Origin of the sequence: Candidatus Soleaferrea massiliensis AP7 (assembly GCF_000820765.1) — a bacterium.
GTDB classification, from domain to species: Bacteria; Bacillota; Clostridia; order Oscillospirales; family Ruminococcaceae; genus Soleaferrea; species Soleaferrea massiliensis.
Window position 1 is genome coordinate 1 of the sequence record NZ_CCYH01000025.1, and the last position, 101,712, is coordinate 101,712.

Here is a 101,712-nt window from a genome sequence, read left to right on the forward strand (position 1 = left end):
TCGTATTAGAAAGTAAGTTCATTTGCATATATGTGCTGCATTTTAGAGCCATTCTATCCTGAAAAGAACAATGCCCGCTATGGCGTGGTGGGGACAATGAGGCTAGACGAGATTTGCGCGTTGTTGGAAGATAAAGCTGACAGCGACAGAATGGAGAAACGGGAGAGCGCTGCGCAGAATGGTGCCTCTGAGCCGAGCCATTGCGGGCGCCTTGCCGTCATCTGGAAGCAGGAACTGCCCAATTCGGAAGAAGCTGCGTGATTGGGGGATTTTTAAGGGGGCGATAGACCCCTTGAATGGCCTTTTCTGGTTACTCTTTTGGCCACGCAAAAGAGGTACTGCCACCTTGCCAAGGCGATTTGGCAGAAAAACCCTCAGTGAACTGAGCAAAAGAATCAAAGTCCACATGATAAAAACAAAAAATAAGGGATCAATCAACCTGGGAGGGACAATCATAACATGAGAGCCATTTTACAGCGTGTCAAGCAAGCATCGGTCGAGATAGACGGAACGACCACCGCCCGGATTGAAGACGGTCTGATGATCCTTCTGGGCGTCTCCACGGAGGATACCGAGCAGCAGGCGCAGACCGTCGCGAATAAAGCGGCGTACCTGCGCATCTTCGATGATGAAAACGGCAACATGAACCGTTCGGTCATGGATGTGGGCGGCAAGGTGCTTCTGGTCAGCAATTTCACCCTTTATGCGAACAGCAGAAAGGGAAGACGGCCGTCCTTCACCGATGCGGCCCGTCCCGAAACAGCGGAAAAGCTGTATGAATATTTTGGAGAGTGCCTGAAGGAAGCGGGCGTACAGGAGGTTCAAACCGGCGTGTTCGGCGCAGATATGAAGGTGTCTATTCTGAACGACGGACCGGTCACCATCATTCTGGACAGCGACGAGCTTTAATGAAGGAGGAAATCATATGGAATTTATCGTGGAGGAAAACCGCATCTATTGCGAACAGGACGGCAAGCTGCTTGCAGAGGTGACCTTTCCGCAGCGGACAGATGGTACCGTAGAGATCAACCACACCTTTGTGGATGATGCCCTGCGCGGCCAGGGAATAGCGGGCCAGCTGATGCAGGGAGCGGCCGACAGCATCCGCAGAAGCGGCAGAAAGGCTGTGCCGACCTGCTCCTATGCAGTGAAATGGTTTGAAAAGCATCCGGATGATGCTGATATCCTCGCCTAGAACATCCACATGACAGGCTTTGTGAAGTTAACATGAAAAACAGTCTTTTGGACCTTTCTCCCCGCCGCAGGTGGGACGGAAAGCCCAAAAGGCTGAAATATTATGAAACAAGCGCCCCTTCAGGACTTTTTCATATGTTAGCTCAACAGTGCCGCATAACAGCAAAGGAGGTAAAAACATGGAAGTGATCCCGTCCAGGGTGCTCAATGAGCTGTATATCTTTCTGGACATTGGATTTTTGGTGTTTCTGGCGCTGGTGCTTCTGTATACCAAGCGCTACGCCGCCGCCATCTTTGGATTTTTAGGCGGCATCCTGTATTTTATCGTCGATTACGGCATCTTTTATCTGGCGCTGGGGACCCGACAGGTGAACGGCGCGGACCCGTTCTGGTTCTTATTGTGGCTGAGCATGAGCTACGGGTTTACCAACTTCGTCTGGATCTGGCTTTGGCTGGACCGCGACGGCCATGCGCTCGAATGGTCGCTGCTGATCACATCAGGGTGGTTTATGACCGCGCTGCTCAGCCAGAACTTCGGCGGCTCATTCCCCGAAGTCTCGATCATGCGCGGAACCGGCAGCTATCACGGTGTGATGGCGCTGATCCTGTTTGTCGGATACGCCCTGCTCTGCGTCTACAATATCCGCGTGAAGGATCAAAAAAAGAAGATCAACATCCCGTGGATTCTGGCAATCGGCATCCTTGTGCAGTTTGCCTGGGAGCTGATCCTGCTGATCACCGGCATCCGCGCACAGGGTATCATGCCGCTGATTGTAAATTCCCTGTTGGAAACCAATCTCGGCCTGCCGTATATCTATCTGATTCACCGCGCGGTGACCAGGCGCCGAAACGAAGATCTGTCGAGCGTCATTTCCAAAGCGCAATAAGCATAATCAAATGATACGGAGACAAAAAACGGGCGCTTCCCAGAAGGGAAGCGCCCGTTTTTACCGTCTACTCTTCATCGAATAAATCTTCAAGCTGTGTGGAAACCAGCTCGCCGACCGCCTTGGTATCGCCGGTCATCGCCGCGATCACGCCCTTATACGCAAGGATCGGGTCGTTCAGGAACCGGCGGCGGATGCGCTGCGCGGATTCCTCATCCGGGACATAGAGCGTCACCCGCATCAGGTCGGCGCCGTTGTCCGGGATGGCGCAGGTGATGGTGTAGCCGTTCTCCACCTGTTCAATTTCAACGGTGTTTTCCTCCTCGCGCCGCTTGAGGGTTAAAAGCTTGTGCATCGATTTGACCGCCTTTTCACGTACGGTCAGCGGCAGGGAATCACCGAAGGTTTTTGCCGTTTCGATACCGAGATCACAGACCGCATAGTATTCGTCGAAGCCTATGATCTTTTCCACCCGGATATGGCCGGACTTTAACAGGGATTCCAACGCGCCGGCATATTCGAAGTAGTTGACAAGCCCTTCCTTCATAAAAACCTCGGACATCTGTTTCTTGGACAGAGGCTGTCCGATTTTAAGGATCAAATAACAAATCAAAAAACGGATTTCATATTCCGTCGTGAGTCCGCCGGGGATGACCCCGCCGGTAAATGCATGCTGTTCCATGTTGATCACCTGTATATCCTGTAAATTGCCGTTTTTAAAACAGCGTTTTTTGTGTCGTGAATAGGCGTTAGAACCACAACATTTATATTTTACAACATCCGGCCTGAAAAGAAAAGTCATTTCGGGCTGTTAACTTTTAAAATTTTCTGCCGAATGAAAGGCGGCTCTGTAGAAAGCTGAAAAACGCGACGCGGACAAACCGCATCGCGTTCGATTTTATGCGTGGATAAACAGCACGCCCAGCGTGTTGATGCCGCAGTGGGTGGAAACCGTGCATCCGGCGCGGGTGATATGGACTTCTTTAAACAGTCCGGTGTCCAATACCTGCCGGCGGATGGTTTCGGCGTGCGTCATATCCTCCAGTCCGGAATGGGTGACGAATGCGCGGGTTGGTTCGACCTGTACATCCCGAAGGCGGTCGTCACAATACTGCTGGAATACACTTAACAGCTTGCCGCGGTACTTCTTTCCAACGATCATGCCGCCGTCCTTGACCTCGATGCAGGGCTTGATGCGCAGCAGGTTGGCGCCGAGCTTGGTAGCCGACGAGCATCGGCCGCCCTTGCACATGTATTCGAGCGTGTCCAGAATAAAGCTGGCATCCACCTTCGGCGTGATGTCCGCGAGCTTCTCTACAATTTCCTGAGCGCTGGCGCCGTTTCTGGCCATATCGGATGCATACAGCACCTGCAGGCCGATGCCGGTGGACAGATTCCGCGAATCGATCGGATGGATGTGTCCCAGCTCCTTGGCAGCCATACAGGCATTCTGATGGGTGGTGGAGAATCCAGAGCTGATCGAGAAATGCACGATCTCATTTTCGCCGGGATGCAGCGCGGCGAAGAAATCCAGATAATCCCCAGGCGGAATCGCCGAGGTCTTTGGAATGGTCTTGTTTTTCTTGTAGTTCTCATAGATATCGTCAGGCGTTATATCCACGCCGTCGCGGTAAAAATGGTCGTTCAGGTTGATATAAAGCGGCAGCGTTATGATCTGATGCTGCTCCAGCAGTTCCGGTGAAAGGTCACAGGTGCTGTCCGAAGTGATGATGACGTTTCCCATTTGCAAAACTCCTTTTGGATTGAGTCGGATGCTGGCCATCCGCTGTTTTGGTTGCACGTTCATATGGAATGTGGGCAATTCCATCATGTCTCATGTCATTATAGCATGGAGCTTTTCAAAATTCAATCACAAAAAATCCATTTTTCAGGGGATGATGCCGACATGTCAGAAAAGTTGCGGAAATGCCTTGCAAAAAGGACGATTTTGGTTTACAATAGAGACAGTGCTCCGCGCATGGGATTGATTCCATGCAAGGACAATATTTCGTATATACCTGACCGGAAGGCGTTTCACTCTGACTGGGAGGGGCAATCGTATGAAGATCAAGTTGCTGCGAGTGCGCCCTTTTTGTTGAGGAAACAAAAAGGGCGCTTTTTATGTTAGAAAGGAGAGATACGGCATTGGAAAAACGAATCGGTGTCATCGGCATCTTTCTGACCGATTTCAGTTTAGCGGAAAAGGTCAACGAACTGCTGCATGAGTCCCGGCAGATCATCATCGGCCGTATGGGGATTCCATGTAAGGACAAAGGCGTGATGGTGATCTCGCTGATTGTGGACGGTACAACCGATGAGATCAGCACACTGACCGGCAGGCTTGGCCGGATTGGAGGCGTATCGGTAAAATCGGCGCTGTCCGGCCATACCGGCGGCGTGGCGGTCAAACAGCAGAACTGATTGAATTGGAAAACAGGTATGCAGCAGAGGCAAGGAGCTGCTGCCGTTCTTTTGCCGGCGGATGCGGACATCCGCGGAATATGCGGCCGCGTTTTTTAGAAATGCAGATGTTGACGTGGATATTATGGAGAACCCATTTTCATGTGTCAGGCAAGCGTGCTTATCCTGTGCGCGGAAGCAAGGATTTTATAAAACGATAGGAATGGTGAAGTAGATGGAAGAATGCCTTCTGATTGACCGGATCGCGGCCGGGGACCGGGAAGCCTGTCTGCAGATGGACCGGATACTGGCAAGCGAGGAGGACCAGACGCTCCAATATCTGTTTGAGAAGGCTGATGAGGTCTGTCAAGGAAGCTTTGGCAGCGCCGTGCAGATCCGCGCGATCATCGAATTTTCGAACCACTGCCGATGCGCCTGCGCCTACTGCGGCCTGCAGAGACAGAACCGGTCGGTGCGCCGTTACCGGATGTCCGAGGAGGAGATCCTGGAAACGGTGGGCGACGTGGCGAAGGCGGGCTACCGGACGGTCATCCTGCAGAGCGGAGAGGACCTCTTCTATACCAAAGAGCGGATGGGGGAGATCATCCGGGAAATCAAAGCGCGATATCACATCGCGCTGACCCTGAGCTGCGGCGAACGCGATTATGAGGATTACCGGTATTGGCGGGAATGCGGCGCGGACCGCTACCTGATCAAGCACGAAACCTCCGATGAGACGCTTTACAACCGCATGCATCCGCACAGCACACTGAAACAGCGCCTGCAGTGTCAGGACTGGCTGCGACAGCTCGGCTATGAGATGGGCAGCGGATTCATGATCGGCCTGCCCGGGCAGACGCTGCGGACGCTCAGGGACGACATCCTGCTCTTGAAGAGGATGGGCGTTACAATGGCGGGCATCGGGCCGTTCATCGCGCATGATGAGACCGCGCTGCGCGGCAGCGAGGGCGGGTCGGCACAGCTCACCCTAAAGGTGCTGGCCCTCGCGCGCCTGGTGCTTCCAAAGGTGCATCTGCCGTCCACGACGGCGCTGAATGTCAAGGGCGGCATGCGCGACGCGCTCAGCTGCGGCGCGAACGTCATCATGCAGAAGGCGACGCCGCCGAAATACCGCGCGCTTTACGACATCTATCCCGGACGGGACTGCAAAGACCAGCCGCTGAAACAACAGCGGGATGAATTGATTGAGAATCTGAGGAAACTGCACAAGACCGGCGTGTAAGCCGTAACCACGATCATACCGGCTTATATACTGCAGGTTGGCGGGGGAGCCGATAGAGATAGAATTGACTGGAAAGGATATGTTTTGTATGTATGATGTAAAATCCAAGCTGGCGGCGGAGTTTATCGATCACGATGAGGTGGAGAAAACCCTTGCCGAGGCAAAAGAAAAGGTGCGGGATAAGGCCTATGTACAGAGCCTGATCGACAAGGCGGCGCAGTATCAGGGGCTTACCCACAAGGAAGCGGCGGTGCTGACCTTTGTCGAGGACAAAGAGTTGCTGGAGGAGATGTTCCGGGTCGCCAAACAGATCAAAAACCACATTTACGGCAAGCGCATCGTGATGTTCGCGCCGCTGTATGTTTCGGATTACTGCGTCAACGAATGCGTCTACTGCGGCTACCATCACAGCGCCTGTATGGGCCGCAAACGCCTGAGCAAAGAGGAACTGATCGAAGAGGTCAAGATTCTTGAGAGCATGGGACACAAGCGTCTGGCGGTCGAAGCCGGCGAGGACCCGGAAAACTGCCCGCTCGACTACATCATCGAGTGCCTGGAGACGATCTACAGCATCAAGAAGGATAAGGGTTCGATCCGCCGCGCGAATGTCAACATCGCGGCGACCACCGTGGAGGAGTACAAGCGCTTGAAGGAAGCCGGCATCGGCACCTACATCCTGTTCCAGGAGACCTATCACAAGCCGACCTATGAAAAGATGCACCCGAAGGGCCCGAAGCACAACTACGAATGGCACACCACAGCGCATGACCGCGCGATGGAAGGCGGCATCGACGACGTCGGCTTCGGTGTGCTGTACGGACTCTATGACTGGCATTATGAGATCGTCTCGACCTTCCTGCATGTCGAGCATATGGAAGCTGTCTTCGGCGTCGGACCGCACACGATTTCAGTGCCGCGCATCAACCCGGCTCCCGGAGTCGACCGCGAGATGTTCCCGCATCTGGTCTGCAACGACGACTTTAAAAAGATCGTTTCGATCATCCGCCTGGCCGTGCCGTATACCGGCATGATCATCAGCACCCGCGAGGAGCCGAAATTCCGCGAGGAGGTCGTTGAGCTCGGCATTTCGCAGGTCAGCTCCGGCTCCTGCACCGGCGTCGGCGGCTATGCGGATTCGCTGAAGAAGGGCTGCGGCTGCGGGCAGAAGCCGCAGTTCCAGGTGTCGGATGAGCGCACCCCGATTGAGATCACGAAGGATTTGATCCGCCACGGCTACATTCCAAGCTTCTGTACGGCCTGCTACCGAGAGGGACGCACCGGCGACCGGTTCATGAGCTTTGCCAAGACCGGCCAGATTTCGAACTTCTGCCAGGCCAACGCGCTGCTGACCCTCAAGGAGTATTCGACCGACTACGGGGATGAGGAGTTCAAGCAGCTGACGGAGAACCTTCTCAGGACCGAGACCGAGACCATCCCGAACGAAAAGGTCCGGGAAAAGACCAAGGAATATTATAAGCGCATTGAAGCCGGCGAACGGGATTTCAGATGGTAACATACCCGATCGAAGGCTGATATATCAGAAGATATAGAACGCGGTCCGGCAGCATTCTAAACTGCCGGACCGCGCCGGCGGAACATCGGCATTGTCTGCGGTGCATATGGAAAGACCGGCTAGTCAAACTCCGCGCCGCCGGTGTCGATATGCAGGGCATCATCCGCGCTGCATACGGGAAGGCCGATTTATGAAACTCCGTTCCGTCGATGTTGATATGCAGGGCGTTATCCGCGCCGCATACGGTAAGACCGGCGGCACAGAGGAGCCGAGTTCCACAAAAAGATGAGATTTCATGGAGTAGGTGAAACGCATGGTATCCAGTTTAAACGATACGCCGCGCGGCGAAAGGCTGCATATCGCGGTGTTCGGCCGGACCAATTCCGGTAAATCCACACTGATCAACACCCTGACCGGACAGAACCTGTCGGTGGTCTCCGATGTTGCGGGCACCACGACCGACCCGGTCTACAAATCGATGGAGCTGCTGCCGCTCGGCCCGATTGTGCTCATCGACACGGCGGGGCTCGACGATGAGAGCGATATCGGACATCTGCGCACGAAGAAGACGCTCGATGTGATGGACCGCACCGATCTGGCGGTTCTTGTGGTGCGTTCGGACAGCCGGACCCTCCAGCGGGAACGGGAATACCTCGAGAAACTGCGGGAGAAGGACATCCCGGTTGTCTGCGTGATCAATGAGATCAAGGGGCAAGAGGAGACTTCGCTCGATTTCGGCGGCCTGCCGGTCATCCGGATGGATGCGCAGGACCCGTCGAAGGTCGATGAGCTCAAAGCGCTGATGGTGAAAAACGCCCGTCTGGATTTGGAAGAACACTCGCTGACCGGCAATCTGGTCAAAAAGGGGGATGTGGTGGTGCTCGTCGCGCCGCAGGACATCCAGGCCCCGAAGGGCAGGCTGATCCTGCCGCAGGTGCAGACCATCCGCGACCTGCTGGACAACGGCTGTAAGGTCATGACCATCAAGACCGATGATCTCACAGAGACGCTTGGGCTTTTGAACAGGAAGCCCGCGCTGGTCATCACCGATTCCCAGATGTTTAAGAAGGTGTACCAAACGCTGCCGGACGGCATCCCGCTGACCTCGTTTTCCATCCTGATGTCCAAGGCCAAAGGCGACGTGCGCGCGTTCGTCGACGGGGCGAAGCATATCAGCGAACTGAAGCCCGGCGATACGGTGCTGATTGCGGAATCCTGCACCCATCACGCCATGAAGGGGGATATCGCCCGGGAAAAGCTGCCGGGCTGGCTGGAACAGTATGCCGGCGGGAAGCTGCGTTTCACATACTCGTCCGGGCATGGGTTCCCGGACGACCTGGAGGACTGCAAGCTGATCATCCATTGCGGCGGATGCATGATCAACCAGCGCAATATGCTCAGCAAAATCTCTTATGCGAAGAAGCGGGACATCCCGATCACCAATTTCGGCGTGGCCATCGCGTTCCTGAACGATATCCTGGACAAGGTCGTCTATTGACCGGTCCTATGAAACCTCCTGATTTTATGGCTGGGGACTTTTCAAATCGTTATCATTGTGCTATGATAAAGACGACAGAAGATGACCGCCCTCAGGCGGGAGGTTTTGATGTGTGCGGAAGGCTTTACGGCCTTGAAGGATCGGACCGAAACGCATCTTTCTTCACAGGATGCGTGGATCCGCCGGGATACATACGTTGGGAACGTCGTCTGCACATGGAATGAGAAAGAAAAGGAGAAGGACCCATGATTCGCCCTTTTTGTATGGAAGACACCGATGCCGTCATGGATATCTGGCTGTCGGTTAACAAGGCTGCCCACAGCTTCATCGAGGAGTCTTACTGGACAGAGAATTTTCAGGCTGTCGAGCAGACATTCCTGCCGCGTTCGGAAACCTATGTTTTTGAGGAGGACGGACAGGTGCGGGGATTTGTCAGCATCCTTCCCAAATGGTTTGTCGGCGCGCTGTTCGTGTCGCTGGAAAGCCAGGGGAAGGGCATCGGCACCGCGCTGCTGGAATTCTGCAAGCAGCGGTATGAACGCCTTTCTCTGGGCGTCTTTAAAGAGAACGCCGCTTCAGTCGGATTCTATCACAAATGCGGCTTTGATATCGTCCTCGAACGGGAAAGCGACTGTCCGCCCCACATGGAATACCTCATGGAGTGGGTCAGGGACGGAGAACACAGGATATATCCGGTCCATCCCGCCCAGCAGTAGCCGGGCAGGACGGGTCTGAGGAGAACATGCTTTCATGGGAAAGCGTGTTCTCCTTTTTTGATGGCAGAACTTTTGACGGTAAAATACACCCGCCGAAATGGGAAGCCGTCTGGCAGAAATATATTTTAAATGTCATGATCTATCCAACAACGGGTGGGTAATAGAATTTCTCTCCACGATTGAGAGAATTCATCTTTTAGAAGATCGGATAAAAAAGCTTGTAAAAAATTAAAAATATGTACATGTTGTCAACTTTCCTGCTCCTGCATTTTATGATAAGTTTAACGTAACACCGCATGAAAAAACAATACAGGAGGAGACGTTATGAATCAATGCAAACGACTGCTCACAGAGGTCGGGAAGTCCTTTGTGGGTAAGGATGAGGTTGCGCTCAAGGTGCTTTTGACCATCCTTGCGGGCGGCCACATTCTGCTGGAGGATATTCCGGGCGTCGGCAAAACAACGCTGGCCCTTGCGTTTTCGAACGCGATGGCGCTTCAATACAAACGCATTCAGTTCACGCCGGATGTCCTGCCCTCGGACATCACCGGCTTTTCCATATATCGCAAGGAAACCGGAAAGATGGAATACCAGCCGGGCGCGGCTGTCTGCAACCTGCTGCTGGCAGATGAGATCAACCGCGCGTCCAGCCGCACGCAGTCCGCGCTGCTGGAAACGATGGAGGAGGGCAGCGTTACGGTGGACGGCATCACGCATATGCTCCCGCAGCCCTTCACGGTCATCGCGACCCAGAATCCGGCGGGTTCCGCCGGCACGCAGCTGCTTCCGAACTCCCAGCTAGACCGCTTTATGATGTGTTTTTCCATCGGGTATCCCCAGCCCGCGCAGGAGATTGAGATGCTGCGCCGCAAGCATGGAAACAGCGAGATGGAGCCTGTGCGGCGCGTAATAGATGCCGAGACGCTACTTGCCATGCGCGAGGAGGTGTCTCAGGTGTTCATTCACGATGAAATCTATGACTATATCATCCGCATTGCCTGCGCGACCCGCGAGCATCCGCTGATTGAGCAGGGCATCAGCCCCCGCTGCTCGGTCGCGCTGGCCGCGCTGTCGCAGGCCGCCGCCTGGGTGCAGGGCCGGGATTACGTGGTTCCTGCGGATTTACAGTATATTCTTCCGGACAGCACGGCGCACCGCATCCTGCTGACATCGCAGGCGCGCCTGCAGGGGGAGGAGGCCCGCCATGTCATGCTCGACGTCCTCAAGCAGGTCCCCGTGCCCAAGCTGAGGGCGGTCCGATGATTCGCTATCGTGTCTTTTACGCCGTTCTGCTGCTGGCGGCCACGGCGTTTTATATCTTTGATACCGGCTACCTGTCCTGGTTCCTTCTGATCGTCGAACTGCTGTATCTGCCGCTGCAGCTGCTGTTGAGCCTGATTATCTGGAAAGGGATCGAGCTTCAGCTAAGTCCCGGCTGTTCCGAGGTGGACAAGGGGGAAGAATTGACGCTGATCGCATCCTACCGCTCCAGACTGCCGGTCAGCCGCGTGACCATGCAGGTCCGGTTTGAGAACCAGATGACAGGGGAGTGTCAGGAACAAAAGCTGCGGTTCCGCAATGGCGCGCAGGAACAGGCGGTCAAAACACAGTTCCTCTGCGGGCACTGCGGAATGGTCCGATGCAGTGTTCCGCGCGCGCGGATGGTGGATCTGGCGGGCATCTTTACCCTGAAGGTTGCCGTGCCCGCGCCAGTCTGCTTCCAGATTCTTACGAAGGAGAAGCCGTTTGCCGAAAACCTCGAAGGGATCGTGCAGGCGGACGCTTCGGAGGGGATGGCCATAAAAGCCGGCAAGGACGGGGAAAAAAGCACCGTGCGCGAATACCAGATCGGCGACAGCGTGCGGGACATCCACTGGAAGCTGACCTCCAAGCTGCAGAAGCCGATGGTGCGCGAGGCGGAGATGAGCTTCGACCCGTCGGTGCTGGTCGCCTTCGATTTCAGCGGCCCGCCCGAACGGATGGATCTGATACTGGGCAGGCTGCGCGGATTGACGTCGGCGCTGCTGGAATGCGCCTATGGCTGCATGCTGGTCTGGTATGATGTGCGGTCCGCTTCCCTGGTCAAGGAGCCTGTGGAGAGCAGGGAGGACTTTGCCGAAGCCCTGCGGCGCATCTGTTCGACCCGCCTGCCCGAACAGGCTGAGGATATCCGTTCCCTGCTCAGACGGTCCGACGAGCCGGAAACCGATTTTCTGTTCGTCGTCGGCCCCGACCGGGTCGACATCCCCGGCGAGATGGGGGGTGGCGCGCTGTGACAGACACCGTTTACCGTCCATGGCTGCGTTTTGCCGGCGGCGCGCTGATCCTGATGACCGGCGTTTACGGCATCCTGATCTGCCTGATCAACAGCTTTTCATTTCTGGAACCCAGCGCGAAGGACCTGCTGCAGTTCGCGCCGTTTATGGTCCTGCTGTTCGCCGGCATCTTTGCGCTGCCGAAGTACCGCGGATACGCCGTACTCGGATCGCTGGTCATCTGGGACGGCTTGGCGTTTTTGTTTCGTGAGCCGCTTTATTATGGGGCGATCCATGCGGCGGAAGGCGTTTCCACGGAATTGTCAAGGGTTTCCCCGTGGTTCAGATCTTATACGTCGGCCCATCCGATGCTGGGGCAGGAGGGATGCCCCATCTTTCTGCTGTTTGCACTGTTCCTGATCGTGGCGCTGCTTGCCTGGGCGGTGCTGAAGGCGAAGAGCATCCTGCTCACGCTGCTGCCCACCCTCCCGGTTCTGGGCGTCTCGATTGCGCTGAACGGCGTGCCCGGCATGCTGGAAACGGTGCTGATCCTCGGATTCTGGATCACCGTGCTGATGCTGGGCCGGGCCGGAAGACGGTCTTCGGAGGGAACGGCAAAAATCGGGATGCTGGCCCTGCCTGCATCCCTGCTGTTTGTTCTCATAATGGCGCTGCTGCTGCCATCGGACAGTTATTCTCCAAACGCGCAGGTCATGAACCTGCGCAATAGGCTGACAGGCGCCGGCACAAATGGCTGGCAGATGAACTCTCCGGGATTTGTGGATCTTGCCGGCCAGAGCGAGTGGAACCCGACCGGGAAACCGGTTCTACGGGTGAAAACCGACGGCCCGAACCGGATTTACCTGCGCGGCGGGTCAGGAGAGGTGTATACCGGAACCTCCTGGGAGCCGCTGCCGGAAACGATCTATGAACAGTTGGACCTGGATTTCCAGCCCCTGCTGTACGCGGAGCTCAGCTTGGATGCGTACAGGGATCAGACGCTCGATAAGAGCAGCATCACCGTCCGCAATGTCGGGGCGGACCAGCTGGTGGCCTACACGCCGTACAACATGTATGCGGCCGATGGCTTTGAGAAGGGATTCTACAAGGACAGCGCGCTGCGCAACAGCATCGGCGCGAGCGAATACACCCTTCGTTTTGTCCCCAGAGCCAGTTATGCGGAAGGAAATCCCATTCCACTGGATGAGGACACGGATCGGTATCTGGAATTTGTAAAGGAACACTATACGCAGCTGCCTGAGAATTTAAAAAAGAGGCTCAAGGAATACATCTGGAGCAAATTTCAGATGGTGGAAAACGACAATCCGTATATGTGGCTGTCGATGGCTCAAGCTATCGTTGCAAAGATTCATTCCGACGGAACCTATACGAGGACGCCGGGACCGACGCCAGAAGGACGCGATTTTGTGGATTATTTCCTGTTTGAAAGCCATCAGGGATATTGTGTCCACTTTGCGAGCGCCGCGACGGCGGTGCTGCGCGCGGCCGGCATTCCGGCGCGGTTTGTGCAGGGCTACACGGTACATCGGGACAATTTCGGCGACGACGGCTGGGCCGAGATCACCGACGAGCAGGCCCATGCCTGGACCGAAATCTGGCTTCCGCAGATCGGCTGGTATCCACTGGACCCAACGCCGGGCGGCATCTACGGAGGGCGGGGAGAGAGCGGGAACGAATCCGCAGCATCCCATGAACAAAGCGCCGTTTCGTCAGAGGACAGCGACGTGTCTTCGCAGCCGTCCTCTTCCATCGACTCGCGCGGGCCAGTGCCCAGGGAGGATGCAAGCTGGCTGCTGTGGCTGGTCTTTATCGTGCTGTTTGCCGCCATTGCGGTGGTGCTCACCCATCTGATATCCCGCATCCTGCGTACACGGCGGTTTGCACAGCCGGATACCGATCGCGCCGCGCTTGCGGTCTATACCTATCTGGAGCATCTGGAACGTTTCGGTTACCGCGTCAGCGAGCAGGCGATGCGGCTTGCCAACAAAGCGAAGTTCAGTCAATACCAGCTGACCGAGGAGGAACGGCAGGCGCTTGTGAAGGAAGCGGAAGCTGCTTCTGAATCGACGGGAGCGCATATCGGCGCATGGTGGAAAAAAGCGTGGTTTTGGCTGTTATATCGATAGTATGAGAGATGGGGACAGGTGTTTTCAGCCTGTCCCCTCAGTCTTGTCTGCGTATGTGGGAATCGGAGCCGCGCAGTTCAATTTCCCGAATGGATATTTTTGCAGTGAGCATATACGCGTTCTAGCCTATGCGGCCTGTGAAAAGTCTTTGTGCCGATCTGACAGCTTGCTCCTTTACAGCCTGTCGGAAAATGTGGTATAATATCCGCATAACAACCGCTTTCGCATCAGCAGTCCGCCGCAGGCGGGTGGAAGCGCAAAGCGCGTCGATGAGGCTGCTTGTACATAGCCGGAACCGATGAAGCCGGTTTTGACGCCGTTTACGGCGTGCAGGGCACATAAGAACCTGCGGCTATGGTATCACGGGCAAAACAATATGCAGGGAAGGAATCAAACACCATGAAACGATATATCTCAATGATGCTGCTGGCGGCTACGCTTTTGAGCATGACGGCCTGCAGTCAGCCGCAGCAACCGGATGAAGAATCCGCTGTTTCCACTGTCAGCACACAAAGCACATCGGAGAGCTCGGAAAAATCCAAGCTGGACTTGGATGGAACCTATCATGGAGAAGGCTATCAGCTGACTGCGCCCCGGAACTGGAAGCTTCAGAACGATCAGGAGGTTGTTCTGCTGGTTTCGCCGGAGTATCCGGACAAATCGGACTGCATCACCGTCGTGGAGACGGCCAAAGACCCCTCCTTCGGCGAGATGACGCAGGATATCTTTAAGCTGGGACTGGAAGCCATGTTTGACGATGTAAAGATTCAGTCCTTTGAAAAGACAACCATCAGCGAATCGGACGCTTTTCGAATTGTCTACACCTCGTCAACGGATGCCGGCAGCCAGCTGGTGCATCAGCTGATTGTGGACGCGGACGATCATACGCTGAATTTTACCATGATCACCGAATCACAGGATGCATCCGATTGGATCGAAGCCTGCGAGAAATCCATTCAGATGCAGTAACACACCGATCAAAAAGCCCGGCAGATGCTTGCCGGGCTTTTTGCATCGTCGCTTGAGAGGTTTCGGCGCATTGCGGCAATGGCTGCCGTCAAAGTGAGAATGTATATGGATGATTTACGTAGATCATACCCCGGTTCATCGTTTGCAAAGCCGCCGGTGGGAGTGTCCGTGCCGGGAGTCTGTAAATCATAAAGAAGTGTTGTAAAGGCGCAGAATTTTAAAACACGAGCAAAATAAAAGGCCCGGCATCAAAGGATTCCTCCTTCTGCTGCCGGGCCTTTCTGCGGTCGTAAGCTTTTGGATTGGGGGATTTGCGTGTGACAGGATTGAGCGTCCCCCAATCTCTGCGCTTCATACTGTCAAATTCGCGTTTCTTCTTCTTTGAGAGTTTTTCGTATGGAATGAATTTTTCCAAAACAGTACCTTCTTTCTGCGTTGATCATCTTGAATGACAAAAAATATCTGCAAAGAGACAGCTTAACATCCCAAAAACCAGTCCGGACAGGCTATGCCTGCGGGACTGACAGGTTTTCCAGCTTGCCGAGCACCTTCCCGCGGCATAAAAGCGTATCGAGGTCTTCAATGATGATGTCATCATAATCGAGATTTAAAGAGATCAGCCGGCAGTCGTTTCCTTTGCGGTACAGCCGCTTGACGTAGCCTTCGCCGTTTAGGACAAAGATGCCGATTTCACCGTGTTCAATGACCGTTTGGGACTGCACCAGCAGGATATCCCCGTCAAAGAAAAACGGCTCCATACTGTTGCCGCTGACCCGTACGGCGAAATCCGCCTTCTGCGTCAAAGCGTTCGATGGAACATCCAGCATCTCTTTCGCGTCGTCATTCAGATAGATGCCGGTGCCGGCGGATGCGGGCAGCATATAAAAATCCAGCTGGATGCAGCTTGGCTGTATCAGCAGATACAAAGGATTGGCCAGCAGATCATCGGTATAGGCATGCACCTTTCGCTGGCCGGACAGATTCAGCTGACGGAATTTATGCAGATACTCCTGCTCGGAAACGGACAGCTGCGACCGGTTCAGCCTGCTGTGGCCATGGCAGAAATAATCGATATCGACATCCAGCGCATCGGAAAGCCTGATCAGGATATCAAAACCGACCTTCATATTGTCCCGTTTGATGATGCTGTACAGCGTCTGCGCGCTGATGCCTGTCGTTCTGGCAAGCTCATTGACATTGGTATGCTGTTTTTCAATCAGCAGCTGGAGAGTTGTCCCGATTCCCATATGATCACCTCGATATTACTATAACACATAAATTTATGTTTGTAAATAAAAAATTATGAATTTGAGTAAAAATAGGTTGACAGATTATTTTGAATCAGATATAATAAAAATACAAATTATGCAAATGCATAAAAATGATTCAGGGGATTGCTGAAATGCCATAAAAAATTTGGTGAAGCATATCGATCGATAAAAGACAATGAGCAGATCACAGTGAAAGGAAGCGCTTAATATGAAAGATGTCACCATCCAGCTACACAAGACCAATCCGGACAGACAGATGTCCCGCGTACATTTAAGAGGAAACGGGCAGCGAAATGATGTGCTGAATTTGCTGATGGAGGGGACATACACCTATCTGTCCAGTGAGTTCCCATCGGTGGACCCGTTGCTGGCAATCCGAATTTACTGCAGCGCATTGGAGCGGCTGGCGGTTTTAAATCGTGAAGCGGTGCCGTACAACGAAGCGGTATGAGAGAACATTTGTTTTTATGCGGATTTCGAACAAAATTACCATGGTATTTTGAAACGCTCCAGAGTGTTTCAAAATAGTGGAAGGAGAGCGTTTTAAGATGTTTCAAAACGACCCGTTAAAGGTCTTGACCGGCAAGGTGCGGTTGTCCTATGTACACCTGATCCGTCCATACTCCCCGGTTCCCGGTGCGGAACCCAAGTATTCCGTGACCCTGCTGATCCCCAAAGAGGATGAAGCGATGAAGTCCCAGATTGATCTGAGCATGGAGGCTGCTGTCCGGCATGGGATATTGCATGCCTGGAACGGCCAGCGGCCGGAAACCATCCGCCTCCCGTTATACGATGGGGATGGCGAACGCCCCTCGGGCGGACCGTTCCGAGAGGAGTGCCGCGGACATTGGGTGCTTACGGCGTCCTGTAAACAGAAGCCGGAGGTGCTTTCTCTTACGGGCAGTCCAATCGAGGATGAAGCAGAGATATACAGCGGGATGTACGCGCGTGTTACCTTTCGCTTTTTTGCGTACAGCAGCGGCATTCACAAAGGAATTGGCGCCGGGCTTGGCAATATCCTGAAGCTTTCGGATGGGGAACCGCTGAGCGCGCGCAGAAGCGCATCGATGGACTTCGCGGGAATCTTAAAGCAGGCTTCGGGACGCTGCGGATGAAATCGGCGTTCTGTCCATCATAGAGCTGAGGAAACGGAACAATACGCGGGAAAGCTGACAGCGGGCACATATGTAAAGCGAACAGGAAAGCCTGATCAAAGTTTACATATGGGAGGAATTATTTTGCCGCAGGACAGGGATCTCAGTCTGGAAGCCTACCAGATCAGCCGGTATGCCTACCGGGAACTCAAGTATTTTTGTAAGCAGTACGATGAAAAAAAGCGCCGTCTTAACGCTGTACAATTGTACAAGGAATCATCTGATTTTTTGTCAAGCCATAGACGGTTTCTTTTCGAGGAAAAGGAGTCTTTAAAGCATGATGTATCTTTGATCGAAGAAGCTGCTGCAGAGACGGCTGGGGAACTTGGCCCTTACATACTGCAGAACGTCACGCAGGGCATAGCCTTTGAATATATGCCGGTTCCATGCGGCAGAAGGCAGTTTTATACGCTGCGAAGACAATTCTTTCTCTGTCTCTATCAAAAAAGAAGGACGGAGAATCTCGGTTCGTGCTTTAAATGCTGATCTTTAAAGACGTTTTCATTTTTTTCTTTCACCATATTTTTGCAGGCTGTATGGAGTATAGCAGCTTTTTCAGCCTGCAGCCAGAAAGCGGAATGATCGGTCATTCCGCTTTCTGGCCGTATTCCAGTGCCATATGCGCATGATATTGCGTTGTATTTTCTTTTTTTGGATATAAGTTGTAATTTTAGCTTGCAATCTGTTCATATTTTTGTTATACTATAAATGTTCGATGTTCAAGATGACTTTTGGGAGGATGATACATTATGAAGAGATGGCTGTCCGCATTGCTATCGGTTGTTATAATCAGTACAGTATTGAGCGGATGCGCTTCTCGCGATGCATCCGATGATCCTTCGGTGGATGGTTCCCATACAAGTGCGGTGGAAGGGGATGCCACGATCACCAAAGAGGAATATGAGCGTCTTGAAAACGGGATGTCCTATCAGGAGGTCGTACAAATCATCGGCGGAGAGGGAACTGTGATTTCTCAAACTGGCAGCCAGGGAGAGGACTTTTATACAACCATGTATCAGTGGCCGGGTGAAGGCGATAAAATGTCGAGCGCAAACATTTTGTTTCAAGCGGACAAGTTGTTGTCAAAATCGGAGTATGGTCTGCAGTAAAGTCATCGAAAAAATGGATAATAAAAATGAAAAAATAACTTGACATTATAAGAAATATGTAGTATAATATCATTCGTTGTGAAAAATAAATATTTTTATGTGGAGAAGTCGCCTAGCTTGGTCGAGGGCGCACGACTGGAAATCGTGTAGGCACTACAAATGTCTCGAGGGTTCGAATCCCTCCTTCTCCGCCAGATTTTTCCAAAAGTGGACAGACCCTGTTGTATTGCGGGTTTGTCCACTTTTTTTGTTTTGGTTAACATAACAATAGAAATCATGAAATATCAGAAGATGCCTACACGATTTTTTATGGTTTTTCTTCGAATCGTGCGTACTAAAATACAGGAAATGTACATATTTTTAATTCCTCTAAATATGGATAGATCGTTTTATGACAGCAGCGACTTTGGTGTTCAAAATCATGTCAGGAATGTTGTTGCTGGTGGGAATGAACTATCTGTGGTAATCGATATCGTTCTTAATTTTAAGAAGTACGCCTTCAGAAATTGCGCTAAACAGACGGCAGATGCCATTGTTTAAAACGACAATTCCACCTCGGGCAAACAGTTGGGACAGGATTTGAGACGGCCAGTGCGGTCGATAATGGAGAGCGGCAAACGGAAATCGGCACAAGAACCCGGCAGGTATTGCTGAGGAAATATTCGAATTTCAGCGGAAACCGGAGCAGGGATCTTGAGCAGGACAGGCACTGTCCTGCTCAAGATCCGGTGCGCTCTATGGCGGGGCCGCAGCAATGTGATTTCAAAAAAAATGTCGATTTTAGCCGTCAATCTGTGGACATTCACCAGAAAAGTGATAGATTGAATCAAAAAAAGCTTGACTTTTTCCAAAATACGCTTATAATATAACTGTAATAAATTATATGATAATTTCTATAAAGTATAGAATATTTGCAATAAAACATAGCTGGATTGCAAAATGGAATATGTGAAAAATGCAATAAAATATATGACGATTGTAATATAAAATATGATGATAAATAAGCTTCGTTCGATCGCCCTGGCTATACCGGCAAGAACGACAATTTTTGTCACCAAGCTGGAAAAATACAATGTTAGGAGAATTTATTCATGAAAAAGTGTATAAGGATCTCATCCCTCATCCTTGCAATCTTTATGCCGGTTATTTTGCTGGCCGGGTGTAACTCGAACACGGATGAATCGGAGAGCGGTCTCTCATCTTTGTACAGTGATGGGATTGATGGAAACGGTTTTTTAAAAGGCATTAAAGCCCTCGATTATGTTGAGGATTTTGATTATCAGGAGATGACCATTCCTGCCGAGGCGCATCAAGTTACGGACGAGTACCTCCAATACCAAATCGATACCCTGATGGCCGGATACATATCGAGAATCCAAATTACGGACCGCGCGGTCGCTAACGGCGACACGGTGAACATCGATTATGAGGGCAAGATAGACGGGGAAGTGTTTGATGGCGGCTCTACCATGGAAGTGGGCGTGGATGTTGTCATTGGAGAAACAGACGATAAAGATGATATGCTGAGCTTTCTCGATGACTTTTTGGAACAGTTGATCGGAAAGATGCCCGGAGAAACAATTGATATTGAGGTAACCTTCCCAGATGACTACTATGATGAAGCGCTGCAGGGTAAGGAAGCTGTGTTTGAGACGACCATCAATTATATTGTCGAAAGGGAGGAACTGACCGACGACTTCGTTAAGGAGAACCTGTCCTCATCCAACGGCTGGACAACCGTTGAAGAAATGAGAGAGGGAATGCGGACAGATATTCAAAAAGATTTCGTGCAGGAATACATAGAGCAATTCCTCAGGACCAAGGTGCCCGTCAAATCCATCCCTGATTCGTTGATAAAGTACCAGGAAAAGATCCTGTTGAATGGTTACCAGGAATTAGCGGATTATAACGGGATGGAGCTGGAGGAATACCTGAAAGAAAATGAGGGCTTCTCCAGTGTGGAGGAATGTATTGAGGATGCACATGACGATCTGGCAGAAAGTGCGACGTATCTCCTCGTAATCCAGGCTGTGGCGGAGGATGCGGGCATTTCGGTCAGTGATGAAGATATGACGAAGTATTCTTCCGAACACCTGTGGTCAAGCGACATTTCTACACAAGTGGACTATTATGGTTTGCCTTACGTAAAGCAGTCGGTCCTTGGCCAGAAGGTTCTTGATTATATTGCTGAAAGTGCCGTATTGTCATAACGCCGGCAATCAATCCGCGGTAAAGAACCCTCGCGGCGTGGGTGCCGGGCACCTTTGATACACGTAATTTTCACGCGATGATGTGATCAAAAAACGGAAAGGGATGATGATCGACAATGAAAAAATATGTCTGCCGTTTGGCTTTGGTTTTGATGGCGGTTCTTTTATCCTGTTTGCTGAGTGCTTGTACGAATGATCCCTCAAAACTGGAGACATACGATTTTGGTGGAGATAAAGTTTCCAGTATTACGTCGGTGGTCGGCGAACGGACGGTTACAGATGTGGCGTCCGAAGGCAAGAATGAGTTTCCCAGCAAGCAATATACATATCAGAGCAGTTCGGTTTCCGACGACCTTCTCCAATATACACAGTTTCTGCAGGAGCAGGGGTGGACCGCGGCGGGGAATGGTTATAATCTGAAGGAATTGCCGGGCAGCGCCCAGTTTGTCAAGGAGTCCGTCGACGAAGGACAGATTTTGACGCTTTATATCGCTTATGAGAACAATCAGTACGCAATTAAGGTTACAAAATTAGAAGCGGTGATCGGTCAGTCATAGGTACGCGTTTCTTGGAAACGAATCCTGCTCTGTAACCACAGCAAAACCGGAAATTGACAGAACTGCTTCAGCTTCAGAGAAACAGTAAAAAATGAGAAGGAAAAGGAATGGTGTATTCATGAAAAAAAGAATCATACTCAGATACGCACTAACGCTTATGTTGCTGCTCGGCATTATTGCAGGGGGAGGTTTCACCGCGCTGGCGGCCGGCGAGGTGACGGTGCAGGTGAGCGATGTCAGCGTCAGCCCTGGACAGACGGTCACGACAGAGCTGGTCATGGACGGAACGTTTGCGGCCTTCCAGGGGCGTCTAGTGTATGACACCGGCGCACTGGTACTGGAGAAGATCGAAGCCACGAGTGCAATTTCGGGAAACATGACCATGTTCAATCAGGACAGTATCACCGGTGAATTCAAAGATGGAATCTTTGCCATGGCATCGTCCAGTGACAAGTCGGTCAGCGGCGCGGTATTGACGTTTACTTTTCGTGCTGGGGACAACGCGAGCGGAGACTATTCGTTCAGCGTGGAACAGTTCAAGGTCTATGACGAAGAAGGCGCTGAGCTTACCGTCAACGCCGTGGATACGATTGTAGATAAAGGAAGCCTGAGTTCAACAACCTCGAAGTCAACGGATTCAGGATCGTCAAATTCAGAATCGGCAGCCTCGGGATCATCGGGCTCAGAGTCAACAGATTCAGGTTCAGCAACCTCGGGATCGTCAACCTCGGAGTCAACGAACTCAGGGTCATCAAAATTAGAGTCAACAACCTCGGGGTCATCAAACTCAGAGTCAACGAACTCGGACCCCGGTCAGTCCGGCGGCAATGGACTGGTCATTCTGCTGATCGTTTCGGCCGTCGTGGTTGTTGGTGCTGTGGTGACCGTATTTGTTGTTCGTGCCAGGAAAAAAAATAATCAAACAGAAGACCATCAAGAAGACAATCAGACAGAAGACACAGAATAAGGACGCATGAACGACGAAAGTTAGGGGGTGGAAGCGCAGTCTGAACTGAAAGATCAAGATGAATAGGAAAATAAATCTTATTGAGTTGTTGTAAAGGAGAAAAAAGAAATGGTTTTCAGTAATAATCAGAAAAAACAGGAGGGCTTCGGAATGAAAAAGAAATCATTATCATATGTGCTGTCGTTGGTACTGCTTTTAGCACTCTTCACAGGGATAGCGATGCCCGCGTCGGCCGATGCGTCGGCAACCCTGTCGGTGTCCAACGTGCAGGCGCATCCGGGAGACACGGTCACCGTGGACGTCAGCCTTAACGCCGTCGCGGCAGGTGCGCAGGTCACAATCGAATATGACCCGGCGGTACTCACGCCGGTGAAAATCGAGAGGGGACCGCAATGCCCTGGTGGATGGACGGATATGCCCTCCGATGATGTTACAAAAGGCAGTTTTGTTGCCGCTTCAGCTCAAAATGTAACCGTGAACGGCGTCATCGTGCAGTACACCTATAAAGTGAATTCAGACGCGGCTCTGGGCAAATCTTCTCTGAATGTGGTCGAGGCCATTGTAGCAGATGGCGGTACCGACGTTAACGTGACTGTGTCGAGTCACGGCTCGGTCACAGTGCTTTCCAGTGAACCGGATGATTCCAGTAAGCCGGATGACTCGAGTAAACCGGATGATTCGAGCAAGCCAGACGACTCCAGTAAACCGGATGATTCGAGCAAACCAGACGACTCGAGCAAGCCGGACGACTCCAGTAAACCGGATGATTCGAGCAAACCGGACGACTCCAGTAAACCGAATGATTCGAGCAAGCCGAATCATTCCACCAATGGTTCAACCTCGAGCAATGAGTCAAAGAGCAATCCTGGAACTGGACATGCAGACGCATGGATGTCATGGATGGTTGTTGTCCTGTTTGGAGGCATCGTTGTATCCATCGCTGTTGCGAAGAAGCAGAAATCATAACGGTCGGCGGCCCAATGTACAGGTATATCCGATAGGCACGACCACAGCGGACGTGAACCTTAACGGTGTGACATCAAGTCCGCAAAACATACAATTATAGTAGAGAACCGTGAATTCCTCGACGCGGGCAGCGTCCGCGGCTATATGCCAGGAAAAGCCTACAAGGGCTTACGATGCAGGACATCCTCCGGGATATGGATGATGATAAGCCTGTTTGAATCCCAAAGCAACGCAGCCCGCGCCGAGTTTTCTGCCATACTGCATAGGTACACAGTGTCATAAAAGAAATGCATCAACGGGAAGTTTGCTACCTATGCGGAAGGTTTAAAAGTATGCTGAGGCTCTTTTCCGATAGATCTGATAGAAATAGAAGAGTCAGCCACAGCAGTGTGGTACTGGTTTGTCCCGAGCTTCAGTATCTTGAAGAGGGGTGATATCAAAAGAAGAATGAAGCGAAAAAAGTATTCTAAACCAGAAACATCATTAAAAGGAGGAAAAGAAAAGTGAAAAAGAAGAGAATAATTGCAATTCTTTGCGCGTCTTCTATGTTAGTAGGCGCTTACGCTATTCCGGCGTCCGCATCTCCCGCGGATACGTCCTACGAGAATTATGCCAATGTGCAGTTGGTTACGAATTCGAACGGTCTGGTCCTCGGTGCCAGCAAGGATACCGGCGTCAATTTCATTTATGACCCGGCTTCCGGCTACTATTTCAAGGACCTCAATAAAAACGGAAAAATCGACAAATACGAGGACTGGCGTTTGGACATCGAAACCCGTACAGATGACCTGCTGTCACAGATGCCGCTCGAGCAGAAATTTGCTCTGATGGCCCACAGCGGCACCAACGTCGAGAATGGCAACCGCATGTCGGTATCCAGACAGATCGGCAAGGGCGAACAGGCTGATGGTAAAAACGGTAACGCGTTGCAGAAGAGAGCCGAAGCCACTCAGTTTGGTATTCCTTACTCCTTCAGCTCCGACCCGGTTCACACCGGCGTCATCGACACGGGTTCCAATGACGACGGCGGCGGCGGCACCGGCTTCCCGCCTGTAACCAACATCTCCCGCTGGCCGAATACCCTCGGCCTGGCCAACTCCTTCAGCTCTGATCTCCACTATACTTTTGGCCAGACGATTGCCAAGGAATATAGAAACAGCCAGATCTTCCAGCAGCTTGGCCCGCTGCTTGACCTTGCTACACATCCGACCTGGAGCCGTATCGCCAGTGCGGTCACCGAAGACTACGACCTGCTTATCGACCTGGGCAACGCAGAGGTTGCCGGTATGCAGACCACCGAAGAATCCATCCCGGATTACGGTCTTCCGGAAGGCTGGGGTAAAGATTCTATCAGCGCAATGGCTAAACACCTTTTAGGCACCGCATCGGGCGAGTTCGGCTATGAAGGCCATACGCAGATCGGCGGCTGGCTGGCTTATCCGGGCGGCGGCTATGAGAAGATGATCGAAACCATGGCTGCAGCCGGCGGTATCGGCCGTTATCCGCAGCATTCCTCTAAGGTCGTCAACGCGGGCATGACCGCATACGGCATCGCAGTCGGCGACGACGGACTTGGCAGACACAACGAACTCCTCGGCGACAAACGCTTCTCTCTTGTCGGCGGCGGTTACAGCAAATGGCTGATGACCGACTTCCTCAGAGAAGGCAAAAACTGGGACGGCATGATCACCTCCGACTGGGGCATCTATGGCGGCAACGGTAACTCCAACCATGGTATGCAGAACAGATTCGGCGTGGATGACGCCCTGCGTTATTTCGTTTCTTACATGTCCGGTATGTCTCAGACCGGCGGTACCGGCAATGTTGCAACCTGCCAGCTGGCTTATGACCTCGGCGTAAACGGCGACCCGTCCCGCGGCATTCCTGCCTACGGCAAAGAGTATATGGACAATATGGTCGACGCAAGAGCTGGAAACGTGATCAAGACCATCATGAAGTGCGGCCTGTTTGAAAATCCTTATACCGATCCTGACAAGGCGGATGCGGAAAACGGCAGCGTCGAACTGAACAAGATCGCCCTTGACGCGCACCATCAGTCCATCGTTATGCTCAAAAACCATGACAACCTCCTGCCGATCCAGGACAAGAGCTTAAAGGCTTATGCAGTCGGCAGCTATCTGGGCGGCAGCTCTTCCGGCTATGGCGCCCAGGGTCACGACAACACAGGCATCACGGAGATGGCCGGTCGTTTCTACGACACAACGGAGAATCCGGACGAAGCCGATTTCGGTATCGTCATGCTCACTGGCCCGAATAACAGCAACGGAACCGAAGGCCAGGCTCAGACCGCTCAGTTCGCTCCGTATAAGAAGATGGTCGGACGTGAAGTTTCCCTCGGCGGTTACTGGCACCATGCAGACGGATCCCTTGTTCAGGCGACTGAAATCCCGAATCCGGCTCTCGGCGATTACAAAGATAACATGTCCAACATCCATTTCACCAACCCTGGCATCCAGTCCGTTCTGGATACCCTTCTCCAGGCCAAAGAAGATCTGGGCGACAAACCAATCGTTCTGATCCTCAACTACAGAAACGCGGTTGTTCCTGCAGAATTTGAGCCTCTGGTAGACGCGATTGTCGTTGGTGTAGAAGGCGCCCAGGAAGCATACATGGACGTCATCAGCGGTAAATATGAGCCTACCGGCATGCTGGCCATCACCTTCCCGCGCAGCATGGAACACATCGAAATGTCTGCTGAGGACGTGCCGGACACCACACCTTATGTCGATGCCGACAACAACGTCTATCAGTTTGGTTTCGGCCTGAACTACAGCGGCAGAATCGTGGACGAGCGCACCGAGAAGTACTTAGGCCTTGAAGCCATCAATGAAGTTGAAGTGCTTGGCGACGGTACGGTTAAAGTTCCGATCGAGCTGCTCAGCTACAAGTACGGCCCGGCCGGCGGAAAAGCCAACGTCTACTACGATAAGGATGCCCTGAATCTCGTAGGCTTCGAAGGCGCTAATGGCAACATAATCACAGGCAATGGCGATGAGTTCGTATTTTTAGGTAAATTAGGAGAAGCGATCACAGAGAATACGGTTATCGGCTATGCGATCTTCGAGACCGCGGATGCCGCTAACTTCGACGCTTCCAAGGTGAGCTTCGCTATGGACGGCGCGGCATATGATGCCGACGGCAATCCTACAATGGCTCGTTTCAACGACGCTAAAGTCGCTAGCCAGATCTCGTTCCTCCTTGGCGACGTAAACATGGATGGCGTTGTGGATGTCAGAGACGCTGTTCTGGCGCTTCAGTATCTGGCAGGCAATAGAGAGCTTTCTGCAACACAGATCGCGGCGGCTGACGCCAACCTTGATGGAAACGTCACTGTCTCCGATGTGGTCGTCATCATGCAGATGTGCGTAGCATAAACTGTTTCCTGTCTGAAAATTAGTTTTTTGGCGTCACCCGACGCCAAATCTGCCGCCCTCTGCTCCGCAGACGGGCGGCAGATTTTTATATAGAAACAATTCCATGGTTCGAGCAATGTACAGATTATAAAAAGATTTTTTCGAAGATAAAAAACGAGTCTTACCAATCTGAATGCGGAATCAATACTCAAAATGAAAAATGATATGAGCATAATTGTCTTCGAACTTGTAAAAAATCAACGATGCTTTATTTACTGAGTATACAGAGTCAGTATCAAATTGAAGATGACATCTGCAAGCTGTTTATATGTATAGCTTATATATCCAATCAAATATAACTTAATAGGATGTATGGCATTAATATCATTACATAGAGAAATTTGCGCTATAGGAATATAGAAAATTTAATTGCTTATAGATGGATGATATTAGAAATTGCAAGAAAGCTGTAGAAAATAAAAAGAAATGAGATTTTTCTCTTGTCAAAATAATCATGATGTGATATAATATAAGCCGTTGGGAAGAGATGTGTTAAGTAAGCATATTCAGTTCTCAAGTTTAAAAATGGGGGCGTAGCTCAGCTGGGAGAGCGTACGGTTCGCATCCGTAAGGTCGAGAGTTCGATCCTCTTCGTCTCCACCAAAAGTCAGTAACCATTTCGGTTGCTGGCTTTTTTGTTTTGTCCTGAAACGTACTTTTTCGACCTGATACCGGCCCAGCTCTGCCGCCGATTGTGTCACGCTCCCCAAATTATATGGAAGAATTGAGTACTTACTTAGTTAAGCGATTTTTTGGTTTATAGGCGAGAATTTGCTGAATATGGATATTAAATTCGATTTCTATCTGATTGTCCTTCCAAATATGTATCTTGTGGATCAGCTGCGATAGGATCATTTTCTTTTCGTCCAGACTGCAGCTTCCAAACATTTCTGACCAAGTTAGTACCTTGCCAAACAACCTTTCCAGTTTTTCAGTCTGCTGTGTTTTGTCTGCTGCGGCCTTTTGCCACTGAATCACTTCCTGTTCTGCTTTTTTCCTGCTTTTCTTGCAGTCTTCGAGCAGATCATTAAGCATATCCGAGCTGAGGATGCTTTCTCCCCGGATGATTTTTTGTACCTCTGCTTTGTAATCTGCGTACTCCTTTTCACATGCCTGGGAGGCCTTTTTAGCTCTGGAAAGCTGTGTCTCACATTCTTTTCTTCTTTCCATAATCTCGTTCTGCATCATTTCTTCCTGCGGCACTGTTTTTATTTCCTCGAATAATCGGCTGATGGCTTCTTCTATCGTCTGGTCCAGCGTTACCACCCCGTAGGCGCTTTGTCCATCACACAGCTGGGGATGTCTTACTTTGTTATGGCATTGGTACCGCAGGCGTATTGTTTTGCTGCAGGTGCCGTCAGCCTTTACATAGCTGCTCCCGCTTGTGGATAAAACCAGCTTGGAGCCGCAGTGCCCGCAGTATAGTTTGCCTGCCAGCAGGGCACGTCCTTTGCAGTTCAGAGGAACATCTGAATGCTTTTGTGTTCGGCCTTTTCGTATTTGCTCTGCTCTCTCAAAGGTTTCCACATCGATGATTTGAAGGTTTGGAAAAATGTCCGACTGTGATTCTCCGCTGCGTAAAATACCTAAGTACATGATGTTCTTCAGCATATGCTGAACGGTTGTATTCACGAAGTTCATCCCTTTCCGATTCAGTATGCCTTGTTCCAGCAAATATTTACAGAGCCGCTGTGCTCCATAACCCTCATATACATATTTCCTAAAGATGAGTTTCACAACAGCGGCTTCTTTTTCATCGATCTCTATATCATACACTTCCTGATTCTTCCTGTTATACCTTCCGTTTTTACATAGACGGTACCCGTAAGGACACTTGCCTCCGCGAAAGCGCCCTTCCTGGACGATTTGGCTCAGACGAGTTTTGGTGCGGATCGATGTCTTGATGCTTTCTCCGCTTGCCTGCCAATATCGAATGTAGTTCACAAGTTTGTCTGCGTGGTTCTCAAACTTCTGTTCACCTTCTACGGTACTCCAGACCTGAATTCCATTTCTTACGAACCACTCCACTACGAACGGTGTTTCATCGTCCTTTCTGCCTAAGCGGTCAAACATATAGACCAGGAGAACATCAAAGTTTCCTTGTGCTGCTTCTTCTTGAATCTCTATGATCGCATCTCTTTTTTGAGCGGAGACTTTGAAGCCGGACACGCCTTTTTCAGAGATTTCTTTCACAATCGTCCAGCCTAAATGTGCTCTTTCAGCTACGAATTCCCGGCAGCATTGTTTCTGCATGGGAATGTCATCTTTCTCTAACTGCTTATTGGTCGATACACGGTACAGACAGCATACTCTAATAATATCATTCATAATCAATACTCCTTTTTGTTATTAAGAAATACCGTTTATACCTGTACATATTTAGTTTTCAAGGTTCGGTTTTCGGCAACAACAGTATCTCACAAAACTGCTGGAATAGCTAGTCCTCTGTAAAATTTATCACTCTGCTAAAGATTTTGAAAAGGCAGCTTTTAAAATATTATAAATATTGTCCATCACCGCTGGATTGCTCTGGTGTGAAAAAACCAATGTTACTTTATATCCGTTGATTTCATATTGAAGTTTCTCTGTATCGTTGTTTTTTGTATCCATCTGCAGTTTCTCCTTTAATACATCCAAGACAGATCATATTTTCTGTGGTTTGGCAGTGGACTTTATGACATCCTGTAAAAAATCCATTATTCCGTTTTGAACCGCTGTGTCTTCGCTGGGACGGGAAAGACTGCACACAAGAACCGCATTTGCACAGCTTGTGAAACTTGCCCACATCATTTTATCAAGTCCATTCGTGCGATGCGTCTGCCGCTGCTCATGTCCTGGGAATTGCCTGCGATTTTAAATTGTCTCTGCTCAGTTGCTGATCTTAGCTGTTTAGTTGTGAAAAAGGGTAGATTGTTGTTCTGCATTGAGATCTGAAAATAAGCTGCTTGGCGATATTTTATTAAAAATGACACAATGTTTTCTGGTGTAGTTTCAATAACAATTAATTCATTTTCGGCTATTCAACCTGCAGAACTTTTTAAATATCTTTAATTCATTCTGTACTCCTTTCTGCTCTGTTTCATCTCGATTCTTTTGGGGCTCTCAAAGGGTTTATTCTTATTTAGCGTGTATTTCATACCCTTTTTGATCAAAATAGCGCGGCTTGCCCTCATAGGATCAGATATTCTGGCTAGATGCAGAAACTGCTTGTGAAGTTCCCTCCTGCTGACTGCACGGTGCGGTTATATCCAAGCTGCAAGAGAATTTTGATACTGCACTTTTACCTCCTTTTTAATAATCTTTCAGAAAAAGTTTTGATACCAATTATGAAAAATTAATACAGTACGGGCGAGGGCACCGCCGCACCGCACGGATTCGCCATCAGCGGCAATCAAATTTACTATGCTGTATTTGCAGCCCGCCCCCCAGCACTAGGGAACCTTGCAGGCAGGCTTGTGGTTTGCAAGCCGTTCACTGGTCCGCTTAGACCAACCCATCTGACGTGTGAGCGAACGATACGTGTATCATAATAGCCCCATCCAAGGTCATGGCGAAAAGATGTACCGCATCTCTTTCTGGTCAAAAGGAAGTCGCTCCGACTCCAACAAGACAGGCTGTTATCTCTATAAAAGAAATGACAGCTTTGCACGTTAAGGTCATCATGGCGCTTTTACCATGTCGCTCGCCCGGATGGGAAAGTACCCGCAAGGCTGGTATTCAATTTTCAAGCTGCAGGTGAACAGCCATATTTTTCCCGTTCAATATATAGCCGATGAAAATGCAAAAAAACTGACATGATTTTGTGCAGTTTACAAATTGTTTATAAATCGCTTTTCAAACAGGAAAGCTTTTTGTCTACAGCTCTGTATGTAGTGCTCAAGATATCTGTGTTCTCGATTAAAACAGCCCAATTGTATGTATGAAGACATTCAAGAATGTCTTGACCCACACCTAGTTCTCTAAGTAAGTCTTCTTCCGTCAAATTGGCTATTCTCTTTCTGTTTTTGTCTTGTGTATGCCATTTTGCATACCTCCTGTCAATCTATTTTAAATAAAATCAGATTGCCGAAAACGGTGATCGGCACTTTAATTCAATCTTGAAGGTATAAAACTTGAAACAAAAAATTCAAACCAATCTTATGAAACGAAAGAGACGAATTTAACTGCTTCTTAATTTGCCCTTGATTATTTCCTCCTTTAACTGTACAATTTTTTAACACATAGTTTGTTCTCCCATTTTAGAATGGTGGTATGGTAACTTCATTCTATTAACGACTGCAGACCATGTCTTTTTTATTTGCGCAATTTATTTTACCTTAACGTCATTCATAGCTCCACACTAAATTTCTGCGCTTTTAGATCAATTGGCATTTTCCTCTTTTCCTTAAAAGAGAAACAAGGCACAGCTAAATTACTGTGCCTTGTTTCTCTTATTTAATTATCTCAGTTCATCCATAGACTTCCGCTTTTTCTTGTTCTGCCTATCCAATGTCTTTTCCCAAGTTTTCTCAGTTTCATATTTTAAAAATTCTGCAAGTGAATCAATATTTTCATCAGTATCATACTTCTCCAAACACTGGTAATACAAGACTTTATCCTCGTCATAGACAATCAGGGGAGGGTGGTTGTGAATCATGAGATAGTAATTTAAAAGGGTTCGTCCCACGCGTCCGTTTCCATCCGCAAAAGGATGGATGTTTTCAAACACGGCGTGGAAATATGCCGCAGCCCGAATGATATCCTGTTTTTTGTAACTGTTAATTTCCTCCAGCAACTCCTCGACTTCTTCCGCTACATCTTCTGCCGGGGAACCCACCTCGCTGCGCCCGGTGACATAGTCATGTTTCTTGTATTCGCCGGGACGTTCTCCGTTTTCAAGGAAACGGCGCTCGTCATAAGTGCCGCTGGTGAGAATGCGGTGGATTTCACGAACTAGTTCCGAAGTTAGGGGTTCCTTGGCAACGATTTTGTCCTTCAGATATTCATAACACAGCTTCTGGTTCTGCTGTTCAAAAATCGCACGTGGCGCACCGGAATAATTGAGTACCTTTCCATTTTCAAAGATTTCACGGGTATCATGGTAGGATACCTCATCGTTTTCAATTTTTCCAGAATGGTAAGCGAAGAGAATGCGGAAATTATCGAGCCTTTGTTCCAAGCTGCTCACCGTGTCGATGGGTGAAGTTCGCCAGAACTCCACTGTTTTGGAGTAATCTGCCATTTAGCCTGCCTCCTATATCAGCATATTTGAAACCGGGGACAGCCGGGTTCCTCTGCATCCTAGTATACCACAAAAATTGCGGCCGCAGGAGAGAATTTTGCAAATGCATCAAAAATTTGTGTAAGTGGATGCCGGCTTTTTCTTGATGGCTGCCATCACATTTACCGTACCACGATTGCCCGCCTGCCGGTATATCTGAGTGTCAGAATTAATATGAATTACTTTGTCGGTTTAATCGTATCCGAAGTCCTTTTGTCCATTTATATACATTAAAATGCATTTCCATAAATTTTCAAGCTGACCATTTCTTAAAATTTTCAGCCTGCTCAAGAACCTTATCAAAGATCTCTTCGTCCCATTCTGGTGGATATCCATTTTTATAAAGCAGAACAGTCAAATCCATATTAAGTTGGTTTTTAATATCATCGCGGGTAGACCAATCGGCAAACTGTGCCTTATCATCCACAAGCTCCTTAATTTTTTTGGCAAGAACAAGGCATTTATCATCGGCATAGGGGAAACCGTGGGCATCGCGTACGTTCACAAGAATGTCATAAAACGCTTTCTCCTCATAGGTGATTCCAAGCTTTTCAAAGGATGTTTTATCTTTTTGTAAATCAGTAAAAATTTTTATTAGTTCATCGGACAGACCATTGACGAAGTCTTCGACAACTTCGCTGGTGAACACTAGCTTATCACGGCTGTTATAGCTGTCGATGACCTTTCGTAGCCGTGCATCAAATTCAAGTGCCTTAATTTTATTTGTCTTGCCATAGCCGGATATAGCTTTGCGGAGCAGTTTCAGTAGTGCATTAAATTTGGTAATAGGCATTTTTATTGTGTCGAGCTGCTTCATAAAGTCGTCGCCAAAGAGGTCCACTGATTTGTCAGTGTTCACGATGCTTTCTATACCAGTGCAGGTGATAGCCTGCGCAACCATCTCCTCAACAACACGGTTCATTATCTCTGCATCGGGAGCATTGCCTTTCGTTTGCTTATAGATGATAGAACGAATGGCAAGATAAAATTGTGCTTTTGCAGTTTCTGTATCGGTCAACTCACCGGACGGAAAACAAATATCATATGCAGCTTTCATCTTACGCGATAACCCCATGAAACGTGTTTCGGTTTCCTTGCTAGACTGCACATATTCAGCCGCCATATTAAGGCAAAGTAAGCGTTCAAGCGGCTCGCCGCTGTAAAATTTCACAGCATTAAAATTAATCATTAGTTCATCAATTAGGGATAAATGGTTGCGGAAGATGGAAAGCGAGATATCAAGTTCGTCAACTGGGCTTTCCTGCGGACTGCCATATTTCTTTAAGGCTTCAAGCATATTTTGCTTAATGCCGATATAATCTACTACCAGACCTTTGTCTTTGCCATCAAAAACCCGGTTAACACGGGAAATCGTCTGTATCAGCGTATGCTTCTGCAAAGGTTTATCAATGTACATAACTGCTAGTGATGGTACATCAAAGCCTGTAATCCACATATCAACGACGATGGCAACTTTAAAATTAGAACGAATATTTTTAAACTGCTTGTCGAGTTTTTTTCGATATTCCTTAGTCCCACAGAGATCGTGTAGTGCCTTTTCATCGTCGGCACCCTGCGTGGCGACGAGGTTGATTTTGGGTAACGAGATGAGTTTGTCAAGCTGCTCATTAGTAAGCGTGTCTTCGTTCTCCGCCTTGTGCGGAATTCCCCAATCGGAGCGGATAGTGAGTATCTCTTGAAGTAGTCGATAAGCAAGCTGTCTGTCCGCGCAAACAATCATTGCTTTCTGGACAATTTCCGGCTTTTGGGCACAGAGCGCTTCATAGTGTTCTACTACATCCACTGCCAGGCGCTTGAGTCGGTCTGGATGTCCGAGAATACGACGCATTTCACTCATGGCGCGTTTGCTTTCTTCTACCTGTTCCGGGTTTGCGCCTTCTTCGGTACATTTATCGTAGTATTTCTGTATTTCCCTTGCCTGCTCGTCGGAGAGAATTACGCGAGCCAAACGTGGTTCATAGGCGATGCGGACAGTAATACCATCATCGCTGGATTCCTTCATCGTATAACTGTCGACAACATCGCCAAAAACAGCTATCGTTTCATCAATCGGCGTTCCCGTAAAACCGCAGTAGGTGGCGTTGGGGAAACTGTCACGCAGATATTTTGCAAAACCATATGAGGTGAAAACACCTTTTTCTGTTTTCTTCAACTTTGCGCCAGTGCTGGTTTGTGTTCTGTGCGCTTCGTCCGAAATGCAGATGATATTACTTCGATTAGAGAGCAAACCCGTTTTTTCGCAGAACTTTTGAATAGTGGTAATGTACACACCGCCGCTTGGCTTATTGGCAAGCGTAATACCAAGGTCTTGACGAGTTTCAATACTACGCACATCAGCTTCGTGCAAATAGCGTTTTGCTGTGACAAAAAGCTCTGCTGTCTGCGTGTCTAAATCCTCACGGTCGGTAATTATGATAATAGTGGGATTGTTAAATGCTTCGCTGTCACGCAGAACAAGTAAGCGCGACAGGAAAAGCATTGTATAAGTCTTACCACATCCAGTAGCGCCAAAGTATGTACCACCCTTACCGTCACCAGTAGGCCGCAAATGCTGTTTGATGTTGGCGAGCATTTTTTCAGCAGCAAAAAACTGTGGATACCGAGTTACAATCGCTTCGCTCTTTTTACTGTCGTCCGGGTAAAATACGAAATCGCGCAGAAGCGCAATAACACGGTCTGTCGCAAAAGCGCCTTCAATCATTGTAAGCAAGGAACTGATACCGTTGGATACCTTATCGGTATCATTCGCTTTATTCCATGCGTAGTAGTATTCGTATGGGGTAAAAATGCTCCCCATCTTGGTGTTAGCGCCATCGCTGACAACTGAGAGAAAACAATATTTCATCAGCTTCGGGATGTCACGACAGTACCGAACGGTAATCTGCTTCCATGCATCGTGAATAGTCTTGTCCTCTTCAATGGCCGTCTTGAATTCACAGATCGCAACGGGAATACCATTGATAAATAGTAGGACATCGGGGCGGCGCAGCCGCTCGCCCTGCACGGAATACTGATTGATCACCTTGAAAGTATTGTTTTGAGGCGTCTGATAATCGATGTAAGAAATGTGCAGTGCCAATTTACCCGGCTCATCACGCGTCAGATCAAAACCTTCATTCATAAGCCAAAAAGTCTCACGGTTGCCATTATAAAGCGGCGTTGCAGGAATGAGCTTCAGCCGATTGACGATTTTTTGTATTTCATTTTCAGTCAAATCTTCAGCGGCATACCGCGAAGTAATAAAAGAACGCAAATCGTCTTCCAAAATAATTTCATCAAACTGACGGTGAATGCTGTCGCCGTGGACATAGGTATAACCCTGCGCCTCGAAAAGCGCGATGATGGCACTCTCAAGCTCCGCCTCTGTAAACTTTTCCTTTTCAAAAATATAGTCCACGCGATTTCCTCCTCTCAGGCATTGGCTGCTTCTTCAATGGAACCCTTGATCAAAATGGGGCATATATCTTTTATCTGAGCTTTCAATTGTTCATTAATTTCACGACGCAACTGATAAACAGTATATATGTTAACAAGATACTGTTGGATTTTAATGTCGGGAATTGGGATTTTCACATCGCAGATTTCTGACCAGTCGAATGTTTCGCGAGCGCTGCCCCATGAATTAAAGCGTGCATAACGGTCAAACTCTGCACGGCTAAAAAAGATATTTAAATAACCTGGAAGTAGTTTCCCATTATTTTTTAGACCAAACACAACGTATGATGATGAGCATAAATAGGGGTCGTCGCCACCATTATGTGCGAGCGATATTTTTTCTCCGTTTCTTGATGTTACTGGCACATATGCAAATTTATCTGGTAGAACAATATAATAGTTTTTGAGCGAAACGCCTGCCATATTGGCCTTTGTTGATATAAAACGCTTTTCGATAGAAATACCGCGCACAGCGTCTATACCATACTTCAATTCTGTATTCTTCTCGCTGGATAGTTCAAGATATTGACCTATTGCCTCATGCGGTAGATCGCACATTAGCCTTTCTATATATACATCGCACGTCAACCTTAGATCCTCTAGCCCACTTTCGTATGCGCGTTGGTTAGCTAGCATGGCATTATACACATTCACATACTTTTGCTGTACTGGCAATGGTGGAATTTCTATTGGCACATCACACATCTCTTCCCAGTTGAAAAATTCCGTTGCACTGCCCCAGGAGTCCCAACGGGCGTAGCGATCAAACTCGGGACGTCGAAAGAAAATATTTAGATAATCAGGCAAAAGTATTGATTCGTCTGAAACGTGAAAAACAATATAGTCCTCTGTAACGATAAATGTTTTACCAATATTATTATAGCCAAGTCCAATTTTCTCCCCCATACGTGTGGTGCGCCGATTGAAAACAAATTCGCGCTCTTGAACAATTTGAAATCGAACAAAGGAACGGTTGGAAATATTTGCCTTAGTGGGTTGAATTTCTTTTGTGTTTGACACACCGCGCACATCATCAATACCATATTTTAAATCGCTGTTACGGCAATCAATACGTTCAATAAATTCTCCCAGCTTATGCTTAGTCAATGCCATAGCCAATCCCCCTGAATGCGTCTTCCAGCATAGATTGTGAGAGTTTTTCAGATTCCATCAACAGGCGCATTTCGTCTTGTATGCGAGCCATTTCCTTGGCATAGTCAATATCCAAATCATGGTCGATAAACTCAATGTATTTGCTGGGGGCGAGGGAGTAGCCCTTCGCTTTAATTTCCTCAATTGTTGCCGATTTGCAAAGTTCTGGAACATCATGGTAAGTGCCATCGACACTCTGCCAGTCGTTGTATAGTTTCTTTACGGCGGCAATCTGGTCGTCGGTAAACATGACATACTTCTTTTCGTAAATCGTTTCGTTCCAACGGCGCAGGTCGATAAATAGTACCTCGTCGCGGCGGTCGCGGAGCTGGCGGCCATTGAGCGTTCTTGCTCCCTTGTTGTTATTCATAATCCAGAGGGTAACAGAAATATCTGTCGAATAAAACATTTCACGCGGCAGAACGATGATAGCTTCTATTTTGCGATTTTCTATGAGTTTTTGACGGATCTCTCCTTCAATGCCGGTTGCATTCAAAGCTCCGTTGGCAAGGAGAAAACCGGCGATGCCGTTCATCACATCAAGCTTGGAGAGCATATGAAGAATCCAAGCATAGTTGGCGTTTGACACCGGTGGAGTTGCATATCCTTCCCACCGTGGGTCTCCGGTTAAAGTATCCTGCGTAACGCCCTGCGAATTCAACTTTAGATTGAACGGAGGATTCGCCATAATGAAATCGACCTTCGTATCTTTGTGCTGGTCTTCAGTAAAGGACGAGCCATTTTTTTCACCGAGGTTGTGAGCAATGCCGCGAATGGCAAGGTTCATTTTCGCAAGACGCCATGTGGTCGGATCAGATTCCTGTCCTATGACCGAAACCTTCATTCTATTTCCGTGATGGCGTTCCACAAATTTAATGCTTTGTACGAACATACCACCAGAACCGCAGCAGGGATCGTATACCACGCCTGAATACGGCTCAATCAACTCTGTAATCAATTCAACGATACTTGCTGGGGTGTAGAATTCTCCCTTCTCCGTTCCTGTTCCAGAGTCGATAGCGAATACCTGTAGAAAATATTCATATACGCGACCGATGAGGTCTTTTTCTTGGAATCTGTTCTCATCAATTTTATTTATCTCATCAATCAGCCCCTTCATTTGCTCTTTACGAACGCCTAAAGTGGCATAAAAATTCTGTGGAAGAGCACCTTTTAATGGAGGATTTTTATCTTCAAGGTCAGCCATTGCTTTATCAATGATGACTGCGATGTCGTCTGCACTGGCGTGTTGAACAATATATGACCACCTTGCTGTTTCATTTATATAAAAGACGTTGGCACTGCGGTAGAAGGAGGACTTCTCAAGAAACGCTGGAATATCACCAAATTCTGCTTTGATTTCCTCACGCCGTTTTTGAAATTTGTCGCCTGCAAATTTCAAAAAAACCAGGCCCATAACTGTATCACGATTTTTCTCGTTACCACCAACTGTACCGCGCAGGGCATTACGACAGTTCCACATTATTTGTTCAAGAGATACCTCTTTTGCTTTTGCTCTTTTTGCCATGCTGTTCTCCCTTTTCGCAGGATATATCCTGAGATTATAAATATATATAATTATACCATGAAAAATCATTTGTGGCGAGTCTTTTAAACAAAATAGTTGGCGGTTCGAGATAAAAATCGCTGGCTAAGTCAATTTCCATCGACTGATTCGCTTAGAAACTCACAGCAAATTTCAATGGAATCCTGTACTTTGACAGGTAACAATCCGCTTGAGCAGCTTTAAAATTTTAGACCTGTTGATATCGCGTTCTTGTGCTAAGTTTGCAATGCTTTTCAATTGTGTAACAGAGATACCAGTATGCTCTGATATCGACTATCGCTGCAAAATTGCTTCGAAAATTTTCTTATTAAGTAGTAAAATCTTCTGAGCATATGCTGCCTTCAAATACCAGCTGTCATCTGTACTGTTAATATCACGAATTTCTGAAATCCATAAAGACGATTTATATTCCTGCAACTTCTGTAGCTTCATTTAATATTAGCCAGTTTCTCTTGTAAACAAATGTATAATTTCTTTATCTGTTATCCTCTCTATTTCTTTAGACAATGCCTTTACTTTTTCAATGTGTTGCCTGATTTCATTGGGTCACCAAATACGATATGTCTAGGTGTATTTACCCTATCGTATTCTTTCCACATAGAAACCTCCTTAATGTATACATAATCTTTAGCGATTTGTTCTAGAGATGCGAACGATTAGACTTGCAAAATAGCTACACCCCCATTCGAATTCTAATTTATCTAACAAATTTTTGATTTCTGATTTGAGGGTACACTACGATTCGACCGTAGAGGTGCTACGCCCCAAATGAAATTTCATTATCATATAATTGATATTTCAGATTAGAACATCTATAATAAAAACATCAGCCACTCATCCTGTCAAAATGCGGCGGCTGATGTAGAATATACATGTATAAACGGTGGAATAATTGGTTTTCTTGTCGCTGGTTTAAGCCGAAAACCGAATCATTTGTGAGAGCGTACGGTTCGCATCCGTAAGGTCGAGAGTTCGATCCTCTTCGTCTCCACCACAGCAAATAAATCCGAACCTTGTGCCAATTGGCGACGGGTTCGGATTATTATGTCTATATAGAAGAAATCAAGAACTGATAAAAAGAGACAGGTGGACTATCATTATAGATTCCTCCTGTCTCTTTTACATTTATATATTCATGCGCCGATTTACGAAGTATGCAACGCATCAATCGGCTGGAGGCGTGACGCCTTTGCAGCTGGATAACTGCCGAATAATACACCAATCACCGCACAAAAAGCGATAGCCGCCATACCGATGCTCCAATTGATTGCTGCGCTGCTTCCGGCAACGGTGTTATATATACTGACAACAGCAGCAGATAAAACTAATCCTATCAATCCGCCAAGAACAGAAAGGATGCACGACTCGCAGAGAAATTGCAGCATAATATGCTGTCTTTTTGCTCCCACAGCTTTACGGACACCGATTTCTCTCGTTCTCTCGGTTACGGATACAAGCATAATATTCATAATCCCGATACCGCCTACCAATAGAGAAATTGCTGCAATTCCTGCCAGCAAAAGGGACATCGTGTTTGTGACATCGTCCATCGTGTCAAGAACATCTGACTGATTGTTTACTGAAAAACTGTCCTCATCCCGGGTTGTTTGTAATAGAAAAGATTTTACCATATTGATTGCCGTGTTTACCGAAACGGAGCCTGAGGCTTTTATGTAAAAGGTAGATACTGATCTTTGACCTGTAATGCGCTCGGCTGTCGTGTATGGAATCAAAATTTTGCTGTCATCCGAGCCTACAAGACTGCTGCCTTGTTCTTCAAGCACACCAACGACTTTATAATTCCTTTCTCCGATGGTGATGGTACCACCCACGGCATCCCAAGTGCCAAACAAATCGGTTGCAGTTTCCGTACCAATGACAGCGACATTCGTTGTCCATTCAATATCAGAGTTGACAATCAGACGACCGCTTTGAACGGACACGTTCTGTACATCGAAATAGTCATTCGTAACTCCCACAATGGAATAAGAGCCGGTCTCGCTGTTATGCTTTACAGTTTGATTTGTTGTAATCACCGATGCTGTTTTATCAATTGCCCCATAACTGTTCAGTGTCTCAATACTGTCACGGCTGACGGATACATCTTCTCCCGTAATCGAAGCAGTGATTTGATCCGAGCCCATGCTGGCGATGCTGTCTGTGATACCGCTGGTTGCATTTTGTGTAATAGAAACAAGAATGACAACGGCCATAACGCCGATAATGATACCGAGCATGGTAAGAAAGGAGCGCATTTTATTGTTGTAGATTGCTCTGAGGGATAGCTTGATAATTTTCAGCGTCATTTTCTTGCCTTCCTTTCTGTTAGTATGCCGTCATAAACATACACCTTGCGCTGTGCGTGCTCGGCAACACTGTTATCATGAGTAATCAAAACAATGGTATTTCCCGCTTTGTGCAAATCCTTAATAATCCCCATAATTTCAGCGCCGGAAGAGGAGTCAAGATTACCAGTAGGCTCGTCCGCCAGAATAATAGATGGTTCTGCTGCCAGCACACGGGCGATGGCAACCCTCTGCTGCTGACCGCCCGAAAGCTGTGTTGGCTTATGCTTCATGCGGTCGGCAAGCCCTACTTGCGCGAGTGTCCTTTCCACTCTCTCCCTTCGCTCAGACGGAGAGAGCTTGTGATACAAAAGCGGCATTTCCACATTTTCGTATGCAGTAAGCTCAGGCAAAAGGTTGAACTGCTGAAAAATAAATCCGATTTTTTTGCCTCTGATTTCGGAAAGCTTGTTTTCCGTACAACTGTCCACGTACTCGCCGTCAAGGATGTAATCGCCGGAATCTGGAATATCAAGGCAGCCGATAATGTTCATCAGCGTTGATTTTCCACTGCCGGATGGTCCGAGAATGGATACAAATTCTTTCGGCTTCACATGGAGATTGATGTCGTGAAGGACATCGACCTGTTCGTCGCCCAGCGAATAGGATTTATAAATGTGTTTTAGCTTTATCATAATCGATCCCTCCGTTAATTGCCGCCAAAACCGCCGGGAAAACCGTTTCCTCCATTGGGCGGCATATTGTTGGGATCAAAATTTTCAAAATCAAAATCACCGAATTCCATTCCATCGCCTCCCGGGAATCCGCCCATACCGCCGAAACCGCCTTGGTTTTCGGTGTCCGAACCGGTTTGTGTAGAAGTAATCTTTGTAATTACAATCAAATCACCATCGGCAAGCTCGTCGCTTTCAATCAGGATATAACTGCCGTCACTCATTCCGGTTTCAACCGTGACCTTTGTGAGATCGGAAATATCCAGTTCATTCTCGGCATATTCTGTTCCCTTTGCAGTGCCGCTTGGCGCGAGATAAACATAATTATCATCACCGGATGTGCGAACAGCGTCAACGGGAACCAGTAAGCCTTCGCCGCTGGACTCAATGACAATTTCAGCCGAAGCACTCATACCGGGATATACACCCTCCACATAGTCCACAGTCGCTGTGATCTGATAAGCTGTTGTGCCGCCGCTGGAACTTCCGTTGTAGGAAACAGCGGTAACCTTTCCGATACAATCGCCGTCAACGGCATCGACCGTAAAGTCCACCTCTTGTCCTACTTTAACAGTGGAAATATCGAGCTCGTCCACGGCAATCCCCATGGTAAAACCGTCAATGCCCATGATCATTGCAATTTGACTGTTTGCTGTCAATTCATCCCCGTTAGCGATAGGCAGCTCAATCAAAACGCAGTCATATGGAGCCGTGATATTGGTTTTATTGCCATTTTCGTCTTCTGTAGTTGCAATAACCGCGTCTTTATCCACTTTGTCGCCCACCTCATAATTTACAGCGGTAACCGTAACGGCTTTTGCTGTAACAAGCGTTTCCTGAGAAATTGGCGTTAGTGTTCCACTTCCACTGATCGTAGTGTCTACATTACCGGTAGTGATCGCTTCAACATGATATGTAGTAACGCTAGGGGTTTGTGCTGCCTTGCTGTCAAGAAGTTTCGGAATAAAAATCACACCAAGAATGACCACAGCAAGAACAACTGCTGAAATTACGATGATTTTTATTTTTTTGTGCTGTTTTTTTGTTATATTTTTGTGATTCTTCTGGGGCACAGCTTTCGCCCTGCTGCTGTTTGTTTTTGTTGCCATAGTGTATCGTTCCTTTCTAGCCTGATTGACAGGTTTTTGAAATCAATGATTTGCCTCGTGAACAAGGGATGTGTTGAGATAGGCCGAAATGACGCTATCTTCCAATCCACTGTCGGTTGAATTTCTGAATTCTGCGGAAAGCGAAATCCTTGCTGCACGCTTATCTCGGCGCAAAGCACTGCTTTTCTGTATAATATTTTCCATAGCCTGTTCGATTGATTTTGATACTGATTCGACCGGCGTTCCAAGAATTTGTGTAAGAAGATTTGTGCTGAGGTTTCCATAGACGTTCATTAAATAGAACGGCTTCAAATCGTCTGATAACGATTCGATTTCTTTGACAAACGGCTGATACTTTTTGCTGCCTTTGGAATAGGCACGGATTCAAAATCAGGATTTTCTTCCGCGCCGATTACGTGCAGCTTCAGGAGATTGCTATGAAGAATTTCTCTGAAATCTTCTTTTGGCGCAGTGTGCGCGTTCGACATTTGCTCTATGGAGGTTTTCCATGCTTTCATTAGAAATGGCGCACCTCTGCAGACATTTTTCATTAGCTGGAAGCCCATAGCCCCAAACTTTTTTAAGTGTGTATTGACCATGTTTTCAAACGTTTTTGCATTTCCATTTTTATTTTTATGTGTGTTTCATAATCCACGTATTCGCCCCCATTGATTTGAATTGTAGCTCTGTATATCAAAAAGGCCACTTGAAAAAAAATTTTTGCTTCCTGTCGTTCTATGCGACAAATAAGCATTTGACCTGCTGACTTAAAGAATGGCAGCAGGCAGCGGCTATGCGGTTGCCATTTGAATGATAGCTGTCCGCACTAAATATGCCCTAAAGAAGCTATGAATTCCAGGTGAACTTTGTAAAGATGTCCCTTCTCGGCTGAGGAATCGTCAAAATTACAAAAGAGTGCTATAATAAAAAAGCGAAGAAAACAAAATGCTGTCTTTAGCCCATGTTAAGGCAGTGTTGATAAAATAAAAACCACTTTATGCAAGGAGATTACATATTATGCGTTTACTGATTGCAGAGGATGATACACGATTATTAAAATCTTTAAAACACATTTTTGAATCGAATCAATATATGGTAGATGCCGTTTCCAACGGTATAGATGCGCTCACCTATGCGGAAAGCGAAGAATATGACGGATTGATTTTTGATATTATGATGCCTGGACTGGACGGAATAGACGTATTAAAACGTCTGCGAGAGAACGGAGTTTCTACCCCCGCTTTGTTTTTAACAGCTAAAACAGAAATTTATCAGCGAGTAGAGGGCCTTGACGCCGGAGCGGATGACTATCTGCCAAAACCGTTTTCTACACCGGAACTGCTTGCGCGTGTCAGAGCAATGCTGCGAAGACGTGACAATTATGCACCGGACCTATGCAAATTCAGAGGACTCACTCTAAACCGTTCTACCTATGAGCTCCAATTTGAAAACGAGAAAATAGCTTTGAGCGGTCGGGAGTATCAAATTATGGAAATGCTTATGGAACGCCCGAATTTCGTTATTCCGATTGATGATTTTATATCCCATGTTTGGGGATGGGAGAGCGATGTGGATGTCAGTGTGATTTGGGTACATATTTCCAATATCCGAAAAAAGCTTGTGTCCATAAAAGCAAAAGTCGAAATTCGATTTATTCGGGGAGCAGGATATAAGTTGGAGGAAATACAATGATCTATAAGCTGCGGAAAAAATTTATAAGAATCTGTATTCTTTCATTTATAGCGGTTTTTGTTGTGTTGTTTATATCCATCTTTTTAGTCACAACTGTGCAAACTAACCAGTCTCTTGATATGCTTGCCGATATTGTATCCTCCAATGATGGTACTTTTCCTGAGTGGAATGAATTCAGCAATGCCCCCAACCCTCCGCCCATACCTAATGGATTAAATATAGAATCCCCTTTTACGACTCGTTTTTTCACCGTGCGTTTTGATCGCAACGGAAACGTTTTATCTGTGGATGTTCAAGCGATTGCCAGCGTGTCACAGGACGAGGCAATTGTCTATGCTGAAAAGGCGTTGGAGCATCCAAAAGAGCGCGGCTGGGTGGGTGATTTCCGCTATAAGCGATATGATACAGCGGCAGGACAGGCTGTCGTGTTTATAAACGGGTTGAACACCAAACAAAGTAACCAACAGTTTATGCTTGCCGCCTCATTGGTTTTCGCCGCAAGCAGCATTGTGATTATTATTTTGGTTATTCTCATTTCCCGAAAGGCCGTTAAGCCTGTGGCTGAGAGCTATGAAAAACAAAAACAATTTATCACCGACGCAAATCATGAGCTTAAAACACCTCTGACGTTGATTCGTACCAATCTTGACATTATGGAAGCGGAAATCGGGGCAAATGAATGGCTTACCGATATTCGGGAAGAGGCTAAAATAATGACAGGATTAGTGAATCGTCTTGTGTCTCTCGCTCGAATGGATGAAGATAATACGAAACTCTCCAAAGAACCTTTTTCACTCAGCGAAGCTGTGTTGGATACCGTATCTGCATTTACACAACATATAAATACTCAGCACAAAGAGCTTCTGACAGATATTCCTGACGATATTAACTATCATGGAAATGAAGCGGCCATACGCCAGCTTATTTCTATCCTGATGGATAATGCCGTAAAGTACTGTGACCCAGGCGGCGTAATAAGAGTAACTCTTCGTGGGGGGAAATATCCGACCATCTTGGTCGATAATTCTTACACAGTCGCAGGCAGCATGGAACTTGATCGGCTGTTCGACCGATTTTATCGTGCGGATAAAGCCAGAACGTACGGCGGTGGTTTCGGCATAGGCCTTTCTATCGCCAAAGCCATAGCAGAAAAACATCACGGTGGTGAAATCCGGGCGTTTTCTCTAGGCGACGATATGATTCGATTCCAGGTGAGTTTGTAAACAGCGTAAGTATCGTTTACCCCTTTACCAGATTTCAGTAGAAGACATTTGTGCATTCTGCGATACAATTCCACTTGTATACGCTATACGATTGGAATGATTTTGCATGAAGTATGCTATAAGGTGAAAGAATGAGTAAAATCATCATTTTAAAGCTAGATGATCCAGATGGTTTTTTATACAACTACATTCTTTCCTTACTGTTGTCACGGGATGCCACTATTGAAACTGTAACAGCAGAAGGCGCTAAAATTTCTGTTGCTCCCGGCTTGACTGTTTATCCGGCTCAACGTCGCGTGTATTCTAAAGTCTCAGAAATTATCCTCACCCGCAAAGAGTATGACATGTTGCTGTATCTTTTACAAAATGCGAATCAGGTCTTCAGTTTTACACAAATCTATAAATGCATCTGGAAAGAATCAAACTATGCTACAGGATAGGGAGTTGTCGGCCATCATTTGCAAAGCCTGCGGAGAAAACTGAATTTTGAAAAAATGCGAAATGCAATAGACGCAGTGTTCGTAAAATCGGATATTGTTTGGAAGTATGGAAACAACCATAAAGCTTGCTGGCGATCCATCTGGCTATCCAAGCAATTCAAATTTAATATTTAGAGGGAGCAGGCTATCCACGTGATAGCCTGCTCCCTCTACTCCCGCAAATTTTCAGAATGGCGGATGATGATCGGCAAAAGTGGTAAATCCCACACAGGAATTATCCACCGCTGCTATAAATGCAGCGGAGCCAAAAGAAGATTGAACTGCCACAAAAGGCGGTAAAGAAAGACTGGATGGAACGCATTGCTGTACGATACACCCTGTGGCGGGTCTTTCAGGATGAACTGATTGCCCAAATTACGGACAAGTTGGTGAAACTGCAGAATACAGAGGATAACACTCTCCCGCCGCTGCGCAAGCAGCTTGCAGATACGAACCGGGGGATTGAAAGTATGCTCAATGCCATTCAGCAAGGAATTCTCACCAGCAGTACAAAAGAGAAGCTGGAAGAACTGGAAAAACTGCGGGAGGAATTAAAGACCAGCATTTTGCAGGCGGAGCTGGAACGTCCAGAATATAACCGAGAGGACGTTATCGAATGGATCGGCAGATCTAAATATGGGGATCCGGACAACAAGAATACCAGCGGTAGATTACTGATATCTTTCTCAACAGGCATCTATGTATTTGACGACCGACTGGTTTTCATCTATCATTACAAAAACGGAACGCGGACGGTGAAACTGGCGGATGTCTCTGCTGCTTTTGGTTCGGATTTGAAGTCCTGCCCTCCACCAAAAGAAAGTCAGTAACCAATCAGGTTGCTGACTTTTTTGTTTTATAGCTTTAGCGAAAAAACCACCGGCTCTGCGGAGAGAATAAAAAGCTTTAGCTATCAGGATAGATGACAACGATCATTTTGCTCAAGTGAGAAGCTATAGAGATATAACTGCTTTAGCAGTTGCAGTGCGAGTGATGTAAATGACGGTTATCCAGTACCTTTTAAGAGACCGGTATGATGCCTCTCCAGGGCTGGTGCATACCACCAGTCCAACTAGTGGTATTGACTGTATCCAATGATAGCCTTGTTCTGCGAGCAGCACGCAGCCCTCATTGAAACGCGTGCTCCGAAATGAGCTCACTCCTCCTGACCAAAAATCACTGCGAGCTTGAGCTGCTTCTCCGCAGCATCCAGATCGAAGCTGGATTGATCGGTCACTTGAATGCGGATTTCGTAAAGGTTCTGTTCGGACAGCTTCCCGTTTGCGGCAAGCGTTGCCCCATCAGAGCCGGTCAGCGCCCAAAGCGCGGAGTCCACCTTCGTCAGTTTGCCGTCCGTAGACTCTGCAAAAAGTGTCAGCTTTTCCGGGCTGCCGCTCAGGCCGTTCATTCGGAATGCCACTGTCGTCTCCTTTGTCTCCTTGGATGACAGATAGCCGACAGGGGACAGCTGCGTCCCAGTACGTTCACGGAATTCATCCGTTTGCAGGAGTTCCCGTCCGGTTCGGTCGAGGTCGACCTTGGCATAAGGGGAGTCCGGCAGATAGACGAACCGGTCCTGCAGCCGCCGCAGCTCCAAATGATTCGTCGGGCAATAAAGGGAATTGCCCCTGGCGTCAATGACCATACCGACCGCCATGTTGTTGTAAGCGGGAAGGGTGGATACCGGAACCTCCAGCACCGTTTCGCCGGTATCGAAGTCAAACATCTGGTAACACCACATTCCCGTGTCCAGATTCTACACATAGCCGTACAGATATCCGGTGGGGGTGGGCAGCTTGATCATCGAGGTGTCCCGCAGGTCCTTGCACTCCCACACGGTCTGCGCTATGTATCCGTCCTCGGTTTTGACAATGTCCACCCGCTCCGCGCCAGGCATCAGCATCCTGTTCCCCAGGTTGATCCAGTCCTCGCTGTAGATGTTGAAAAACTTCTGAATGCTCGAATCCGCCCCGGGTTTCGAGAGCTCAGGGCTTCCCGCGCCGAACCAGTTGCAGATGAGGATGGATGTTCGTTGGGCATCTCCGGAATAGACGAGGATGGAGTTTTCCACCGCAACCTGCGTCCCTTCGGGCAGGTCGTCGAGAACCGGGATTTGCGCAACGATTTCGCCTGTTTGAGATGACAGGGCGCGATCAGATTGACCGGATCGAGATTGTCAGTGAAACAGACCAGATCGTTTGTCAGGGTCGGCGTGGTTCCGCTGCCCCCATGCAAGACCGCCGCCGGTAATCTCCATGCCCTCCTGCGCGTCGTTCGCCCCGTTGCTTGGATAGGGGGCCACAGCGTTTCCACATCGTCGTCTGAAACGCGAAGCATGTAGCAGGCCTGATTGGTCAGCACCGCTGTTCCAGTCGGATTCGAGGAGATTCCGTTTTCCGCGCCCTCTCCCTTCTCCAGCTTGAGATAGTGGAGTTCCTGCGAGACGTCCGGGTTTTCCCCATTCAAAACCGCGTCGATATAGGAGCGGGAAAGGTAGCCCAAAAATCCGGAACCGCTGCGATCCGGATAAATCCGAAAACCGCAGGCGACAACCACAGATTCCCCCGATAGTCGAACACGATGCTCAGCAGATTGCGGTCGATGTCCTCGCCGAGCCGCTCGAGCGCAGGCGACAGCACATCCACATCCAGCACCTTTTCAAAGCGTGGCAGGAGCTGGCCGTTTTGATCCTTGGTTTTGAGCATCATCACATGGCCGTGGTGGTCGGCACGACGATGTTGCCGAGCTGGTCCACAAAGGAATAGGAGATCTGAATGGAGTACGGCTGGGTGTCGTCTTGGCTGGGAACGAAGCAGCCCAGCGGGACAACGCCGCCGCTCACATCCGAGCTGTAGGCGTCGTTGTGGACAATCGATTCATTGGCCGCCATGTAGGGGTTCGGGACGACGTTGTTTTGTGCGATTGGTTTAGGAACCAGCGCTTTGTACCTGGTCTGTGCACCCGACAAGGGTTGCCGCAACCAGCAGCAGGAAGAGCGCACAGAAAACTATTCTTTTGATCATAAGATTCCTCCGTTCTCATATCATTTTTGAAGAGCCAGGCGAAATCACTTGCAGTTTTTTATTGAGAACCCTTTCTGCAGCAGATAGCGAGTACGGCGGATCCCAGCAGGATCAGGCAGGCACTTGCGGAATCGAAAGGATCGCCGGTCTGCGGGGAGGGCTTCCTGTTGCTGCCGGGAGCTCCTGCCGAAGCATCGGGTTTTCTCTGCTCGTTCGGCTTTTCCTGATTGCCTGGGTTTTCCTCAGACTCGTCGGCAACCTGCATTTTCTCGCTTAAATTGGCCTTTTTGGCGGCGCTGTCCACCGCCTGTTGTCCGCGCTGGATGAACCGGGTCAGCACTTCGTCGCAGGCCGCATACTGGTTGCGCTCCGGCGTTTTGGCAAGTGCGGAATAGTCCCCGCCGAGCGCGACAAAATTGTTCGTCGCAATGGTATAAAGCCTGTCCGGATCGAGCGCTTCGGAACCGACCTGTACGCTCTGCACCCGTTGCCCCTGCGGTTTATCGGGATCATACACCGCCGTGATGCCGCCAAACTGGAGATAGCTTCCGCTGTTGTCCGGCCAGCGCACCTGGTCGGAACCGGTGCGCACCCACTCGTCGTAGGAACGCTTGTTCTGCAGTCCGACTTCAATGGATTGTTCCAGGATGGACAGAACCGCTTCTCCAGTGATCTGCTTGGTGACAATGTAGTTGCCGAACGGGGCGATGTCGAGTACGTCCTGATAGGTGATGCTGCCCGCTGGAAGCACCCGTCCGAGCCGGATGCCGCCCGCGTTTTCAAACGCGATGTCCGCGCCCGTCTCGTCGAGATACGCCTGGGTAACCACCCGGCCGAGATTGGTTTCCCCAATGCGCAGGTTCTCCCATCTGCCCTCCAAATCCTGGCCGGTCGGCCCGACGGCCTGGGTGAGCCGCTCACTCTGCCGCTCGCCGATTGTCTGCAGCAGGCCGGCGACAGCGGGATCCGATTCCAGCGCTTTGGCGTCCCCGGCGGTGAGCAGCGTCTCCCAGACAGCGGCGACGCTGTTCTGTTCGGTGTCGTAGGTGATCGAAAGATTCCCCGCGTTTTCAAAGTATTTTCCGGTCTCCACCACGGTTACCTGCCGTCCGTCGGCGTCTGGATAGAGCGTGTCCACCGTGGCGTGTTCATGCCCGGCAATCAGCACATCGATGCCTGTAGTCTGCGCGATGAATTCGTCGCAGTAGAGTTGATGGGACAGGGCAATCACGACTTCACAGCCCTGCTCCCGCAGCGCGGCGGCCGTTTGGGCGGCATAGGCCGCGTCGTCGAGAAAGGTAAGGTCCTGGATATTGCCGGGCGCGGTATCGTTTTGAATCTGAGGGTCGAACACACCGAACACGCCAACCCGGACACCGTCCACCTCCTTGATCAGGCTGCCGTCCCCATCAAAAAAGGGCTTTCCGCCGCTTGTCACATTTCCCGCTAAAATCGAAAGGTTTGCAAGGCTTCCCAGCTCTTTGAGCCGTTCTTTTCCGTAGTTCCAGTCGTGGTTTCCCGGCGTCATCGCGTCATATCCCACCGCCGCGACCAGCTCGGCGATGCTCTGCCCCCGCTCGAGCGTCGCGAACGCCTGGCCGTGAAACAGATCGCCTGCGTCGAGCACAAAATCGGGCGCCTGCTGGTCGATGTAGGTTTTAAGCTTGTCAAATCCCACCACAGCGTCCTGCTGATAGGCGGAGCGCCCGTGAATGTCGTTGGTGTGGACAATGTCGATTGTCACGATGTTTTCCGGCTCTCCGACTCCCTGCGCCAAGGCGGGTTGCCCGGCCAGCAGCGCAGTACAGGCTACACAGCAGCTTAAAACCATTGCGCATGTTTTATTAAACATAGTTTTAGCCTTCTTTCTTTTTATTTTTTCTAAAATCCCTCTTTCGGGGAGTGACCGCGTCATCCATTTCCCTGTCATTTCTTCTGGTTCAAATGGGATTCCTCTTTGCAGCGGAACCGCTTAATTTTGCGGGAAAGCGCTTTAGACTCCTTTCCGGAAAACTTGTCGAGGTATTCAAGCTGATCCAGAAAAGCGGCGACGCTCTCCTGAGACCGCAGCTTGGTAACTGACCAGACCCCCTGGAATGAGCGCAATGATGAAGATTGCGTACACACTCAGTAAAATGGTGAGAATCCGTCCCAGCGTGGTGACGGTGGTATAATCTCCAAAACCGATTGTGGCGCAGGACACATAACAGTACCAGATTCTATCGCCGATTGTGCGGATATGCGGTTCGACAACCCGCATCAGAACCACCGTGACGCCGAAATAGGCAAAAAATCCATACAAAAAGGCGTCCGCATGGGTCGTCCTTAAAATTTTCCAAAACAGTCGTATCCGTTTCATTCCATTCTCTGCTTCCTTTTCTTCTTTATCCTGGGAGAAAAGTATGTTTGACACACCACACCGGTGGCTGAGACGTTTTGGGTGCAAGCGGGCTGCTGACAGTGTCGGAGAAGAAACAGCGTGATAGAGCGTCGCAGAGCTGCGAGGTGGAAACGGGCCGCAGCAAAAAGCTGCAAACCTGTATGCGATATGCTGCGACTGCGAAATTGGGATCATCGCTCACTCAAACGATTTTCCCGTCAGGCCGGATTTTTTTCGCCTGGATGCAGAGCTCCTGTCCAATCACCCCGTTCAGGCAGACAAACAGGATATCAAACTGTATTTCCGTCTGCAGCGGTAAAAGTCATCCCGGTTTGAGCAGCGGGTCAGTCTCAGGCGGAGTGCTGCCGTTCGAACTGCTCCGTCGCCAGCTTCATCAATTGATATTCCTGTGGCAGCGTTGTGCAAACCAAAATTCTCAATTCCCCATACCTCCCTTCCATTCCCGGGTTTCTTTTCATATTGTAACGCCTTTTTCTCAAACGTGCAATTCATTTGTCATAAATGTTGCTTTGGGGTCCTAAATGTATTTTCAAATGGCGTGGGGATGCGTTAAAATGAGAGTAACGTTGTAGAATCAAAGGGAGTGGTGGAATGCGTATCGCAGTTTGCGGCGACGACGCTGCGGATCTGAAAAGGATGAACGGTTTTGTCAGCCGTTTTATCACGGAGAATCTGCTCCAAGCGGAGATCGAATGCTTTTCCGAAGCGAGGCAGATGTTGCTGCAGTACAGGAAAAAAACGTATGATCTGCTGCTCGACATCTATATGAACGGACCTTCCGGAGTGGAAGCCGCCGACGCGCTGCGTAAGGCGGGCAGCGGCTGTGAAATTATTTTTGTTACCAACAGCCTGGACCACGCGCTCGACGGCTACCGGCTCAAGGCGATGGAATATCTGGTCAAGCCGGTCGCCTGGAAAGAAACGGAACAGGCGCTGCTGCTCCCGCTTCGCGGACTTGTCCCGTTATATCGAGATCAAATGCAGCAAACAAATCGAGCGTCTCCGGCTGCACTCGATTCTATGGGTAGAGGTGTTTGGGCATCAATGTATTTTTCATCCCCGCTTTGGGGAGCTTCAGACTCGAACCAGCTTGGATGAAATCGAAACAATGCTTGGGGGCTTCCGTTTTTCCGGAGCAGCAGAAGCTACCTGGTCAATTTCAAGGAAGCGGACCGGCTGGAACAGGATGGCTTCTATATGACCGACGGCTCGTTCGTCCCCATCCCGGTAAGGCACGCCGACCGCAAGGCGGTGCAGCGAGCCTATCAATCCTATTTGTTTGAGCAGTCCGGCCAGGAAAGGCTGATGATGAAATGAAAGATCTGTTCAGACGCACAGTGCTGATGCTTCTCAGCCCTGCCTGTCTGTTGTGTATCCCATCGTACGCCGCGGCATCGGTACAGACGGTTGCGGCGGCGTCAAACAAAATCATAGCGGTGGACCTCTATGCCGGCTCAAATCTGCGTATCTTTCCCGTTGGAACACGGTTCACCGGGCAGACGCAGGAGACTTTCCCTGCCCGAAAAGGTCATCGGCCTGACCGAAAACGGGGGAACTTGGTGCAGAGTTGTCTGGTTCCCGGAACAGGCGGACACCTCGACATCGGGTAGAAAAACTGTCCCCGGCCGGCTGATACCGCCGGATGGCTACACCGTCTCGTCCGCGGTGGCCGCGCTCTCCCTCCCCGTGTTTGTTTACGAACCGGGTGGGCAGACGGCCGACAGCATTGTTCAGCTGCAAACCGGAGAAGCCTACGGCCTCCTGATTCCTCAGGGGAGTTCCGCCCGCGTTTTGGAGTCTTACCAGGCATACAGGATTTTCAAACGATGATCGGAGTTAACGCTTCAGAGGATACTGTTTTTTGCTCGGTTGAATATGACCTTGACACCTTCCAAACGGAGAAGACCGGATGGAAGCAGCTTTTAAGACAGATTTCTCCTCCCGAAGGGATTGGTATCGAGGAAGGCCTGCAGGCATATTCTTACCCTTACTATGTTATGGATCCCCAAAAAATCGACCTCTCCTATTTCTCCCTCTGCTCGGACGGCTCCTACTTCTTTGAATGGCTCTATGAGGTGAACGACCCGGAAAACTTTTTTCTGGAATACGCGGTCAATGGAGGGGTGTGGAACAGTGTGGCGGCCGATAGTCCAGACAACATTTGCTTTGTTTTGCGGAACAACCAAATGTTCCTTTTGGCCAGCCGCCAGTGGAGACCCGGCAATACCTATGACTATCGTGTGCGTTACCGTGGGGAAACATCCAATTGGGTGGAATTCGCCGTGACAGGGGAGGGATGTACCTCGACTCTGCACGACGGCGACCGGGATGAACAGGTGATTCCGGACGCTTCGCAGCCCGGCGGCTCCTTTGCAGCTTCGCAGCCGGTCAAGCAGCCGAAAGGGGAATCCGGACAGGAGGAGATCCCCGCCAGCGCAGTCCAGGACGGCGCGCGGCGCGGGATACCTTAGGGAGAAGAGGAAACACAGGACCGTTCCGCCTGGTCAGGCAGGCGGCTGCAGGCAATGAAAGAGACGACGGGGAGCGGTTTTTTACCTTTGAAAAGTACGGCGTCCGCGTCCAGCTTCCTGGGATGCCGAGGCGTTTGAAGATCTTTCGGAAAATTCCCTGCTCAGTGTGGAGATTCGTTTCCTCTCACCGTGTTCATTTTCTCCGGAAATCACCTTGGATGGAGAGCATCTGAATCCTGTTTCGGAGATGTCAATTACCATGCGCTACCAACCAAAGCACCTTGGAGCGGTATCTCAGATTGAGGATGATGCGGGTGAGACGTTAGCAGAAGCCTTCTATGCATAGGCAGACGACACGCTTTCCTTTTCCGTACATCAAACCGGCCTGTTTGAGACGAGGGAGGTCCCGCAAACATCCGGTACTGAGGATGCGGTGAAGCAGGAAACTGTTCCAAAGATCAGCCAAAGCACACAGAGCTTGCTGTGAAAATCGCCGCTGTATGCGGCCTTTTGCTGCTCGGGCCATAGTTCTAAGCGTTGTAGGCTGAGCGCCAGCCGCGTTTCCTTTCACATGAGCGCGTATGGACACCAGGAAGCTTTCATACAGCACCGATGACGCTGGCCGCATGGGTATTCAAATGCTTTAACGGCGGAACGGGTTGTAATCCGGTTTCTTCCCGCATAGCCGCCGTCTTCCAGTTTCGCAGAGCTGGCCGCTGCGGATTTTCTTCCCGTATGGGCGGAGATGATAAATCTGGTGCAGGTGACGGAACAGGTGGTTTCCTTTCCCGCATGGATGATAATGGGCGGCACAGGGCATACGAAAATGCCCTGTGCCGCCCATTCGTTCGCTGTGCCGGGGAGCGGACGCGAAAAGAGAGATATATTTGCTGGAATGACAAACGCGGCGCAATCTGCGGCCGCCGCGCTGTGCCGCAGATATCCCGCCGGTTGGGACGAGGCCGTATTCCTGTGACGGCCGCGTGATCCGGACGAATGGCATCGAAGGCACGCCGTCCTCTGGTCCCATGATGATTCCGCGATATGAAAGCGGGATGTGCCGGACATTCTGTCAATGGCCGAGAAAGCGGCGCAGCTCCTCCTCGGGCATGGGCCGGGCATAGTAGTACCCCTGGATGTAGTGTACGCCGGAGTTGGCGATCGCCTGCTGCTCCGCCCGCGTCTCCACGCCTTCCGCCACAACCGAAAGCTCATTGATGGAGGCCATTTCCACAATGGATTTCAACAGTGCGTATTGCTTGGGGCTGGTCAGGATCTGCCGGGTCAGTGAGCGGTCGATCTTTATGATATCCACAGGAAGATTGGACAGATAGTTGAGACTTGAGTAACCCACGCCGAAATCATCCAGCGCAATATGGACGCCGGCCCGTCTCAGTTTTTCCAGAGCCTGCGCCGCCTGGTCGATGGACTGGATCAGAATGCTCTCCGTGATCTCAAGCGTGACGAGCCGCGGATCAATACCGGCGGAATGGATCAGCTTCAGCAGATGATCGGCGCTGTTTCCCACCAAAAGCTGCTGCACGGAGAGATTGATGCCGATTCGTTTCAATTCCAGCGCGCCGCCGCAATCGTGCATAAACTGGCACGCCTTCCGGAGCACATAATCGCCCAGCTCCTCCACAATACCGTTGCGCTCAGCCAAAGAAATGACCTGGCCGGCGGAAAAGTATCCGCCCTTTCCATCGCTCAGCCGCACCAGCGCCTCGGCGGCGCTGTACCGATTGTCCGCCAGCCGCATAATGGGCTGGTACCAGACCTCCAGCGTCTCCTGACGGACGGCCTTCTTCAACCGGTGCAGGATATCGGCCTCCGTCCGGATCATCTCGTCAAGCTGATCATTATAAATGGTAACCGTCTGATCGGCTTCCTTGGCAAAGCGCAGGACGGACTGGATATGATCCAGAAGGGCGCTTGGCGTTTCGCCGTGCTCCGGATACGCGCAGGCCGCGACGCGTACCTGCAGCGGGAATGAGAGATTCCCCACCACGACCGGCTCGGCAAACAGGCTTTTCAGCCGGTCGGCAAAGGATACCGCGCCCTCGCCGGAGAGGGAGACGCCCAAAAACACGTCGCCGTTGATGCGGTACAGGTACGAGCCGAAGGGACGCGAAAGCCGGCGCAGAACTTCATGCAGAATCTCGTCTCCGATGTCGGCGCTGAACAGCTCGTTGTACTGGCTGAACGAGCAGATATCCACGCAATAGAGACTGAAACGCCTCTTTTTGTCATAGGAGATCAGCATATTCGTATCCCGAAGGAACTTCAGACGGTTGCCCACCGCGAATATCGGGTCGGAATAGGCCAGCTGTTCCACCTGCCTGCGATAGCGGTTGAAGGTCTTGGACAGCTCCATCATTTCAAGGTCGGTGTACTCGTCAAAGACAACGTCGCTCTTTCCCTCGATCAGTTGCCGGCATTTCTCTGTCAGCGTGCGGATGGGGGACTCTCCCGATACGCGGTCGTAATATGCGCGGATTAGGCTGGAAATCTGTTCCGCCGCCCGGCTTTTGCCCGGCTCACAGCGGATATATTGATACCGCGGCATCAGAAAGCTCTTTTCTCCGTCAATCCGCACCTGCAGCAGGAGTTCCAGGGACAGCCCCTTGGCAAAGTCGTCGTGCTTCTGTTCGTCCATTTCTTCCCGCAGCGCGACGATATAGCTTCCCTCATCCAGCCTGCCGGCGAGAAAGAGACTGTGAATGTACTCGCTCATCCTGTCCGGGACGCTTTGCAGATAGCGCTTCTCCTCGTCCGGTCCGATCAGCCGGGCGGCTTGGGCGTACCCCTCGATGGAGAAGTAGAACAGCGTAACAGGGGAGACTCCATCCTGAAGCCAGCCGTCCAGCGCGGCCGTAAATCCTTTCCGATTGTAAAGGCCGGTGGCCTGATCCACGCGGTCTGCTTCCCGCAGCGCGCGTTTCTGCCGGATGCTTCTGTACAGCAGACCGACAAGCGACAGCAGCAGCGCCTGGAGCAGGACGCACAGCAGGATCAGCCCCAGCCGCTGCTCACCGCTGAGCCATCCGGCCGTGGGCTGAATGCTGAGCGTCCACTGAGTGGGCAGGTTGAACACCGTTTTCTGCGCATGGGAAAAATCTGCGTCCGTACGGGAACCGGCTACAATTTCCTTGCTCCCGTTTTGCGGCTCCACCCGCCAGAGCTCATAATCATACCCCTGATCTGACAGAGCGTTTAGCCCGAGCTGCTTGAGCACATAATCCCGTTCCAGCGCCACCGCCACTTGCCCCAGGTACGCGTCTTCCTCGATGATGGGCTGTAAAAACAGGAACACCTCCTGCCCTTCGGGGTCGTTCTGCAGTACGACAGGCCCCTCCACCACAAGCTCCTTGACGACCTTGGACATCGTATAGATATAAGAAAAATTCCGCAGCTCCTGTCCCGTCAGCTTCTCATACTTGCTCCGCGGCAGCATTGCCGTTAAGACGTCTCCCTCAAACAGGCCGACCATACGGACCTCGGGCCGTTCCATCAGAGGCGCGGCCGCGGCTTCAAACCATGCCGCCGCATCCGGCTCCAGGGATTTCATCGCGTGAGCAGTCTGAGCCAGGGCCGTGGCTTCATTGACGGTTCCCCGCATCTGCAGGATGATCTTTTCCCTGTAGTAGAACAGGATATTTTCAGCCTCCCTCTGCCGCAGTCCCACGACAGCGCTATATATCCAAATCACCGAAGCGACGCTCACGGAAAGGACCAACAGAACGACGGAAAGATATACCAATATTCGATGAACCCGTTTTTTCATACGCTGCCTCATTTCTGCTGAATATGATAATATCCTTTTCCATTTTGCTTCACATAGTAAAGCGCCTCGTCCGCGTCGGCGATCATCTGCTGAAGCTCCATACCCGGCCTGTAGACCGAAACGCCGACGCTGCACTGGACCGGGATGCTCTGACCTCCCGATTGAATATTCGTCTGGAGCCGGAGCACCAGCTCATCCAGAACGCTGCGCAGCTCCTTCTCATCGTCCAGGCCTGTCAGCAGCAGAACAAATTCATCCCCACCGTACCGGCCGACCACACCGTCATATTTTTTCTCATACTCCCGGAGAATGTACCCGATGCTTTTCAGCGCGATATCGCCGCCTGCGTGTCCGCAGCTGTCGTTGAGATGCTTCAGGTTATCCATGTCCACAAAACACAGGGCCCGGGTCATCTGAGGGCCGGCCTTTTTCAGCAGGGCGTCCGCCTGATTTAAAAACACCGAACGGGTGACCACGCCGGTAAGGCTGTCGGAGAGGCCGTCGCTGGTCAGGCGCGGAACTTCCTGAAAATCGGCCGTCTCCGGACGTTCATCCCGGTAAATCCTGTTCTCCAGCTCCTCCACCGAATGGACCAGCAGATCGATGACCTTCATCTGGCCGGCGATGTACCGCCGAACAAGCCATAAAAGGCCGATACAGAGAAGTGCTGTAAGTCCAGCGACCAGGAGCAGGGCAGGAAGCGTCTCCTCAAAGGAAGTCCAGAAATTGACCGAACACAAAATATCCCAGCTCGTATTCTCCACCCGCTGATAGGCGGTGTAGTACAGCCTGCCGTTCCTGAGATTCCAGAAGGCGCCGGGCTGGGCGGATAAAAGCTGCTCCTCCAGCCGGTCCGCCGTGGTGCCGAACAGTACGCTGTTTTTTAAAACGTCCGTGATGGAATCCCCATAAGGAAGTCCTTCTGTGGAGGACATGACCTGTCCCTGGGACCCGATCAGCGTCGCCTCCGAGCCTCCGGTTTCAGCCGACTGTCTTAGGATCTCCACCGTCTCGTCAAAGTAAATGGCGCAGAACAGGCATCCGGTGATGGTGCCCCGCTCATCCAGCAGCGGAACCGCCACGGTGTAATTGAGCGTTGCGCCGTCGGCCCCCGCGGCAAAGCTGTCCGTCACCTGACGCTGTCCAGTGGAAAAGAGCCGCTGCATATAGTCCCGGCTGGCAAGGCTGGCAGGTTCGGAGCCGTCGGAATAGACGAAAATGTCGGAATCCACATAGCAGATCATCATATATCCGAAAAAGGGGCTCATTTGATCCAGTTTTTTCACCTTGTCAATGGGTGGAATCCCGGGGGCATAGAACTCCGGAAGGCTCGCTAAGGATTCCAGCAGGTCGACCGTCCCGTCGACCCGCTGGGAGATCCGCGCGTGGCTCGCGGCCAGCGACGCCTCCGTGTCCGACCGCATCCGGCTCACCGAGAGAACGCCGCCGCCCAGGAAAACGACAAGCAGGACCAGCACGCAGAATACGATGCTGTAGCGGGTGATGGGGACAAAGGAAATATCCCATTGGCCGTTCTTTTTTTGGTTCCTTTTCATCATGATAATCGGCCTTCCTTTCAATTGGTTGATGCGCTGTTTTAACGCTGGCTGGTCAGCCCACGCAGGCTGCGGATACCGCTTTCAGCTGGTTGATGCGTTGTTTTAATGCTGGACGGCTTTATTGCCAGAGCGACGCCCCGTCATACACCTGCATGGCGGCCTCCCAGTAGCCCAGCCTTTTGCATTCCGAGACTACGAGATGACGGACCCGCTCAAATATATCCGCTGTTCTTTCGGCAAACAGGCCGGCGTCGCCGCCAAGTAAAATATCGGCGGCTTCGGCGCATTGCCGGTATAGTTCACGATTCTGTGGATTTTTGTCCCTGCTCACCAGCTTCGGAATGCTTCTGCCGATACTGAAGTTCCTGGCCAATACTCCATAAATTGACCGCAGCGCGTCATACTGAATGTGCTCTGTGATAAAATCCAGCAGGGTACGGGGGATCAGCTGATGCTCATAGGGCTGTTCCAGCTGCCCCAGCATAGTCTCTCGGAGCCGCTGGACGTCCTTGGACTTCACATGAGCCGCCGCGTGAGCCGCGGCTCTCTCCACCGTCAGAGACAGCAAATCCAGACTGTCCAGATACCGCCGCACGTGGCAGGCGATGGATTCCGGGGCGATGCGTATCTTTTGAAGGGCTGCCAGGTCCATCTCCACGGAAATACCCCGCCGGGGCGCTGCCGTCACCACGCCCCATTCCCGCAGCATCCGCACTGCCTTGACGGAGGTATCCCGGCTGACGCCATAGTATTTTTGAAGCTGGTCGTGGGTGGGCAGGTGGTCGCCAGGCTGGTAGCGCCCTATGGCGATGAGGCCCAGCAGATCCAGACACATCGAGGAATAGCGCTCCTGCGCCAGGCAGAGCTGTTGATCCAGCCCGTCCGCCTCTGCCAGCATGGGGCAGGGGGAGCGTAACTGGAGAAACTGGACCTCTCCCGCCTGCTCCGCGATGGCCCGGTATTGCGAGAAGATAGCGTCCAGCTCCGCCCTCCCAGGGGCGCCGCCGCTTTTTACTGTCTGAAACAGCGTTTCGATATGGGCGCGGTACCGCGTCCGGTCCTCCAGCGATCCGAGCGGGGGCTCTTTTCCCTGGAAACCCAGGCTGTCCACCGCCCGCAGAAGCAGCTCATTCTCGTTGCGGGCGATGAAAAAGCGCCCCAGGCGGCTGGAGAGCCGCCAGAATTCCTCCGGACGGTTTGGGTCCATCTTACCGAGCATCCATTCCGGCGTGCGCCAGTCGTCGCCGGCGCAGAGCCGCAGCCCGCGCAGATAGATCGGATAACAAAGAAGGTCTGCCGTCCGCATCAGGTCGTCTACCTGCGCGGCGTTTGTCTTTCTTGTATTTTGCAGCGCCCGCCCCTTTAACGAGGGAAACGGGGAAATAACCCTGGGGCTTTTCCGCGGCATGATCTCCAGAAAGCCGTCCTGCTCCAGCAGCTTCAACACCCGCCGTATAGTCCGCTCCGAGGTGCCCAGCTGCCTGCACAGCGCCGCTCTTCCGGGCAGCTTGGAGCCTACGGGAAGAATGCCGCATTCAATTTTGTTTTTGATCTGCCAATAGGCTCGGTCATATTGGATCACGTCGTTTTTCATATCCGCACCCGCCGCTTTCTCTAAAATTGTGCCGCGCTGAATCAATCAAAGTCTCTGCGTCCCCGCTCTAAGGCGGCGTTGCAGCTTTCATCGATGGCCGCGGCCGCCTCCTCCGGCGATTTTGTCCCTATCAGCAGGTCGTTGATGCTTCGGTAAAACACATCCCGCACCCCCTGCCAGTTGAGACTGCCGCGTATATTGTCCACCGCATTTGGAGTGTTATCGCCGTAAGCCTTCAGCATCCAGATCTCATCCTGATACCGCTCGATGACAGATTCGTTGACTGGAAGCGTGCCCAAGGTATATTTCATTGAATCCTCATCCGTACTGAGAAAATGGAGAAAATCCTTGGCAACCTGAATCCTGGTTTCATCCCCATTGTCGAACACGCACAAACCGTTGCTGGAAGCGGTGCAGTATCCCGCGCCCGACAGGTCGGGAAAATTGGCGGTAAACACATCCAGCCCCTTGTTTCTGGCGTCCCACAGGTTGGTCAGATTCCCCACGCATATAGCAAGCTGCCCGTTGTAAAACAGGTTGACACATTCCAGCAGCTCCAGGTTTTCCGCTCCCTTCGGAGTGAAGCTCTGCGCGTCCATTTCCTTGATCCAGGCAAGGGCCCGGATGCCCTCGGGGGTATTCACCGCGAAATTTCCGCTGTCGTCGTACAGCGGACAGCCGTAGGCCCGCAGCAGGGTCATGATGTGACTGTCCCCCTGATTGTTGGCGGCGTACATCATAAACGCGAAGGTGTTTTCATCGGTTATGGACTCCGTCAGCCTTTGGCAGATGAGGTTGAATTCCTCTGTGGACCAGTGGGCGACGGAATCGCCCGCTGGGATATAGTCCTTGAGGCCGGCGCGCTCCATCATGGTCCGGTTCACCATCAGCGTGTTCTGAAGCTGGTGGAAGGGCATGGTGTAGACATGTCCTTCGATGGAGTTCTGCCGCCAGATGGACTCGTCGATATCGGCGCGCAGGTCTGCGTCGATCAGGTCGTCCAATGGAACCAGCCAGCCTCGCTTGACATACAGCGGCACGTTCCAGGAACCGGCGAAGAAGATATCGGCGGCCTCCGGGGTGCCATACTTGTCGGCCAGCTGGGACTGCTCGTCCAAGTAGTCATAGCGGCTGATGGAAAACTCCACGTCGTACTTGTCATATTGCGCCTGAAAATGCTCCGCCGCCTCCGTGAGCATATCGTAGACCTCCGCCTCGCCCATGCCGGGAATACTTCCAAGCCCGATAGGCGGCGTTTTGATGATCAGCGATACTTTTTCCCGTTCCGTGGTTTCCTGCGTCTGGCAGCCGGCCAGAGATAGACAGAGCGCCGCCGCAAGCAGGGCGCAGAGCAGGCTTTTTTTCTTCATAGTCGTTCCTCCCGATCTCTGATAATCTCCATTTTTTTGAGCAGCAGCTTGATGTCCAAAGGCTTGGTCGCCACGTCGTCCATGCCGGCCGCCAGTGCTTTTTCAATATCCTCGCTGAAAGCATTGGCGGTCATGGCGATGATCGGGACCGTCCGCGCGTCGGATCTGGACAGCGCGCGAATGCGCCGCGTGGCCTCATAGCCGTCCATTACCGGCATCTGGACATCCATCAGGATCAGGTCAAACCAGACCGGCGAGCTGCTTTCAAAAGCGTCCAGAGCCTCCTGCCCGTTCTGCGCCTGTGTCAGCTCGCATCCCTGTTCCTCCAAAATGGACACGACGATCATCCGGTTGATCTCGTTGTCCTCCACGGCCAGGATGCGTTTTCCTTTCAAAGTCCAGTCCGTATCCGGGGGATCGTTCGCCGTATGTTCATCGCCTGGCGGCTTTGCAGCCGGGAAGGGGATAGAAACGGTGAACACGGTTCCTTTTTCCAGCTGGCTCTCCACCGAGATGGAGCCGCCCATCTTCTCCGCCAGGGTCTTGCTCAGCGCGGTGCCGAGGCCCGTCCCGTTTTGAGAGGCGGCGCGCCGTTCCTGCTCGAAGGGCAGCCAGATGCGCTGTAAAAATTCCGGGCTCATGCCGCAGCCAGTATCGGCCACCTGAAACACGGTGTTGGCCACGCCGCCGGATAATTCCTGGCGGACGGTCAGCGAGACCTCTCCGCCCTCGGGCGTGAATTTCACCGCGTTGCCCATTAAGTTCGCGAGGATCTGCTTGACGCGCAGCGCGTCCCCCCATACAAGCGGCTCCTTCAATTCTCCGCAGCCAATACGAAGCCGCAGACCTTTGTTCTCCGCCTGGTTTTCCAGCAGGATATGTACTTCTTCAATCAGAAGCTTCAAATCCATCTCCTTGGGATAGAGCTCCAGCTGCCCGCTCTCGATCTTGGACATATCCAGAACGTCGGTGATGACGCTTTGCAGAAACGACGCGGATACCTCCGCTTTTTTTAAATATGCCTCCAGCTTGCCGGGGTCGTCCAAATTCTGGCGCATGAGATATTGCAGCCCTACGATGCCGTTGAGAGGCGTACGGATCTCATGGCTCATATTGGCCAAAAATGTCGATTTGGCCTGTTCGGAGGCTCGCGCAATCTTTGCCGCGTTCATGGTGTGATAGATAAAATAGGCGATAAGCAAAATCAAAACGCCCAGCACAAAGAAAAACGGAAGGGAACGGGAGATCAGCGTCCTTACCTGGTCCGCCGTTACCTGCGTGGAGACCCGCACCACCAGATACCACTCGTTGTCCGCGTGGTGGTCCGGCGACTGGAACAGGGCGTAGTAGGAGCTTCCGTCCAAGCTGTATTCCACGAACAGGCTCTCACCCTGTTCCACCGCCTGCCGGCAGGATTCCAGGGAGTCTCCGTTTTTAAACCTGGCGTGCTCCAATGGCGTCAAAAAGTTGTTGTCCAGTGTGCTGTACTGTTGGCTTGCCGTAATGATATCCCCGGACTTCTGCATGACAACCGCGATGCCCTGTCCGTCAAAGCTTTCCAGCCGCATTTGATCGGCAATTTCGGCAATGGGCACCAATCCAACCGCGCCTCTGATTTCTTTTTCCCCACAGAAAACCGGCGTGTCCAAACGCACGCCATAGACAAGAAACTCGCCCCATTTTTCCCGGCTGACCTCATCATACCGAATGGCGAAGCCGCCGCCTGCCCGCTCGAATTCTTCCGCCCAGGGCATTTCCTGAAGGGAGGTTTTCAGATAGGAACTGTTGTACACCTCGTCGTCCGCCGTGACCAGGTAGAGCGTATCGAAGGAAGTTGTCTTAGCCTCCACGCCCAGATTGTACATCACATCCTCGAACCGGCTGTCTCTGGCCGTGTCAATCCGACCGAGAACGACCTTAAGATATTCCGTCTTACTGTCCATTTGGTTGACGATATTGAGATGGTCGTGATCCGCGATTTGTTCCATAAAGGAGAGTGTTGTGGAATAAACCGCCCGCTCGATGCTTTGATAATACAGCCAATAGCCTCCGCCCAGGGCTCCAAAGGTGATAAGCAGAATCAGCGCCCATACCCACCATCGGCACCAGTTTATCTTCAAAGCTTTGCGCATCTTTTCATCCCCTTCTGATGTTTTTCTCTTTTATGGCGGAAAAAGCCGGCACAGGACGATATAATCATTCTGTCACTGCCATGAAATGGAAGACGGTTTCTGGGAACCTATATAGACTAATGAAAAACAAAGCTCACAGCCAAAAAACATGTGACTAGGTACTTATGCAGTCTAATTATATCATCAGCCGCGTTGTATTGCAAGATTGGGAAGGATTTTATTCTAGGCTCCGTTAGCTTTGCCGGCACGGGAGCCGGGATGAAGAAAAAACGCCCCGTGTTTGCGGGGAATACCACAAGTACAGGGAACAACGCGCGCCCCGCACGGTAAGGCGTTGTGTCTGCGGGGCGCCGTTTTAAAAGCCGTTCAAACCGTATGCGCGGCCGTGCGGAGCGGCTGGGAAGCGCTTATTGACCATTTGACAGACGAACAGTCCGGACAGGTGAGAAAGAGCTTGCCGTAAAGCGCAAAAAGCTGGAACTGGCAAAGAAATGGTTTGCGGAGACTGACAACCTGATTACAGCTGTTTTGAAAAGCTGGCGGCAGGAATCTTGACTGACGGGCAGTTCAGACAGTTAAACGGACCGTATCTGGCGGAGCAGGAAACGCTGAAGGACCAGAGCGCGGAACTTGAGGAAGATCCCGCCGGTCAGCGGTACGAGCTTGACAACACGCGGAATTTCCCTGCCGTCGTTGACCATCGCATAGAGGTGCCGGAACTGATACTGTAAGTCCTGAGGGAATTTGTTCTTCATATCGCGGTGTATGGGACCGCATTTATGTATATGAGGATCATCTGGACATCGAGGTGCTGGACCCGTTTGAAGGCAGAATAAAACGGCCTGTTGTCATCCCTGAGGATAATAACAGGCCTGTTTTGGATATAAGTGGTGGAGCAACACAGGCCAAAAACAAAAATGTTTTACTTCGTGGGTGGATTCGCCGTGACACGGTGGTTGTAACCAAATTTTACAACAGTTGAGCTTATGCTTGACTGTTGTTTTTTTGTTCCATCAATTTCTTCCTCTTATGCTTTTTTTGAGGATAGCAGGTACGAATACCATATTCATTTTTATTTAAGCAGTATTTCTGATTCGCGTGTGCCACTTCAAAATACTTATTACATAAAGGACAAATCCTAATTTCTTTACTGTAGTTATTTAATAAAATTGCTAATTGGTAAAATGCGGCATCAAATAGACTTTCTGCTTTTACCTCTAAGTGTATTTCGTCTTTAACAGATATTCGATTGGTGAATAATATTTCTTGATATTTGTTTTCAAAGAGACTTTTGAATTCATCTTTTTTTACATCTTGTAGTTTTATAAATTCTCTATCTCTCCATTCTGTTTCAGGTCCTGTTTTCGGTGGAAGTGATATATACACCGTTTCTTTTGGTAACTTATCCTGACCGACCAAATTTTGGAATAGTAAAAAAGCACAGTATGTCTCATTTAAAGAATAAATAAAATCCCATATAAAAAAACCAATGGTTTGCTTATAGTCTGGCTGAATCATTAATTTGAATGGAGTGTTAGTCTTTGCTGTAACAATTGGTTTAAAAGGATACCCATTTTTTCGGCACCACTTAATTATTATATTTAAGTCATTGTCACTTATAATCTTGTCATTATATTTCTTGGCTAATAATTCAAAAGGTTGGTTAGACAATTCTCCTTTTAGTGTTAACATTTGTAATAATAAATCAGGTGTTCTGCATTGAATGGGAGTGATCAATTTATGTAAATCTAAACCGCAATCATACACCGCACATATCATTTGCGTAGATGACTGACCACAAATTTCATAATTTCTTAATTCTATTTTATCATAGTAAAAATCACTTGGCAGCCGTTTAAGGTTGCCATTTTCATTTGTAACGATCATCTCGGCATCAGCTTTTGTACCATTAATTTTTCTGTTTTTCATGGAGTCCCCCAAAAGTTTATGTAAAAGTTTATTTTTAACTGATTCTAATAAACCTATTGTACGTTACAATAATCTCGAAGTCAAGTTGTTGGGTTTATAAACTCTATTTTGGGGTGTCGGCAATATGGATTATTCAAATTTTCATATCAATCGCAGGCAGACCCAGCAATTGGCCTTTGCGATCATTGCCGACATCGAAGCATATGTTGCGGAGCATTGCGCGGAGTACGAGGCGTTTTTAAAAGCTGAGGAACAGCAGGAACGGGGTGAAGATGATGTTGTAGATTAGTTTCTTTGGACAACGAAAATCCACAGGGAAATTAATTTCAATTTGAAAGGAAGTTTTGAAAATGAAAGTAGTAATTTACGCACGTTTTACTAATAAAAATCCGGCAGAGGAAAGCATAGAAATGCAATTAAGATCATGTCATGAATTTGCCAAGGAGAACAACTATACTGTTGTTGGTGAATACATTGACAGAAATCCATCTGGATTATCTAATGGCTGCCCGGAATTCCAACGTATGATTGCCGATAGTGCTAAGAAGCAATTTCAAGCGGTTTTGGTTTATCGGATAGACCGGGTATCTCGCGGCTCTTATGACTATGGGATGTACAAGGTACAATTAAAAGTGGGCGGTGTAAAAATTCTTTCCGTTTTTGAACATTCACAAAACGATTCCTGTGAAATTTTATTAGAGGAAATGCTCAAAACTATAACAAAAATGTATAGTGATGAGTTGAGCTATAAAATAAGATAGGGACAAAAAGAAAACGCCTTAAACTGCAAAACGAATGGCGGAATCCCCCTATTTGGGTATTGCACCAATACAGAACAGCATTATGAAATTGATCCATTGGCGGCGACCGTTGTCCTTGAAATCTTTACTCGGTATGCGGACGGACAGCCTGTGGGTGCAATATGCAAGGATATTAATAGTCGGTATGTGTTTGGAAAAACCAAATGCAAACAATTTACCACGGAGTATATTTACAGCTTAATAAAGAACCGCCGATTTATGGGCGAATACCGTTTCGGTGATGTTGTTATTCCTAACGGTATGCCCGCCATTGTTTCAGAAGAGCTTTTCAATAAAGTGCAAGACCGTTTGAAAAATCACAAAAACAGAAAAGAGGACGAGTCAAATGAAAAAGAATAGTATTGAAAAAATCATCCTATCTATGCTCAGCGGCACAGCTAAGCCGGTAAACGAAGAGCAAATGCTGGAAACAATAAACCAAGGGTTCGATAAGTCCATAACCGGAATGGTTTTTCTGCCATCTGGAAACGGCTTTTTAATGTCGGAGGAGGATGAAAATGAACTTTCATAATATACCAGATTTATTGATTCAACTGGCTTTGTGGTGCGTCTGGAAACGCGATAATGACCGTGGAAAAATCCCTTATAATCCACACACGGGCTACAAAGCAAAGTCAAATGACCCCAGTACCTTTTCAGACTTCCAAACTGTCTGTAAAGCATTTGAAACGGGGAAGTATGACGGTTTGGGAATCGGTATCTTTCATGGTATTGGTGCTATTGATATCGATCATTGCGTTGTAGAGGGTACGATTTCCGATATGGCAAGCGATATTATAGACAAAATGGGAAGCTATACGGAAATCAGCCCAAGCGGCAACGGAATCCGTATTATTTTCACGGCGGATAATTTTCAATATAATTCAGAAAAAAGGGCTTGAAATCTATATTGCAGGTGCAACGAGCAAATTTGTAACCATTACCGGCAATGCGATCAACAACAATTCTATTGTTGACGGTACAGCAAAACTGCAAGAGGTGTTGGACATGTATATGCAGAGAAATATACCGGAGACAAAAGCGGCAGTAGAGCCTGCTGCTTCGGCCTCTCAATCTGACGATTTTTTGCAGATTGGCATTGATAAAGATAAAAAGCTGAAAGCCTATTGGAACGGTGCTCGTCCTCATGGAAACGAAAGTGAAGACGACGCGGGGCTCATGGCAAAATTAATGTACTGGTGCAATAATGACACTAACGAAGCGATTAAAGCATTTCGTTCCAGTCCATATGCAAGTCAAAAGGACGACGAACACAAGAAAAAACTTGACCGGTCTGACTATCTGCCCAATTTAGCGGCGGCTACACAAGCTGATCGGACAGCCCTGCAAGACAATGAACAGTGGCGGAAAGCGCATGTAAATGATCAGGTGTCAAAAGAGGGCAAAACAAGCAGGGGTTTGAATATCATCTCCGCACCTGATCTGCAAAAAGCTGATTTGCCACCCACCAAATACCTTGTAGACAGAATTCTGCCAGAGGGGACAAGCATGCTTGCTGCCGCGCCCAAAAGCGGAAAGAGCTGGTTTGTGCTGTTGCTGGGTCTAAAAATCGCGGCAGGTGAAATGTTTTTACAGTGGCAGACACAGCAGGCTGGAGTGTTATATTTATCCTTTGAGGACACTCTGAAACGTCTGCAAGGGCGCTTGAACCGATTGTTGGATAATAGCCCTGCCCCGCCGTGGTTTTACTTTTCCACCGAAATCATAAATCTGGAAGATGGTTTGATGGAACTCATTGATGAACACCTCAAACAGCACCCGGAAACAAAGCTTGTCATTATCGACACCTTTCAAAAAATTCGGGGGCAGGGTCTGCGCGGTGAAAGATGGTACGACCATGATTACCGTGAAGCGGGTATGATAAAAGAGGCTATGGACAAAAAAGGGATTAGTGTTCTGTTCGTACACCATACCAGTAAGACCAAAGACAAGGAAGACCCCTTTAACGAGATCACAGGGACAAATGGAATTTCGGGGGTCATGGACACCATGTTTGTGATCAAGAAAGCTTCCCGCCATGCGCAGCAAGCAACATTACATATTACAGGCCGTGATGTTGAACAGGACGAAATTTTGATCAGCTTTAACGAAAATACTTGTCAATGGGAGTTTGTCGGAGACGCTGACGAAGTAGCAAAACAAGAGGCAAAATTTGAATATCAGACCAGCCCTATTGTCAAGACCATACGGGCCTTGCTTGCGGAATCCCCTAAAAAGCAATGGAACGGATTTGCAAAAAACCTGATTGAAGCTGGGGAAAGGTTATTTCAGATACCTATTGCGCAATCCTCCCAAAGTCTCGGCAAAGAGCTTAGCAGGATAAAGGACTTGTTATATGAGCAAGACAGAATTGTTTATAAAATCAGTCCCAATGGGAATGCCGGGCACCGTCATCATTTTTATTATGATGATTATATCCCTGTAAATGATTCGCATGGAAATGATTGCGAATCCGTTGAGTTCTAAGCATACTTTCAAACATTGTTTTTATTGATTCATTTGTTACAATCTTTCAATGAAATCAATGTTCGATATGCAAGAGTGTTATTATAAAGACAGCCGCCGATATGCAGTTATCAGCGGCTGTCTGTTTACGTGTGTAAAGCAAATTTAAACGATTGGTGCAATATCCGCAATATGATAAAGGGAGTTACCAATAAGGAAATCCACAGAGCCATCAGGAGCGTTTTCAAATGAAATATCGTAACCACTGAGTTCATCTATCTGTAAAAGGAAATCCTGAACATCTGCTGGTGTGAACATACATTTGTTTGGTGATCGATATTCTGTATTTGTATTGACTGGCTTTAGTAATCTTTTCATGACGAATCATACCTTTCTAATGGTGTACAACGGTGTATCAGCCCGGTTTAAATTATGCAGGGGGTCTTTTTCTATATGGCTACTGTTCTACCCATCTCGGTTAGATGTCATGGTTCTACGGGGGTGCTTGACAGTTTCAAAACCTCTTGTGGAACCAAAAGAAACAGTCCTTTGTCCTTTTTCACATATATATACAAGGTCCATTTTGAGGTGTTTTTGACTTAAGCTACCCGGTGGATTTATTGTTCTTCCTCTATCCCCAATAAGATATTCACAGCTTGTTGGAGTTCAGTCTTGGCTCGGTATGCTTTGATGACTTTTCTTTCCTGGTCGTTGAGTTCATCGGTAGACAGGCGAACGTCGAGCAATTCACTGGGTGATACTTCGAGCGCCCTACATAGTTTAGCAAGGATATCCGCGTCAGGACGATTCTGTCCCTGCTCCCAGTTGGAAATCCGGCTGTTGGTGACACCAATGATTTTAGCCAATTCCTTTTGGTCTAACTTTCTGTCTAAGCGGAATTTACGGATTCTCTCGCCTATCTCATATTTATCGTTCTTATCTTTCAATTCGTATCACCTCACTCTGTTATTATACCTGAAAAATCCCAAAAATCAATAATATAATACAGGAAATCTGTAATTGCGTCTTGACTTTACAGATATTCTTTATTATACTTAAATTAATCCAGAATATTTGTAACAGGGTGGTGGTTGACTGTGTTGGTATATAAAAAAGTCCGTACCTATCTGGAGGAGAACGGTTTGAAACAAAAAACAGTGGCGCAAAAAGCCGGTATCCCAAATTCAACGTTTAATGCGATACTCAATGGCAAGAGGACTTTGTATGCCGAAGACCTGCGGGCAATCTGTTTGGCTCTTAATGTCAGTCCCGAACTGTTTATTGATGTACACCATAATGATTAAAGATATAAAACAGGAGGATGATTAAAAATGCGAAAGGGTTTTTTCATCAGGGATGGAACTGAACATGCGGGAGTGCATATCTGTTTGTATTACATAATTGAGGAGGATTTACAATATGGGTAAATATACACAACCAGAAGAAATTGAAATCATTCGGGACGCTATGACACTGACAACTGCGATTCAGATTGAGCAGGAAGAATTAAACAGGTTAAAATCTGAAAGGTTCAAAACATTGCCTGCGGCTCCAACCCGTAAAGTATTGAATGTGCCACAAATTCAGCCGCAGGTGCCCCCGCCACCGAAGACACAATACAGTTACTCAAATTATTTATCGGACAGCCTGAGACATTTCAAAAGCTGGATTAGAGAAAAATTAAAGTTTGTTGTTATCGTCGGCGCCGTTGTGCTTATTCTCTTGATTGTTATTGGAATTTCAATAGGTAAAGTTACCAACTCTGGCGGTTTTCTATTATTTCAACTCATTTCCAGCATTTTCGGACTTGTGTTTCCTCTGACCGGAATCCTTTTTATTGTGTCTATGGTTAAGTTTTCTAAAAAGAAAAAGGACATGAATCTACAATTGGCGCACTCAGCCGAATACTTAAAGGCGGTTGAGGAAGCAAAACGTTTGGCCGCTGAGCAACAGCAAAAGGCACAGGATGAGGTTGCACAGCAGCAGGCGCAGCTTGACGCAAAGCATAAATCTGACATGGAACACTATAACACCGTTACAGTTCCAACCTACAATAAGGAACTTGCCCATTGGAAAGAAACACAGGCAAAAAAGATTGCAATGCTTGAGGATGATTTAAAAATAAATGCGGAAACCTTGACAAATCTTTATGAGACTACGAAGCTAGTTTCTCTCACCTACCGTGAACTGTGGATTTTGCGCTGGCTCTATGATGATATGCGTTCTTCCGATTATGATGTTCGGTATGCGACAGAACTATTAGACCGTGACAGACAACGACTGGTTACAGAGCAGTCTGGCCGGATAGTCCGAGAAGCTGTAAATGACATGCATTCTTCTATGATATCAGGCTTTCATGCTGTTTACGAAGCCGTTGAAGATGGTAATGAAGAATTGGCAAAAATGCGCCGCGATCAAAACAGGGCTAATGTTGTTGGAATTATCCAAAGGCATAATCTCAACAAAATGACAAAAGCGCAAAATGAAATGTTAGATCAGCATTTTAATAAAAAATAAGCCAAACCATAAGAAAATGTCCATGTTTATTTCAGGGCAGAATGCAAAAGTGATTTTTGCGTTCTGCCTTTACTTTTAAACTGTATGTATCTTTTCAAATTCAAAAAATAGAGGTATAATAAATAAAGCTACGTGATGATGAATTAAAAGGGGTACATGATATGAAAAAAATGAATTCCCTACATATTGAAATCGCGAATGTCTTAATAGATTGCGCAGGCCAGAGACAGACAATCTGTTATGAAGAATTGTGCAAAAGGGTGCATTATCCCTCTCCTCATGCAATTGGCAGAGAGTTAGGTAAATTATCCGAGTTCACCTATGACAAATATGGGTTTTTTATTTCAGTGCTAGTGGTTATGAAAGAAACGCAGGGTACTGACAATCCAATGCCAAGTTCAGGATTTTTTACAATGTATGGAGAGAAATGTGGCAAGCCTAAGGACGGTATTGACATTGTTCAGGAACAACGGGAAAAGGCATTTGAACAGGATTGGAGCAATCTTATAGACAATATCAGAGCTTCCATAAAATCTTAACAGGACTTATAAGGTCGCTTTTGGAAAGATGCAGGAAATTTCATCTTTTCGAGGGCGATTTTTCTTTTATCCCATATAAAATATAACATCTCTTTACACTTATAGTTTTTTCAGCCGTAAAAACAGCTGTATTCCTATGGAAACACGGTCAAAGATATAAACGAAACAGTTGACTTCTTTTCGTTTATATCTTATAATATGTACATATTAAACATAAGAGGTGTACAAAAATTGATTTACGGTTATGCAAGATGTTCTACAAACGAGAAAATGCAGGACATTAATCGTCAGGTTAGGGAACTAAAACAGCAGGGTGCAACCGACACAACGATTTATTTGGAGTATGAGAGCGGTACAAAAGAAAACCGCACGGAGCTTAACAAGCTGCTCAATATCGTAAAATCCGGTGATACCGTTATTGCAACAGAGGTCAGCCGAATTACCCGCAGTACGAAACAACTTTGTGATATCATTGAACTTGCAAAGGAACGGCATATCAAGTTGATTTTAGGAAACTTTGTTGTGGATTGCAGTAAGGAGCTTGACCCTATGACAGAGGGAATGCTCAAAATGATGGGTGTGTTCAGCGAGCTGGAACGAAACATGATAAGTCAGCGTGTAAAAAGCGGTATGGAGAATGCGAAGTCCAAAGGTAAGACCATCGGCAGGCCCCCCGTTACAGCAGACGACATTCCCGGTATCTTTTATAAGCACTATCCAAAATACAAAAAGGGAGAAGTCAACAAGAAAGAGTTATCACGCTTGTGTTCCCTATCTTATCCTACGGTGTATAAATATTTGCGAATTATAGAGGGGTGAAACAATTGGATGTTAAAATCTATTCCAGAAAAGCAGTTGAAAAACTTTTGCGGGATGGATTCCCAGACAATGTAGCTGTTATCAGTTTCTGTGACCCAAGGACAAAACGCACCGATCAAGAATATAAACCTGTGGACTATTCTAGTATAACTGATCGTGTGTTCCAAATAGCCATACATGACATAGATCGAGAAATTCTCGGTGATTATGGTCTGACCTATGATACTTATTTTCCAGAAGCAGATGACTTGGCAAAATTTATCTATGCGGCAAAGGTGGACGGGCTGGATATTATTTGTCAATGCGAGTATGGGCAGAGCCGGAGCGCGGCCTGCGCGGCGGCGATTCTGGAACACTTCTATAAAACTGGCATTTCTGTTTTTTCTGATTATAGATATTATCCGAATCAGATGGTTTATCACAAAGTATTTGACGCGCTGGAATCAATTGAGATGTGAATAATGAAAGGAAGTAATAATATGTTTAATGTCTACTATATAAACTATGCAAAGGCTTTTGAAATATCTATGCTGATCGATAATCGAGTACAGACCCAAGCTTCACGAGAAAAAGATAGTCATGTTGAGGGAACAGCTAACGCAGATATTGACACTTCTGGATTATCTAAAGTCCCCTATTTAGGCAAGCTGATTCCCAAATTTGAGATGGATGGAGAAATAAACGGTGTCAAATCTAAAAAAGTTATAGATACTTTTAATGTAGTATCTACAAAATCAACAGTATTAAATCCCATATATGAAAAGGCAAAATGTGAGAATGACTTATCAAAGCTAAAATCAGGAGAACTTGTGAAAATTGAAGGACTAAATTTAGAAATAACGAATCCTGATGATGTAGCCGGAACAAAGGCCTTGTTAAGTGGTGCCTTGAATCAAATCCCAATTGATGGTATTGGTACTATGGATATAACTTCAATAATAAGTGTGTTTTTAAAAGATTCATCTTATATAATTGAAGGAACAGTACAATCCAAAAAGAACGAGTACAAAGTTATGTTAAAGATTCCAATGCAAGCAGAGAATGAAATGGAAAGCTTTTATAATGTATCCGATATTGAAATCGGAGAAGTTTCTATAGTCGGTGTTTATAAAGGAAAATTTAGTAAAAACGATCTTGAAAAGAAAATAAACAGAATGAAATCTTTACAAGAAAAGGGTGATAGCTCACCAGAGAATGCAGATATAACTGATATTGAAGATGGACAAGAAATGGAACAAAAATCAAATAATGAAGATATCCACTATATTGATATTATTGCCATTGTTCAAGATATAATATTGTAATTTAGGAGATTGTTTCATGGACAAAATTGATATTTATGAATATGATAAGCGAAATCGAAATGACTTAGATGATGTAATATCGGAAATGCACGGTGAAATGGTTAGTTGGTCATTTTTTGCAAAGGAACAAAAGTCATTCAGCTTTCCACCCGGAACAAAGCAGGTATATATAGATATTTCCACTTTATTTTATAGTGAGGATAAGGCGGATTCTCTGATTAGCATACTGGAAATTATTATAAATAGTATTCTGTCTTATCCTCAATCAATAGATATATTTCTTATAACTGAAAAACAGTATTCTCAACTTGTTAAGGATATGCTTTATTTTAAAATTGGTGAAATTTACCGATTGGAAGATAAACTCGAAATTGATAATGATCCCATAAAAAACATTGTTGATATTTCTCAAAATGAATTTAACAGTGTGATGGATTACCTAAATGAAAATTTATTTGGGAATAATTTATTTAAGACCCGGTTAAAAGAAGAACTGTCTAAATTCCGTTTGTTCAATGTACTGGGATATCAGCCTATATTTTCAGTATTGATATGTGGAGCTTCAGGAATCGGTAAAACTGAAATAGCAAGGTTACTGCATAAAAAATTGGCACCAAACGAGCCACCAATAAAGATAAACTTTGGTAACTATAGTGCCGAGCATGCTTTAAGTAGCCTTATCGGTAGCCCAAGAGGGTATATCGGAAGTAGTAAAGGAGAATTATCGGACAAGCTATCTTTAAGCAGGAGTAAAGTTATTTTAATAGATGAATTTGAAAAAGCAAGTAAACCCGTGTATAACTTCTTTTTGCAATTACTTGAAGATGGCTCTTTTACAGATTCCATGGGTCGTGATTATAACTTAGAAAAGTACATTATTGTATTTACATCGAATATGCCCAAAGAAAAGGTTGGTGAATATTTATCACCTGAATTAAGGTCTCGTTTCAATCTAAAATGTGCATTATATCCGTTAACTTTAGATGATAAAATCAAATATGTCGATTTTAAGATAACACAGATGGTTGACCGGGTAAAAGATAAAACTAAAATAATAGTCACCGATACAGATATCGAATACATTAAGAATTTTGACTTTAACCGAATTGCAAATATACGGGATGTTAATGCTGAAATTATGCGCAGATTGACAGAGAGAATATATCCTCAACTATTTTAAAAAAGCGAGTTCTGAAAGGATGGTGAAAATATGTTAGCCGTAATTTACGCAAGATACAGCGACAAAAGCCAGACGGAAGAAAGCAATTGAGGGACAACTAAAAGAATGCTATAGATATGCCGCAGCCAACGGCTACAATGTCATTGAAGAATATATTGATCGGGCACTGACAGGGACAAGCGACAACCGTTTGCGTTTTCAGCAGATGATTGACAATAGCTACAAAAAGCAATTTCAATATATACTGGTTTATCAGCTTGATCGGTTTGCACGAAACAGATACGACAGCGCACACTATAAGAACATCCTAAAAAAGAACGGTGTCCGTGTCCTTTCCGCCCGTGAAAATATCAGTGACGACGCAAGCGGTATTCTTATGGAAAGTGTACTTGAGGGCATGGCAGAATATTATAGTGTTGAATTGGGGCAGAAGATCACAAGAGGCTTGGATTTAAACGGCGAAAAGGGGTTCAGCACCGGCGGCAATATTGCGCTTGGTTATAAGACCGTACGGATAAATCCCGAAGATGAGAACAGTAAAAAAATTTACGTTGTTGATGAAGAAACAGCCCCGCTTGTTCGTCGTATTTTTCAGATGTATGCTGACGGCATGAGCGTGACAGAAATAACAACGCAAATGAACGCAGAGGGGCACAGAACTTCAAGGGGCGCGCCGTTTAATAAAAATTCGTTGCGGAAAATGCTGCAAAACAAACGGTATATTGGGATATATACATACAAAGGCAAGGAATTACCCGATAAAATACCGAGAATCATATCGGATGAACTATTTGAAAAGGTGGCGGAAATTTTGGATAATAACAGAAAAGCCCCTGCCAGAGCAAAAGCAAAGGTTGAATACCTGCTTACAACAAAGCTGTTCTGCGGCCATTGTAAGGAAATGATGACGGGTTTTTCTGGTACTGCAAAAAGTCAAAAGGTGTACCGTTATTACATCTGCAATGGAGCGAAGAAAAAGCTGTGTCAAAAGAAAATGGTCGGTAAAGATTGCATTGAAGACCTTGTGGTTAATGAATGCCGTAAACTCCTAACCGACAAGAACATTTCCAAAATAGCTAGAGAAGTGGTTGCCGTATGTGAAGCTGAAAAGGACACCACCAATTTAAGAAGACTAAGAAATGCCCTTTCTGAAAATGAACGAAAACACAAAAATCTGATGAATGCCATCATGGAGTGTGATATAGACAGTGTCCGAAAATCTTTATATTTAGAAGCTCCTGAATTGGAAAAAGAACACGCAATGCTGGAAAAGGAAATCGCGCTTGAAGAAAAATCCTATCCCATGTTGACAATCCCCAAAGTGAAATTCTTCTTGAACGACTTGAAAAAGGGAAACATCAACGATATAAAATACCGTAAAACTTTAATAAGCGTGTTTGTGAATGCAATCTACTTATACGACGATAAGATCACACTCATTTTCAATTCTGGTGATAAGCCTGTTACCATCAATGACCTGTTATTGTCGGAAATAGAAAAAGAGCATAAACAAAACGAATTTTGTTTATGCTCTGGGTTAGGTCAGTTTACAAGAGACTACACGCAGACCGTGAAACGGGCTGCTGACAACAAACGGCGCTATGCGCCCCGGCCAGGGGGAGGCATAGCGCCGTTTGTTGTGGGGGAATCCAAAGGGGGCAAGGCCCCTTTTGGCACACGACTTTGCGTAGCAAAGTGTAGTGTGTTATACGCTCTGTCGGCGTTGCCGTGAAAATGCCGTTGCCACCGGGGAGGGCAAGGGCATTTGAAGCGGCAGGAAAACAGGCTGTGCTTGCGGGGCGAAAGCCGCAAGCGCAGGGCTGGTTTCGCCAGCAGACAGGGCGTATATGAAGCCCCTGTCCCTCGTCCTACGTCTGGACTTAGGGTCAACTTGGCCCGATGTTGTATATACACTCGGCAAAAGTAGCAGAACGGACGGCAACCGTCAAGGCTGAAATGAACGGGCTTGCGCCCGGCCTTGACCGCCGCCGCCCGTCCCGCTGAATGGGTAGACAAGACGGACAATCCCATACTGTGCTTGTCCGCCGTTAAAGCTATTGTAGGGCTGTTCTTCTTCTCAAAATTGAAATGGGCGGGAAAGCCATTTTGGGGCTTTCCCGCCTTGATTGCCCATCAGCAAAGACAGTCGAGGCTGTCAACGGCGGCGCTGTAAGCGCCGTTCATCTTGACCGTTGACTGGCTTGGCTGGCTTTGCTATCTCCCCGGTTATGCGATTGCGACTTATGCCAATAAAGCGTACTACACAATATTCTCACCCAATAAAATCTTGGGCATTGTGGTTAGGCAACGGTTCCACCTTTTATAAAATTGCTCCAATCCTAACTTTGAAACACGGGCATGAGTTTCTTCATCTTCAAGCGTCCAGTGCAAAATATAGGTGACTTTTCCTACCCATTTTGTTAAGCGGATAGGTGGTTTCCCGTCCTTTACGGCGTTGAAATCCTCTTGCCGGTGTGTGCGTTTGATATATTTCACATCAATTACTCCGGGTTGTGAAAGATAAAACTCGGCAACCTCTTTCATCAAAGTTTCAATTTCATCTTGTTTATCAATTTTCGCTTCATATATGCAAATTTCATTAAACACTTTAGTATCCCCTTTACTCCGCCTTTTCCGCCTAAGGCGTACTTGTTATTTTCTCTTTCCCCTTTGCGGCACATAACTTTTCGCCAATTCGGATTTTTGAACAATCCGGGTCAGCCATTGTTTTTCTTCCTCTGTCAGCTTGCTATAACGTAGCTTCGTCTGCTTGCAGAACACCATCAGCAGTTGTTCCGCCCGACTGCCCTTAAAGCTGGCTACTTCCTCCAAATCTCGCTTGAGTTCGTCCACAATGGTATTCTCCGGGGCGCTGTCGCTCCTGCCCCTGTGGGCTTCCCGTATATCCTCCATGATAGCGTCTATATCGTGATGTACTCGGCTGCTGAAATAGTCGCCCTCCCGCACATGGGCGGCTTGCAACACTCCGGCGGTTTTGTCATGCTCCCCCGGCTGGTACTTCTCCACGATTTCAGCCCTCGCCACGTCTACCCATGCGTTCAAGTTTTGTATCTGCGTAGCGGCGATACCCTCCACATAAATCTGTATATCAGCCAGCAGCTTCACGAAATCCGGGTGCGCCGCCAGTTCACAAAGCAGGGCGGTATCAATTCGCCCACTTTTCAGCAGGTCAATCATCTTGTCACTCAAACGCAGGTCTGCAAGATCGGCGTTTGGGTGATTTTTTGTTTCGGTCAGCCCCAGCAGATAGTCGGCTGTCACGCCGTAAAACTTCGCCAGCTTGATAAGGGCATAATGGCTGATGTCTTTGAAGTCGTCCGCTTCATAGCTGCCCAGCGCAGACTTGGAAAGCTGGGTCTGCTCCGCAAGCTGTTCCAGCGTCAGCCCACGCTCCACACGCAGGTCTTTTAGGCGTTCCTGTATAGTCAACGCCAATCTGCACACCCCCTTATTTCATGCTTTCTTGACACTCGCTGCACTCTCTGTCATGGATAGAAATGATACCCCCGCATTGGGTACAAGTATATTTTCCTTTCTGCTGTTCCATGAACCTTTCTAAACCGTGCTGACGAACAAACTCGCTATTCTCCATAAGGCTCGCCTGATACCTTTTGTTGTAGCTTTTTTCAAGGTTTTTTATCAGCTTGCAGGGATAATCGGGACACTCAAAACAATAGGACAGCCCTTTACCCTTAATACAATCCTTTATCTTGCATTTGCGGCAGTGTTCCGGTTTGCCCATATCGCTGTTCAAGCAACCAGCGCACGGCTTTTTATGATAACAATGCTTATAGCAGACCAAACAGTTCATACCGCAAGGGGCAAACATAGCCGTGCCAATTTTTCCTGTTGGCATTTTCATAGCTCGCCCTCCTTGTCAGCATACGGTTTCTTTCATTCTACCACAAATCCGAGAGCGTGGAAATAGTGTGTTTTTCAGCGTGATTTCCAACCTTTCGGATATACGGGAGGGGCAGTCAAAAAAGTGTAGACTTGTGTTAGTTCATCGATGGACAAGCACAAGTGAATGACCGTCCGAAAGAGATATTACCGGCTGGGGAAGCACGCCATGACACCGCCACTTGTGGACAAAATGTCCAGAAGTCAGTTCGGGCCAACTTGGCCCGAAGTGGGGAGAGCGTACCAACGCCGGGACACGCCGCAGGAATGGGGTAGGAACGGCTTTCGGGAAAACGGCAGTAAAGCGAAAACGGAGGAACGCATGAGCAAAAAACTACCAGAGATAGAGCGCACTCCGGGCGGCGGCTTGCCCCGTATTACCCCGGCGCAGCGCAGACGGGCAAACGCCCTTGTTCGGAAAACTTGTTGCAACTATGAGAACGGCAACTGTCTGCTGCTGGACGATGGGGAGGAATGTGTCTGCCCCCAAACCATCTCTTACTCCGTCTGCTGCAAGTGGTTCCGCTGGGCGGTCTTGCCACAGGACAAGCCGCTGGAAGCGGAGATTTTCCATAGCGACAGCGTGAAGCGGTGCGCCGAGTGCGGGGCGGCTTTCGTCCCCCGTTCCAACCGGGCGAAATATTGCGAAACCTGCGCCAAACGGGTACATAGGCGGCAAAAGAACGCCAGCGACAGGAAACGCCGCTGGAATACGGACAAATAGGGGCTGTCAAAAGCCCATAAATCAAGGACTTTTTGGGGCTGTCCGGGGTAGGGCTGTACGTTTGTATTCCCTGCCCCGGAAACCGCCCTCTAACCGTCCGCAGGAGGGAGGATTGATAGATTGCCGCAATACGCAATCCTGCGATTTGCAAAGCACAAGGGCAACCCGGCAAGGCCGCTGGAAGCCCATCACGAAAGACAGAAAGAAAAGTATGCCAGCAACCCGGATATTGACACGGCAAAGAGCAAGTACAACTTCCATATCGTCAAGCCGGAGGGCCGTTATTATCATTTCATTCAGAGCCGTATTGAACAGGCCGGGTGTCAGACACGCAAGGACAGCACTCGGTTTGTCGATACGCTCATAACCGCCAGCCCGGAGTTTTTCAAGGGCAAGCCCCCAAAGGAGATACAAGCCTTTTTCCAGCGGGCGGCTGATTTTCTTATCCAGCGGGTAGGCCGGGAGAATATCGTTTCGGCGGTGGTTCACATGGACGAGAAAACGCCCCATCTGCATTTGACCTTTGTGCCGCTGACAAAGGACAACCGGCTGTGCGCCAAAGAGATTTTGGGCAACCGGGCAAGCCTTACAAAGTGGCAGGACGATTTTCACGCCTACATGGTGGAGAAATACCCCGACTTGGAGCGTGGGGAGAGCGCCAGCAAGACGGGCCGCAAGCATATCCCCACCCGGCTTTTCAAACAGGCGGTCAATCTCTCAAAACAGGCAAAGGCCATTAAAAAGGCGTTGGATGGTATCGGCCCGCTGAACGCCGGGAAGAAGAAAGAGGAAGCCCTCTCCATGCTGAAAAAGTGGTTCCCGCAGATGGAGGACTTCTCCGGGCAACTGAAAAAGTACAAGGTCACGATTGCCGACCTGCTGGAAGAAAACAAGAAGCTGGAAGCAAGGGCAAAGGCCAGCGAAAAAGGCAAATTGAAAGACACGATGGAACGGGCGAAGCTGGAAAGCGAATTACATAATATCCAGCGGCTTGTGGAGCGTATTCCCCCGGACGTGCTGGCCGAACTGAAACGGGAACAGCGACACGGAAAGGAAAGGTGATTTTTATAGGCAATATGGAGCATATCAGATATAAAAAAGAAACAGAGGTCGTGACCTTTCAAGGGAAAGAAATCACGCTGGAAAATCTCTCCCCGGTATTCACGCCGGAGCAGGAAGCGGCGAAACGCCGGGAACTGGAACAGCAGCTTTATGACGTGTTCCGCAAATACGCCGACAAGCGGCGGGCGGAGGAAACCGGGTCGTAAGGTTTTCCAACGACAACATTGATTTGCGGGGCTGCTGGCGGTATAATAATATTGTCAGCAGCTCCGTTTCTTTTTTGAAGAAAAGGAGCGACAAATGAACAATCGGATAGATGCAATCTATGCAAGACAATCGGTGGACAAGAAGGATAGTATTTCTATTGAAAGCCAGATTGAGTTTTGCAAATACGAATTGAAAGGCGGTAACTGCAAGGAATACACAGACAAAGGGTACAGCGGCAAGAATACAGACCGCCCGAAGTTTCAAGAGTTGGTGCGGGACATTAAGCGGGGCTTGATTGCAAAGGTCGTTGTTTACAAACTTGACCGTATCAGCCGTTCCATTCTGGACTTCGCCAACATGATGGAACTGTTCCAGCAGTACAACGTGGAGTTTGTGTCCTCCACGGAAAAGTTTGATACCTCCACCCCGATGGGGCGGGCCATGCTGAATATCTGTATCGTGTTCGCCCAGCTTGAACGGGAAACGATACAGAAGCGGGTAACGGACGCTTACTACTCCCGCAGTCAGCGGGGCTTCAAGATGGGTGGGAAAGCCCCCTATGGCTTCCATACGGAACCTATCAAGATGGATGGTATCAACACAAAGAAGCTGGTGGTAAACCCGGAAGAAGCGGCCAATATCCGGCTCATGTTCGAGATGTACGCAGACCCGGCAACCTCCTATGGAGACATCACCCGGTACTTTGTGGAACAGGGCATTTTGTTCTACGGCAAGGAACTGATACGCCCCACGCTGGCGCAGATGTTACGCAATCCCGTCTATGTGCAGGCAGACCTTGACGTGTACGAGTTTTTCAAAAGCCAGGGGACGGTGCTTGTCAATGACGCCACCGACTTTACGGGCATGAACGGGTGTTATCTGTATCAGGGGCGGGACGTGAAGCCGGACAAGCTGCACAATCTCAAAGACCAGATGCTGGTGCTTGCGCCCCATGAGGGAATTGTCCCATCAGAAACATGGTTAGCCTGCCGCAAGAAGCTGATGAACAACATGAAAATCCAGTCCGCCCGGAAAGCCACCCACACATGGCTGGCAGGGAAAATCAAGTGCGGGAATTGCGGTTATGCCCTTATGAGTATCGTCAACCGGGTAGGCCGTCAATATCTCCGCTGCACAAAGCGGCTGGACAACAAAAGCTGTGTCGGGTGCGGCAAGATTTACACCGCCGAACTGGAAGCGATAGTCTATCAGCAGATGGTGAAGAAGCTGGAAAGCCACAAGACGCTGACGGGCAGGAAGAAAGCGGCAAAGGCCAATCCGAAAATCTCCGCCCTGCAAGTGGAACTTGCCCACGTGGACGGCGAGATTGAAAAGCTGGTGGACAGCCTGACGGGGGCGAACAACGTCCTACTCTCCTATGTGAACGTGAAGATAGCGGAACTTGATGGGCGCAAGCAGGAACTTGTGAAGCGGATAGCGGACTTGACCGTGGAAGCCATCAGCCCGGAACAGGTCAGCCAGATTTCCGGCTACCTCGACACTTGGGACAGCGTATCCTTTGACGACAAGCGGCGGGTGGTGGATTTGATGATTACCACCATAGCCGCCACAAGCGAAGTCCTCAACATTACATGGAAAATCTGACGGGCGGCACGCCTCCCGTCAGACCGTTACCCTGTGTAGTCCCTTGTAAACTGTACTTTGGTGGAGGCGAGGAGAATCGAACTCCTGTCCAAAAACCCATTCACATGACTTTCTACGAGTGTAGCTTATTCTTTAAAAGATTCTCTCAGCAAAGCTCCAATAAGCAGGATCATTGCCTCGATATTCCCTATACATCAAAACAGCCGGGAAGCTCTGTTAAGACGTTCACCACTAAATAACGCCCAATCCCGATCCGTGGTCCTACCGAGTTGGACGGCCGCCTAAGTTAGGCAGCTAACGCTAAAGAGCGTGTGTTGTTTTTTGCATTTAATGTTTAAGTGCGGATTGTTGAAGAGGTCCCGCACCCCTACTCGCTTATCATGCTGCAAGATCCCTGTCGAAACCTTTACGCCCCCGTATCAGTATCTGGAATGTTCCTTCTGCGCGCGCTGGATATCGCGCGCCGCGTCCTTCTTCGCCAGATCGCTTCGCTTGTCATAGAGCTTTTTGCCCTTGCACAGCCCAACCGACACCTTCACCTTCGAGCCGCTGAAATACAGCGACAGCGGTATCAGCGTCAGGCCCTGCTGCTTCACCTGGTCGTACAGCTTGAGGATCTCCCGCTTGTGCATCAGCAGCCGGCGCACGCGAATCGGATCCCGGTTGAAGATGTTTCCCTGCTCATAGGGACTCACATGCATCCCCTTGAGGAAGATTTCGCCGCCGACAATGTCACACCAGCTGTCCTTGAGATTGACGTTTCCGCCGCGGATGGACTTCACTTCAGTGCCGAAGAGCTCGATGCCGGCTTCATAGGTCTCTTCGATGAAATAATCGTGCCTTGCCTTCCGGTTGAGCGCAATCACCTTGGTTTCCTCTTTGCCCGGCATGCCGTCCACTCCTCTCCTGTAAAGTCATCCGGTTTAAATCTCTGTCCTGCCCTGTAAGGCACGGTACAATGTGACCTCGTCCGCATATTCTAGGTTTCCGCCGACCGGGATACCGTAGGCAAGCCTGGTCACCTTGACGCCCAGCGGCTTCAGCAGCCGCGAGATGTACATGGCCGTCGCTTCCCCCTCCACGGTCGGATTGGTCGACATGATGACCTCCTTGACCGCGTCCCCATGTATGCGCGCCAGAAGCTCCTTGATGCAGATTTCATCCGGACCGACATTGTCCATCGGGGAGATCAGGCCGTGCAGGACATGATACAGGCCATGGTATTCCTGCGTGCGCTCAAATGCAATCACATCCTGCGGGTCTTCCACAACGCAGATGACCGACTGGTCCCGGGCTTTGTCCGAACAGACCGGACAGAGCTCTCCCTCCGATAAGTTTTGACAGATCCGGCACCGTTTAATCTTCTCATGCGCTTCCAGGATGGCGGAAGCAAATTCCTGCGCCTTCTTTTCGGGCATGTTCAGAACATGGAACGCCAGCCGCTGCGCGGATTTCTTGCCGATGCCGGGAAGCCGCTCAAACTGCTCAATCAGCTTGACCAGCGGCAGTACCTGAACATTCATCGGTTAAAACAGGCCCGGAATCGTGAAGCCGCCGGTTGCTTCGTCAATTCTTGTGTTGGATTCGGTTTCCAGCGAACGCATCGCCTCATTGAAAGCCGCGACGATCAAATCTTCCAGCATCTCGATGTCTTCCGGATCAACAACCTCCGGCTTCAGGCTGACGGATTTGACTTCCTTCTTGCCGTTGACCGTGACTTCGACGGCGCCGCCGCCTGCGGTTCCAACAAAATCCTTCTCTTCCAGCTCGGCCTGTATCTTCTGTACGTCTTCCTGTACCTTCTGCGCCTGCTTGATCATCTGGTTCATGTTGGACGGTCCGCCGCCATATCCCTGTGGTAATCTTGCTTTCATGTTGAATTCCTCCCAATTAACGAATCTTTGTTTTTATGCTGTCAACACCCGCGTCGCGGGCCGTATGGATCTTGTGTTCGGCAGATGTGCTCTGCACGAATGGTTCCCATACACACCGTCCTGTTGGCGGCGATACGGGCGTTCTCCTCTTCTGCTGAAGCGCTCATATGGATTCTTATTTTATCGCAATTCAGCCGCAGTGTCAATGCCTATTTTCACACAGATGCGCCGGCTTTCAGACAGGCGTACGAGCCCATCAGAAACTTGGCGGCTCTCCGGCGAAAACAGGCAGGCTGCTTCTAACGGCAGGAAACCGCCGCTGCATCCATAGTTCCTTACTTGACCGTGGTATCGATGCCCATCTCCTGCGCCGTATGCACCAGCTTTTCGAGTGGATCGAGCTTAACAGCTTCGGCCTTCGCTTCCCTGCGGTATGGGCCAAGCCGGTAGGTTTTTCCGGTCTGCTGCTGGATGGCCTGACGCAGCGTATCCTTTGCATAATTGCTCTGGCGGATCAGCTGCAGGAACAGCATGTCCGGCGCGTCGATCAGCACCAGATCCCCCTGCAAATAGGCGCATGAGCCGTGCAGCGCGCCGTGCAGCGCGGGATTGATTTTGTACAGCGCCTCCATGATCTCCGGCCAGCTCGAAAGCGGCTGCAGATCGGATGGCGCCGCCCCTGTTTGACCGGCCTTTTCCGGTGCCGGGGACGCTTCGGCTTTTCCAGCCGCGGCCGCCATCTCCTGCGGATACTCGGGCAGTGTCTCCTCGGGCGGTTCCTCCGGAAGCGGATCGGATGGCTCCTGCTTTTGGGCCGCCGGCTTCTTCTTGACCTGCGGGGATGGCTGAGCCTGTGCGGATGGCCGAACCTGCGGCAGGACGCCGCTTTTCAGCTGATTCTCCAGCGCTTCGATGCGCCGAAGGATCGCTTCTCCGGAGCTGTCAAGCTGCGGATTGCACAGCTTGATCAGGCATATTTCAAACTCCATGCGTTTGGAGGGTGTTTTGTTCAGTTGATTTAAGGTGTTCTGGAATGCCGTCAGGATGTGCAGAATCTGTACAAGGGTATAGCCTTCGGCCGCTTCTTTGAGCGCTTCCAGCTCGTCCGGCATCCAGTTGATCAGCCGCTGGGCGTCCTTGACCGATTTGAGCAGCATCAAATTCCTGTAGAAATCGATGCATTCCTCGCAGAGCCGTTCAAAATCCACAGAATTCTGATGCAGTGCGTTGACGATCTCCAGCGCGTCCGCGATGTTCCCGGAACCGATGGCTTCGCTCAGCTTTAAAAGATGGGCATGTCCGGTGATTCCCGCGGCTTCGGTCACCGTCCTGACCGTGATATCCCCGTTTGAGGATGCGGCCAAATCCAGCAGCGACAGCGCGTCGCGCATACCGCCGTCCGAAAGCTGTGCGATAAACCGCGCGGCGTCCTCTTGTAAGGAAAGCTGCTCCGTTTCGGCAATCTGCAGAAGGCGGCCGGCAATCTTTTCAGGCGGGATGCGTCCGAAATCAAACCGCTGGCAGCGCGACAGGATGGTCGCGGGCAGCTTGTGCACCTCGGTTGTCGCCAGGATGAACAGCACATGCTTGGGCGGCTCCTCCATGATCTTGAGCAGCGCGTTGAACGCGCCGACGCTCAGCATGTGGGCCTCGTCGATGATGTAGACCCGATACTTTGCCACAGCAGGCGTAAAGTTCGCCTCATCCCGCAGCTGGCGGATGTTCTCAACGCCGTTGTTGCTGGCGGCGTCGATCTCGACCACATCGAGAATCGAACCTTCCTCGATGCCTTTGCAGATATCGCATGCAAGGCACGGGTCTCCGTCGTTCGGATGCAGGCAGTTGACCGCCTTGGACAAAATCTTCGAGCAGGTGGTCTTTCCGGTTCCGCGGGAGCCGGTGAACAGATAGGCGTGCGCCGTCTTCTGCTCGCGCACCTCATGCTTCAGAGTGGCGACAATGTGTTCCTGTCCGACGACATCCTCAAACACCTTCGGACGATATTTTCGATACAGCGTCTGATACATCTTCCCACCGCCAAACCTGATTTTAATTCCAAAAAACCGGATATACATAAACAAAAAGGGCAGTCACATGAAAGACCTTTCAATCCATCAAGTGCGGCATCCCTTCTCTCAAGCGGATAGATAGGCTGATCTGCGGCACACGGATAATTCCGCTTAATGCTGCTCGGTTCCCCGCCTGACATGGTTCGCGGCCATCCATTGCACAGGGCCCATCTATCCGCATGACAAAAAGCATACAACTCTGCCCATTTCTTCATCTCTTTTTATCAAGCTTTATTATTATAATACATTTCCGAACAAAACTCAAGAGCTAATTATAAATTTTTTTGCGGGGGAGATTTATCTTGCTAAAATGAGGTGAATTATCACAGTTACAGCCAAAAAGCTTAAATTGTTGTCGCGAAATACCGGATACAGCTTGACAACAAGGATTGTTGGTTATAGTATTAAGTAAAATTATATACGGAAGAACCGGACATAGCGCTTTCTCTCATTCAAAGTATATACAAGCAATGGTTTGAGGAGAATTTAAAAGGAGTGAGATCATTGATATTAAATCTGATTGGTATAACTGCCTGCTGTGATAAAGAAAAATGCTTTCATGAGGTCAATTATTTTATAAGCCACCTGGGCTACCGTGAGGTATTGAGCAGTCCGGATGAAGTGTGTGCCGAGGAAATGCGTGTAAATGGGTATAAGAATGAACTTATGTGCTGTAAAACGGTGAAGCTATTTGTCGAAAGCATACCGGACATGTTAAAGTGTGCGAATACGGGCGGTCAAGATGAATACAAATTGGTGGATGGTAACGGCAATACGTTTTGGTTGACCATTGATGAGGTAAATACTTCGGAAAAGTACATAGTAGTTCAAAAAAATCATAGTGATTTTTCATCCCTTGTCTTAGGTGGGATCGAACTGACCTGCGTGTTGGACTATGATAAGCTTCCAGATATGGATAAGTTGGAAGCTTTGGGATTTCAGGCATTCCCATCTTTTCATGAAACGCATATGGAGATTCTAAAGAGAGATGAAGACCGGTTGCATTTACGGTTTTCCGGCGGATTCCATCCGCTGGTTACTGATATCAAAATGACAGGAATTTTTAAAGAAGAATCTATTATGGAAGATGATATTGCGCCGGGCGACTATTTCATGCGGGATGGTTATGTAGGAGCGGTAGAATTTGAGACGACGGATCGTGGTTATGTTGTGAAAATATCAGATAACTTTACATCTCACAAACTAATAGGCTGGTATGAAGGGATTAGTTTTGAAGAAATTTATGAGTTGGAGAAAGATCCCGGCAATACAAAGATAGAAGATCATATCAATGAATACACGATTTATTGTACGGATATATCTTTTGATTTCAAAAGCAACATAAAATAAAAGGCTATGTAAAATACAATTCCACAATTTAGAGGGAGCATGTTACGGCTCCCTCTTTTTTATGGAAAGATAAGACAGACTTCGCGGACAAGTATCACGGAAATAAGACTTGACTTTTGCCCAACATAATGCTAGTATTATGTTAGGCAAAAGTGAGGTGATGATTTGACGTCTAAAAAAATGGGACGCCCAACAGACAATCCCCGTCCATACAAAATTGGTCTTCGTATCAACGAAAAAACAAAGCAGATACTGGAACAGTACTGTATGCAGAAATCGGTCAACAAGACGACGGCAATCGAACGCGGGATTGCAAAACTGGAGGACGACCTGGAAAAATGAAAGGAAGCGGCTCCCTCTCATCAAAGTCGAAGCCACTTCCCACATACCAACAACTGCTGAAAGCAAATTGCTGCGTAAATATTATAGCATGCGCTACAGTCACTTTCAAGCGTTGTTGGATGACAATTTGAAAGGATGCATCATATATGAAATCTGACATCACCCGTTTTCTGGACAGCCAGAAAGAAAATACTTGACTCTTATAGTACAAATATTACAAGACATGAGGTCGCTGTGAAAGTGAGGTGAGCGATTCAGTGCCCAGCAAGAAAATGGGGCGTCCTACGGATAGTCCAAAAACCTTCATGCTGAGAGTGAAGATGGACAAGGATACCTTGGACAAACTGGATCAATGCTGTGAAATGCAGGGGACAAATCGTTCCGAGTTTGTTCGAAAAAATATCCATGAAAAGTATAACGCGCTTAAAAAATAAAAAACAATTCTTACAGCTAAATGAGGTGATGATTTGACGTCTAAGAAAATGGGGCGTCCAACAGACAATCCCCGTCCACATAGGATCAGTATCCGTATGAACGAGAAGAGCAAGCAGATACTGGAACAATACTGTATGCAGAAATCGGTCAACAAGACGACGGCAATCGAACGCGGAATCGCAAAGCTGGAGGACGACCTAGAAAAATGAAAGGGAGCGGCCCTACACTCGTCAAAGCCGAAGCCGCTTCCCCACATAGCAACAACTGCTCGAAAGCAGATTGCCGCGTAAATATTACAGCATGCGCTGCGGTTGCTTTCAAGCGTTGTTGGACGACAATTTGAAAGGATGCATGTTTACGGATTTTGATTTTTAGGCAGAGCAAAATAAGACTGAACGTTTCGAAACTCGTATGTTCATGTATGTGAAACTCAAAAAGTGGGGTGATGAAACTGAGTCCAAGAACAGGCAGGCCAAAGGTAGACAATCCCAAAACGGTTGATCTGAAAGTCAGATTGGATGAAAAGACCAATGAAGAACTGTTGATGTATTGCAATAAACATCATCTGACTCGCGCTGAGGCTCTGCGCAAGGGATTATCTGAACTTTTGTCCAAAGAAAAATGACACGAAGCGGTCTGTCTTAGCAAGTATATTTTCATATTTGATCTGAAAAGGCAAATAAATAGCTTGACAACTTGTATATACGAGATGTATAATTAACTTGTATATACAAGATCGGAGGTGAGTTTAGCATCACACACAAAAAACCGGGGCCTCATCCAGAAAAGCCGTTGGACATCTCAATCAATCTCAGAATTGATCAGGAAACAGAAAGCAAGATAAAATTCTGTATGGAAAAACTGAATACAACTCGTTCTGATGTTTTAAGACAAGGTGTCTATGACTTGTATGAGAAACTCCAACAAAAATGAAAGGAAGCGGCTCACCACTCGTCAAAGTCGAAGCCACTTCCCCAACACCAACAACTGCTCGAAAGCAGATTGCCGCGTAAATATTATAGCATGCGCCGCGTTCATTTTCAAGCGTTGTTGGATGACAATTTGAAAGGATGCATCATGTATGAAATCTGACATTGCACATTTTCTCGACAGCCGGATAGAAGCGATTATCCGTGATCTGCGGAAAACCAACAGTGAATACGCTTTTGCAGCTGAGCGAAGCAAAGAGCTGTATCTCAATATAGAACCGGTTATCCATCGGGAAAGGGATATCACGCTCTGCGCGGCAGACCGCTTGGATTTTCAAGAATACTTTAAACAGGCGTTTATCGTTACCGCCATCGAACAGCAGGCGCTTTACAGGCAGGGATATCTCGACTGTGTCGGCCTGCTCTCCAAGCTGGGAATCCTTACATAGCGGACGCACGGATATTAAATTCGAACAGAATTCATTGATAAAAGAAAGAAGGCTTTGCCGACCGGCAAAGCCTTCTTTCTTTGTGCGCTTTTCCCGCCGGGACAAACCGCGGGAAAAGCATTTTTCACACATCCATACACAAATACAGCACGAAACGGTTAGAGGCTGGTTTTCCTGTGTTTCCGGGATACCGTCCATCCGCCCAAGCCGAGCAGGATCACGGCCGCGATGCAGAGCATGCCGCTGCTGCAGGCATCCGCGCCGGTCGACGGGTTCGGCTTGCTGCCGGATGCGCTCAGCTTCACAAGGCAGTCAATGGCTTTCTGAAGCTGGCCGGCCGCCGCGTCCACCTGCTTCTGGCTGGCCTGGTCGTCGTCCAGAACATCCTTGGCGGCTTCGAGCGCCGTATCCAGCGCGGAGACGCTTGCCTTGGTATACAGGGAGCGGTCAAGCTTTTCGGCCTTTTCGATCAGGGCGCTGAGCGCGTCTTTGCTGACCGGCGCTTCCCGGTTCCAGAGGATATCCTCGGCAAAGATCGTGAACAGCTGCGGCCATGCGGCCCAGTCATGCGCGCCGAGAACCGGGTATTCGCCGTATGCGATGCCCAGCTCATCCAGCTTTTCGAGCAGCTCGACCACAGAAATGCCGCCGATGTCATTTTTGTAAGCCATGTCATAGAGACCGTAGCCGATCATCAGGGTCGGATAGTCGAGATTCTTGAGCTCATCGAAATTGATATCCTTGGTGTTTCCCGCGCTCCAGATACCGAAATAATCAAACGCGGTCGGATGCGCGTAATACAGCGCCGCGGTCGTCATACCGCCCATCGAAAGGCCTGCAAAGGCGCGGTCGGACGGGCTGCTCGAAGCGTTGTAATTTTCCTCGACAAACGGCAGGATGTTGTCCATCACATTGCGGATGATGTCGGCAAAGTCCCAATCATAGTCCTGATTGTTCATCGTGACGACGATGGCGGGTTCGGTTTTGCCCTCGGCCACAAGGTTGTCCATGATGTTCGGCACACAGCCGTCGTTCATCCAGTCAAGCTCATGACCGCCGCCGCCGTGAGAAAGATAGATCACCTTATACGGCTCCTCGCGGTCCTTGTCGTATCCATACGGCAGATAGACCGCGAGCGGGCGCGCCGTACTTCCATCCAGATAGGTGTCGAATACGACTTTGCCGTTCTGCGCGCTTCGCGGAAGCTGCACCGAACGGTCGTCGACCTGCTTTTCGGCGTCAAACGGCATGTACACCACGCTGTGATTCGCTTCGCGGCCGTTTTCGGTGTTGACAAGCGGCTTGTTGGCCGGATCGGTTTTTCCTTCGCCGTCCACGATGTATTTGTAGGTGAAGGAACCGCTCGGCAGCGGCATGGTCAGCGTCCAGACGCCGTCGCCGGCCTGCTTCATGTCTTCGGTGTATTGACCAAGCTGGGCTGGGAACATCTCTTTGGTCCATTCATAGGGGGTGTGCTTGACGCTCTGTCCTTCTCTCTCAGTGTAGAAATAGAACTGGTCGCCGGCAAGCTGCACCGACTGAGCGGATGCATCCTTGTAGACAAAGGTCGCCGTGTATCCGGTCGGGGAATTCTTGTCGGCCTGTACGGTTACGCCTTCCTGATAAACCGGTTCGGCCGCCGCAAAGGCCGCGGACGGGATGGCGCCGAGAGCCATAACGGCGGCAAGGGCGCCGGCAAATACGTTTTTCCAACTTCTTTTCATCGGTCTTCCTCCAGTATTCTTTGATTTTTCTTGTATAGGATGTTATAATAAAAGTACAACAATTCATGAATAAATTCAACGATAAAATAGAACGTAAGGTGGAACAAAACAAAGAAAATCTGGTCATTTATCGTATTCTCGCTACAAAACAGGGCGAATATGGTAAAAAATCGCACCCATACGTAAAAGTCACAACCAAATCCCCGTATTTGTATGAACTGCTATGTTATGGATGGCTTGTGCCGGGCAGTCCGCCTGTGAAGACGCAGACGCACCGCGGCGGATGTCACAGAAGACAGCACGCGTGGGTAAAAGAATGCCGGAGCGGACGCGGACTTACCGCGGCGGAGTGCCACGGGAAACGGCACCACAGACAGGAGGGTACAGACCGATGATTCGAGTACTATTGGCAGATGACAACAAGGTATCCCTGGAATATTTTTCGACGCTGATCGACTGGGAGCACTATGGGTTTCAGGTGGTCTCCACCGCGGTGGATGGAGAGGAAGCGCTGTATGAATTTCACCGGCTGCGGCCGGAGGTGGTCATCACCGACATCAAGATGCCCACGATGACCGGCATCGAGCTGGCTGAGAGAATTCATGAAACGTCGCCGCAGACCGTCGTCCTCTTCCTGTCCAGCTACAGTGAATTCACCTATGTGCGGTCGGCGCTGAAGCTCAAGGTGTTCGACTACCTGCTCAAGCATGAGACGGACCAGCGCACCCTGTTGGGAAAGCTGGAGACGGTGCGCACGCATCTGGAGCAGCTCAGCCGGCGCAACCGCCATCAGATGGAAGGGGAGTTCCTTTCGTTGTTCCGGGAATGCCAGGAGGATATGCAGCCAACGCTGGAAAACACCTACCGGGAAACCTTCCCGGAGCGGTACGACCTGCTGCTGCTGGAGCAGGACCATGTGCTGGAGATGATCGCGCACAAGCTTGGCTGCCGCACCGGGCAGGTGCAGGAGAGCGCGCTCAAAAAGCTCTGTTATCAGGAGGATTTCACCGCGGTCGTGCGCATCGACGACTACCGCTATCTTGCGCTTCTGAAGCCGCAGGAGCATCCGATCGAAACGGCCTACCGGATCAAGGAGCTTCTGGAAACCCGGATGGGGGAGCGTTTCTCGGTTCTCGTGCTGGCAGGCGGCCAGCCGGTCATGGCGTGTATGCGCGCTTATCTGAACAACAGGGACCGGCTGAATCAGAAATACTTCTTCCCGGCGTCGTCGGTGCTGCATGAAAGTTTCTTGCAGCCGCCCGCCGCCGGACTGGAACCGGTTGACGAACCCGCCGTCCTGCGTGCGCTGGAGGATGAGCGTTTCGATGAAATCATGCGGCTGATGGACCGGGATTACCTGCGCATCATCCAGGCGAAGGATTACGGGCAGTTCAGCGAGCTGAGCGACCTGCTGCTGGGCGGGCTCCTGCGGCATCATCTGAAAACGGCCGACTTCTCAAACGGGCAGGTGTTCTGTGCCTATGACGAGCATATGGCGGTCTTCTGGTATGACGCCTACTCGGTCTATCAGTGGATGAAACAGCAGTACGCGTCGCTGGCAAGGCTGCTGGTATCCCGCCCGGCAGGCATGGGCGGCAGCAGGATTGTCAGCGAAGCGGTGTCCTATGTGAACCGGCATTACATGGACGGTTCCCTGAGCGTCGAGCAGATTGCCGACAAGCTGGATATCAGCGTCAGCCGGCTCAACGACATCTTCAAGAAGGAAACGGGCGGCACCATCGGCAAGCTGATTGTCAAGATCCGCATGAGCCACGCAAAGAAGCTGCTGGATGAGGGACGCTGCAAGATCACGGAGATCGGCCCGATGGTGGGATACAATACGCTGTCCTATTTCTCAAAGGTATACCGCAAGGTTTACGGGCTGTCCCCGCAGGAATACAAGAGGAAATGCGATGAAGATAAAAGAGCGCTTTAACACCATCACCAAAAAGAGCATCCTGATGATCTCCGCCATCGGCATCGCGGTGATCCTGCTGATCAATATGGGGTTCCCGGCCATCTTTTACGAGATCATGAAGCCCCACTTCTCCCAGTCGGTTTCGAGCGTCATCAATGCCTGTGCGGTGCGCCAAAGCTACATCTGGCGCAGCAACAGCGTGGCCTACAGGCTGTCGTTCGACGAGGCGTTCCATCAGCTTGTTGCCGATTATGACAACGAGGATGCGGGCAGGGACGCGCTTTATGAGGAAATCCAGAGCTTCCTTCCGGTCAACCGCGTCGGCTATGCCAAGGGGAAGAATCCGGGCGCCGGCGCGATCACCTCCACAAGCTACAACATGGTATACACCGAAGAAGGGGATTCCTTCTATATTCCGGAAGCCGCCGGCTACGCGCGGGTCGTTCTGGAATCCGGCTGGCTGAAAAGCCTGCCCGGGGATCAGGAGAGCGCGAGCTATTCGCCGGTTCTCTATGGAGAAAAGGAAAGCGGGCTGCAGGCGCTGTGCTTTGCGGTCCCGTTCGATGCGGGCGGCCTGCGCTGCTATGCGGTGCACATCATGAACTTTGCCGAACTCGAAGCGCAGTTCGGCGAGATGCACGCGCTGGACATTGACGATTATCTGCTGCTGTGCGAAGGGGAGGAGCTGTACCGCAGTCTTGGAGAAGGCTCCCAAATCGACCTGGACGCCTATCCGGCGGAGATGTACGAGGGCCTCCAATACGAGACCAGAAGCTTCGACAAGCCCGATGGCATCGATTTTATGGTGCTCTGCTCGTATGAGGAGGAGGACTTCCGCTTAGCCGTGCATGTGCCGAAGGAAACGCTGCTGCTGCCGTACAGCCGGATCTTCCTGCTGTTCCAGCTGTTTCTGTGCGCGCTTGTGCTGCTGCTGCTCATCATGGTATGCTTCACGCTCAGGGGCATTTTAAGCAGGCTGACCAGGCTGGACCGGCGAATGAACCGGGTGCGGCAGGGCGATTACAACGTGGTGCTCCTGGATAAGCACACCGATGAAATCGGCAATCTCGCGTGTACCTTCAATATGATGCTGCAGACCATCAAGGAGGATATCCGCCGGCAGGTGGAGCACGAGAAGAAGGAGCAGCAGATGCAGTACAGCCTGCTGGTTTCCGCAATCGACCCGCATTTTGTCTACAACACGCTGAACACCATCACCTTTCTCGCGAAGATGAACCGCAACGATGAGATCGTCGAGGTGAACAACGCGCTCATCGGCACGCTGAAGGACCGGCTGACCATGAAGAACTGCAAGACCTTTGACAGCGTAAAGGTGGAAAAAGAGGTGCTGGAGCAGTACATGCTGATCCAGCGCTGCCTGTGCCACAACCAGATCGATTACCGCTTCATCGTCTCAAAGGAGGATGAAGCGCTGCAGATCCCCAAGAACATCCTGCAGCCCCTGGTGGAGAACGCGCTGCAGCACGGCATCCTGCCGCATAAGGACCCCCAAACGCGCAGGATTATCGAGGGCAGCATCACCATCACGGTGACGCGCGAGCAGGAACAAACCGTCATCCGGCTTGCCGACAACGGCGTCGGTATGGACAAGCAAACCATTGAGAAGTTTTTTGTGCAGCTGCCGGAGTCCATCCAGAACAAAGGCTCCCAGCACATCGGGGTACACAACGTCCGGATGCGGCTGTCCTATTTATATGGAGACCGCTGCCGCATGCGGGTGGAAAGCGCGCCGGGTGAGGGCACGCGGATCACCATTGTGCTGCCCTGAACCCTGAAAAGCCGTTTTTGCCGCCGCGCATAAAGAACGGATGTCCACCGGATTCCAGTCACAGCCCATGATCCCATCTGCGGTCTGTTCGCTTGCGGATGAAACAGGGGAGTATTGCGTTTAGCCGCAATTCGCGTGGTTATACATAAAAATTTGCACGGTCCGTTGTCGTGCCGGTGCGAATGCGGTATGGCTGTACGGCAATGGATACTGCCGGTCCCGGATAACAGGTGGGTGTGAAGCGTCGTGGACGCTGTTTTGGAGGCTGTCTGGCAGGTGTGCTGATCCGGTGCGGGGGCAAAGCGGCCCATGTATCTCATGCGGCCCCGGACACCAGGCGGGAGGAGCGGCGCGGAACGGAAAGCTTGGTTTCCTCGCGCTTTACAGTTTTTAGCGGCTGTTGGATGACAAAAAACATCTGTGATTGACAGGATGTTGAAGTACGATGCATAGACAAAAATACCAATAGATCATGAAGAGTTTTTTGCCGAATAATTTCGATTCACTATTGTTTTTCGATAAAATAATGTGTTATAATGTAAAAAATAGTCCGTGTTTTATATGGAAATGCGGAGTCATACACGCACACAGATAGATGCATGCGGCAGCGGCTGTATATGACGCTGCTTCATCTATGCGAAATCATACATGCGCACAGATAGGCGCGGCTGATTCAGTTTGTAGCACCCATGTCCATCAAGGACGGTGTATACATATTCCTTTTGCGTGCTGCCTGAACCAATCCGGGCAGCGGCCAAAGGGGCATTCCCACAGCAATTCCCGCTGTTTGGGACGGCGCGGCGGGAACAGGCAGAATGCTATGGCGTCCCAGTGGTATAAAATGATAGGAGGTCATGAAAAACATGAAAAAAACAAGACGTGAGCTTTGGACGTGCGGCCTTGTGCTGCTGGTTTGCATGGCGATGCTGATTGCGACAACGCTTGCATGGTTCAGCGATACGGTATCCAACAAGGGCAACCGCATCCAGGCAGGAACCCTGAACGTGCTGTTCTCCGCATCGAATGCGGTGGGGGACGACGGCGATCTGGCTGAGGGCACCACCGGTATCCTCGACCTGTCCGCCGATGACGCAAAGCTGTTCGATGAATCGAACTGGCAGCCAGGCGATACCCTGACCCGTTACCTGCGTGTCAAGAACACCGGCAGCCTTGCGCTCAAATACGATGTCAACCTGCTGCTGCGGGGCAATGGTAAGCTGGACGATGCCATCGAGGTATCGGTCGCACCGCTGACCGGCAGCCCCGGCGTCAGCCTCGGCGACGCGACCGGCACTGTCAGCACGGTTGCCGCAAATGTGGAGAACATCAAGATGAACGGCGCGCTGACGGCGGGAACACCCGAAGCAAAGCCGTACCAGATCTTCCAGGTAGACGTGAAATTCCTGGAGAGCGCCGGAAACACCTACAATGCCCAAGAAGCCGGCGCCTATGAATTCGGCCTGGATGTCGTGCTGACCGCAACACAGAACAAGGATGAAGCGACGGTCATCCCGGTTCGCAAAGCGTCCGACTTCACCGATGCGGCCGGTTCACCGACCTATGTCCTGATGGACAACATCAGCGGCGACGTCAAACTGAGCAAATATGCCAACATCGACCTGAACGGCTATACGCTGGACGGCAATCTGACTGTCAGCATCCCGGCTTCCGAAGGAATCGGAACGATGGACATCGGCACCGCGAAGAATCCGGGCAAGATCACCGGAACACTGCGGGTGGATGTGCTGAACGGCACGGTCAACGCCTACGATGCCTACGATGAGAACGGCCAGATCATCATCGATGCGGTTTCCAGTCACTCCTTCCATTTCTATGGAAACTCAGCCGCAACCATCGAGCTGAAAGCTGGCCGCCTGGTCATTGAAGACGGAGCAGTTGTCGGCAAGGTGCTGATTCCGGAAGAGACCACCGCACAGACCATCGTGGTCAACAACGGCACCATCGACTATCTCGACTCGAAAACACAGGGAGAAAGCACCGTCATCACCGGCAACCGCCCGGGACAGATCGAAGAGGGCGCAAATGTGGACCTCTCCAGCTTTGCTTGGGACGGTTCCACCACAACCCCGGTCACACCGGAAGGCAATGTCTACACCGTCTCGACCCCGGAAGAGCTTGCATGGATAGCCGCCGAGGTCAACGGCGGAAACAAGATGTCCGGCAAAACCGTCAGGCTTTCGGCGGATGTCAACATGGGTTCTAAAAACTGGACACCGATCGGAAATAAGACCAATAAATTTTTTGGGACTTTTGACGGCGCGGGACATACTGTATCCAACCTGTTGATTGACGATACCTCGCTGGAAGGCGCGGGCCTGATCGGCTTCGCCAGCTCCCCGGCGCTGATCAAAGGCGTCACGGTGCACAATGCAAAGATTACCGCGCAGGCGTCGGCAGGTTCGGTGGTCGGCAGCTACTTTACAGCCAATATTGAAGACTGCCATGCAACAGGCCTCATTCAGATCACCACAAACTACAAAGCGGCCGGACTTGCAGGCGAGGGCTATGGCACCGTCAAGAACTGTTCGGTAGATGGCGATGAAGGCAGTTTTGTCAAGGGTGTTTACCTGAAAGCAAATCTGGAAGGCGATAATGTTGGCGGACTGATTGCGTTTACTGGAGAACTCAACGGAAAGGATGTCATTGTCAACTGCCATGCCGATATTAAGGTTGAGGGAACCCGCAAAGTTGGCGGTCTGATCGGTTACCTGCATTATGGATGCAACGTCGTAAACTCCTATGCATTGGGCGATGTCAGCATTGATGCACCGGATTCCTACTTAAGCAGCTTCCTGAATAAGAATGCAATTATGATTGGTGGGCTGGTCGGAGAATTCGATGGCCGGACTGTGGAAAGCAAAATTATCAACTGTTATGCAACAGGCAAAGTTACAGGCTCGACCAATGCTGCAGTCAATCAGAGTCGAATCGGTGGTCTGGCAGGAGGTAGTTCCAGGACATCCAATCCTCTGATTACCATCACCGACAGCTATTATGCAAACGATGTGGGCAGCAATTACACCACCAACTCCTATGGCACGCCCGCTACCAAAGCTGAGATTATGGCGATGATCAACGGATAAATCTGCGCAGTTTTTGTTCTGAACAGGACCTTTAAAAACCGAATACATGCCCCCAGATGCAGAAGGATATGAACTGCGTCTGGGGGCATGTTGTATATTGAGGAAACAAGTATCTATACGAAGGAAGCGGCAATGGCCGGGTTGTGGACTTAAGAAGATGGGAAATGGTTTACGATGAGCATCGATTCAGAATTGATGAAGAACCGCAGGCAGCCGGCAGATGATGTGCCGGCGATTTGACATTGGAACATATGGAACACACAGCGATTTTATAGGTGAACGGGCGTGCCATCCAAAACCGATTGCAGATAGGCGCTGATATTTTTCATCCGCGGACGGAGACATAAACGAAACGCGATATAGGCGCATAGAAAAATGGCAGCACCTGTTTTGACGAATGTCCGTTCCTATGGTATAATCATTCAGGCACAAAACAGCATGTAACCATTGACACAGACATAACGGTTGCGATTGAAATGGGGAAATGATATGCATGTGTTATGCTTGGATTTCATCAACAGCCAATGGTATCAGACACATAGACCATTTAAGGAACTGTTGACAAATAAAGCATGGATTACGGAATTCTGCCGCCGGTGGAATCTGCCGGTTTGGGATCCTGAGACAGAAGATCCGCATGCGCTGTTTGCACTGCGGGATTTTTTGTTTGACGCCGCGGTAAGCTTCTGCAAAGACCGGATGCTGCATCAGCACCAACTGGACACATTAAATGATCAGCTGAGAAAAGCGGTTTTTTACGAACAGGTCGAACAGCCGGACGGCAACGGGTGCCAGCTGCGTATCTGCGCACAGCGCAAAGGGATGGATATCGTGGCGGATCGGGTTCTGCGCTCCTTTGCGGAATTGATCACATTGTATCCGGCGAAGCAGCTTAAAATCTGTGCGAATGAAGAATGCGACTGGATTTTTTATGACGACAGCAGAAATCATACGAGGAAATGGTGTGACAACACCTGTGCCAGCCGTGTCAAGGTACGCAACTACCGCGCGAGCCAGCGGAAAAACGCGCAGCCATAAAAAAGTATCGGCACCTTTTTTGACGGATGACATAGAATGATATGAACGGGATTCCAAAAACGGATGACCTTCGTTTTTTCGATACAAGCATTCCCGGACATCCAATTGAAAAGGGGCCATGAATATGCAAAAGCTCATACAGCCGCTGAATCATATGCACATCAGTTCCGGATACAAAGCATCCGGCTATACTGCGCGGTTCAATATGGTACATTATGCACTGGACAGTTATTCTTCCAGCGGAGATGTGGTCGTACGTGCCAGCGGCACCGGAACGCTTTTGTCCAGCGGGCTGGACCACATATTTGGAAACTTTATGGTGATTCGATACAACAGCGTCTACAATCATCATACCGGCAAAACTCAGGACATCATTGCACGATATTATCATCTGTCTAAAATTCTCGTTAAAAATGGAGCCAGCTTCTCTGCCGGCGACAGCCTGGCGCATTACGGCGCGACGGGAGAATATGTAACCGGTGCGCATCTGCACTTTGAATGCGATACCGATGTCAACTATCCGATGAATACGCCGTCGCTGAGCGGAAACAGCAATTATCTGAAAGCGGGCATTGACACTACAGTGGACCCAACGGATCTGTTGTATACAAAATCCGGAACACAGAGCTATTCAGCGGATACGGATTCCTACAACGGCAAACCGTATGTGGAACCGGCTGACCGGACACTGCCGGTACTGACTCCATCAAGCGGAAGCAATGGATCATCCGGCTCAAGCTCGAAGCCCAATACCGGAGGAAACAGCGGCCCATCGGGATCCTCTGGATCCAATGCAAAACCCAGCGGAAACAATAACAATACAGCATCAGAAGATGGCTGGATATATCGGATTTACCAGCAGCGGGGCTGGAATGACAACGAAGCCGATGCGGTAAAAACCGCAAAGTCGCTGGGCGGATATACATTTATTCGATATGAAGCGAAAAGCAGCAGCGATCCTACAATGATTTACCGAATTGTCCAGCAGGTCAACTGGACCAATACATTGGAGGAAGCAAACCGGTGGATCACAGACAACAAGATTTATGACAGCTTTATTGTGTTGGAGAGGAAAGACATCCACATCGGCGACAATGACGATTGGATCTGGAGAATCTACCAGCAGCAGGATTGGAAAGATAATATATCCGATGCGGTTCAGGCGGCAAAGCAGTATGGCGGCAATACGGTTATTCGATATGAAGCCAAAACCAAAGACGATCCTACTAAAATCTATCGAATCATCAAACAGGTTAACTGGACCGGTACACTGGAACAAGCGAACATTTGGATTGAAAACAACAAGGTATATAATACCTTCCTTCAGATTGAAAGAAAATAGATATTTTAGAAAGAGTCCTCTTTTCAGCCGAAAAGAGGATTCTTTTTTATGTGGGTGCATAAGAATATTGGTTGACAATATAAAATGGATTTTATATAATAGGTGTAGCGCCGGGAGGAAAAAGTTAACAATGCGAACCCTAAGTGCACATGGATTCCCCGTTACCTTCGCAGATGGGGATATATGCGCATTTATAAGGACTTGAAACGGTAAAAAACAATTTTTCTGATGCTGTTTTGCTCCTTCGCGCAATGATGCTTTTAAAATGGCCATAATAAGCCATTTATCTCGGATGCGGTCGCACCCTGCGTGGGTGCGTGGATTGAAATATAAACTTAACCAACCCGCTTAAATAGCGGGTCTGTCGCACCCTGCGTGGGTGCGTGGATTGAAATACATCCGCAAGCTCTTTTCAGCATGATTTTCATTGTCGCACCCTGCGTGGGTGCGTGGATTGAAATAACAAAATTTTTGCTAAGTTAGGGTCTGACATGC

The 101,712-nt window shown here is 49.2% G+C and carries 92 protein-coding genes, 2 tRNA genes and 2 other RNA genes; 57 read left to right on the top strand and 39 right to left on the bottom strand.

All coding sequences use genetic code 11. The features are described from left to right. Positions 1 to 459: 459 nt before the first annotated feature. The 3 genes from dtd to BN348_RS05180 all read left to right on the top strand — a co-directional run bounded on the left by dtd (position 460) and on the right by BN348_RS05180 (position 2,081). Positions 460 to 909 carry a D-aminoacyl-tRNA deacylase gene (gene dtd, locus BN348_RS05170; RefSeq protein ID WP_040196703.1) on the top strand — a complete coding sequence of 150 codons (450 nt, stop codon included), beginning with the start codon at positions 460 to 462 and terminating at the stop codon, positions 907 to 909. 16 nt (positions 910 to 925) lie between these two features. Beyond that, on the top strand, positions 926 to 1,195 hold the full coding sequence (locus BN348_RS05175; protein ID WP_040196704.1) for a GNAT family N-acetyltransferase: 270 nt from the start codon (positions 926 to 928) through the stop codon (positions 1,193 to 1,195). Positions 1,196 to 1,373: 178 nt separating this feature from the next. Next, positions 1,374 to 2,081, top strand: a complete 708-nt coding sequence (locus BN348_RS05180) for a hypothetical protein (RefSeq protein WP_040196705.1) — start codon at positions 1,374 to 1,376, stop codon at positions 2,079 to 2,081. Positions 2,082 to 2,148: 67 nt separating this feature from the next. On the opposite strand, the gene BN348_RS05185 is transcribed toward BN348_RS05180, so the two are convergent. Together BN348_RS05185 and BN348_RS05190 are read right to left on the bottom strand one after the other, a co-directional pair. Further along, positions 2,149 to 2,763, bottom strand: a complete 615-nt coding sequence (locus BN348_RS05185) for a DUF4364 family protein (RefSeq protein ID WP_197068284.1) — start codon at positions 2,761 to 2,763, stop codon at positions 2,149 to 2,151. A gap of 216 nt (positions 2,764 to 2,979) precedes the next feature. Next, entirely contained in the window at positions 2,980 to 3,825 is an 846-nt protein-coding gene (locus tag BN348_RS05190; protein ID WP_040196707.1) for a DegV family protein, read from the bottom strand. Positions 3,826 to 4,226: 401 nt separating this feature from the next. On the opposite strand from BN348_RS05190, the gene BN348_RS05200 reads away from it, so the two are divergent. The 9 genes from BN348_RS05200 (at position 4,227) to BN348_RS05240 (ending at position 14,822) form a co-directional block, all read left to right on the top strand. After that, positions 4,227 to 4,502 (top strand): TM1266 family iron-only hydrogenase system putative regulator, encoded by a 276-nt coding sequence (locus BN348_RS05200; protein ID WP_052446730.1) that lies wholly within the window; start codon positions 4,227 to 4,229, stop codon positions 4,500 to 4,502. 214 nt (positions 4,503 to 4,716) lie between these two features. Further along, on the top strand, positions 4,717 to 5,724 hold the full coding sequence (hydE, locus tag BN348_RS05205) for a [FeFe] hydrogenase H-cluster radical SAM maturase HydE (RefSeq protein ID WP_040196709.1): 1,008 nt from the start codon (positions 4,717 to 4,719) through the stop codon (positions 5,722 to 5,724). A gap of 88 nt (positions 5,725 to 5,812) precedes the next feature. Further along, complete coding sequence (gene hydG, locus BN348_RS05210) at positions 5,813 to 7,237, top strand: [FeFe] hydrogenase H-cluster radical SAM maturase HydG (RefSeq protein ID WP_040196711.1); 1,425 nt, start codon at positions 5,813 to 5,815, stop codon at positions 7,235 to 7,237. 313 nt (positions 7,238 to 7,550) lie between these two features. Beyond that, complete coding sequence (hydF, locus tag BN348_RS05215; protein WP_040196712.1) at positions 7,551 to 8,735, top strand: [FeFe] hydrogenase H-cluster maturation GTPase HydF; 1,185 nt, start codon at positions 7,551 to 7,553, stop codon at positions 8,733 to 8,735. A gap of 245 nt (positions 8,736 to 8,980) precedes the next feature. Then, positions 8,981 to 9,451, top strand: a complete 471-nt coding sequence (locus tag BN348_RS05220; RefSeq protein WP_082020807.1) for an N-acetyltransferase — start codon at positions 8,981 to 8,983, stop codon at positions 9,449 to 9,451. A 324-nt stretch (positions 9,452 to 9,775) separates the two neighbouring features. Next, positions 9,776 to 10,714, top strand: a complete 939-nt coding sequence (locus BN348_RS05225) for an AAA family ATPase (protein WP_040196714.1) — start codon at positions 9,776 to 9,778, stop codon at positions 10,712 to 10,714. Then, the gene (locus tag BN348_RS05230) at positions 10,711 to 11,727 is read left to right on the top strand and encodes a DUF58 domain-containing protein (RefSeq protein ID WP_040196715.1); all 1,017 of its coding nucleotides are present in this window, start codon (positions 10,711 to 10,713) and stop codon (positions 11,725 to 11,727) included. The genes BN348_RS05225 and BN348_RS05230 overlap by 4 nt, the downstream gene beginning before the upstream one ends. Continuing rightward, positions 11,724 to 13,853, top strand: a complete 2,130-nt coding sequence (locus BN348_RS05235; RefSeq protein WP_040196716.1) for a transglutaminase TgpA family protein — start codon at positions 11,724 to 11,726, stop codon at positions 13,851 to 13,853. The genes BN348_RS05230 and BN348_RS05235 overlap by 4 nt, the downstream gene beginning before the upstream one ends. A 399-nt stretch (positions 13,854 to 14,252) precedes the next feature. Further along, positions 14,253 to 14,822 (top strand): hypothetical protein, encoded by a 570-nt coding sequence (locus BN348_RS05240; RefSeq protein WP_040196718.1) that lies wholly within the window; start codon positions 14,253 to 14,255, stop codon positions 14,820 to 14,822. Between the two features lie 217 nt (positions 14,823 to 15,039). On the opposite strand, the gene BN348_RS05245 is transcribed toward BN348_RS05240, so the two are convergent. Together BN348_RS05245 and BN348_RS13025 are read right to left on the bottom strand one after the other, a co-directional pair. Further along, positions 15,040 to 15,237, bottom strand: a complete 198-nt coding sequence (locus tag BN348_RS05245) for a hypothetical protein (RefSeq protein WP_040196720.1) — start codon at positions 15,235 to 15,237, stop codon at positions 15,040 to 15,042. 91 nt (positions 15,238 to 15,328) lie between these two features. Then, complete coding sequence (locus BN348_RS13025; RefSeq protein WP_052446732.1) at positions 15,329 to 16,069, bottom strand: helix-turn-helix domain-containing protein; 741 nt, start codon at positions 16,067 to 16,069, stop codon at positions 15,329 to 15,331. 232 nt (positions 16,070 to 16,301) lie between these two features. On the opposite strand from BN348_RS13025, the gene BN348_RS05255 reads away from it, so the two are divergent. The 10 genes from BN348_RS05255 (at position 16,302) to BN348_RS05310 (ending at position 27,093) form a co-directional block, all read left to right on the top strand. Then, positions 16,302 to 16,544, top strand: coding sequence for a hypothetical protein (locus tag BN348_RS05255; protein ID WP_040196721.1), 243 nt, complete (start codon positions 16,302 to 16,304; stop codon positions 16,542 to 16,544). Positions 16,545 to 16,641: 97 nt separating this feature from the next. After that, complete coding sequence (locus BN348_RS05260) at positions 16,642 to 17,208, top strand: DUF2815 family protein (protein ID WP_052446733.1); 567 nt, start codon at positions 16,642 to 16,644, stop codon at positions 17,206 to 17,208. Between the two features lie 788 nt (positions 17,209 to 17,996). Beyond that, positions 17,997 to 18,356, top strand: a complete 360-nt coding sequence (locus BN348_RS05270) for a DUF3862 domain-containing protein (protein ID WP_052446735.1) — start codon at positions 17,997 to 17,999, stop codon at positions 18,354 to 18,356. Positions 18,357 to 18,457: 101 nt separating this feature from the next. After that, a tRNA-Ser gene (locus tag BN348_RS05275) sits at positions 18,458 to 18,550 on the top strand. Positions 18,551 to 19,447: 897 nt separating this feature from the next. Then, positions 19,448 to 20,566 carry an FKBP-type peptidyl-prolyl cis-trans isomerase gene (locus BN348_RS13030; RefSeq protein ID WP_052446736.1) on the top strand — a complete coding sequence of 373 codons (1,119 nt, stop codon included), beginning with the start codon at positions 19,448 to 19,450 and terminating at the stop codon, positions 20,564 to 20,566. 116 nt (positions 20,567 to 20,682) lie between these two features. Beyond that, a complete protein-coding gene (locus BN348_RS05290; protein ID WP_040196723.1) occupies positions 20,683 to 21,123 on the top strand; it encodes a hypothetical protein in 441 nt (146 codons plus the stop codon). A gap of 118 nt (positions 21,124 to 21,241) precedes the next feature. Next, entirely contained in the window at positions 21,242 to 22,090 is an 849-nt protein-coding gene (locus BN348_RS05295) for a cohesin domain-containing protein (protein ID WP_040196724.1), read from the top strand. Between the two features lie 108 nt (positions 22,091 to 22,198). Next, positions 22,199 to 23,056, top strand: coding sequence for a cohesin domain-containing protein (locus tag BN348_RS13035; protein WP_052446737.1), 858 nt, complete (start codon positions 22,199 to 22,201; stop codon positions 23,054 to 23,056). A gap of 545 nt (positions 23,057 to 23,601) precedes the next feature. Beyond that, on the top strand, positions 23,602 to 26,451 hold the full coding sequence (locus BN348_RS05305) for a glycoside hydrolase family 3 C-terminal domain-containing protein (protein ID WP_040196725.1): 2,850 nt from the start codon (positions 23,602 to 23,604) through the stop codon (positions 26,449 to 26,451). Positions 26,452 to 27,017: 566 nt separating this feature from the next. Then, a tRNA-Ala gene (locus BN348_RS05310) sits at positions 27,018 to 27,093 on the top strand. Positions 27,094 to 27,222: 129 nt separating this feature from the next. Here the strand turns inward: BN348_RS05310 and BN348_RS05315 are convergent. The 11 genes from BN348_RS05315 to BN348_RS05360 all read right to left on the bottom strand — a co-directional run bounded on the left by BN348_RS05315 (position 27,223) and on the right by BN348_RS05360 (position 42,571). Beyond that, the gene (locus BN348_RS05315; RefSeq protein ID WP_040196727.1) at positions 27,223 to 28,818 is read right to left on the bottom strand and encodes a recombinase family protein; all 1,596 of its coding nucleotides are present in this window, start codon (positions 28,816 to 28,818) and stop codon (positions 27,223 to 27,225) included. 129 nt (positions 28,819 to 28,947) lie between these two features. Further along, a complete protein-coding gene (locus BN348_RS13835) occupies positions 28,948 to 29,100 on the bottom strand; it encodes a hypothetical protein (protein ID WP_156136418.1) in 153 nt (50 codons plus the stop codon). Between the two features lie 1,828 nt (positions 29,101 to 30,928). Further along, positions 30,929 to 31,711 (bottom strand): Fic family protein, encoded by a 783-nt coding sequence (locus tag BN348_RS05320; protein ID WP_040196731.1) that lies wholly within the window; start codon positions 31,709 to 31,711, stop codon positions 30,929 to 30,931. A gap of 292 nt (positions 31,712 to 32,003) precedes the next feature. After that, positions 32,004 to 35,168 carry a type I restriction endonuclease subunit R gene (locus BN348_RS05325; protein ID WP_040196732.1) on the bottom strand — a complete coding sequence of 1,055 codons (3,165 nt, stop codon included), beginning with the start codon at positions 35,166 to 35,168 and terminating at the stop codon, positions 32,004 to 32,006. Positions 35,169 to 35,182: 14 nt separating this feature from the next. Further along, the gene (locus BN348_RS05330) at positions 35,183 to 36,319 is read right to left on the bottom strand and encodes a restriction endonuclease subunit S (RefSeq protein WP_040196735.1); all 1,137 of its coding nucleotides are present in this window, start codon (positions 36,317 to 36,319) and stop codon (positions 35,183 to 35,185) included. Next, positions 36,306 to 37,886, bottom strand: a complete 1,581-nt coding sequence (locus BN348_RS05335; protein WP_040196738.1) for a type I restriction-modification system subunit M — start codon at positions 37,884 to 37,886, stop codon at positions 36,306 to 36,308. Before BN348_RS05335 ends, BN348_RS05330 begins: the two co-directional genes overlap by 14 nt. 1,184 nt (positions 37,887 to 39,070) lie before the next feature. Beyond that, complete coding sequence (locus BN348_RS05345; protein WP_040196739.1) at positions 39,071 to 40,231, bottom strand: ABC transporter permease; 1,161 nt, start codon at positions 40,229 to 40,231, stop codon at positions 39,071 to 39,073. Continuing rightward, on the bottom strand, positions 40,228 to 40,905 hold the full coding sequence (locus BN348_RS05350) for an ABC transporter ATP-binding protein (protein ID WP_040196740.1): 678 nt from the start codon (positions 40,903 to 40,905) through the stop codon (positions 40,228 to 40,230). Before BN348_RS05350 ends, BN348_RS05345 begins: the two co-directional genes overlap by 4 nt. 14 nt (positions 40,906 to 40,919) lie before the next feature. Then, positions 40,920 to 42,053 (bottom strand): efflux RND transporter periplasmic adaptor subunit, encoded by a 1,134-nt coding sequence (locus tag BN348_RS05355; RefSeq protein WP_040196742.1) that lies wholly within the window; start codon positions 42,051 to 42,053, stop codon positions 40,920 to 40,922. A gap of 42 nt (positions 42,054 to 42,095) precedes the next feature. Next, positions 42,096 to 42,347, bottom strand: coding sequence for a hypothetical protein (locus BN348_RS13840; protein ID WP_156136419.1), 252 nt, complete (start codon positions 42,345 to 42,347; stop codon positions 42,096 to 42,098). Positions 42,348 to 42,361: 14 nt separating this feature from the next. Further along, complete coding sequence (locus tag BN348_RS05360; RefSeq protein ID WP_156136420.1) at positions 42,362 to 42,571, bottom strand: hypothetical protein; 210 nt, start codon at positions 42,569 to 42,571, stop codon at positions 42,362 to 42,364. A gap of 499 nt (positions 42,572 to 43,070) precedes the next feature. On the opposite strand from BN348_RS05360, the gene BN348_RS05365 reads away from it, so the two are divergent. The 4 genes from BN348_RS05365 to BN348_RS05380 all read left to right on the top strand — a co-directional run bounded on the left by BN348_RS05365 (position 43,071) and on the right by BN348_RS05380 (position 46,277). Beyond that, complete coding sequence (locus tag BN348_RS05365) at positions 43,071 to 43,745, top strand: response regulator transcription factor (protein WP_040196745.1); 675 nt, start codon at positions 43,071 to 43,073, stop codon at positions 43,743 to 43,745. After that, positions 43,742 to 44,968, top strand: a complete 1,227-nt coding sequence (locus BN348_RS05370; protein WP_040196746.1) for a sensor histidine kinase — start codon at positions 43,742 to 43,744, stop codon at positions 44,966 to 44,968. The genes BN348_RS05365 and BN348_RS05370 overlap by 4 nt, the downstream gene beginning before the upstream one ends. A gap of 131 nt (positions 44,969 to 45,099) precedes the next feature. After that, positions 45,100 to 45,408: a winged helix-turn-helix domain-containing protein gene (locus BN348_RS05375; protein WP_040196747.1), complete on the top strand. Its 309-nt coding sequence runs from the start codon at positions 45,100 to 45,102 to the stop codon at positions 45,406 to 45,408. 350 nt (positions 45,409 to 45,758) lie between these two features. Further along, positions 45,759 to 46,277 (top strand): hypothetical protein, encoded by a 519-nt coding sequence (locus BN348_RS05380; RefSeq protein ID WP_156136421.1) that lies wholly within the window; start codon positions 45,759 to 45,761, stop codon positions 46,275 to 46,277. 326 nt (positions 46,278 to 46,603) lie between these two features. On the opposite strand, the gene BN348_RS13040 is transcribed toward BN348_RS05380, so the two are convergent. From BN348_RS13040 to BN348_RS14045, 6 genes are all read right to left on the bottom strand, one after another. Next, positions 46,604 to 47,173 carry a hypothetical protein gene (locus tag BN348_RS13040; RefSeq protein WP_052446739.1) on the bottom strand — a complete coding sequence of 190 codons (570 nt, stop codon included), beginning with the start codon at positions 47,171 to 47,173 and terminating at the stop codon, positions 46,604 to 46,606. A 30-nt stretch (positions 47,174 to 47,203) separates the two neighbouring features. Then, positions 47,204 to 47,518 carry a hypothetical protein gene (locus BN348_RS13045; protein ID WP_052446740.1) on the bottom strand — a complete coding sequence of 105 codons (315 nt, stop codon included), beginning with the start codon at positions 47,516 to 47,518 and terminating at the stop codon, positions 47,204 to 47,206. Positions 47,519 to 47,909: 391 nt separating this feature from the next. Continuing rightward, positions 47,910 to 48,152 (bottom strand): hypothetical protein, encoded by a 243-nt coding sequence (locus tag BN348_RS13050; protein WP_156136422.1) that lies wholly within the window; start codon positions 48,150 to 48,152, stop codon positions 47,910 to 47,912. Between the two features lie 2 nt (positions 48,153 to 48,154). Continuing rightward, the gene (locus tag BN348_RS13055) at positions 48,155 to 48,415 is read right to left on the bottom strand and encodes a PH domain-containing protein (RefSeq protein WP_052446742.1); all 261 of its coding nucleotides are present in this window, start codon (positions 48,413 to 48,415) and stop codon (positions 48,155 to 48,157) included. A gap of 113 nt (positions 48,416 to 48,528) precedes the next feature. Next, a complete protein-coding gene (locus BN348_RS05390; protein WP_040196748.1) occupies positions 48,529 to 50,322 on the bottom strand; it encodes a bifunctional metallophosphatase/5'-nucleotidase in 1,794 nt (597 codons plus the stop codon). 174 nt (positions 50,323 to 50,496) lie between these two features. After that, positions 50,497 to 50,829: an ion channel gene (locus BN348_RS14045; protein WP_052446743.1), complete on the bottom strand. Its 333-nt coding sequence runs from the start codon at positions 50,827 to 50,829 to the stop codon at positions 50,497 to 50,499. Between the two features lie 633 nt (positions 50,830 to 51,462). On the opposite strand from BN348_RS14045, the gene BN348_RS05400 reads away from it, so the two are divergent. From BN348_RS05400 to BN348_RS05410, 3 genes are all read left to right on the top strand, one after another. Next, positions 51,463 to 51,969, top strand: a complete 507-nt coding sequence (locus BN348_RS05400; RefSeq protein ID WP_040196750.1) for a LytR/AlgR family response regulator transcription factor — start codon at positions 51,463 to 51,465, stop codon at positions 51,967 to 51,969. A gap of 348 nt (positions 51,970 to 52,317) precedes the next feature. Next, positions 52,318 to 52,701, top strand: coding sequence for a hypothetical protein (locus BN348_RS05405; RefSeq protein ID WP_040196752.1), 384 nt, complete (start codon positions 52,318 to 52,320; stop codon positions 52,699 to 52,701). Continuing rightward, complete coding sequence (locus BN348_RS05410; protein WP_040196754.1) at positions 52,698 to 53,342, top strand: hypothetical protein; 645 nt, start codon at positions 52,698 to 52,700, stop codon at positions 53,340 to 53,342. The genes BN348_RS05405 and BN348_RS05410 overlap by 4 nt, the downstream gene beginning before the upstream one ends. Before the next feature lie 1,072 nt (positions 53,343 to 54,414). Here the strand turns inward: BN348_RS05410 and BN348_RS05420 are convergent. The 5 genes from BN348_RS05420 to BN348_RS05440 form a co-directional block, all read right to left on the bottom strand. After that, positions 54,415 to 57,051, bottom strand: a complete 2,637-nt coding sequence (locus tag BN348_RS05420; protein WP_242844308.1) for a putative bifunctional diguanylate cyclase/phosphodiesterase — start codon at positions 57,049 to 57,051, stop codon at positions 54,415 to 54,417. A gap of 83 nt (positions 57,052 to 57,134) precedes the next feature. Next, entirely contained in the window at positions 57,135 to 58,685 is a 1,551-nt protein-coding gene (locus BN348_RS05425; protein WP_052446744.1) for a sensor domain-containing diguanylate cyclase, read from the bottom strand. Between the two features lie 118 nt (positions 58,686 to 58,803). Continuing rightward, entirely contained in the window at positions 58,804 to 60,279 is a 1,476-nt protein-coding gene (locus BN348_RS05430; protein ID WP_040196756.1) for a GntR family transcriptional regulator, read from the bottom strand. Positions 60,280 to 60,320: 41 nt separating this feature from the next. Continuing rightward, complete coding sequence (locus BN348_RS05435) at positions 60,321 to 61,649, bottom strand: ABC transporter substrate-binding protein (protein ID WP_040196758.1); 1,329 nt, start codon at positions 61,647 to 61,649, stop codon at positions 60,321 to 60,323. After that, on the bottom strand, positions 61,646 to 63,781 hold the full coding sequence (locus BN348_RS05440; RefSeq protein WP_052446745.1) for a hybrid sensor histidine kinase/response regulator: 2,136 nt from the start codon (positions 63,779 to 63,781) through the stop codon (positions 61,646 to 61,648). The genes BN348_RS05435 and BN348_RS05440 overlap by 4 nt, the downstream gene beginning before the upstream one ends. Positions 63,782 to 64,332: 551 nt before the next feature. On the opposite strand from BN348_RS05440, the gene BN348_RS13845 reads away from it, so the two are divergent. Then, positions 64,333 to 64,512, top strand: coding sequence for a hypothetical protein (locus tag BN348_RS13845; RefSeq protein WP_156136423.1), 180 nt, complete (start codon positions 64,333 to 64,335; stop codon positions 64,510 to 64,512). A 253-nt stretch (positions 64,513 to 64,765) separates the two neighbouring features. Here the strand turns inward: BN348_RS13845 and BN348_RS05450 are convergent, their stop codons facing one another. Further along, positions 64,766 to 65,710, bottom strand: coding sequence for a hypothetical protein (locus tag BN348_RS05450; protein WP_040196762.1), 945 nt, complete (start codon positions 65,708 to 65,710; stop codon positions 64,766 to 64,768). A 124-nt stretch (positions 65,711 to 65,834) separates the two neighbouring features. Here BN348_RS05450 and BN348_RS13850 point away from each other — a divergent pair, with 124 nt between their 5' ends. The 6 genes from BN348_RS13850 to BN348_RS13070 all read left to right on the top strand — a co-directional run bounded on the left by BN348_RS13850 (position 65,835) and on the right by BN348_RS13070 (position 68,997). Next, positions 65,835 to 65,999: a hypothetical protein gene (locus BN348_RS13850; RefSeq protein ID WP_156136424.1), complete on the top strand. Its 165-nt coding sequence runs from the start codon at positions 65,835 to 65,837 to the stop codon at positions 65,997 to 65,999. A gap of 61 nt (positions 66,000 to 66,060) precedes the next feature. After that, positions 66,061 to 66,471: a recombinase family protein gene (locus BN348_RS13060; RefSeq protein WP_052446746.1), complete on the top strand. Its 411-nt coding sequence runs from the start codon at positions 66,061 to 66,063 to the stop codon at positions 66,469 to 66,471. Between the two features lie 96 nt (positions 66,472 to 66,567). Continuing rightward, complete coding sequence (locus BN348_RS13065) at positions 66,568 to 66,870, top strand: recombinase family protein (RefSeq protein ID WP_197068285.1); 303 nt, start codon at positions 66,568 to 66,570, stop codon at positions 66,868 to 66,870. Next, positions 66,857 to 67,042 carry a hypothetical protein gene (locus tag BN348_RS05460; protein ID WP_040196764.1) on the top strand — a complete coding sequence of 62 codons (186 nt, stop codon included), beginning with the start codon at positions 66,857 to 66,859 and terminating at the stop codon, positions 67,040 to 67,042. The genes BN348_RS13065 and BN348_RS05460 overlap by 14 nt, the downstream gene beginning before the upstream one ends. After that, the gene (locus BN348_RS05465) at positions 67,029 to 67,412 is read left to right on the top strand and encodes a hypothetical protein (protein WP_040196765.1); all 384 of its coding nucleotides are present in this window, start codon (positions 67,029 to 67,031) and stop codon (positions 67,410 to 67,412) included. Before BN348_RS05460 ends, BN348_RS05465 begins: the two co-directional genes overlap by 14 nt. A gap of 106 nt (positions 67,413 to 67,518) precedes the next feature. Further along, positions 67,519 to 68,997 (top strand): AAA family ATPase, encoded by a 1,479-nt coding sequence (locus BN348_RS13070; RefSeq protein ID WP_052446748.1) that lies wholly within the window; start codon positions 67,519 to 67,521, stop codon positions 68,995 to 68,997. A 144-nt stretch (positions 68,998 to 69,141) separates the two neighbouring features. On the opposite strand, the gene BN348_RS05475 is transcribed toward BN348_RS13070, so the two are convergent. Beyond that, positions 69,142 to 69,354, bottom strand: coding sequence for a hypothetical protein (locus BN348_RS05475; protein ID WP_040196767.1), 213 nt, complete (start codon positions 69,352 to 69,354; stop codon positions 69,142 to 69,144). A 239-nt stretch (positions 69,355 to 69,593) separates the two neighbouring features. Continuing rightward, a complete protein-coding gene (locus BN348_RS05480) occupies positions 69,594 to 69,923 on the bottom strand; it encodes a helix-turn-helix domain-containing protein (protein WP_052446749.1) in 330 nt (109 codons plus the stop codon). Between the two features lie 150 nt (positions 69,924 to 70,073). On the opposite strand from BN348_RS05480, the gene BN348_RS13530 reads away from it, so the two are divergent. From BN348_RS13530 to BN348_RS05515, 8 genes are all read left to right on the top strand, one after another. Continuing rightward, positions 70,074 to 70,280 (top strand): helix-turn-helix domain-containing protein, encoded by a 207-nt coding sequence (locus BN348_RS13530; protein ID WP_278247739.1) that lies wholly within the window; start codon positions 70,074 to 70,076, stop codon positions 70,278 to 70,280. A gap of 115 nt (positions 70,281 to 70,395) precedes the next feature. After that, on the top strand, positions 70,396 to 71,493 hold the full coding sequence (locus BN348_RS05485) for an ABC transporter permease (protein ID WP_040196769.1): 1,098 nt from the start codon (positions 70,396 to 70,398) through the stop codon (positions 71,491 to 71,493). Positions 71,494 to 71,654: 161 nt separating this feature from the next. Continuing rightward, positions 71,655 to 72,032, top strand: a complete 378-nt coding sequence (locus tag BN348_RS05490) for a hypothetical protein (RefSeq protein WP_040196771.1) — start codon at positions 71,655 to 71,657, stop codon at positions 72,030 to 72,032. A 231-nt stretch (positions 72,033 to 72,263) separates the two neighbouring features. Then, positions 72,264 to 72,851, top strand: a complete 588-nt coding sequence (locus tag BN348_RS05495; RefSeq protein ID WP_040196773.1) for a recombinase family protein — start codon at positions 72,264 to 72,266, stop codon at positions 72,849 to 72,851. 5 nt (positions 72,852 to 72,856) lie between these two features. Next, complete coding sequence (locus BN348_RS05500; RefSeq protein ID WP_040196774.1) at positions 72,857 to 73,309, top strand: hypothetical protein; 453 nt, start codon at positions 72,857 to 72,859, stop codon at positions 73,307 to 73,309. Positions 73,310 to 73,330: 21 nt separating this feature from the next. Beyond that, positions 73,331 to 74,155, top strand: coding sequence for a hypothetical protein (locus BN348_RS05505; protein ID WP_040196776.1), 825 nt, complete (start codon positions 73,331 to 73,333; stop codon positions 74,153 to 74,155). Between the two features lie 16 nt (positions 74,156 to 74,171). Then, entirely contained in the window at positions 74,172 to 75,335 is a 1,164-nt protein-coding gene (locus tag BN348_RS13075) for an AAA family ATPase (RefSeq protein ID WP_052446751.1), read from the top strand. Between the two features lie 85 nt (positions 75,336 to 75,420). After that, positions 75,421 to 77,067, top strand: a complete 1,647-nt coding sequence (locus tag BN348_RS05515) for a recombinase family protein (protein ID WP_242844310.1) — start codon at positions 75,421 to 75,423, stop codon at positions 77,065 to 77,067. A 527-nt stretch (positions 77,068 to 77,594) separates the two neighbouring features. Here the strand turns inward: BN348_RS05515 and BN348_RS05525 are convergent. The 3 genes from BN348_RS05525 to BN348_RS05535 are packed head-to-tail and all read right to left on the bottom strand — an operon-like array spanning position 77,595 to position 79,218. Further along, positions 77,595 to 77,942 (bottom strand): hypothetical protein, encoded by a 348-nt coding sequence (locus BN348_RS05525; RefSeq protein WP_040196780.1) that lies wholly within the window; start codon positions 77,940 to 77,942, stop codon positions 77,595 to 77,597. A gap of 45 nt (positions 77,943 to 77,987) precedes the next feature. Continuing rightward, a complete protein-coding gene (locus tag BN348_RS05530) occupies positions 77,988 to 78,791 on the bottom strand; it encodes a helix-turn-helix domain-containing protein (protein WP_040196783.1) in 804 nt (267 codons plus the stop codon). A 13-nt stretch (positions 78,792 to 78,804) separates the two neighbouring features. After that, the gene (locus BN348_RS05535) at positions 78,805 to 79,218 is read right to left on the bottom strand and encodes a DUF3795 domain-containing protein (protein WP_040196785.1); all 414 of its coding nucleotides are present in this window, start codon (positions 79,216 to 79,218) and stop codon (positions 78,805 to 78,807) included. 360 nt (positions 79,219 to 79,578) lie between these two features. On the opposite strand from BN348_RS05535, the gene BN348_RS05540 reads away from it, so the two are divergent. The 4 genes from BN348_RS05540 to BN348_RS05555 all read left to right on the top strand — a co-directional run bounded on the left by BN348_RS05540 (position 79,579) and on the right by BN348_RS05555 (position 82,854). Then, positions 79,579 to 79,980, top strand: coding sequence for a cysteine-rich VLP domain-containing protein (locus tag BN348_RS05540; RefSeq protein ID WP_040196828.1), 402 nt, complete (start codon positions 79,579 to 79,581; stop codon positions 79,978 to 79,980). Positions 79,981 to 80,100: 120 nt separating this feature from the next. Further along, on the top strand, positions 80,101 to 81,042 hold the full coding sequence (gene mobV, locus BN348_RS05545) for a MobV family relaxase (RefSeq protein ID WP_040196786.1): 942 nt from the start codon (positions 80,101 to 80,103) through the stop codon (positions 81,040 to 81,042). A gap of 14 nt (positions 81,043 to 81,056) precedes the next feature. Next, positions 81,057 to 81,248: a hypothetical protein gene (locus tag BN348_RS05550; RefSeq protein WP_040196787.1), complete on the top strand. Its 192-nt coding sequence runs from the start codon at positions 81,057 to 81,059 to the stop codon at positions 81,246 to 81,248. A gap of 94 nt (positions 81,249 to 81,342) precedes the next feature. Then, complete coding sequence (locus BN348_RS05555; protein WP_040196789.1) at positions 81,343 to 82,854, top strand: recombinase family protein; 1,512 nt, start codon at positions 81,343 to 81,345, stop codon at positions 82,852 to 82,854. Positions 82,855 to 82,912: 58 nt separating this feature from the next. Here the strand turns inward: BN348_RS05555 and ssrA are convergent. The 6 genes from ssrA to ffs form a co-directional block, all read right to left on the bottom strand. After that, positions 82,913 to 83,270: a transfer-messenger RNA gene (gene ssrA, locus BN348_RS13540) on the bottom strand. Between the two features lie 3 nt (positions 83,271 to 83,273). Further along, positions 83,274 to 83,744: an SsrA-binding protein SmpB gene (gene smpB, locus BN348_RS05560; RefSeq protein ID WP_040196790.1), complete on the bottom strand. Its 471-nt coding sequence runs from the start codon at positions 83,742 to 83,744 to the stop codon at positions 83,274 to 83,276. Between the two features lie 33 nt (positions 83,745 to 83,777). After that, positions 83,778 to 84,377, bottom strand: coding sequence for a recombination mediator RecR (gene recR / locus BN348_RS05565; protein ID WP_040196792.1), 600 nt, complete (start codon positions 84,375 to 84,377; stop codon positions 83,778 to 83,780). A 3-nt stretch (positions 84,378 to 84,380) separates the two neighbouring features. Further along, complete coding sequence (locus tag BN348_RS05570) at positions 84,381 to 84,728, bottom strand: YbaB/EbfC family nucleoid-associated protein (protein ID WP_040196793.1); 348 nt, start codon at positions 84,726 to 84,728, stop codon at positions 84,381 to 84,383. Positions 84,729 to 85,063: 335 nt separating this feature from the next. Then, a complete protein-coding gene (gene dnaX / locus BN348_RS05575; RefSeq protein ID WP_040196830.1) occupies positions 85,064 to 86,755 on the bottom strand; it encodes a DNA polymerase III subunit gamma/tau in 1,692 nt (563 codons plus the stop codon). A gap of 115 nt (positions 86,756 to 86,870) precedes the next feature. Beyond that, positions 86,871 to 86,970: signal recognition particle sRNA small type (gene ffs, locus BN348_RS13545), an RNA gene on the bottom strand. Positions 86,971 to 87,301: 331 nt separating this feature from the next. Between ffs and BN348_RS05580 the strand changes: the two genes are divergently transcribed. From BN348_RS05580 to BN348_RS05590, 4 genes are all read left to right on the top strand, one after another. Then, positions 87,302 to 88,147: a hypothetical protein gene (locus tag BN348_RS05580; RefSeq protein ID WP_040196794.1), complete on the top strand. Its 846-nt coding sequence runs from the start codon at positions 87,302 to 87,304 to the stop codon at positions 88,145 to 88,147. Between the two features lie 165 nt (positions 88,148 to 88,312). Next, complete coding sequence (locus BN348_RS13860; protein WP_156136426.1) at positions 88,313 to 88,489, top strand: hypothetical protein; 177 nt, start codon at positions 88,313 to 88,315, stop codon at positions 88,487 to 88,489. A 320-nt stretch (positions 88,490 to 88,809) separates the two neighbouring features. Then, positions 88,810 to 88,923, top strand: coding sequence for a ribbon-helix-helix protein, CopG family (locus BN348_RS14220; protein WP_242844311.1), 114 nt, complete (start codon positions 88,810 to 88,812; stop codon positions 88,921 to 88,923). 1,082 nt (positions 88,924 to 90,005) lie between these two features. Continuing rightward, the gene (locus tag BN348_RS05590) at positions 90,006 to 90,302 is read left to right on the top strand and encodes a hypothetical protein (protein ID WP_040196795.1); all 297 of its coding nucleotides are present in this window, start codon (positions 90,006 to 90,008) and stop codon (positions 90,300 to 90,302) included. Positions 90,303 to 90,460: 158 nt separating this feature from the next. On the opposite strand, the gene BN348_RS05595 is transcribed toward BN348_RS05590, so the two are convergent. After that, complete coding sequence (locus BN348_RS05595; RefSeq protein WP_040196796.1) at positions 90,461 to 92,026, bottom strand: alpha/beta hydrolase-fold protein; 1,566 nt, start codon at positions 92,024 to 92,026, stop codon at positions 90,461 to 90,463. 391 nt (positions 92,027 to 92,417) lie between these two features. Between BN348_RS05595 and BN348_RS05605 the strand changes: the two genes are divergently transcribed. From BN348_RS05605 to BN348_RS05625, 5 genes are all read left to right on the top strand, one after another. Next, positions 92,418 to 93,962 (top strand): response regulator transcription factor, encoded by a 1,545-nt coding sequence (locus BN348_RS05605; protein WP_197068287.1) that lies wholly within the window; start codon positions 92,418 to 92,420, stop codon positions 93,960 to 93,962. Beyond that, positions 93,940 to 95,733 carry a sensor histidine kinase gene (locus BN348_RS05610; protein ID WP_040196799.1) on the top strand — a complete coding sequence of 598 codons (1,794 nt, stop codon included), beginning with the start codon at positions 93,940 to 93,942 and terminating at the stop codon, positions 95,731 to 95,733. The genes BN348_RS05605 and BN348_RS05610 overlap by 23 nt, the downstream gene beginning before the upstream one ends. Positions 95,734 to 96,596: 863 nt before the next feature. Beyond that, positions 96,597 to 98,837, top strand: a complete 2,241-nt coding sequence (locus BN348_RS05615) for a TasA family protein (RefSeq protein WP_197068288.1) — start codon at positions 96,597 to 96,599, stop codon at positions 98,835 to 98,837. Positions 98,838 to 99,326: 489 nt separating this feature from the next. Beyond that, the gene (locus tag BN348_RS05620) at positions 99,327 to 99,875 is read left to right on the top strand and encodes a CGNR zinc finger domain-containing protein (RefSeq protein WP_040196803.1); all 549 of its coding nucleotides are present in this window, start codon (positions 99,327 to 99,329) and stop codon (positions 99,873 to 99,875) included. 124 nt (positions 99,876 to 99,999) lie between these two features. After that, positions 100,000 to 101,217, top strand: a complete 1,218-nt coding sequence (locus BN348_RS05625) for a M23 family metallopeptidase (RefSeq protein WP_040196805.1) — start codon at positions 100,000 to 100,002, stop codon at positions 101,215 to 101,217. Positions 101,218 to 101,712: the final 495 nt, after the last annotated feature.

Excerpts from the sequence above, each read along its gene's own strand:
- dtd (WP_040196703.1), top strand. The coding sequence starts at position 460 with ATGAGAGCCATTTTACAGCGTGTCAAGCAAGCATCGGTCGAGATAGAC.
- BN348_RS05175 (WP_040196704.1), top strand. The coding sequence starts at position 926 with ATGGAATTTATCGTGGAGGAAAACCGCATCTATTGCGAACAGGACGGC.
- BN348_RS05180 (WP_040196705.1), top strand. The coding sequence starts at position 1,374 with ATGGAAGTGATCCCGTCCAGGGTGCTCAATGAGCTGTATATCTTTCTG.
- BN348_RS05185 (WP_197068284.1), bottom strand. The coding sequence starts at position 2,763 with ATGGAACAGCATGCATTTACCGGCGGGGTCATCCCCGGCGGACTCACG.
- BN348_RS05190 (WP_040196707.1), bottom strand. The coding sequence starts at position 3,825 with ATGGGAAACGTCATCATCACTTCGGACAGCACCTGTGACCTTTCACCG.
- hydE (WP_040196709.1), top strand. The coding sequence starts at position 4,717 with ATGGAAGAATGCCTTCTGATTGACCGGATCGCGGCCGGGGACCGGGAA.
- hydG (WP_040196711.1), top strand. The coding sequence starts at position 5,813 with ATGTATGATGTAAAATCCAAGCTGGCGGCGGAGTTTATCGATCACGAT.
- hydF (WP_040196712.1), top strand. The coding sequence starts at position 7,551 with ATGGTATCCAGTTTAAACGATACGCCGCGCGGCGAAAGGCTGCATATC.
- BN348_RS05220 (WP_082020807.1), top strand. The coding sequence starts at position 8,981 with ATGATTCGCCCTTTTTGTATGGAAGACACCGATGCCGTCATGGATATC.
- BN348_RS05225 (WP_040196714.1), top strand. The coding sequence starts at position 9,776 with ATGAATCAATGCAAACGACTGCTCACAGAGGTCGGGAAGTCCTTTGTG.
- BN348_RS05230 (WP_040196715.1), top strand. The coding sequence starts at position 10,711 with ATGATTCGCTATCGTGTCTTTTACGCCGTTCTGCTGCTGGCGGCCACG.
- BN348_RS05240 (WP_040196718.1), top strand. The coding sequence starts at position 14,253 with ATGAAACGATATATCTCAATGATGCTGCTGGCGGCTACGCTTTTGAGC.
- BN348_RS13025 (WP_052446732.1), bottom strand. The coding sequence starts at position 16,069 with ATGGGAATCGGGACAACTCTCCAGCTGCTGATTGAAAAACAGCATACC.
- BN348_RS05255 (WP_040196721.1), top strand. The coding sequence starts at position 16,302 with ATGAAAGATGTCACCATCCAGCTACACAAGACCAATCCGGACAGACAG.
- BN348_RS05260 (WP_052446733.1), top strand. The coding sequence starts at position 16,642 with ATGTTTCAAAACGACCCGTTAAAGGTCTTGACCGGCAAGGTGCGGTTG.
- BN348_RS05270 (WP_052446735.1), top strand. The coding sequence starts at position 17,997 with ATGAAGAGATGGCTGTCCGCATTGCTATCGGTTGTTATAATCAGTACA.
- BN348_RS13030 (WP_052446736.1), top strand. The coding sequence starts at position 19,448 with ATGAAAAAGTGTATAAGGATCTCATCCCTCATCCTTGCAATCTTTATG.
- BN348_RS05290 (WP_040196723.1), top strand. The coding sequence starts at position 20,683 with ATGAAAAAATATGTCTGCCGTTTGGCTTTGGTTTTGATGGCGGTTCTT.
- BN348_RS05295 (WP_040196724.1), top strand. The coding sequence starts at position 21,242 with ATGAAAAAAAGAATCATACTCAGATACGCACTAACGCTTATGTTGCTG.
- BN348_RS13035 (WP_052446737.1), top strand. The coding sequence starts at position 22,199 with ATGGTTTTCAGTAATAATCAGAAAAAACAGGAGGGCTTCGGAATGAAA.
- BN348_RS05305 (WP_040196725.1), top strand. The coding sequence starts at position 23,602 with ATGTTAGTAGGCGCTTACGCTATTCCGGCGTCCGCATCTCCCGCGGAT.
- BN348_RS05315 (WP_040196727.1), bottom strand. The coding sequence starts at position 28,818 with ATGAATGATATTATTAGAGTATGCTGTCTGTACCGTGTATCGACCAAT.
- BN348_RS13835 (WP_156136418.1), bottom strand. The coding sequence starts at position 29,100 with ATGGATACAAAAAACAACGATACAGAGAAACTTCAATATGAAATCAAC.
- BN348_RS05320 (WP_040196731.1), bottom strand. The coding sequence starts at position 31,711 with ATGGCAGATTACTCCAAAACAGTGGAGTTCTGGCGAACTTCACCCATC.
- BN348_RS05330 (WP_040196735.1), bottom strand. The coding sequence starts at position 36,319 with ATGGCATTGACTAAGCATAAGCTGGGAGAATTTATTGAACGTATTGAT.
- BN348_RS05335 (WP_040196738.1), bottom strand. The coding sequence starts at position 37,886 with ATGGCAAAAAGAGCAAAAGCAAAAGAGGTATCTCTTGAACAAATAATG.
- BN348_RS05345 (WP_040196739.1), bottom strand. The coding sequence starts at position 40,231 with ATGACGCTGAAAATTATCAAGCTATCCCTCAGAGCAATCTACAACAAT.
- BN348_RS05350 (WP_040196740.1), bottom strand. The coding sequence starts at position 40,905 with ATGATAAAGCTAAAACACATTTATAAATCCTATTCGCTGGGCGACGAA.
- BN348_RS05355 (WP_040196742.1), bottom strand. The coding sequence starts at position 42,053 with ATGGCAACAAAAACAAACAGCAGCAGGGCGAAAGCTGTGCCCCAGAAG.
- BN348_RS13840 (WP_156136419.1), bottom strand. The coding sequence starts at position 42,347 with ATGAACGTCTATGGAAACCTCAGCACAAATCTTCTTACACAAATTCTT.
- BN348_RS05360 (WP_156136420.1), bottom strand. The coding sequence starts at position 42,571 with ATGAAAGCATGGAAAACCTCCATAGAGCAAATGTCGAACGCGCACACT.
- BN348_RS05365 (WP_040196745.1), top strand. The coding sequence starts at position 43,071 with ATGCGTTTACTGATTGCAGAGGATGATACACGATTATTAAAATCTTTA.
- BN348_RS05370 (WP_040196746.1), top strand. The coding sequence starts at position 43,742 with ATGATCTATAAGCTGCGGAAAAAATTTATAAGAATCTGTATTCTTTCA.
- BN348_RS05375 (WP_040196747.1), top strand. The coding sequence starts at position 45,100 with ATGAGTAAAATCATCATTTTAAAGCTAGATGATCCAGATGGTTTTTTA.
- BN348_RS05380 (WP_156136421.1), top strand. The coding sequence starts at position 45,759 with ATGGAACGCATTGCTGTACGATACACCCTGTGGCGGGTCTTTCAGGAT.
- BN348_RS13040 (WP_052446739.1), bottom strand. The coding sequence starts at position 47,173 with ATGTTTGACTTCGATACCGGCGAAACGGTGCTGGAGGTTCCGGTATCC.
- BN348_RS13050 (WP_156136422.1), bottom strand. The coding sequence starts at position 48,152 with ATGCTCAAAACCAAGGATCAAAACGGCCAGCTCCTGCCACGCTTTGAA.
- BN348_RS05390 (WP_040196748.1), bottom strand. The coding sequence starts at position 50,322 with ATGTTTAATAAAACATGCGCAATGGTTTTAAGCTGCTGTGTAGCCTGT.
- BN348_RS14045 (WP_052446743.1), bottom strand. The coding sequence starts at position 50,829 with ATGAAACGGATACGACTGTTTTGGAAAATTTTAAGGACGACCCATGCG.
- BN348_RS05400 (WP_040196750.1), top strand. The coding sequence starts at position 51,463 with ATGCGTATCGCAGTTTGCGGCGACGACGCTGCGGATCTGAAAAGGATG.
- BN348_RS05405 (WP_040196752.1), top strand. The coding sequence starts at position 52,318 with ATGCCGGCTCAAATCTGCGTATCTTTCCCGTTGGAACACGGTTCACCG.
- BN348_RS05410 (WP_040196754.1), top strand. The coding sequence starts at position 52,698 with ATGATCGGAGTTAACGCTTCAGAGGATACTGTTTTTTGCTCGGTTGAA.
- BN348_RS05425 (WP_052446744.1), bottom strand. The coding sequence starts at position 58,685 with ATGATGAAAAGGAACCAAAAAAAGAACGGCCAATGGGATATTTCCTTT.
- BN348_RS05430 (WP_040196756.1), bottom strand. The coding sequence starts at position 60,279 with ATGAAAAACGACGTGATCCAATATGACCGAGCCTATTGGCAGATCAAA.
- BN348_RS05435 (WP_040196758.1), bottom strand. The coding sequence starts at position 61,649 with ATGAAGAAAAAAAGCCTGCTCTGCGCCCTGCTTGCGGCGGCGCTCTGT.
- BN348_RS05440 (WP_052446745.1), bottom strand. The coding sequence starts at position 63,781 with ATGCGCAAAGCTTTGAAGATAAACTGGTGCCGATGGTGGGTATGGGCG.
- BN348_RS05450 (WP_040196762.1), bottom strand. The coding sequence starts at position 65,710 with ATGAAAAACAGAAAAATTAATGGTACAAAAGCTGATGCCGAGATGATC.
- BN348_RS13850 (WP_156136424.1), top strand. The coding sequence starts at position 65,835 with ATGGATTATTCAAATTTTCATATCAATCGCAGGCAGACCCAGCAATTG.
- BN348_RS13060 (WP_052446746.1), top strand. The coding sequence starts at position 66,061 with ATGAAAGTAGTAATTTACGCACGTTTTACTAATAAAAATCCGGCAGAG.
- BN348_RS05460 (WP_040196764.1), top strand. The coding sequence starts at position 66,857 with ATGAAAAAGAATAGTATTGAAAAAATCATCCTATCTATGCTCAGCGGC.
- BN348_RS05465 (WP_040196765.1), top strand. The coding sequence starts at position 67,029 with ATGAACTTTCATAATATACCAGATTTATTGATTCAACTGGCTTTGTGG.
- BN348_RS13070 (WP_052446748.1), top strand. The coding sequence starts at position 67,519 with ATGTATATGCAGAGAAATATACCGGAGACAAAAGCGGCAGTAGAGCCT.
- BN348_RS05475 (WP_040196767.1), bottom strand. The coding sequence starts at position 69,354 with ATGAAAAGATTACTAAAGCCAGTCAATACAAATACAGAATATCGATCA.
- BN348_RS05485 (WP_040196769.1), top strand. The coding sequence starts at position 70,396 with ATGGGTAAATATACACAACCAGAAGAAATTGAAATCATTCGGGACGCT.
- BN348_RS05490 (WP_040196771.1), top strand. The coding sequence starts at position 71,655 with ATGAAAAAAATGAATTCCCTACATATTGAAATCGCGAATGTCTTAATA.
- BN348_RS05505 (WP_040196776.1), top strand. The coding sequence starts at position 73,331 with ATGTTTAATGTCTACTATATAAACTATGCAAAGGCTTTTGAAATATCT.
- BN348_RS13075 (WP_052446751.1), top strand. The coding sequence starts at position 74,172 with ATGGACAAAATTGATATTTATGAATATGATAAGCGAAATCGAAATGAC.
- BN348_RS05535 (WP_040196785.1), bottom strand. The coding sequence starts at position 79,218 with ATGAAAATGCCAACAGGAAAAATTGGCACGGCTATGTTTGCCCCTTGC.
- BN348_RS05540 (WP_040196828.1), top strand. The coding sequence starts at position 79,579 with ATGAGCAAAAAACTACCAGAGATAGAGCGCACTCCGGGCGGCGGCTTG.
- BN348_RS05550 (WP_040196787.1), top strand. The coding sequence starts at position 81,057 with ATGGAGCATATCAGATATAAAAAAGAAACAGAGGTCGTGACCTTTCAA.
- BN348_RS05555 (WP_040196789.1), top strand. The coding sequence starts at position 81,343 with ATGAACAATCGGATAGATGCAATCTATGCAAGACAATCGGTGGACAAG.
- smpB (WP_040196790.1), bottom strand. The coding sequence starts at position 83,744 with ATGCCGGGCAAAGAGGAAACCAAGGTGATTGCGCTCAACCGGAAGGCA.
- recR (WP_040196792.1), bottom strand. The coding sequence starts at position 84,377 with ATGAATGTTCAGGTACTGCCGCTGGTCAAGCTGATTGAGCAGTTTGAG.
- BN348_RS05570 (WP_040196793.1), bottom strand. The coding sequence starts at position 84,728 with ATGAAAGCAAGATTACCACAGGGATATGGCGGCGGACCGTCCAACATG.
- dnaX (WP_040196830.1), bottom strand. The coding sequence starts at position 86,755 with ATGTATCAGACGCTGTATCGAAAATATCGTCCGAAGGTGTTTGAGGAT.
- BN348_RS14220 (WP_242844311.1), top strand. The coding sequence starts at position 88,810 with ATGGACAAGGATACCTTGGACAAACTGGATCAATGCTGTGAAATGCAG.
- BN348_RS05590 (WP_040196795.1), top strand. The coding sequence starts at position 90,006 with ATGAAATCTGACATTGCACATTTTCTCGACAGCCGGATAGAAGCGATT.
- BN348_RS05595 (WP_040196796.1), bottom strand. The coding sequence starts at position 92,026 with ATGAAAAGAAGTTGGAAAAACGTATTTGCCGGCGCCCTTGCCGCCGTT.
- BN348_RS05605 (WP_197068287.1), top strand. The coding sequence starts at position 92,418 with ATGATTCGAGTACTATTGGCAGATGACAACAAGGTATCCCTGGAATAT.
- BN348_RS05610 (WP_040196799.1), top strand. The coding sequence starts at position 93,940 with ATGAAGATAAAAGAGCGCTTTAACACCATCACCAAAAAGAGCATCCTG.
- BN348_RS05615 (WP_197068288.1), top strand. The coding sequence starts at position 96,597 with ATGAAAAAAACAAGACGTGAGCTTTGGACGTGCGGCCTTGTGCTGCTG.
- BN348_RS05620 (WP_040196803.1), top strand. The coding sequence starts at position 99,327 with ATGCATGTGTTATGCTTGGATTTCATCAACAGCCAATGGTATCAGACA.
- BN348_RS05625 (WP_040196805.1), top strand. The coding sequence starts at position 100,000 with ATGCAAAAGCTCATACAGCCGCTGAATCATATGCACATCAGTTCCGGA.